Raw genomic sequence first — 110764 nt, forward strand, 5'->3', positions numbered from 1 at the left:
GAGTCTCGTGGGCTCGGAGATGTGTATAAGAGACAGAGCACCAGATGCACGCCGGCCAGATCGACGGCCCGCCGCTGCGGCAAGGGACCGGGCGCGCAGCGCCGGCCGTCCACCCAGCACGCGGCCGGGCTGGACAGCATGACCGCGTCGGCCGAAACCTCCAGCGTCGCCGTTCCCCCGCCTTCCAGCGGCAGCGACAGATCGCTGTCGCCATCGCCTACGGTGAACGCGCCTTCGGGCAGGAAAAGCTCTCGCCCCGCCAAAGGGCCGTTCAGCAATTTGAGTTTGAATGCAGCTTCCATGACAACCTCACAACTTCCGCGGCTCGGCCTTGATCAGGAACAGGCGCACCACGTTGCGCTCGCTCTTGGTGGTGCTGCGGAACAGCCCGCCAATCAGCGGCAGATCGCCCAGCAGCGGAATCTTGCGCACGCCTTCGATGTTTTCGTCCTGGACAAAGCCGCCCAGCAACAAGCCCTGGCCCAGATTCAGCGTGGCCTGGGTGGCGATTTCGGCGTTTTGCACCTGCGGCAGCGGTTCGGCGCGGCTGATCGGCTTGTCCTGCCGGCCATCCTGGATGTTCAGCGTCAGCAGCACCTTGTCGCCATCGGTTTCATGAATCAGGCGCGGCGTGACGCGCATCAGCGCCCCGGCGGTCACCGACTCCAGCTTGGCGTTCTTCTCGCTGACCAGCTTGGTGTAGAACGTGATGCTGCGGTCCAGCACCGCCTGCACGTTATCCAGCGTCACCACCGACGGGCGGGACACGATCTTGGCCTTGGACTTCTGCTCCAGCGCGGACAGCCGCAACATGAAGTTGCCGGAGTTGGACACCAGCGAGGAGAAGCTGTCCGAAGCCAGGCCGCCATCGGTATTGAAATTGACCGTGCCACCGCCGATGCGGGCCGATGCGGACCAGTCTATGCCCAGCTCGTTGATGTCGGCGGCGTCCACGTCGATGATGGCCACCGAGATTTCCACCAGCGTCGGACGCTGGTCCAGCTTGGGAATCAGATCAGCATACAGATTCATGTTTTTGCGGCGATCGCGGATCAGCACGGCGTTCTGCCGGGTATCGGCGGAGAAAGTCGGCAAGCCGCTGGCATCGGCCGGCGCCGGCGTTTTGTTGTCCGGCAGCGGCAGCGCCCGGCCCTGCGCCATCTCCCGCAGCACCGACACCACGCCCGGCACCGTCACCGTCTGGCTGCGGTAGGAATAGCTGGTATCCGCGGCGCTGGCGTACTTGAGGGGATAGATGGCCACCGTTTCCTTGTTCTGCTCCTGGTTGAGATTCTGCTCGTCCAGTTGCTTGGCCAGCGCGCTCACCCGACTCAGGCACACCGGCACGCCGCTGACTTGCAGCGAATTGGACGCGCCCACCGCATGCAGCCGGCAGGCCGCGCCATCCAGCAGGCCGCTCTGCCCGATCAGCCGCGACAACTGGTCCGCGCCGACATAGGCCGGCGCCAGCAATGCCTGATCCACCTCCTGGGCCTTGTAGACATACAGCGAGTTGCCATCGTAGTAAGGCAGCAGCTGATACAAGCGGGAAAGCTCGGCCAGCGCCTTTCCTTTTGGCTGGTCGCGCAAGGCTCCGGCGTAGGCCTCGGTGATCTTGGGGCTGACCACCACCGGCAAACCGTAATTGGCGCCCAGGTCCTTCAGCACGGAAGCCAGCGGCGTATTGCGGCTGGACACGAAGAAAGGCTGGCCGCGCCAAGGAATGGGCTGGGCGGCCGCGCCGGCGGACGCCAGCGCGGCGGCGATCAGAATCGGGGCTTTCATGCATACCTCCCGGCAATAGGCAGCGGAACGGGAGCGGCGCGTTCCCGCGCAGCCAGCAGCGCGGCCATCGCCTGCTGCTGCTTGAACAGCAAGTCCAGTTCCACTTCGGTCAATGCCACCGGATACCGCCGCAGCAGCCACAGCCTGTCGCCAGACAGATACAGCGCGTCATCGCCGGCCTCCGGTGTGGCGGCAAGCAACAGGCAAGCGCCTGCAGCCTGCCGCGGCGAGCGGTCCAGCGTCAGCGCCACCGTCAATCCGGTATCGAAGCGGCGGGCGCGCGCGGCGCGCTCGCCCAATTGCCCGGTCACGACGGTATCGGCAAGCGACCACTGCGGGCGGGCCAGACGCGCGGCCAGCCAATGCAGCGCGGCGGCGGGATCAAGTGTTCTGTTCATGTCGCCTATGCTGCCGGGGGGCGGCGCATCCGCGCATCAGGTGCACACCTGAAATGCGCTTATAATCATTCGACAATGAACAATAAAAGGATTGACGGTGATGACTCTAGCTTCCGCCTCGGCGCTTCGCGTCCTGATCGTCGAAGACCACGCCTTGCTGATAGACGGCATTCGCAACCTGCTGGCCAGCCAGCCGCGTTACGAGGTGGTCGGCACCGTTTCCGATGGACTGGCGGTGTATGAGGCCTGCCAGCGCCTGGCCCCTGACATGGTGCTGCTGGACCTGGGCCTGCCCGGCATGGACGGCATCGACGTGATCCACCAGTTGCGCCGCCGCTGGGAAGCGTTGCGCATCGTAGTGGTCACGGCCTCCACCGAAGAGCATCGCGGCAGGGCCGCGCTGTCTGCCGGCGCCCTGGCCTACGTGCTGAAGCAAAGCCCGCAACAGGTGCTGCTGGCCGCGCTGCAACACGCGGCGCTGGGCAAGAGCTATGTCGATCCGGCGCTGAAGCTGGAAACGCTGGACGCGGCGGAACGCGCGCCCATGCCCGGCGACACGCCGCTGACGCTGCGCGAGCGCCAGGTGCTGAAGCTGGTGGCCGAAGGCCGCCGCAACCGCGATATCGCCGAGCTGCTGTCCATCAGCCTGAAAACCGTGGAAACGCACCGGCTGAACCTGATGCGCAAGCTGGATGCGCACAATGCCGCGGAGTTGAGCAACTGGGCGCGCCGGCTGGGGGTGCTGGAATACTGATGCGGCCGGCGCGGCGTCAATCGGCGCCCAGCTCGCTCTCTATCAGGCGGCCGAACACTTCCCATGCGCCAGGCGACAAGGCATCGCCCTGGTTCAACAAAGCCTCCCAGTGCTCCGCCGCCTCCCGCAGCAGATCCAGCCCCGCCTGGCCGGCCAGGCCCTTGAGCGTGTGCAGCAGCATCCGGCACTCGGCCTCGTCTCGCGCCTCCAACGCCTGGCCCAGGCGTCGATAATATTCGCGCAGGTCCGCCGCCACGCGCGACAGCAGCGCCGGGTCCGTGCCCAACAGCGGCTGTTCGCTGCCGGAATTAGGCTCCAGCTCCATGCCGCGGGCCAGTTGCTGATCGGCGGCAAAATCCAGGGCACGCGCCAACATCTCCGGCGATACCGGCTTGGTCAGGTATTCGTTGAAGCCGGCCCCCAGCAGCCGCTCGCGCTCGCCAGGCTGGGCATTGGCGGTAAGGGCGATGATGGGGCAATCCGGGTCCAGCATGCCGCTGGCCTCGTCGCGCCATAGCGCAACCGTTTCTCCGCCGGACAAGCCCGGCATGCGCATATCCATCAGCACCAGATCGAACACATGGGCGCGCCCCAGGGCCAAGGCGTCCTCGCCGGATGCCGACTCCCATACCCGATGCCCCTGCTGGCGCACCATGCGGCCGACGATGTCGCGATTGGTGTCGACGTCGTCCACGAGCAGCACGTTCAGCGACCAAGGCGACACCGGCAAGGCCTCCTCCCTCAGGCTAATGTCAGGCGTGCGGTCCGGCTCCAGATGCTGGCGCAGCCGGGCGGGCAGGAACGCCAGCTCCGGCGCGTCCAAGGCTGGATTGTCTCCGGCTTGCGGCGCATAGCCCCAGGCGCGCAGCTGCGGATGCAAACGCTCCGGCGCCGCGATGGGGCCGCAGTCGGCCACTCGTCCCGGACTCGCCTCTCCCAGCGGCAGCTCCAGTTGAAAGCAGGCGCCGCTCTCCACCGGGATCAGCCGCAGATCGCCGCCCAACAGCTGAGCCAGGCTGCGCGCGATGGGCAGCCCCAGCCCGCTGCCCGCCACAAAGCCTTCCAACTGGCGGAAGGCGATGAAGACCTCAGCGTATTTTTCCGGCGGAATGCCCGGACCGCTGTCGCGCACGCTGAAACAGACCCGGCCATCGGTGCTCCAGGCCGATAAGGTCACGCACCCTTCCTGGGTGAACTTGACGGCGTTGCCGAGCAGATTGATCAGGATTTGCCGCAGGCGCAGGCCATCGGTCAGAAACTGGGACGGAAAACTCGAATCCACCAGACAACGCAGCGCCAGGCCCTTGTCCTGCGCCGGCAGCTGCACCGTCAACATGGCCTGGTCTATCAACGCCAGCGGGTCTTGCAGCGAAGGCGTCACCACCATCTGCCCGGACTCGATCCGCGAAAAATCCAACAGATTGTTGATGATTTCCAGCAAGTGGCCGGAACACTTGAGCGCGGTATCGACCAGATCGTGCTGATTGGCGTCGCACTCGGTGCGCCCCAGCAGCCTGAGCGCGCCGACGATGCCATTCAGCGGCGTGCGGATCTCATGGCTGATATTGGTGAGCTGCTCGCTCTTATTGGCATTGGCCCGCTCGGCGCGGCAACGCGCTTCGTTCAACTCCGCGGTGCGCTCCTCCACCTTGGCTTCCAACTCGGCGTATTGCGCTTGCACCGCGTCCAGCAGCCGGTTGTAGGCGTGGGCGATCTGTCCCAGTTCGTCCTGCCTTTCCTCAGGCAGACGCTGCTGTTTGCTCACCGCCTCTTGCGGACTGATGATGTGCACGATATTGGACAGCGTGCGCCCCAGGCTGCGCTGCAGCACGACATACAGCAAAACCACCAGCCCCAGCAGCGACAGCAAGGCCACCGGCAGATGCTTGGGCAGCTCCGCCAGCGCACGCTGGGTGATGCGCTCCGTTGGATAGATCTCGATCAGACGCCAGCCGGTAGGCTCGACATTGACGCAGATGATGCTGACTCCCTGCATGCTCTGGATGAACGGCTTCTTGCAAGCCGGCAGCTGCTCTATCAAGCCGGTCGGCGCGATGGCCGGCAGCGGAGCGAACGGCCAGCCATCGTCCCCCAGCCAGATCAGGGCGCCGTCGTCGGTCTTGCTTAGCCACTCCAGAGCAAAACGCAGCGAAAGATGCACCGTCACCCCCACCATGGCGCCGGTCGCAGGATCGCGCGCGGCGATGGCCACTTGCCATCCGCCGTCAAGGCCCTGATAAGGACGCCCCCACACCAGGCCGGCGCGCGGCGGCAAATCGCGCAGCTTGTACAAATCTTCCAGGTGGCGGGCAGTTTCGCGACGCGAGCTGTTGGCGCTGGAAATCACGATGCCGCTATCCAGCACGACAAAGGTATCGACGAACTTGCCCACGCCGCTGCTGCCGTAGGACTCGACGAAATCCATGGCGCGCCGCACCTGGGCAGGCGGATCGCTGCGCGTCTCATCGAGCAGGACATAGTGCGTCACGAGATAATGCTTGTCGCCGCGTTGCGTCTTGTCGTCCAGCGTTCGCCAGGAATTGAACAGCGTCATCACGTCGCGCGCGGCGCTTCTCAGCTCTGCGCTCTGCTGCTCCCCCACGCTGCGGGTCATGGCCTCCACCTTGTGCGCCAAGGCCTCGCGGGTTTCCTTGAAGTCCAGAAACAGCACCGCGCTGGCGCTGAGCAGCCAGAACAGCGCGATGGCCCCGCCCAGGACCAGGGCCAGACGGAATGGCAGCGACGAGCGCCAGGGCAGATTCGGCATAGGGTCTCTCATCAGGTTCCGTTCGCTCCGCCGGCATTCGAGCCGCCGGTGAAGATGCGCCACAATTGTCCCATATCGCCCACGCCGCCCATAGTGGCCTTCGGCTTGCCCGCGCGCCGGGCTGCCGCCACGGCGGCAGCAGGCACGTCCGACGCTGGGACACCAGGGCTGGCGCCGCCGCGCAAACGGGCATAGCGCGCCATCACTTTTCGCACATACGTCTGGGTTTCCTCATACGGCGGCACCGCATTGCCGTAGCGCACCACCGCACCCTCCCCTGCGTTATAACCGGCCAGCGCCAATTCCAGGCGGCCATCGAAACGGCGCATCAACCAGCTGAGGTAGGCGGCGCCGGCTTCTAGATTGGCGCGCGGCTCGGTCAGCGCGCGCTGGCCGAAGCGCATGCCGGTTGCCGGCATCACTTGCATCAGTCCAATGGCGCCCTTGTCCGATATCGCCTCCGGCCGATAAGCCGATTCCATCTCCACCACCGCGTGCACCAGCAGCGGATCCAGGGCGTGGCGCTGCGCCACGTCGTCGATCAGCTCACCATAGCGCAAGGACTTCCCCTCCGCTCCAGAGGGGGAAGCGGGCGCGGGCATCGCTTTCGGGGACGCTGGCAGCGGCGCCATGGCGGAAGGCCCATCGCCGCCAGGCGGGACGACGTACCACTGCAAGCCCTCGGCAGAAACCATACGGCTCAGGCCGCATAAGGCCCAGAACAGCAGCGCCAGTCTGCGCCACGGGATTCGACTAAGCCTCATCGCCATCCTCCATCGCATCCATAACCAGGCTCAGCACCTGAGCCACTGCGGCGAACAAAGGCTCCGGTATGTAATCGCCAGGCCGGGTGGAGGCTAACAGCGCGCGCGCCAGCGGCACGTTCTCCACTACGGGGATGCCTTGTTTCTCAGCCAGGCTGACGATGTGCAGCGCCAGCGCGTCGCGGCCGTACTCCAGCACCTGCGGCAAGGGGGTCTCGCCCTCTTCGTAGCGCAGGCAGACGGCGATATGAGTCGGATTGCGCACCACCACCGACGACTTGGCCACCTTGCCGGCCAGGCTGCCGCTTTGCACCTCGCGATGCATTTCGCGCCGGCGCTGCTTGACCTCCGGGCTGCCCTCGGAATTCTTGAACTCCTGTTTGATGTCTTCGTGCGACATCATCAGCTGCTTGCGCAACTGATAATGCTGCATGGCGTAATCGGCCACGGCGAATACCGCCGTCACCGCCAGCAGGATGGCCCACATCCACTGCGCCATCTGCGCGCACACCGCCAGCCCGGCCGCCAGGCCCGCCTGCGGCAGGTGCGCGAACGACGCGGCGTAACGCTCTATCAAGTAGGCGAAAGTCACGCCCAGCACGCCCACCTTCAGCAGCATCTTGCAGAGTTCGAACAGCTTCATCAGCGACACCATCTGCTTGGCGTTGGACAGCGGATTGATCCGCTGCGCCGACGGCTGGATGGCCTTGGGGGCAAACAGGAAGCCGGACTGGATCAAGCCGGTCAGCGTGAGCGCCAATGCCAGCAATCCCGCCAAGCCGAACACGAAGCGCAGGCACAGCTCGGCAAATTGGCCTGTCAGCTGAGCCATGGCGCTTTCCAGCGGCAGATTGACCGCATCGATGCAGCCATGGATGAAACCGGCCAGCCCCGCGTACAGCGCATGCCCTTCCGCGCCCAGCCATAGCAGGATCAGCCCCAGTTGCACCACGGCGTTCACCTCCTGGCTCTTGGCCACCTGCCCTTCGTCGCGGGCATCGCGCAGGCGTTTGGCCGTGGGCTTTTCCGTCTTCTCGCTCATGGCGCCGATTCCAGCATGCGGATCAGTCCGCCATCAAAGTGCTCGAAACGCGCCAAGACATCGGACAAGCCAAACTGCAAGCCGATGATCAGCATCAGCAGGGTGGCGGCGCTCTTGATCGGCATCGACAGCGTAAACACATTCAGCTGCTGCACCGAACGATTGATCAAACCCAGCGCCAGGTCTATCAGCACCATCATCACCATCGCCGGCATGGCGAAGCCCAGCGTCAGCGTGTACAGCGTGTGCCATTCGCGCTGCAGCATGGGGATGAACTGGCCCGCCCAATGCCAGCCCAGGCCAGGCGGCAGCGTATGGTAGGACGCGTAAAGCGTGGAGAGGAAAGCATGGAAGCCGCCCAAGGCCATGAACAGCACCGCCGCCATCTGCGAAAACAGCCCGCCCAGCGGCGACGATTGTCCGCCCATCAGCGGATTGAAGACGCCGGCCATAGAGGCGCCGCGCATGGTGTCCAATACAAAACCGGCCATGTCCAGCGCCCAAAACGGAATGGCGGCGGAAAAGCCCAGCATCAGCCCCAGCGCCAGCTCGCTGGCCAGGATGAGCGCATAGGCCGCCGGCGCCTGCATGGGATCGGGCAGCGCCAGCGGCGACAACAGCGGCAATATGGGCAGCGTGGCCATCAGCGCCAGCGCGTTGCGCGTGAGCGTGCCCCCCAGCATGGACGAGCCAAACAAGGGCAGCAGCAGCATCGCCCCCAGCGGACGCATCATCGCCACGCCCAGCAGCGGCCACCAGCGATTCAGCTCGTCCATGCCTAGCTCCCCATGCGCGAGATCAAATCGAAACTGCGTATGGCGTAAGTCAGCAGCGCCTCGCCCATCCAGTGGTAGGTCAGCGCCAGCGTGACGCAAGCGGCCACCAGCTTGATGACAAAGGACACCGTCTGGTCCTGGATCTGGGTGAGCGCCTGCACCAGCCCCACCAGCACCCCCACCACCGACGCCACCAGCACCACCGGCAACGACAGCATCAGCACCAGCCACAACAGCTCGCTGGCCAGTTGCACGATTTCCGCCTGTCCCATGGCGCGCTCCTCAGCGATAAGACAGCAAGAGCTGCCCCAGCAAACGGTCCCAACCGCCCACCAGCACAAAAACCAGCAGCTTGAAAGGCATGGAGATGGTCATCGGCGACACCATCATCATCCCCATGGCCAGCAGCACATTGGAGACGATGAGGTCGATGGCGATGAAAGGCAGGAACAGCAGCAGGCCGATCTTGAAGGCTTCAATCAGCTGGCTCACCGCAAAGGCCGGCATCAGCAACAGCAGCGAGTCGTCGCTGACGCGGGCGCGAATATCGTCCGGCCAGTTCTTGCGCGCCGCGTCGCGGAAGAAGCGCAGCTGCGCCGGCGCGGTGTGTTTTTTCAAAAACTGGCGATACGGGTCGAGCGTATTGTCAGATAGCCGGGACAACAGGCTGGCTTGCGGCTCCGCCGGCGAAGCGGCCAGCCGGTCCTGCACCGCCATGCCGACCGGCGTCATGATGAACAGCGACAGGATCAGCGCCAGCCCATACAGGGCGATATTGGGAGGAATCTGCTGGACGCCCAGCGCATTGCGCAGCAAGGCGAATACCACGGACAGCTTCAGAAAAGATGTGCCCATCACCACCAGCAGCGGCAGCAATGACAAGGCGGCCAGCAAGGTGATCAACGCAACGGGTTGTTCGGTCAGGGACATGATTGTGCTCCAGATATTTCTGGAATCCATTGTCCGTTTCGCCTTGCCGATGCCCCATCGGGTCTACACCTGAACCCTCCTCCTTCCGACTCAGGTGTTTACCGGACTGCGTATCGTTTGCCCCATCAGCATACTGGCCCAGTTTCCACAACTGCGAGCGCGCATCATGCTTGGTTTCAATCCCTCTCCGACACCGCTGCATCAAACCCGCGATGACGACTTCGAAATCGCCGACCTCTCCCTATCGCAGCAGGAACCGATGCTGGACAAGATCACGGACGCGCCAAGCTTCGAAGACGGCCTGGCGCGCGAAACATACCGGACGGCGGAATTCCGCAGCAAAACCGAACAAGGCTTAGGCGCCTCGCTCGACTTCATCGCCAAGCACACGAACCCCCATCAAATCAAAGGCATGCTGAGCAACGCCTGGAGCTATTTTTCCAGCGGCGCCCTCAACCAGAATTGCGTCATCTGCAGCAAGGCCGTGGAGAAGAATCTTGCCGCGCTGGAAGGCGGGCGGATCGATGATTTCTGGGTGGCGCAAAGCACCGCTCAGGGCAGATTGCCGCAAAACGTCGCTGCGGAAAACTACAGCTCGTTTTCGCTGGAACAGACCTCTCCCTTATCTGAACAACTGTTAAGCCGCAGCCATCCCGACAGCCGGAACATCATCATGGTTCCAGTCAAAGGCAAAGGGTTTTCCCATGCCATGAATCTAGTGCGCAGCGGCGAGAGCACCTTTGTCGTCGATGGCCAGTTCGGCCTGACCTACCAGCTCAACTCAGCCAAGGGCAGGCAGGACTTTGACAAATACTATGGCTTAGGCAAGGGGTCCAATATCGTGCAGATCTACCGAACCGGCAACGCGCCATTGCCGCCGCAAGTTGATGAAAGCAGGCTGCTGGATGGCTGGGAAGTCATCGAATCCGAGCCTGCCTCGCCGACGGTGAGGCAGTTTGCCCCGCTGCAAATCATTGAGGACCATTTCCGCTGATAAAAATGCGGCCATCCGATTCAAAAAAACAGCCTAACCCGATGCAGCCTGGCGGAGGCTACACAGCGGCGCTGAATGAATGACTCATACTCACAATCATGAGCCGTATCAAATGGCCGCTCTAATTTAAATATGAATCATGAACAAGATAGAAAATATTAAGACCCTGCCCCATTCAAGACACTGGATTTCCTTCACGCTATCCATGATGCTCAGCGCCTGCGGCGGCGGCGGCGGCGGCGAATCAAACCCATCCCTCGCCCCCAGCAAGCAGACTGAAGCATCACAAGCAAACCCATCGCCGCATGAATTCAAAGTCATGTTCCGCGACAGCAACATTATCGATTCCGGAATATCCAGCCATGGCATGATTCGCTTGTCTTTTGACAAAAACATGGCAATTTCCACGCAAAATGACAATACGATTCAATTGATCGATCCGGATAATGGCGGCATGTTGCCTCACACGTTCTTACGCCTACAGCGGATGGCAGAAATATCATCGTACTGCCCATGAAGCCGCTCCTGTCTGGCAAGCAATACCAAATCAGGATTGGCACAAGCGTAGCGACTCAAGACAATCAGCGGCTGACGCAAGCTGCGTCGCTGGCGTTCAAAACCCTTGGCGCCGACCAAGATCAGCCTATTGGTCTGGCCAATCTTGGCGCAAGCTGCTTCATCAATGCCGCGCTGCAATTAATCGTCAATCAGCCCTCACTTCGTCTAGCGGTGCTGAAGCAGCACCCAAATCAGGGATTCGAGGCTTTTTTATCCGCCTATGACACGCGCAATGCCGCTCAACTTGAAGTCGAACTTAAAAAGGTCGTCAGCTATATCCGCAGCCTGCCCCATGTGCCAAAAACAGGTCCAGGCTCGCCCCATGATCTATTTGCCTTTGACGCGAGCGGCTTGAATATCAATCTCGACTTTATCTACCCAAATATGTTTCAGTCCATTCCTGCTGGCCTGCAAAGCAACTACCTCCTATCCATGCCAATCAGCTACGCCAATATTCCAAAAAACAGCCAGCTAAGCGGCTTCACTTACTTTAATAATGGTCACTACACCGCTTATGTGCAAAGAAATGGAAGATGGTATCTGACCGATGATTCAGCCATAGCAGAAGCACGACCGCAAGGATTAACCGCTGGACCGACAAGCGGCATAGACACATTGAGTTATCAATAGCAGACAGGCCCAACAGGAGAACAATCACATGATAGCCCCCAATCAGGACCGGACGCCTCATACCGTGCAATAAGCCACTTGCGCAGGCGCCAAAGATTAAAAAAAGCTATAGGAAATGACAAGCCACAATCAAGGAGAGTGCAATCATGGCCATTGAAATCAGTGTCGGCAAACAGCAAAATTTCAATTTCAATGAGAGTCGCATCGACAGAATCATCAGCGCGAACACGCTTGCGGAAGCAAGCAAAATGGGATTATGGGACAAGATCAAGGACTACTTCCAAGGCGGCGTGAAAAGGCAGGCGATAGAAACCCTGTTCAACAGCATACATCGACCTTCCGAACAAAACCGGGAACCGTTGGGAATGCTGGAAAAGTTTGAACGCCTGACCGAGCTTGCTCACCCCAGGCACCAAAATGATTTCTTGGTAGATGTCCACGCGCCGGGCAAGGATGGAAAATGGGGATACGCGCTCCGCATCGCCGAGCACACTGTCTACCAGGCCGGCATGCTGGCCGATACCCCGGAGACGCCGTTCAATGATTTCTGCGTCGGCAAGATTGGGATGGAATTCCGCCAGTTCGTCGCTCACCATCCCGATTCTTTTACGCTGGACAGTTATATGGAGTCGAATATCCAGTGCATGAGCGACGACCCGGATACTCAGCAAATGCTGCGGTCAAGCCTGGATGATTCCCGATATGGCCGGGAGAACCTGCTGGCTGTCACAGAGCATGCGGATCCATCCAAATTTATTGCCAGATTCAAAACGGGAGATCTGGTGCTGTCCAATCGGATTTCATCAAATATGGAATTCCGCGGCGACCGGCTGAAAAGCGAGCTTTGGCACGGCGACTATCAAAATCTGCGCGATCTATGCGCCAAAGGGCACCTTACCGAACAAGACTCCATGCTGCGCTATGCCGCCACGCCTCAAAAAGAGGCGCTGCGCCAATTGATGGACGATTACGCCCTGGACGCCCCGGATGTGGCGCGCGCCCTACATCAACAACCTGTGGGCCATACGACTTTGGGCAAGCTATTTGGCATTCCGCAAGCAGTCGTCAACCAGCAAACCCATCTTCACACTCTGCTCTCCCTCGTCTAGGCCAATCAGCCGCCTCGTGGCGGCTGAATCCCCAGCCAAAACCCGCACAGTTCTACCGCCAACTCGCACACCGTGTTGCGCGCATCGGCAGATCAGGTGTTTACCCTATCCCCCACGGCCAAGACCAAAGGCATGCTTAGCTCATCGAATCGGAGAGCGATGATGGACCTGCAATGGCAACGACAGTCGGAACTCTGGCTACGCCTGATGGATGCGCAAGGCGCATCCGCGTCGTCGAATCTGGCTATACGGCTAGGCCGGGACACCTTCTATCTGGAACAGCACGCAGGCCGGGCCAGACTGGCGCTATCGCGGCCAATACGCCGCGAACAAGGCCAGGCGACGCTGCTGCGCCTGCTTGGCCTGCTGCAGCCCGAAGCCGGCGGCGGCGTGCCTTTGCGCGCCTGGATCGCCCGCGGCTGTCTGTGGCTGGCCACCACCGCGCCGCAGGATAGCGGGGCAGAGCATTGGGCCAGCCTTTCCCGCCAACAGCGCCGATTGATGGACCGCGTCATGGAGGACTCGCATGAAAAAGATCAATGACTGGCTGCAGGGCCTGCAGTCGCGCCAGGATGTGGTGCTGGCCGCCATGCTGCTGATGGCCATCTTCATGATGATCGTGCCGCTGCCCACCCTGCTGGTGGATGTGCTGATCGCCATCAACCTGGCCCTGTCCATCACGCTGCTGATGATGGCGGTGTATATCCGCGAGCCGATGGAGTTCTCCGCCTTCCCCGCCGTGCTGCTGATCACCACGCTATACCGGCTGGCCCTGACCATCAGCACCAGCCGCCTTATCCTGCTGCAGCACGACGCCGGCGAGATCGTCTACACCTTCGGCAATTTCGCCGTGGGCGGCAACCTTGCGGTGGGGCTGATCGTGTTCGCCATCATCACCGTGGTGCAATTCATCGTCATCACCAAAGGCTCGGAACGGGTGGCCGAAGTCAGCGCGCGCTTTTCGCTGGATGGCATGCCGGGCAAGCAGATGAGCATAGACGGCGATATGCGCGCCGGCATCATCGACGCGGCGCAAGCCAAGCGCGAACGCGCCTTGGTCCAGAAGGAAAGCCAGCTCTACGGCGCCATGGATGGCGCGATGAAGTTTGTCAAAGGCGACGCGATCGCCTCCATCATCGTCATCCTGGTGAACATCTTCGGCGGCATCTGCGTAGGCGTGTTCATGCATGAGATGAGCGCGAGCGAGGCCGCCTCCACCTACGCCATCCTGTCGGTGGGCGACGGGCTGATCGCGCAGATTCCCGCGCTGCTGATCTCCATCGCCGCCGGCATCATCGTCACCCGCGTGCCGGGCGAAACGCGGCGCAACCTGGCGGCCGAACTGTCCTCGCAGATCCTGCGCCAGCGCCAGGCCTTGTGGATCGTGGCGGCGGTGCTGGCGCTGTTCGCCTGCCTGCCCGGCTTTCCCGTCGTGGTGTTCCTGGCGCTGGCCGCCGCCGTGGCCGGCACCGCCTGGTGGGTATCGCGGCGGGATGGGCGCGACGCCTCATCCGGCCATGCGACTGACAGCGCGGACGGCAGCAATGCGGCAGACGCCGCGCCGGCCATCGGCGCCATTCCGCTGCTGCTGCGCGTCCACCCGGAACTGGCCCAGGGCGGCGCGCTGGCAGGCAGCTTGAGCGAGTTGCGGGGACAAAAGCTGGAACAGCTTGGCCTGCCCTTGCCGGAAATCCTGCTGCAGGCCGACGCCAGCCTGCCGCCGCGCCAGATGGTTTTCCTGCTGTATCAAGAGCCGGTGCTGCAACTGGAACTGCGCCCCATGTTGCTGCTGGATGCGGCCAGCCCCGCGCTGCCGCAGGCCGCCGCGCGCGACACTCTGCCATTCGGCGGCATCACGCTGCAATGGATTGCGCCGGATCAGGCAGCCGGCTTGGCCGCGCTGGGACACACGCTGTATCGGGACGCCGAACGCGTGGTCCATCTGGTGTCGCTGGCGCTGGACCGCTACGCCGCCGAGCTGATAGGCGTGCAGGAGGCCCGCTACCTGATGGACCAGATGGAGCAACGCTACGGCGAGCTGGTGAAGGAACTGCAGCGGCAGCTGCCAGTGGGCCGCGTGGCCGATGTCTTGCAGCGCCTGGTCGCCGAAGGGGTGTCCATCCGCGATCTGCGCGCCGTGTTCGAGGCGCTGGTGGAGTGGGCGCCGCGCGAAAAAGACCCGGTGATGCTGACCGAGTACGCCAGGCTGGCGCTGCGCCGCCATATCGTCGGCCGCCAGCGCCGCGGCCAACCCTGGATCAGCGCCTGGGTCATCGGCGGCCATATCGAGCAGACCATACGCGAATCGATCCGCCAGACCTCCGCCGGCTCCTACTCCGCGCTCAGCACGGAGGAGAACCAGGCCATCATCGGCGAGATACGATCCTCGCTGGAAAAGAGCGGCGCAGCGGGCATGGCCTTGGTCACCGCGATTGATGTGCGCCGCTTCGTGCGCAAGCTGATCGAGCGCGACCTGTTCTCGGTGCCGGTCCTGTCATTCCAGGAATTGGGGGACGAGGCGGAACTCAAGGTGCTGGGCCATGTGGAACTGATAGGAGACGCCCATGCGACTGCCTGATTACTTCGCCGTGCTGGACGCCATCGAGCCGCCGCAACTGGAGATGGGCCGCGCAGGGCGGCTGGAAGGCAGGCTGTCCGAAGTCGGCGCCACGCTGCTGCGCGCCCACCTGCCCGGCGCGGGCCTGGGAGAATTATGCGCCCTGCCTGTCGACGATCCGGCAGAGGTGGTCGCCATCGTCGGCGAGGAGGCCCTGCTGTCGCCGTATCGCGAGCCCGTCGGCTTGTGCAGCGGCATGCTGGTGCGACCCAGCGGACGCCGCGCCGACATCGGCGTCGGCGATGCCATGCTGGGACGGGTAGTCGACGCGCTGGGCCGTCCGATAGATGGTCTGCCGGCCCCGCCAGCGAGCAGCCGCAGGGAAATCGACAGCGACCCGCCCGACCCGATGCAACGCAGCGTCATCGATACCGCGCTGCCGATGGGCGTGCGCGCCATCGACGCCGCGCTCACCGTCGGCGTGGGACAGCGCCTGGGCATCTTCGCCCCGGCCGGCTGCGGCAAAAGCACCTTGCTGGGCATGCTGGCGGCCGGCAGCGACGCCGACGTGGTGGTGCTGGCCTTGATCGGCGAGCGCGGGCGCGAAGTGCGGGAGTTTCTGGAGCACGTGTTGAGCGCCGAGGCGCGCCAGCGCAGCGTGGTGGTGGTCGCCACCTCGGACCGTCCGGCGCTGGAGCGGCTGAAGGCAGCCGCCACCGCCACCACCATCGCGGAGCACTTCCGCGATCAGGGCAAGAACGTGCTGCTGCTGGTGGATTCCCTCACCCGCTACGCCCGCGCCGTGCGCGAAATCGCGCTGGCGGCCGGCGAACCCATCGTCGCCGGCGGCTATCCGCCCAGCCTGTACGCCCGCCTGCCGCGCCTGCTGGAGCGGGCCGGCCCCGCCGCCCGCGGCAGCATCACCGCCTTCTACACCGTGCTGATGGACGACAAGGCGGATGCGCTGGCGGAGGAAGTCCGATCGCTGCTGGACGGCCATATCGTGCTGTCCCGCAAACTGGCCGAGGCCAATCACTACCCGGCGATAGACCTGCTCGCCAGCGTCAGCCGGGTCATGCATCAAGTGGCGGCGCCTGCCCACCGCGAGGCCGCCGCCCGCCTGCGCCAGCTGCTGTCGGCATGGCAGGAGATAGAGCTGTTGGTGCGGGTGGGCGAATACCGCCCCGGACAGGATGTCGACGCCGACGATGCCATGGCGCGGCGCCCGCGGATCAATCAGTTGCTGCGACAACGCGTGGATGAGCAAGTCCGCCTGGACGCCGTGTTGGCCGAACTTGCCGAAACCGTGGGGCTGCCATGTTGAATCAGCTGCTGGACGTCAAACGCCGCCGCGAACGCAGCCTGCGCGCCGCGCTCGCCCGGCTGGCCGACGAGGAGCTGGCGCTGTGCGCGCGCCAGGATGCGGTGCACGCGCGCCGCCACACGCTGTATCAGGAATGGCGATCGCTGGCCAGGCAAAGCGGCTGCTTCGATCACCACGGACTGGAAAGGCTGCGTTCTTCGCTGGCGAAACTCGAAGGCGAAGATCAAACCCTGGCGCGGGAACTGGAAACCCTGGCCGCTGAGCGCGCGCTGCTAGCGCAAGCGCGCGCCGAACAAGACAGCCTGCTGCGCCGCAATTTGCGTGAACAGGAAAAACTCGTCTTGCTGCTGGAGTCCGAACACAACCACAAGCATTGAGGCCGTCACCCCAATCGCCAACAGGATGAGGCATCACCATGTACGCACCGATAAGCCATAGCGCCAATAGCCGCCCATCGTCGCGCGGGCAAGGAGAGCATGACGCCCATGCGCCGCATCAGGATGACGCCAAGCGCTTCCGCGCCCTGCTGGATGACGCTCAGGCCCATCCCGATATGAGCATGCCCTGGCAGAGTCCGCCCCTGCCGCAGCCTCCCCTCGCGCAGGACGAAGCGGAATCGCCCGCTGGCCCGCCCGCGGCCAGCAAGTTGCAACCTTGGGCTGAGGCTCCCCTCCCTCATGCGCCGCCACAACCCATTGACGAGCGGACGCTCGCCTTACGCGCCAGCAGCGGCCCGCTGGCAGGACTGATTGTGCAGGCATCCTGGCAGGGAGGCGGACTGGGCCTGCGGCTGTCCGCGCCGCCAGGCGCGCTGGCGGCGCGGCTGGAAAGAGAGAGGCGCAATCTGGAGGCTGCGCTATCGGCGGCGCTGGGGGTGGACGTCACACTGGAGGTCGATCATGAGCAATGAATGCCTGCCCGCCACGCTCAGTCTTTTTGAGCTCAGCCGCATCGGCGCCAGCGCGGAGCATGATGGTTGCCGTTTCGACAGCGACTTCGCCCAGCCTAGCGGCGACGGCTTGCGGCTGACCGCCCGCAGCGATGGCGAAGACTTGGCCTTCTGGGTGCCGGAACCGGAATGGCGCGACTGGCTGCAGCCGCAGCTGGCCGTGCCGCGCCACGGACCGATCGATGCGGAACTGCTGCCTCTGCTGGCGGCTTGGACCCTGTCGCCGCTGGATGGATGGCTGCAGGCCTCAGGTCAAGCGAGCCTGACTGCCGCTTCGGTCGAAAGCGGCGCCGCGCCGGCCTTCGGTTGGAGGCTGACGCTGAGCATGGGATCACGCCGCCTGCCGCTGTACCTGGAACAGGCGCCGGCGGGCTGGCTGCAGGCTGTGCTGGCGGCGCTGCAGCCATCGCCGCAAGGCGAGCATGAGCTGGCGCTGGCCCTGGGCTGGTGCGTGCTGACTGAACCAGACTGGGCCGATGTCGCCGTCGGCGACGCCCTCCCCATCATCGGCATGGCAGACTCGCTGGATGCGTTCTGGCTGCACCCCCAGGCCTGTCCAGGGCGAATTCTATTGCGGGAGTCTGGCGATGCCGTCGTCGATGGCGCCGCGCTGCCGCTAGGAGAACCCTCCGCAGGCGAGTTACGTCTTGTCGTGGAAGCGGGACGCGCCCGTTTCTCGGCCCTCGATCTGGCGTCCTGGAGGCCGGAAGCCCAGCTGTTCCCGCGCGCCGCGGCTTACCCCGCCCTGCACCTTACCAGGCACGGCAAAACCTTGGCGCTGGGACAGCTGCTGCGGCTGGATGACGGCTGGGCGGTTCGCATCGCCTCGCGCGCAAGCGAAGCGCAGGGGCGGAACTGCTGAGGCTTGCCGAGCGGTTGACTCTCGTCCTTGAGCAACTGCTCGCAGAAAGGCGATAGACATAGACGCCGCCGACCTGGCCCGGAGCGTCCCGCACCATCATGCGGCCGCCGGCCTCGCACCGCCGCCAATGGTTGATCGCGACTTTTTCGCATCATCAAGATTTAAACCGCTTTTGAAAATCATGGATTCTGGGCCGTTCATTCATGTCAGCGCGAATTTAATCGAGCTGGACAGCGGAAGAAAGCGCTTTGAAATAGACATCTTGCGCCATGGCTTGCCCTGATTGTTTGGCGATTGAAAATAGCATATGCATTGAAGCCATCCTCTATCCCATGAGCCATGCCGCCTCTTTCGAAAACATGCTGATGTTTCAGCATTTGACCAAGCCCATTCAATATATGACACAGGCAAAACCATTCATTTTCTGAAAATGGAAGCCTAGTTGCACTCCCAAGCGCTTAAACAGAAAAACCCTGGCAAACATGACCCTTCCAGCTTTTTTATATCGCCGACGCGACATAAAAAAAGCCGGACTCAAATAGCCCACTCTTTTCCTTCCCGCCTCCGCCATTTCAGGTATTCACCTTATCCCGCGCCCCCATCTCACGGATAAAAATGAATACCGAAACGCATGCAAACCACGCCGGAAAAACACCAAAGAAAGCGCCACTTTTCGAAAGTTAAGCCGCAAGGACCGGCCTAGCATCCGGCAAACCTACCCAATAAAGGGAGAAATAAACGATGAGCCAAACCGCTATTCACCCGCTGCAACACCTGATGCAAGACCTGCAGAAACGCCAGCAAGGGCTGGGCGAGCAATTACAGGCGTTTCAGCTTCTGCAGCAGGAAATCGCCGCGCTCAAACAACGCGCGCCGCAGGACGCCCAGGCGCGCCAGCGGCTTGAGCGCCTGTCCCGCGCCATGCAGGGCGAACTGGCCCCGCTCAATCAACGGCTGTCCCAGTGCGTGGAGAGCCTGCAGGGCAATTTCAAATCGCTTGAGGAGTCGCTCAAGCAAGCGGGAAGCGGCGGCGCAGACAAGCCCGCCGCCGCTCGCAAGGCAGGCCCGATGCTGGGCCGCAACTTCATCTGACCATTCAGGAGAAATTCATCATGACATTCGCCACCAACTTTGCCAGCAGCTCGCCCATCGTCAACCAGGACTACAACAACTACGTCGACAACAAAGCCGGCCAAGGCGACTCCATCATGTCGCAAGGCATCTCGGTGCTGTACAAGTTCATGACCTTGTTCTCGGACCTCGCCCAGGGCAAGTATGACCAGATGAGCGCCAAGGCCGACCGCGCCCGCGACTCCCAACAAGCCGCCAACCAGGTGGACTCCATCATTGCCCAACTGAAGGATGCGGGCAGCACGGCCGACTTGCCCCAGTCCGTCATCGACTACCTGAAAAGCCACAACATCAGCATCACGGTGCAGAACGACGGCCAGAATTCAACCAGCGGAATCGAAGACTACCTGAAGAGTATCGGCCATCCGGACGGCAAAGGCCTGAACAAGGGCCAGCTGGACGTGATCAAGGGCGCGCTGGAAACCGACTCCGGCCGCTGCTCCGACTTCGTCACCCAGGCCCAGCTGCAAATCCAGAAGACCATGCAGTCCTACAACGTCTGCGTCAGCCTGATCAACAGCATGCAGTCCCTGCTGGCCGAAATGAACAAGTCCATCGCCCAGAACATCCGCTAAGGACGCACGCCATGAGCATAGCAAGCAGCTTCGCCGGAATCGGGGGGGTTTCCGCCAACCCCGACTACGGCGCCTATGTCGACCGCAAGGCCGGCCAGGGCGATTCCATCATGTCGCAGGGCATTTCGGTGCTGTACAAGTTCATGAGCTTGTTCTCCGACCTTGCCCAAGGCAAATACGACCAGATGAGCGCCAAGGCCGACCGCGCGCGCGACTCCCAGCAAGCCGCCAACCAGGTGGACGCCATCCTCTCCAAGCTGGCCAATGCCGGCGACAAGGCGCCGCTGCCGCCGGAGGTGATCCAGTACCTGAAGGATCACAACATCGCGGTGGGCGGCAAATCCATCGACGACTACTTGAAGGCGAATAATCCAGCGCTGCCGTTTCTGGACAAGCTGCGCGAGAAAATCGCCCAGGCCGGCCCGGAAGGAATGCGCTCGGACAGCTGGCAAGACGTGGTCAGCTATATGGATGAGCACGGCATCAAGGTGGATGGCCAGAAATGCGCCGACTACATCTGGGGGCTGCCGGAAGTGGGGCAACGCAGCTACCAGAACATCAGCCGCGAGCACATGCAGCACATCGCCGACGTCTTGGCCGAGGCCTCCGGCGGCCTGGACAAGGGCCAGCTCAATGAAATCAAGGGCGCGCTGGAAACCGACTCCGGCCGCTGCTCCGACTTCGTCACCCAGGCCCAGCTGCAGATCCAGAAGACCATGCAGTCCTACAACGTCTGCGTCAGCCTGATCAACAGCATGCAGTCGCTATTGGCCGAGATGAACAAGTCCATCTCGCAAAACATCCGCTAAAGCCAACAAGGAGAAGGACATGACCGAGCAAGACGACCTCGATACCGTGCGCGACTTCTTCAATCAAGGCGGCACGCTGCAGGCGCTGGTCAATCTGGACCCGGCCGATCTGGACAGCGTCTATTCCTATGCCTGCCAGTTGTTCGACGCCGGCGACTATGCGGGGGCCAAGCGTTTCTACCTGATGCTGGCCCGCCTGTCGCACTGGCAATTCGACTACTGGCTGGCATTGGGCCTCGCCTGCCAGCGTCTGTCGGAACACGAGGAGGCCGTGTTCAGTTTCGGGCAAGCCGGGCTGTTGCGGCTGGATGACCCGCGCCCGGCCTATCTGGCCGGACTCAGCCACCAGCTGGCCGGCCATCCCGAGCAGGCGGGCAAAGCCTTCGCCGCCGCGCTCAAGTGGTGCGCCAGCAAACCGGAACACGCCGCGATCAAGGCCGAGGTCCTGCGCCAGGCCGCCCTTCTCCCTCAGGAGGAACACGCATGAACACCATCATCGACAACTTCTCCCCAGCCGGCCTGGGGGATGCCCGGCGCACGGAAGATGCGCCGCCAGCCGGCAACGTCGGCCGGGTAGGCGCGGGCGCGCTGGATCCGCTCGCCGCCCCAGGCCCGCGCGACCAACAACGCGGCCAGGAGCATGCTTTCCAATCGCCGCCGCGCCCGCGCGAGTCCGTTACGCTGCGCCTGGCCGAAGGCGCGCTCAACCGGATTCTGGATGCCTTCGGCCCGCGCGTGGACGGCAAGCCCATCACGCTGGCCCAGCTGGAACGCACGCCGATGGAGGCGATGAGCCTGGCCGCCGCCCTGCTGGGCGTGAAATCGCTGGGCGACAACGCCGATCTGAAGTCGCTGGCGCTGGAAATCCGCACCCAGGGCGCGGAGAACCTGCGCCTGCGCCAGAACGAAGACCTGCGCAAACAGATAGACAAATCGATAGAGGACCAGAACAAGGCGCAAAAAGCCGGCATCTTCTCGGCCATCGTCGACTGGATCGTCTCGGTGGCCGAGGTGATCAGCGGCGTCGCCAAGATCATCGTCGGCGACGTGGCCGGCGGCGCCATGGATTTGGCGGCCGGCTGCTCCGGCCTGGTCAAGGCATTTGCCGAAACCATGGCCCTGGTTTCAGACGGCGACGCCGCAGCAAAGTGGAAAGAAGTGGCCGACATCGCCGGCAAGATCCAGCTGGGCTTTGAAATCGCCGGGATGATGGTGGACATCATCAGCGTGGGCCGCGGCGTCATGGCCGCCAAGTCCATGGCCAAAGCCACCGAAACTGCCATGGAGAAAGGCGCTGGCGAGCTGCTGGAAAACACCATCAAGCAGACCAGCGGCGCGGCCGGCAAGGAAGTGGCGCAGGAAGTCATCAAGGATGTGGCCAAACAGGTGGCCTCCGATGTGGCGGCGGAAGTCTCGGAGCAAATCGCCAAGAACATCGCGGAGCAGACTACCCGCTTCCTGGGCCAGGGCCACTTGCTGGAAGCCTTCAGCAAACAGGCCATCGAGCAGATGGTGGCCCGCGCCGTGGAAACCGTGGCGGAAAAGGCCCTCAAGACCGGCGCCGAAACCACGGCCAAGGAGTTGACGAAGTCAGTGGTCAAGGAGGTGCAGCGCGAAGTGGTGAAAGCCGCGATCCACGCCAGCCTGATGAGCGCCGCCAACACCGCCAAGGCCGTGACGCGCGCCAGCCTGCAAGGCGCCAACGGCGTCTTCCAGGGCGAAATCGCCAAGGAGCGCGCCGAGCTGCAGAAAGTCGTGCAGCAACTGATGGCGGAAAGCAACTTCATGCAGTTCATGCTCGACGAGTTCGAAAAGCTGAAAAAACGCGCCAAGGAAGACATCGGCAATCTGATGGACGGCGCCGGCAAGGCCCTGGCAGCCGGTTCCGAAGCCCAGAACAAGACCGGCGCCGTGCTCAGCAGCATTGCCGCCAATATCGCCTGACTTTCAAGGAGAAGTCTATGAACACCATTGCAAACACCAACGCAGCCGCCATCAATAGCGGCACGCCCGTACTCAGCGTGGACGGCAATCAAGGCGGCGACGCCATCGGCCAGCTGAACGAACTGATGGTGCAACTGGGCCAGTTGTTCGGCAAACTGCGCGACCTGCTGCGTCAATACAACCAGATTCAGCAGAACAACGCCTTCCAGATGCAGAAAACCTCGTTCGATACCCGGATGCAGGCCATCGAAACCGAATTCGACGCCAAGAACAAGCAGGCATGGGCGCAGATCGGCACCGGCATCGCCCAGGGGCTGGCCGGCGCGGCCTCCGCCTTCGGCGCGGCGCAGGGCAGCTGGCTGGCTCATTCCGGCGATATCGGCAAGGGGATAGGCAGCATCGTCGACGGCAGCGTCGGCGTCGCCGTCAATCCAGAACTGCGGGAGGCGCAGGAAAAGCAGGCCGAGGCCGACTATCAGCACGGCCTGGCCGAACAACAGCTCAAGCGCGCCGACGAGACGCTGGAAAAAGCGCTCAAGGTGTCCAGCGACCTGCGCGAGATCCTCAGCACGCTGACGCAGGCGCACGAACGCCTGTCCAGCAGCGTGCGCATGTCGTAAGGAGCTTGGATCATGGACGATGTCACCCGCTTCCTTCAGGCCGATGGCCTGAAGCCCGCACCGCAGAGCTTCCTGGGCAGCGATTTCATGCTGGGACAGCGCGTGGACACCGGGCGCTATGCCCTCACCTATCGGCAGGAAGGCGAGCGTCTGGTGCTGTGCGATTTTTCCGCCCAAGCGCCCGACGGACAGGCCGTGCTCGCGCTGATGACGCTGCTGCGGCGGCTGATCAAAGCCGTACCGGCGCTGCGCTACGTCGATGCCATGATCCTGCCCGCCCCGCGCGACCCGGCGCTGGACCGGACTCGCCGCCGGCTGACCGAACTGATGCTGGCGGAAGGCGCGCAGCCGGTGCGCCTGGACGACGAGCTATGGCTGCGCTACCGCTGCCGCTAGCCTGCGCGTTGCGGCCCACGCCCTTGGCCCACGCCGACTACCCGTGCTATCGCGCGCTCTATGCCGACCCGCGCGTGGCGGCCCCGACGGGTTTGCCCGCGCTGGCCGACGAGGACGAGGCAAGACGCTGGTTCCATGCCGCGCTGGCCTTGGCTCCCGAGCAAGGGCGGATCATGGCTTTGCGCCTGGGCGGCCAGGGCGCGCTGGCTGGCGTGCTGCGTCTCACCGACTGGGACCGCGGCGCCGGCGTGCTGACGCTGGGCTACGCCCTGAGCCCCGAATGGTGGGGACGGGGCCTCATGCGGGAATGCCTGGCCGAAGTGCTGCCCTGGCTGTTTGGCGGCGGCCTGGGCGCGCCGCTGCACCGTATTCAAGGCTGGGTGCTGAGCGACAACCATCCCTCGCGCCGGCTGCTCGCCAAACTGGGCTTTACCCACGAGGGCACGCTGCGCGGCGTGTTTCGCCACGGCGCAAGCCGCCATGATGTTTGCGCCTATGGCTTGCTGATCAGCGACCACCCCGCCGCAGCGCTAGCCCATGAGACGGCATATGCGCCGGACGGAAGCGCATCGACGACGGAATCGCCAAAGCCCGAGCCGTTTTGCCAAAGCCGCTCCCACACCCATCCATCACACTCTAGCCCCATGCAAGGTGCTCAAAGGTCTTAGCCGTATGACGTCACTGAACATTCCCTTAACTGCCACGCCGGCCGAGCAGGCCGAGGCCGCCGCGCGACGCTGCCTGGAGGTGCTGGAAGGCCGCGCCACGCTGGGCAATATCACGGGCTACAGCGCGGCGGAACTCGAAGCCATCTATGAGCGCGGTTATCGCGCCTGGAGCGCCGGCGACCTGGACAGCGCCACTGCCGACTTCGCTTTTCTGGCGCTGCAGCAACCGCTGGACCGCCGCTTCCTGTTCGCTTTTGCCTGCGCGCTGAAGCGGCATGGCGAATTCCGCCACGCGCTGACTTTCTTCGGTTATAGCGTGGCGATGCAGGCCAATGATCCCTTCGCCACCTTTCACATCGCGGAATGCCTGCTGGCGATGGATGAATTGAATGCCGCGCGCGACGCGCTCGATACCACCATCGCGCTGTGCTACGGCCAGGCTGACGCGGACCCGCGCTTCACCCCGCTGCGACAGCGGGCGGAAAACATGCTGGACGACCTAAACCACTGATCAGGAATCTCGACATGGAAAATCCATCAATCAGCAGGCTTTCCTCTTCATCCATCAGCCATCTGGATGGCAATGCGAAAATCGACAATTCTCCGGGCATGGTGCTGGACTCCCCTGAAGACTTGGGCATTGCGCAACCGAATACCCAGAACCGGCCGGAAACGCTGAGTCTGGCGGAGCTGGAAGACAAGGCCAAAACGGCCGACGCCGAAGCCAAAAAATGCGGCGTAGACATCGCCAAGCGCGGCTTCTTCGCCAAGCTGTTGACCCTGGCCGCCGCCAGCGCCGTGCTGGTGGCCGCGGCCCTGGTCACCGGGCTGACCGGCGGCGCCGGCATCCCGCTGCTGGCGCTGGCCGGCGTCGGTTTCGCCATGGCGGTGGGCGATGTGGCCTGCGCCGGATACGACTGGTATAGCAAAGCGCATGGCGGAGAAGGCATGGCGATGGGCGGCGACTCGCTGGGCAATTTCATGAACTGGCTGGCCACAAAGTGCGGCGCTTCCGCCGATGCCGCCAAGAAAGTCGGCACCTATGGCTCTTTGCTGGCGCGCGGGACGCTTGCCGTCGGCACCATCGCCGTCGGCGGCTTCCTGCCTGTAGCCACCACGGGCACGCTGCATAGCGCCGGGCTGGGGATTTCCATAGGCAGCGCCGCGTTGACTACGGCAAGCGGCATACCGACCGCCAGCGCCGGCTTGCGCAGCGCGGACAAGCAAAAGCATGAAATGGAGGCGGCGGAGGCCAAGGCCAAACTTGCCATGGTCAAGGCCAGGCCTGAGCAAAAAAATCAATCCGTGCAAACCGACGCCATGCCCGTCCAGGACATGGCCACGCAGACCCGCCCGACTCCGGCCTTGGTTTCAACAGCCACGCAGGCCGAGCGGGCGCAGACACGCGACGCGGAAACCGAAACGATCCACTTGATCAGCCAGACCGTGCGGGAGACGCTAGAGCAGAGCGCGCGACTGTTGCAGCGCAGCCATTCGGTTTCCTTCTGATCGCCAGGTGGTCAGTATGACTGGAAGCAGTGTTGCTTAGCACCGCTAACAGAACCTCGTTAGAGAACCTGAGCCAAGGCGCGCCGATGCAAGCGGCACTTGAGTACGGCAAGGAGGCGCAACGCAGGATCAGGGGGTTTGCTTAGCGGGTCTTCACACGGTCGCGGACAATCTTGCGCAACGCCTTTTCGTATTCATCTGATATCGAATGATCGGAAGAGAAACTATGATCAAAGCTCTGGTAAGAGATTTTCTCCTCCTCCTTGCATCCCGCTGCGGCGGGATTTTTTTTGCCTGCGACGCCCAGCCCTTCCATGCCCCTGCCCGCCCGGCCTCCCGGCTCCAGCGGCTTATCCGTGTACAATGAGCGCGACTTCAACCCTGCCTTCCCGGAGCATTTCGATGAAATCCATTCTGCTGCCCGTTGCCGCGCTGCTCATCGCCAGCGCCGCTTTTGCCGATGAGCCGGCCAAGCCGGTGATCACCGGCCATATCCTGCGTTTCGACTCCGCCTGCGATTTCACCGAGAGCAATGTGCGCATTCAACGTGATGCCATCCTGGTGGATGCCTCGCTCAAATCCGACGCCGCCGCAAGGATGAAGCAGGCCTCGCGCGACTTTCTCGGCCAGCCGGTGGTGATTGTGATCAATAACGTGCCGATCAGCGCGCCGGTGATGGCGGGTCAATTGTCAGCCGACAAGGCTCGATTCTCCGTCGCCCGCGATGCCGCCGCCAAACTGCTGCCTTCCCTGCTGGCCACCACCTGCTATCAGGTGCAGCCGCAAGCCAAATAACAGCCTCGCCAGCCAAGCCCCGCCTCCCCTCTGAGCCCAGGCTCGCCGACGCGGACAGCACTAGGGGCTGTTGACGTTTGGTGAGTGGATCGCGTTTGAGCCGATTTGGGCCGGAGGCAAGGCGCGCAGTCCGACGCATAGTCATTCTATGCAAGGACTGGGCAACGTGGCCTCCGGCCCAAAGCGGCCAAACCCGCAGGGCCGGGCGCCTTTCGCGCCGACTCTTCGTTGTTCCGCGCTGGCAGAGAATGACTATGCGGCGCGCGAAACGCCTCGATTCGGCGCGAAATGCGCTCCGGCGCGACCGCTCACCAAACGTCAACAGCCCCTAGGGCTTGGTGAGCGGTTCTGAATCCCGGCTTTCCTCCCCGCGCGATGGCCTGCGGCGCGCCTGGCTGGCCTTGCTCACAGTCGCAGCCGCCACGGACCGTCCGTCTTGTTTTGACATCGTTTGCGGCTGTTGATTGACCTGTCACATAAGTTGGCGGGTAAGGAATGGGCTGCAACGGCAAAAGAAAAAGGCCGCACGCAGCGGCCGCAAAGGGGGTAGTTGACCAGACTTTCTAGAAGTCAAAATTCAACTTAAGCTAATTTTAGCATGACGAATGCAAATTAAACATAACGATTTTAAAATAATATTGATTTCACAGAAAACACATGAATAAAAAACATGCATGAAATCCGCGGCGGCTATGCCATGCGCAGCCATTGCGACATGACGAATGCTGACAATGCATGGACGACCTGTGTCCAAAAACGCAACGCCACCCGCCGCTTGGCGGCCTTCATTGCCAATCCACGCCCCCGATCCGCTAGATAGCCCCCCAAGCATCCTTGCTCCACCGCAGCGGCGGCCGCTAACCGGAGCGCAGCCTGCGGTCATCGCGCCAGACTTTGGCGTTGGCCGGCGCATCCACATGCTGCGGCTTCAGCAACTTGCATACCCCGTCCAGATTAGGCACCAAGCATAAGGGCGTGCCGGATGGCAGGCCGGCATCCGTCATGCCCTCTGCCACGCTGTCCGCGCTGTGGCTGATTGCGTGGGCGCTCAGGTCCAGCTTGGGCATCAGCGTCGGCGCCAGCACTTTCAGCACCTGCACCGGCAAGGCGCTGGTGAACTTGTAGTCCGCCGCCTTCGGGCCGGCCACATAGGCGACGATGGTCCCGAAGTAATGATCGCCGATATAGAAGACAAAGGCGCCGGAACGGCTGACCACGCGCGCCGAGGTCAAGCCGCCGCCGCGCGAGAAGGTCTTGAAGCGGTTGTCGCCGGTGCCGGTCTTGCCGCCGATCAGCGTATGTTCGCCGTTATGATCGAAGGCGCCCGAAACGCGGTGGGCTGTGCCCTTGTCCACCACTTCGGACAATACCTGCCGCACCAGTTGCGGAATTTCGGGCGGCAGCACCCGCACGCCCTTGGCGGTCGGGCGATCCAGCGAAGTCTCGTACGGCGTGGCGGAGGCAAAATGCATCTTGTCGATGTATACCGTCGGCAAGCGCACGCCATCATTGGAGATGATGCCCATCAGCTCGGCCAGCGCCGCCGGCCGGTCTGCCGACGCCCCCAGCGCCGAGGCGTAAGACGGCACCAGCGAGTCGAACGGATAGCCCATCCGCTTCCAGGCCGCGTGAATCTGGCGGAACGCGTCGATCTCCTGAATCTCCTTGATCCGCGTATCCTGGCCGCCCTTGTGCTTGCTGTTGAACAGCCATTGGTAGACTTCCTGGCGCTGCGCCGTGCTGGCCTGGATCATTTCGCTCCAGCCGGCATCGGGATGCGCATGCAGATACGCCACCATCCACAGCTCCAGCGGATGGATGCCCGCCAGATAGCCGCGGTCCGCCAGATTGAAACGGTCCGGACCCATCTCGTCGTACAGCTTCGCCACCGCGTCATCGTCCAGCTTGGCAGGCGGCGTCTGGTATTTGGCGATGAAAGCGGCCATCGCCGGCCGGTCAGCCTCGGGATGCACGCTGCGGAAGATCACCGCCAGGCGCTTGGCGCTGCGGCGGGCCTTTTCCACCAGGATTTCGTCGATCTGCTCCGGCGTCTTGCCGCGATATTTGTGATAGAAGCCGGCCATGAAGGTCTTGCTCTCGCGGTCGGCGAAGCGCTGCAGGTACTCCCGCCGGCGCGGATCAGCCTGATCGTCCAGCACTTCGCGGTCATATCCTGGCGGGTACATATAGTAGTGGACGATATCGCGCATCAGCCGGATATAAACCAGATTGACCGAATGCTGCGTGGCATCGCGCAGCGTCATGATACGGTTGTTGTCGCTCTTTTCGAAATTCTCAAAAGTATGGCGGCCGCCGCCGGTAAAGAAGCTTTCGCCTGGATTGGCGCTGTACTTGCGCTCCATCGACGCCGCCAGCATCGTGGCCAGGGTGCGGTCATCGGCCTGCTTCAGATAGTCTATCGCCCAGCGCCGCAGCACCGGCTCGTGTTCGGTCGGCTTGATCTGGGCCAGCTCCTCCTGGCTCAGGCCGGCGTACTGGCGATGCAGGTCGGCGATGACTTCCAGATAGGTGACCAGGGTGCGCAACTTGGAGGTAGAGCCCAGGTCCAGCTTGGTACCCTCGTTGATGTCGAACGGCTGGTCGAAGTTGTCGGCCTGCACCCTCACCTTGTTGCCGGTGGGCGTGCGCTCGATCAACGTGAAGCTGTAGGTCACGCCGCCCGGCTCGCCCTGCTGCAGCAGGAATTTATCGCCGAGCCCCACCGACTTGGCATAGTCCGGATCGCGCAGCTTCAGCAGCAGATCCGTCACCTGTTGCTGCAGCTGCGAATCCAGCGTGCTGTTGACGGTCAGGTCCAGATGATCCAGATCATACATGCGCGGCATGCCCAACATGCCGGACAGCTTGACGCGCACCGCATTGGCGCCCTTGCGCTCCACCACAGAGGACGAAGTCGGCCGCACCCGCTCGCGTTGCTGGCGCAGCGACACCTGCAAGGCGGCATCGCGCAGCTCCGGCGTGATCACTTTGTCGCGCGCCATCAGCCTCAGGTAAGAGTCGGTGATCTCCTCCAGCACCCGCATGTCGCCGTTGAGGTAGTAAGACGGGCTGCGCTGCGAAATCATCAGGCTCAGCGCTTCCTTGAACACGGTGGCCTGTTCATTGACCGAATGCGGCGTATTGCTGGCCAGCGTGCTGTTCACTTCGTCGAAGGGCCGGCCATACCACGCCCACATGCCGTCGCCTATGCCGGATATCTCGCCGAAGCCTGCGCGCGCCGCAAGCGGCACGGTATTCAGATATGCCACTACCAGCTGCCGCCTGGCGGCGCTGGTATCGGTGCCCTGCATATAGGCGCGGGTGGAGGCGGACAGCATCTGCCGCAGTTTTTCCTTGGGCGAGCCGGTGCGCCCGCCCGGCGAGTGGCGGAATTTCTCGATCTGCGTCGCCAGCGTGCTGCCGCCGGCCGAGTGATAGCCTGGCCGGAACAGGTGCAATGACTCGTCCGCCAGCGCCTTGCCGAAACGCGACCACTCCACTGCCGGGTTCTGCTGCGGATTGTCTTCGTCCAGCAGAGTGTGGTTTTCGATGTACAGCAGGCCACTCACCAGCAGCCGCGGCAAGGCGTCGAAGTTGGGATAGACCCGCTGAGGATAAGTCGATTGATAGATGGGCCGGCCGTAGCCGTCATACAGCAGCAGACCGGACTGATCCTTCTCGCGGTATTGCGGAAAGATACCCAGCTTGAACCATGGCGATGCGACGCCATAATCGATCAGATGGATGAACTGCGGCGACTGGCGCGCCTGCGCGGAAATCTCAAAGCCCCTATCCTGCAAGCGCTTCAGATAAGCGGGCAGTCCAGCATAACCCATGCGGATATCGTAAGGTCCGCCAGGCTCGGGAAACCGCATCTCCTTGCTCTTGCCCGGCGCCATCTGGTAGGTGGCGCCGCTGACTGCGTGGCTGAAAAACCACGACTGAAACCGCGAGGTATGCACCTCGTTCAAAAACAGCGAAATCCCCAGCCCGCACAGGGCCAGGAACAAGCCCGCCAGCACCCACCATGTCGTCGTCGAAGAAGATTTGCTCTTGCCCAATCCGATTTTGGCTTCAGGAGTATCTATCATTTTCCGCCGGCCCCCAGGGCCGCCCCCACGCATGTACTGGAGAAAACTACTGGCCAGACCGAACTTCACCAACATGCCCCGCCGCACCGGGGCTTTCTCTCAATATCGGATAGCCGACGCGCTTTAGAAAGGAAGGAAAAGCTTGTTAAAGAAACTCCCGACGCACGGCGGCATCGATCCGAGCAACGGCATGCGCTGGAGGCTGTCGACTAGGGGCTGTTGACCGCCTCCAAGCGTGCATCAAACACCGCGCCAATGCTGGTGGCGACGCGCCAAAACCCGCTCCAGCCAAAGAATCAGCAGGGAGGCGATGGCCGATGTCACTACGATCAGCGTCGACATCGCCGCGGCAGCCGCGGTGTCGCCTGCGTCATCCATGGTCACAATCGCCACAGCCGCCAGGCTGCGCGAAGGACTGATGATGAAAATCAGCGCCGATAGCGTGGTCATCGCCGACACAAACAGAAACCGCACCACATCCAGCAGCGCCGGCAGGCACACCGGCAGCGTCACTCGCCTCAGCGTAGTCCAGAACGGCACCTTCAGCGAGGCCGCCACCGCCTCGAATTCGCCATCGAGCTGGTTCAAGGCGGTGGCGACGGTCAGATGCGCCGTGGTGTAGAAGTGGGCGACCGTGCACACCACCATCAGCGCCATGCCGCCATACAGGAAGTTCAGCGGATTATCCGGATGATTGAAGAAGAACACATAGCCCAAGCCCAGGACCAGGCCCGGCACCGCCATAGGCAACATGGCGAAGAAACGCAGCAGGCCGCGGCCCAGCGGCGCCGCTTTCAGCTTTTCGCAAGCGTAGGCGCCCAGAAAAACCAGCACGCAGCCAATCAACGCCGTCGCCGCCGCCATCTGCAGGCTGTTGAAAAACGCAGCCCAGCCGCCGCCGTCGACATCGTCAAAACGATAATGCGCCAGCGTGAACGACATATTGTATGGCCAGTATTGGATGAAGGAGGCCGCCACGCCCATGCCCAGCATGGCCAGCAGCGGCAGCGAGATCCATAGCAGCAGCAGCGTGGCCGCCGCGTCGCGCCGGATGTCCGGCGCCGGCGCATACAGCACGGCGCGCGCGGTCAAGGCCGCTTGTTGCCGCCGTGACAAGACGCGCTCGATGAAAAACGACAACACGGCGGGCAGCAACAGCATCAGCCCAACCACCGCGCCGCGCGGGAAGTTTTGCTGGCCGACCACCTGCTTGAACGCCTCCACCGCCAGCACATTGCAATCGCCGCCCACCACTTTGGGCACGCCAAAATCGGTCATCACCAGCGTAAACACCACCAGCGCCGACGAAACCAGCCCGTAGCGCGCGCCCGGCAGCGTAATGGTCAGAAACTGACGCAGCTGGCCCGCGCCCATCGCCCGACCGGCCTCGAACAGCCTCGCATCGGCCGCCGCCAGCGCAGCGGACAGAATCATGACGGCATAAGGGAAGGTATAAAATGCCTCGCCCAGCACCACGCCCCAGAAGCCGTAGATGCTGCCGCCGTGCAGCCAGCTCTTCAGCAGGCCCTGGTTGCCGAACAAATACACCAGCGAGATCGCCGGCATCAACGACGGCGCCAACAGCGGCAGCAGCGCGATCTGGCGGAACAGGCCGCGCCCCGAGGCGTGGGTGCGGCATAGCGCCCAGGCAAAGGCGAAAGCCAGCGGCACCACGATCGCCGACACCGTCAGCGACAGCAGCAGGCTATTGCCGGCCGCCCGCATCAGGCCCGGCGACTCCAGCACCTCGGTAAAATTGTCCAGGCCGGCGAAATCGCCATTCATGGTCAAAACGGACTTGCCCAGGATGAACAGCAAGGGCAGGCCCAGCGCCAGGGCCAACAGCACGACCAGCCCCCACACCAGCGCCGTCGCCGCCCATTTTTCCCTGTCCACACGCGCCAGGCTGGTGGGGCGGACGATTCTTTGCACTAGGCTCAGCATGCGGCCTCCCTGGGATAGGCGCGCAACATCGAGGCCGGCAGCTCCACCGGCACGGTCTCGCCCGGCACCAGCGGCTGGCGGTTCAGCATGGACGGGCAGACCTCGGCCCGCAGCGTCACGCCGGGCATGCCCTCCGGCAGCAGACGCACATGCGTCATCGCGCCGCCGAAGCCCACATCCTCTACCCGCGCCAACAGGGTATTCGGCGCGCGTTCCCAGCGCGGCTTGATGATGATGTCTTCGGGGCGCAGGAACAGCGTCAATGCGTCTCCCGCCGGCAAATCCCGTTCCAGCGACAGCACGCAGCCGCCGACCAAGGCCTGGCGCTCGCCGCGGCGTTCCGCCGGCAGCCAGTTGGCCTCGCCGACGAATTCGGCCACGAAGCGGCTGGCCGGACTGCGGTAGATCTCGGCAGGCGTGCCTATCTGCTCAATCCGGCCGGCGTTCATCACCACCACGCGGTCGGCGATGGCCAGCGCCTCCTCCTGATCATGCGTCACCATCAGCGTGGTGACGCCCAGGCGCTTCTGCAGGCCTTTCAATTCCTCGCGCAGCTTGTCGCGCACCCTCGCATCCAGGGCCGACAAGGGCTCGTCCAGCAGCAGCAGGCCCGGCGAGGTCGCCAGGGCCCGCGCCAGGGCCACCCGCTGTTGCTGGCCGCCGGACAGTTGCGCCGGATATTTGCGCTCGGCGCCGGGCAGGCCGACGATGTCCAGCAACTCGCGCACGCGGCGCGCATGGGCTTCCCTGTCGCGCCGCGGGGTCAAGCCGTAGGCGATATTGTCGGCCACGGTCAGATTGGGAAACAGCGCATAGCTCTGGAACACGATGCCGTAATCGCGCTTGGCCGGCGCTTCGCGGGTGATGTCGCGCCCCGACAGATGAATGGCGCCGGCATCGGGCAAGTCCAGTCCGGCGATCAGCCGCAACAAGGTGGTCTTGCCGCAGCCGGACGGCCCCAGCAAGCAGACGAACTCGCCCTTGCGGATGGAAAGGGATACGGCGTCCAGCGCGGTAAAAGCGCCAAAACGGCGGGTCAAGGCATGCGCGGACAAATGCTCGGACAGGCCGGATAGGCTATCGACCGGTTTCATCGGGTGCTCCAAAGTGCCTGAGGCAGGATGCATGGATAAATCAAAGCCGCCCCGCATGGGGGCGGCTGCGAGACGAGCGCTTATTCCTTCGGCGCGGCCTTGCTTTCATATCGGCTGGACCATTCCTTCAGGATGGCGTCGCGGTTCTGGGCGGCCCAGCCGAAGTTGTTCTTGGACAGGCGCTGCGAGTAGTCCACCGGAATGAACGGGTTCTGCTTGGCCACGCCCGGCATCGCCAGCACGGCGTAGTTCTGCTCGTACAGTTTCATCGCCGGCAGGCTGACGGAGAAATCGGCCAGTTTTCTGGCGGCAGCCAGGTTCTTGGTGCCCTTGATGATGGCGGTGGCTTCCAGATCCCAACCCAGGCCTTCCTTCGGATAGATCAGGTCGATCGGCGCGCCTTTTTCCTTCAGTTGCGCGCCGCGATATTCAAAAGAAATCCCAATCGGGTACTCGCCGGCGGCGGCCATCTTGCACGGCTTGGAGCCGGAGTGGACGTACTGCGCCATATTGACGTGCAGCTTGTCCATGTAATCCCAGCCTTTCTTCTCGCCCATCATCTGCAGCCAGGCGGAAACATCCAGATAGCCGGTGCCGGACGAAGCCGGATGCGGCATGACGATCTGGCCCTTGTAGACAGGCTTGGTCAGGTCCGCCCAGCTTTCCGGCTTGGGCAGATTCTTCTTGGCGGCTTCGACGGTATTGAAGCAGATGGTGGCGGCCCACACGTCCATGCCGGTCCACTTCGGCGGCTTGGCCTTGTCGACGAATTGCGGGCTCAGCTTCTCCACGCCCTTGGGCGCGTAGGCTTGCAGCATGCCTTGCTGATCCAGGATCATCAGGCTGGTGGCGGCCAGGCCCCAAACCACATCGGCCTGCGGATTGTTCTTTTCCGACAACAGCTTGGCCGTGATCACGCCGGTGGACTCGCGCACCCAACGGATTTCAATGTCCGGGTTGGCCTTTTCGAACGCATCCTTGTAGTCCTTGACCTGATCCGCTTCCAGCGCGGTGTAAACGGTCAACACCGTCTTGGCCTGGGCCAGCGGGGCGAACAGGCCGCTCAGGGCCAGACAGGTTGCTACAGCCATCAGCTTCTTCATCGACAACGCTCCTTTGTTTAGACGTATAGACAAATTTGCCCATACACCGACCCACTACGAAAACTGCGGCTACTATGCCGCGCCGCAATGACAGGTCCGTGAACGGAAGATGAAGCTTGTTTTTCCTAGCTAGACCAATGCGCCGCAACATTCTTCCGTGCAAACGCATTACGCAGAAATATCTATATTGACAATTGATTCCCCCGCTCCATATCAGCAAGTGGAAAGGACAACATGGTCGCACTCCGTCCACAACGCGACGCAAAACGCCAAGGAAAAACCGTCGGCCGAATCTTATTGGAAGCGTTGCTGATCTCGCTGATCGCTTGGCAGGCCGGCGCCGCCTCCGCAATCGTCCATGTGGGCATCGTGCCGCAACAGTCCTCCTTGAACCTGGCGCGCAATTGGGGGCCGCTGCTGCAATACCTGGGCAAACAATGTTCGCTGAATCTGCAGTTCGAAACGGCTCCGGATATCCCATCCTTCGAACAGCGCGTCGCCCAGGGCATGTACGACCTGGTGTATTTCAACCCGCTGCACTACGTCCAATTCCATGACACCGTCGGCTACCAGGCCCTGGCGCGCGAAAAAGACCGCAAGCTGATTGGCCTGATCGTGGTGCGCAAGGACAGTCCGATCCAGGATGTCCGCCAGCTGGACCGGCAAACGCTGGCGTTACCGGCGCCGGAGTCCTTCGCGGCGAGCGTGCTTCCCAAGGCGCAGCTGGAAGCGATGAACATCCACGTAGGCGTCCGCTACGTCGGATCCCACGAATCGGTTTACCTGGCCGTCAGCCAGGGACTGTTCCCCGCCGGGGGCGGCATCAACCGCACCTGGCAGCAGCTTGACCCGCAAACCCGACAAAACCTGCGCGTCTTGTGGCAAACTCCGCCATACACGCCGCACGCCTTCGCCACCCATCCCAAAATGCCGCCGGAGCAGCGACAATGCTTGCTGCAGGCGCTGACCGGCCTGGCCAACACGCCGGATGGGTCGGCCCTGCTGCAAGCATTGTCGCTGCAAACGCTCACGGCGGCGAAAGACAGCGACTGGAACGACATCCGCCAGCTGCGCATCCACTACCATCCTCCGGGGGAGCGCTGATCGATGTCGTTCCGGCTCAAGACCATACTGGGCATCGCGCTGATCGAAATGATCATGCTGGGCATTCTGTTGCATTTCAGCCTTGGCCTGCTGCACGACACCAGCGCTACGGAAATGCGCACACGGGCTCAAGTCATTGCCGAACAGTTCGCCCAGGCCAACCAGAATGCGGTGCTCAGCACCGACCTGGCCACACTGCAAAGCACGGTGGAGCAGATGGCGCGCTCGCCGGGCATCGTATTCGCCCGCGTGCGCGACGGGCGCGGCCGCATACTGGCCGAGGCCGGCGACCCTCTGGCCCTGGCCTTGCCGCCGTTGGCGACGCAAGACATAGATCAGGCTTCGCCCAATGAGCCGCTGACCATCCATCGCAACATCGAAGTCGGCGGCATCCATTACGGACAAGTTGAGTTGGGCACTTCGGTTGCCGCCCACCAGCAGTTGATGCGGCAAGCCAGGGAAAAAGGCTTGTTTCTGGCGGTGCTGGAACTCCTGCTCTCCGCTTTGTTCTCGCTCCTGCTCGGCCTGTACCTGACCCGCCAGCTCCACGCGCTGCGGCAGGCGGCGGAGAAAATCGCCAACGGCGAACTGGGCCATCAGATACCGGTGCGAGGCAAGGACGAGCTGGCCCGCACCATAGGCATGTTCAACCAGATGTCGCGCCGGCTGGCTGAGGAGCATGGCAGGATGGAAGACGCCTTGCGCCAGGCGGCGCGGTCAGCCGAGCACCTGCGGCAGAAGGATCGGGTGCTGGACGCCATCAACTATCTGCAAAGTCTATTCATAGGCAAAGCCGATCCAGAAACCATGTTCAGCTACGCCCGCGACATCCTGCTGCTATGGTTCGACGCGGAACACGGTTTTCTTTGCGAGGTGCGCAATCAAACCAGCCAGCCGCAGTTCCGTCCGCTCACGCCGCTGCTGTGCCCGCCGCAACAGATCGATGCGGAGGGCCTGCTCGACATCTGCCTGTACCGGCAGCAGGAACATTTGTTGAACCTACAGCAAAGCGCCGCAGGCCCCTTCCGCGGCGACAGTCATTTCCTGAGCATTCCCATCACGCTGGCCGCTCGCGTCATCGGCACCTTCACACTGTTCTTGCCGCGCCCGGTGATGCCGGAACGCGGCAACGACATCCCGCAACCCCTGATGAATACGCTGGGTCAACTGATTCTGGCCAGCCAGGATCAGCAAATACTGGAGCAAACACAGCTGCAGCTGACCCGACAACAGATGCAACTGTCTGCCGTCATCGAAACGTCCATTGACGGCATCGCGACGCTCGATGTCAACGGTGTCATCGCCAGCGCCAACCAAGTGGCCGAGAAATTGTTCCGGCTGCCGCGCGGCAGCCTGGTCGGCACCTCAGTGCTCGAGCTGATCTCGCCAGAGTGCCTGGACAAACTGCAATCGATGCTGCACGACAAGAGCAGCGAGCTGGGCAACCTGCTGCAACTCACCGCGATCCGCTCCGACGGTACGCCGTTTCCGATGGAAATGGCGCTCACCAACATGCCTAACGCCGGCGACGCCTGTTTCAACCTGACCATGCGCGACATCTCGGCCCGGCAGGCGGTGGAGCAGGAGCTGATGCGCGCCAAAGAGCAGGCCGATGCCGCCAACCAAGCCAAGAGCGCCTTCCTCGCCACCATCAGCCACGAAATACGCACGCCGATGAACGGCGTGCTGGGCATGCTGGAACTATTGCAGATGAGCGAACTGGACGCGGAGCAACGGGACACGCTGGACACCGCGCTGGACTCGGCCGGCACCTTGCTGCGGCTGATCGACGACATCCTCGATTTCTCTAAAATCGAGGCTGACCAGCTGGAACTGGTCAAGACGCCCACCGCCATCTGGCCCTTGCTGCAGCGCGTGCTCAGTCTATATGCCCGCTCCGCGGAACAGAAAAACCTGCACTTCGATCTGGAGATCGATCCGCGGCTGGCGCCGACGCTACTGCTGGACCCGCTACGACTGCGGCAGATCCTGCAAAACTTTCTCAGCAACGCGGTAAAGTTCACCGCCACCGGCAGCATCAAGCTGCGAGTGGCGGTGCGACAAGATGCCGGCGACAGACAAGCGCTGTCTTTCGATGTCATCGATACCGGCATCGGCATCGCGCCGGACAAACTGGAAAAACTGTTCCAGCCGTTCACCCAGGGCGATTCCCATACTACCCGCCGCTACGGCGGCGCCGGCCTGGGCCTGGCCATCTGCCGCCACTTGGCCGAGCTGATGGGCGGCGAGGTGCTGTTACGCAGCCAGCCCGGGCGCGGCACACAAGCCAGCCTCCATCTCACCGCACAAGTGGTCAACACGCTGGAACCCGCGGCCATCGAGCAGGAAAAAACCGAATACGTCAGCGACCCGTCCAAGCGCATCCTGATGGTGGAAGACAATCCCACCAATCTGAAGCTGGCGATACGCCAGCTGGAAAAACTCGGTTACCGCCCCGACACGGCCGAGGACGGGCAGCAAGCCTTCGAAAAATGGCGGCACGGCGAATACCACTTGGTATTGACCGATTGTCTGATGCCGAATATCAGCGGCTATGAATTGGCGCGGCTGATCCGCAGCTACGAAACCGAGCATCCCTCGCGCCGGCGCACCATCATCATCGCCTGCACTGCCGGCACCACGCCCGAAGAATTGCAAAAGGCCCGCGACTCCGGCATGGACGACTGTCTGGTCAAACCGCTTGCGCTGGATACTTTGGCCAGCATGCTGGAAAACTGGCTGAAAAAACCGCCGTCCATGGCATCGGACGCAATACAGCAGACGCCTGCCAAACTGGACGCCAATGCCCCGCTCAATCTCTTGGCGCTCAGCAAACAGAGCGGGGGCAATCCCAAAATGGAAAATGATCTGCTCGCCGACTTCCTGAGACAGGCCAAACGCCATCTCTCCCGCATCCGCGATGCCATCATCAGCGACAATATGCCGCTCATCGCCGCCGCCGCCCGCGATCTCTCCGCGGCGGCAAAGCAGATCGGCGCCCGAGATATCGCCGCAACCGCAGAACACATGGAACAGGCGGCCAGCGCTCTGCGCGCCGAGGCGGTGCCCAGACTGATACTGCAATTGGAGGCAAACTGCCAGGAGGTGGAGCAATGGCTCGTGCAACGCAGCGCGCCCAACGCCTTGAATCTGGGATGACGGCGCGGCACTCGCGAGGTTGGCTAACGTGAGACACCCGGCGTCCGATAGGTTCCGATGACTATTCGCCACCTTTTCGACAGCATCGTCACCCGGCTGCTCGCGCTTGCCCTGTTGATCGTCCTCACCGGGTCGCTGACGCGCTACTATGCGTTGAGCGCCTTCCTGCGCGAGGACCTCAGCAAGGTGATGGAAGCGCAGCAACTGGCGCTGGCCAACTACGTCGCCCATGACATCGACGAAAAGGTGGTGCAGCGCGAAATGCTGCTGAACCGGCTGGCCCGCGACTTGCCCCGCCCCATGCTGGAGGATCCTCCTCGCTTGGAACAATGGCTGCGGGAGCATTACGATTACCAGCCGATGTTCTCCATCGGCATGCTGGTGCTAGGACTGGATGGCATGGTGATCGCGGACTACCCTCCTACGCAGGGCCGCCGGCAAATCTCGTTTGCCGATCGAGATTACTTCCACGCCGCGCTGTCCGGACGGCCCTATATCGGCAAGGCGGCGATCGGCCGCGTAACCAAGGTGCCGGTTCTGCCGATGAGCGCCCCCATCAGGGGGACAGATGGCCGCGTTCAGGGTGTGTTGGTAGGGATCACCGCGCTGGGCGCGCCGGATTTTCTGGAACTGATGCAGCATAGCCGCATCGGCAACCATCAAGACAGCTTCCTGCTGATTTCCCCGCGCGACCGTCAATTCGTCGCCGCCTCGGAACCGGACATGATACTGAAACCGCTTCCGCCGCCCGGCGTCAACCCGCTGCACGACAAGGTCATGACCGGCTGGCGCGGCACCGGCATCACCATCAACGCCAAAGGCGTGGAGGAAGTCTGCGGCGTCGCCTCGGTGCCCAGCGCCGGCTGGTTCGTCGTGGCGCGGATTCCCAGCAAAGAAGCCTTCGCCACCGTGGATAGGGTCAAGCAATTCACGCTGCGCAATACCTTGCTCGCGCTGGGCATATTCACCATGGTAACGTGCTGCGGCATGTACATCGTGCTGCGTCCGCTGTTCGTGACCGCCCGCCACGCCGACCAGATGACTCGCGGCGAACTGCCCCTGGAACCGCTGCCTATCCACCGAAACGACGAAGTGGGCCACCTGATCGCCGCTTTCAACCGCCTGCTGCACAAACTGGACCGGCATCAGCTGGAGCTGGCCAGGCTAGCCCACCACGATCCCTTGACCGGACTGCCCAATCGCGCGCTGCTGACCGACCGCCTGCAAGTGGCGCAGGCCCAGGCCAAGCGCAAGGGCAACGCTCTGGCCCTGCTGTTCATGGATTTGGACGGCTTCAAAACCATCAACGACAAGCATGGCCACAAGGCTGGGGACAAGGTGCTGTGGCTGGTGGCGCAACGGCTGTCGGCGATTGTGCGACAGACCGATACGCTGGCGCGCATCGGCGGCGACGAGTTTGTGCTGCTGTTGAGCGATCTGGACGATAATGCCGAAGACATAGCCCGCACCGTGGCGGCAAAGTGCCTGGAAGCCTTCGCCGCGCCGTTCCCGGTCGGCGGAGCCGATTGCACGCTGGGCATCTCCATCGGCATCGCCATCGGCAGCGGCTTGAGCACGCCGGACCGGCTGCTGCAGGCGGCGGACCAGGCCATGTACCGGGTGAAGAAAACCGGCCGCAGCGGTAGCGAAACCATACGCGTGTAGCCGGCGCCTGCCCATCGTCATATTTTCGATGCGGTCCCGACCAACCATTACAGTTTTCCAATCTGCGAGAGCGCCCCGATGAGGTTACTGCAAACAATCAAGGTAGGTCCCCGGCTCGCCGTCTCCTTCATGGTGCTGCTGGCCTTTTTGCTGGCGATTGCCGCCAGCGTGTGGAGCGGACTGGCCCGAATCGAACAGGCTACCCGCGTCATCGTCAGCGAAGACGCCAGCAAACAGCAGGCGGCGGCGGACCTGGACCGCTATTCGCAAAGCGCCGCCCTGCTGCTGTTGCAGATCGTGTCCACCCCGGATCAGCCGCAGCGCGTGCCGCTGTACGCGGCGATGGACGAGGCCAACCGCAAGAGCAACGACGCGCTGCAAAGGCTCAAGGCGCTGCCATGGAGCGCGGAGCAGGCTGGCGCGCTGCAAAAGCTGGCCGATCTGCGCGCCGCCTACGCCAAGGCCTTCGGCGACACCGTGGACCTGGTCGAGGCCAACGACCCGGCGGCCCTGGCCAAGCAATACGGCAGCCAGACACGGCCTGCGCTGCAGGCGCTGCTCAGCGCCACCGCGGATCTGGCGGCAGTACAACAAAGCCACATGAACGCGGAAATGGCCGACGTGCTGTCGCTGATGGGCGCCACCCGCGGCTTGCTGCTGGGGTGCTGCGTCGCGGCCGCGCTGGCTGGGTTGCTGCTCGCCTGGAGCGTCACCCGCAGCATTACCCGGCCGCTGGAGCATAGCGTGGCGGTATTGGGCTTGATGGCGCAGGGCGATCTGCGCAGCGAAGTCCATGCCGCCGGCAACGACGAAACGGCGCAAATGCTGCGGCGGATGAGCCGCATGCAGGCGGAACTGGCCACCCTGGTGCGCGAGCTGCGTGCCTCGGCAGACGTGGTGGCGGATACCGCCTCCTCCACCCGCGGCAGCGCCGCGGAAGTGGCCGGCGGGGTCGAACGCCAGCAAGCGGAAATCCATCAGATCAACGGCGTGGTCGGCGACTTCGCCGCCAAACTCGACCGCGCCGCCGCCACCGCCGATCAAGCCAGACGCCAGGCCAGAAACGCCGCCGAACTGGCAGACCGCGGGCAAAGCCTGATCGAAACCGCCTCGCGCGAGATCAGCCTGATCGCCGAACAAATCCAGGGCAGCGCCGAGTCGGTGGATGCGCTGCGCCAACGCGCCAACTCCATGCACGACATGATTGAGTCGGTGACCGACATCGCCGAACAAACCAATATGCTGGCGCTGAACGCCGCCATCGAGGCCGCCCGCGCCGGCGAAATGGGCCGCGGCTTCGCCGTGGTGGCGGACGAGGTGCGCAATCTGGCCGGGCGCACCGCCCAGGCCACGCGTGAAATCAATCATGTGATCGCCGCGATGGACAGCCAGACGTCCGAGGCGATGGCGCGCATCCAACAAGGGCACCGCGAGATGGCGCGCGGCGTGGCGCTGATCAGCGAGATCGTCCAACCGTTGACCGAGTTGAAACTCGGCGCCACTGCCACGGTGGGCGAGCTGGACCGGCTAGCCGTCGATATCGAGGAACAAGTGCGGGAAAGCCAGGCCATCGCCGGCAGCGTGTCGAAAATCGCCCGCTCCGCAGACGAAAGCCTCAAAGCCAGCCAGGATGCCAGTCTCAGCAGCGGCCGGCTGCAGGAAGTCAGCGCCACGCTGCAAACGCAGATGCGGCGCTTCGTGGTGGACAACTGATCAGGCCGGCTGGCGCGCCAGCAGGGCCAGCAAACGCGCGCCGGCCTCGGCCAACTCGCCGTCGTTCCACAACACCTCGCACCCGGGAGGCGGCGCGAAGCTGCCCGCCTCCACCAGCCGGCGGGCGATGTCCTCGGCAGACTCCCGGCCGCGCCCCGCCAAGCGCGCCGCCAACACTTCCGGGCTGGCGGTGATCCATAGCGGACGCAAGGCAGGGAAACGCTGCGCCGCCAGCGGCAGCATCGAACGCGAACCGTTGACCACGACATCCAAGCCCTGGGCCAGCCACATCGCCACCTCCACGCCCAGTCCATAAGCCAGGCCGTGCCGCCGCCAGCACAAGGCGAAACAGCCGCTCGCCTCGCGCGCGGCAAATTCCTCCGCGCTCAGCGCCACATGGTTCTCGCCGCCGGCATCGGCCGGCCGGGTGATGTAGCGGTGGGCGAACATCACGCCCGCGCCTGGCGGCAGATGCCGTCGCGCATAAGCCAGCAGACTGTCCTTGCCGGCACCGGACGGGCCGATCACATACCACAGCGTCCCCGGCTCAATCGCCATAACGCGTCACCTCGCCGTCAAAACCGCAGTAAGCCAGATAATGAAAGGGGCCGCCCTGCTCGCGCTCAACAAACACGGCGATGCCATCGACCGTGTGCGCGTTCAAAACGCCGGCGAAATGGCGGCGCGCGCCCTGCTCCAAGGCCTTGGCCTGCGGCGATGCCTTGGGCAGCGTGTCCGATAACGTCATGTGGAAGCGGAATTGTTCGAACACATAGGGATAGCCCCAGCGCCGATACAGCGCTTGCTGCCGCGGGTCCAAGCCCGCGCGCGGCTTGAGCGGCGCGCCGCGGTCCGCCAAGGGTTCCAACGCCACAGCGCAGGCCGCCGCCAGCTCGTCCAGCTCAGGAGCGGCTTCCGCAGGCCGCAGCGCCAGGAAGCTATCCAGCCAATCCACTTGCAGATTCAACGCAAACGGCCGGAACGCAGCGGCCAACTCGGCCACATGGCGCAACAGCGTGCCGGCCTGGACATCGATCCGCAGCGGAAACGGCGCTTTCAAGGTGGCGTGCCAGCCATAGCGGGCGGCATCCCGAGTCAGCGTCGCCAAAACGCCGGCATCGATGCCGGCGATCTGCGGCTGCGTCAGCGCCTTGCCGCTGGCAGCGTCGCCTCCCAGCCACTGGCAACCGGCGCGCCATAATGGGCTGCCGGGTTTGGGCGCGTAATACACGGCGTAGCGCATCACTCCTGCTCCATCACCAGTTGCACCAGATCGCCGTTGAAACAGGTAATGCCGTACTGCACCGGCACGCCGGCCGGGTCGACGTTCAGCGATTTGACGTGCAACACCGGGCGGTTCTTCGGGATGCCCAGATAATCCACCACCTCGGCATCCGGCAAGCGCGCGGTGACGCGGGTAAAACGGCGGGTATAGTCCGGCACGCCGCAGGCTTCCAGCGCGCGCGTCACCGAGCGGTGCTGCAGATAGACCTGCGGCAGGCCCGGGAAGCGCGCGGCCGGAAAGAACATCGTCGCGTAATCGACCACGCGGTTCTCCACCCGGCTCAGCGTCTTGATGCGGTACAGCGTGTCGCCCACGGCGACTTGCAGCAGATCGGCCAGCTCCGCGTTGGCCGGCACCGTGTCGCTGTTCAGGATGTCGATGTCGGAACTGAGGTTCTGCCTTGCCATGTTCTGCGAGAAGCGCGTGCGCTTGCTGATGGCGTAGTCGATCGCATTGTCCTGCACGAAGGTGCCGCGCCCCTGCTCCACCCGCAGCAGGCCGCGCTCCACCAGCGTGGCCACCGCGCGGCGTATGGTGTGGCGGTTGACGGCGAATCGTTCCGCCAGTTGCAACTCGGTGGGCAGCTGCTGGCCAGCCTGCAATACGCCGCCGGCGATGTCCGCCGCCAGCGTTTCTTCTATCTGTCGCCACACGGCGACGCCGGAACCTCTTTCTATCATTCCTATCCTTCCTATCCCTTAGCGTTTCTTAAACGACGTTTTCGCCTGGATCTGCAAATAGCAAACACGGGGGCCGACGCGCCCAGGTCCCTTCAAGCCTGCCGTCGGGTGGCAGGCCCGAGGTTTTAAGCGGCTGCCTGTTTGAGCGATTTGACGTTAGCAAATCGCGAGTTCAGCCGCGCCTCGGGCCTGACGGGTCCCGGCGGGAAGCCGCAGGCCAGGCTTGCAGGGTGGCTTTTAGGGGTGGAGGGGATATTTGGCCACACAAATATCCCCTCCCTGCCAGCCGGGCAGCCCCGGCTATGAAAAGCATCATCCGCGCAGCGGATTCAAAAAACATGTTGATCACAGCAGCGCTAAAGCAATCGTCTGCATCCGCCTTTAAAACGTCACAAAAACTTCATCGCCGCATGCTGTTAATCCATTCCACGCTGCCATTATCATGGATACGTCTATACGTTTATATGAATTTTTCTTGAACCATGAGGCAGATGATGGACACCTCCACCCGACAGCGCTGGCTCGCCGTGCTGGCCAACAGCCCAATCGAGCGGCTGCTGGAATTGTTGCCCCCGGCGCTGCCCGCCGCGCCGCGCTGGCTGCGCCGCGCCGAAACCGGCCTGATGATGCTGCAAGGCCGCAGCGGCGGCAGCGGCGCCCGCTTCAATCTGGGCGAAATCAGCGTCAGCCGCGCCAGTTGCCAGATAGGCGATCACGTCGGCCACGGCTGGGTGCGCGGCGGCGATGGCCGCCATGCCGAGCTGATCGCCCAGGCCGACGCGCTGCTGCAAGACCCGGCGCGCCATAGCCAGCTGATGGAGCAATGGATTACGCCGCTGGCCGCGGAGCTGTCCAAGCGCCGCGCCGAACGCTCGCGCGAGGCCGCCGCCAGCAAGGTGGAGTTTTTCACCATGGTGCGAGGAGAATGACCATGCATAGCGCCTTTGTCCATCCGGTGGATCAAGCCCAGCAAACTTTCCGCGCCATTCTGTCCGCCATGGCAGAGCCCTTGCTGCCGCAGGCCCTGCCGGCTCTGCCGCCAGCCCTGCCCGGCCTGGAAGCCGCCACCGCCGCCCTGCTCTACACCCTGGCCGATCAGGACGTGCGCGTCTGGCTGCCTGCATTGCCGTCCGCCTCGGTGGACAGCCTGCGCTTCCATACCGGCATGCGGCTGACCGACTTGCCGGAAGAAGCCGACTTCATCGTCATCGCCCAGGGCATGCCCTTGCCGGATCTGGCCAGTCTGAAAGCCGGCAGCGCCGAATACCCGGACCGCTCCGCCACGCTGCTGATCGAGGTGGCCAGCTTCGCTGAGGATCAGGTGGAAGGCAGCGGCCCCGGTTTCGCCGCGCCGCGCCGTTTCGGCGCCGCCGGTTTGCCATCCGGCTTCTGGACCGAATGGCAACGCAACCATGCCCGCTTCCCGCTGGGCGTGGACGCCATGCTGATTTCCGACACCCACGTCGCCGGGCTGCCGCGCAGCACCCGCATCCGGGAGGGTTGAAATGTATGTAGCCGTCAAAGGCGGGGAAACCGCCATCGCCCGCTCCTGGGACTTGCTGGCCGCCGCGCGCCGCGGCGACGAGGCCGTGCCGGAGTTGAGCATCGCCCAAATCCGCCAGCAAATGCGCCTGGCCGTGGCCCGCGTGATGCAGGAAGGCTCGCTGTACGACGAGGAGCTGGCCGCGCTGGCGCTGAAACAAGCCAGCGGCGACAACATAGAAGCCGTGTTCCTGCTGCGCGCCTTCCGCACCACGCTGCCGCGCTTCGGCCAGACGCTGCCGCTCAACACCGCCGCCATGCGAGTGCGCCGCCGCGTGTCCGGCACCTTCAAGGACGTGCCGGGCGGCCAGATTCTCGGCCCCACCGCCGACTACACCCAGCGCCTGCTGGACTTCGGCCTAATGGAAACCTCGCAGAAAGTCGAACTGGAACAGGCCGCCGCGCCGCTGCCGGACGCACTGCCCGGCGTGCTGCAGCTACTGGACCGTGAAGGCTTGATCGAGGCCGACCTGCCGCCCGACGGCGATCCGGAGCCGGTGGACCTGACGCGCGAGCCGCTGATGTTCCCGGCCGGCCGCCCGGCGCGGCTGCAAAACCTGGCCCGCGGCGACGAAGGCTGGCTGCTGGGCCTCGCCTACTCCACCCAGCGCGGCTACGCCGAAAGCCACCCGTTCGCCGGGGAAATCCGCATGGGCGAAGTCAGCGTGATGGTCTGCCCGGAGGAGCTGGGCTTCGAGATCGACATCGGCGAAATCACGCTGACCGAATGCCAAATGATCAACCAGTTTGCCGGCAGCAAGAGCGCGCCGCCGCAATTCACCCGCGGCTACGGCCTGAGCTTCGGCGAGGCCGAGCGCAAGGCGATGGCGATGGCGCTGGTGGACCGCAGCCTGCGCGCCGAAGAATTGGGCGAAGCCGCCCACGCGCCGGCGCAGCAGCCGGAGTTCGTGCTGTATCACAGCGACAATGTCGAAGCCTCCGGCTTCGTCCAGCATCTCAAGCTGCCGCATTACGTGGACTTCCAGGCCGAGCTGGCGCTGATCCGCCAGTTGCGCGCCGCCGCCGATCAGGAGACCCGCCATGACTGACGATCGCTACAACTTCGGTTTCCTCGACGAAAACACCAAGCGCATGCTGCGCCGCGGCTTGCTCAAAGCGGTGGCGATTCCCGGCTACCAGGTGCCGTTCGGCAGCCGCGAAATGCCGCTGCCCTACGGCTGGGGCACCGGCGGCATCCAGGTGACGGCCAGCGTGATCGGCCGCGACGACGTGCTGAAGGTCATCGACCAGGGCGCCGACGACACCACCAACGCCGTCAACATCCGCCGCTTCTTCGGCCGCGTGGCCGGCGTGGCCACCACCACCCGCACCGCCGACGCGACGCTGATCCAGACCCGCCACCGCATCCCGGAAACGCCGCTGAAACCCGGCCAGATCATGATCTTCCAGGTGCCGGAGCCGGAGCCGCTGCGCACGCTGGAGCCCAGCGAGGTGGAGACGCGCAAACTGCACGCGCACCAGGAATACGGGCTGATGCACGTCAAGCTGTACGAGGACATCGCCCGCTTCGGCCACATCGCCACCAGCTACGACTACCCGGTGATGGTCAACGACAGGTATTTGACCTCGCCGTCGCCGATCCCGAAGTTCGACAACCCCAAGCTGGACATGAGCCCGGCCTTGCTGCTGTTCGGCGCCGGCCGCGAGAAGCGCCTGTACGCGATTCCGCCCTACACCAAGGTGGAAAGCCTGGCCTTCGACGACCATCCGTTTACGGCCCAAACCTGGGAGCAAGGCTGCGCGCTGTGCGGCTCGCGCACGAGCTACCTGGACGAAATCGTCACCGACGACGCCGGCAGCCGGATGTTCGTCTGCTCGGATACCGACTATTGCCAGCAGCAGGAGGCTTCGCGATGAAGCAGGGAAAAGCATTCAGCGCCGCGAAACACGCGAAATCACACGAAAGCATAGCGGCCTCCACGCACGCCCTCTCGCAATGGGCGGAGACCGCGGATGCATCAGACAACTTTCGCGTTCTTTCGTGGTTTTCGTGGCAAAAGAGGTTTTAACATGAATCAAGCCATCCTCAGCGTCAGCGGGCTAAGCAAGGACTACGGCAACGGCCAGGGCTGCTTCGACGTCAATTTCCAGCTGTATCCGGGCGAGGTGCTGTGCATCGTCGGCGAATCCGGCTCCGGCAAATCGACGCTGCTGTCCACCCTGGCCGGCCGCCTGGCCGCCGACGCCGGCAGCGTGCGCTTCGCCGACCGCGCAGGCATGCAGCACGAGCTGACCTGCCTGCCCGAGGCCGAGCGCCGCCGCCTGGCGCGCAGCGAATGGGGCTTCGTCACCCAGCACGCCCGCGACGGCCTGCGCATGGGCGTCTCCGCCGGCGCCAACGTCAGCGAGCGGCTGATGGCGCTGGGCCAGCGCCACTACGGCCGCTTGCGGCAGACCGCCGGCGACTGGCTGGAAAAAGTGGAGATAGACCGCGCGCGGCTGGACGACAAGCCATCCGCCTTTTCCGGCGGCATGCAGCAGCGGCTGCAGATCGCCCGCAATCTGGTCACACAGCCGCGGCTGGTGTTCATGGACGAACCGACCGGCGGCCTGGACGTGTCGGTTCAGGCGCGCTTCCTCGACCTGACCCGCCGCCTGGTGCGCGACGCCGGCATCGCCGTCATCATGGTGACCCACGATCTGGGCGTGGCGCGGCTGCTGGCGCAGCGCACTCTGGTGATGCAGAAGGGCCGCGTGGTGGAGGCTGGCCTCACCGACCAGATTCTCGACGACCCGCAACACCCGTACAGCCAGCTTCTGGTGTCTTCCATCCTGCAGGCCTGAAATCATGAATCTATTGATAGACGCGCAAAATCTGAGCAAGACCTTCACCCTGCACCAGCAGGGCGGGCTGCGGCTGCCGGTGCTGAGCGACGTTTCGCTGCAGGCGGCAGCCGGCGAATGCGTGGCGCTGGCCGGCCCGTCCGGCGCTGGCAAGAGCACGCTATTGAAGGCGCTGTACGCCAACTACCTGGTGGAGAGCGGCCGCATCGGCGTGTTCCACCAGGGCGCATGGGTGGACATGGCCCGCGCGCTGCCGCATGAGATCGCCGCCGTGCGCCGCCACACCTTGGGCTATGTCAGCCAGTTTTTGCGGGTGATCCCGCGGGTGTCGGCGCTGGACATCGTCGCCGAGCCGCTGCGCGAATGGGGTGCCACCGACACCGAGGCGCGGCTGGCGGCCGGCGAATGGCTGGCGCGGCTGAACATCGCCGAGCGGCTGTGGAGCCTGCCGCCGGCCACCTTCTCCGGCGGCGAGCAGCAGCGCGTCAACATCGCGCGCGGCATGATCGCGCCGCGGCCGATACTACTGCTGGACGAGCCGACTGCATCCCTCGACGCCGCCAACCGCGACGTGGTCATACAATTGATGCGCGAAGCGCTGGCCCGCGGCGCGGCCTTGATCGGCATCTTCCACGACGCGCCGACGCGCGACGCCATCGCCACCCGCATTTTCCAGGTTCCCCTGGCGCAACACACGGAAACCGCAGCATGAGACAGATTCTGAACCACGCCCGCATCGTGCTGGCCGACCGCGTCATCGACCACGGCGCGCTGGAAATTGAAGACGGCCGGATCGCCGCCATCCACGAACAGCCTCTGCCGGATGGCGAAGACCTGGCCGGCGCGTTGCTGCTGCCGGGCCTGGTGGAGATCCACACCGACAATCTGGAAAAACACCTGATGCCGCGCAACGGCGTGCTGTGGCCGATTCTGCCGGCGGTGATCACCCACGACGCGCAATGCGTGGCCGCCGGCATCACTACGGTGCTGGACGCGCTGGCGGTGGGCGATCTGGAAGGCGAAAGCGTGCGCCTCGATACGCTGCACAGCGCCTTCGCCGCCATCAACCAGGGCATGGACGAAGGCGCGCTGCGCGCGGAGCACTTCTTCCACCTGCGCTGCGAATTGGCCTTCCCGCAACTGCTGGACGAGTTGACGCCGCTGATCGCCCACCCGGTGGTAAAGCTGGTATCGGTGATGGACCATACGCCGGGCCAGCGCCAGTACCGCGATCTGGAGCAATACAAAAAATACTATGGCAAGAAAAAGGTAGGCTGGAACGAGGAGACCTTCCTCGCGGCCGTGGCGGAACGCAAGGCCAAGCAGGCAGCGTTTGCCAGCCGCCACAAGCAGGCGGTGGTGGAAATGGCTCAGGCGCGCGGCATCGCGCTGGCCAGCCATGACGACACCGATGCCGCCCACATAGACGAAGCGCTGCGCGATGGCGTGGCGATCTCGGAATTTCCCACCACGTTGGAAGCGGCCCAAGCCGCCCGCGCGCATGGCCTGCAAACGGTGATGGGGGCGCCCAATGTGGTGCGCGGCGGCTCCCACTCCGGCAATGTGGCGGCGCTGGAGCTGGCGCGGGCCGGCCTGCTGGACATCCTGTCGTCCGACTACGTGCCGGCCAGCCTGCTGCACGCCGCCTGGCTGCTGCACTCGCAGGCCGGCTGGAGCCTGCCGCGCGCCATTGCCGCCGTCAGCCTCAACCCGGCGCGCGCGGTAGGTTTGAACGATCGCGGCGACATCGCCGTCGGCCAGCGCGCCGACCTGGTGGCGATGACCGTGCGCGGCGACGTGCCGCTGGTGCGGCAAGTTTGGAACAGCGGCAGGAGGGTATTTTGATGCGCGATGCCATCGCTGTTTTGCAGCAACTGTACCGCGAACACGGCGCCCGCCATTACGGCGAGGCTGTCTCGCAATTCGACCACGCCATCCAGGCCGCCAAGCTGGCGCGCGACTGGGGCCACGATGACGAGATGGCGCTGGCCGCCTTCCTGCACGACGTCGGCCACCTGCTGGAACACGACGGCGCCGAGGCCATGGGCGACTACGGCGTGATGGCCCACGACAAGCTGGCGCAGGACTATCTGCTGTCGCTGGGTTTCTCGCCCCGACTGTCCCGGCTGGTGGGCATGCATGTCGAGGCCAAACGCTACCTGTGCGCCATCGACCCGGCCTATCTGACGGCGCTGTCGCCAGCCAGTACCGCCACGCTGGGCTACCAGGGCGGGCCGATGCGCCAGGACGAGGCGGAAGCCTTCGCCCGATTGCCGGACCTGGGCGATATTCTGGCGATCCGCCGGCTGGACGAGGCGGCCAAGGACGGCGGCTGGAGCCTGGACGAGGCGGACTGGGTGTGGCCGCTGATGGCCGGGCATCTGTCCAGTAGTCAAGTCTGACTTGGAGCCGGCCATGACGGCCGGCTCCTTTTGCTACGGCAACCGTATCTGGATTCGATCAGGCGGATCGCGATCAGCTAAGGCTGCGGGACTGCGCCCTTGAACAGCGCCATGCCTTCCGACCTCGGCGCGGTCGGCTTGAAGCCGAACTGCGCGTACAAATGTTTGGCATCGCCGTCGGCGATCAGGCTGATGTAAGCGCTTGGCGGCGCCTCGCAATCAATGTAAGCGCCGATCGCGGCCATGATGCGCTTGCCCAGGCCCTTGCCCTGGTGCGCCGGCAGCACGGCAATGTCCACCACTTGATAGAAACAGCCGCCATCGCCTATCACCCGGCCCATGCCGACGGTTTCGCCGCCGCAGCATACCTGTACGGCGAACAGCGTGCCGGCCAAGCCGCGGCGGGCGGCCTCTTCGGTTTTTGGGCTGAGGCCGGATTCGGCGCGCAGGCGGCGGTAGGTTTCCACATTGGGCGCGGCTTCGATCAGCTGGTACAGCGGGCTGGCTTCGACAGCCGACATAGGCCGCATGGTTTGTTCATTCTCGTCCTGCGTCGGCATTTACTTCTCCGCCGCGTCGCCCGCCACGCAGGTGAAGCTGCTGTAGCTCACCGACTTGACCTTGCCTTGGCCGCAGGTTTTCACGGCCTGATCAGTCATGCGTTGCAATTGCGCCGCGTCGCGGTAACCATCGGTATTGCCGATCACGCAGGCGGACAGCGCCAATGTGCAGATAGCAGACAAGCAGAGATGTTTCATTGTTTCCCCAGATAGGCATCAAGCGCTGCATAAAAATGCAAATATCCTAACAGGCAATGTTGGACAAATCCACTTCGCGCGCCGACCGTTGGCGCTTCAACCGTTCCGACAGCAACGGGCCGGAACAGTAGTCCGCCCCCATCTTCAGCGCCAGCTCCAGCATGTTGTCGCAAACAATCTCTTCCACCGCCAGCGCAAAGCCCTGCTCCGCCAGTTGCGGCATCAGCGCCAGCAATTGGTCCCGCACTTTCGGGTACATGATGGCGCGGCCCATGAAGCTGGGCGCCAGGGCCAGCGTGTCCGGCTCCAGCCGCCACAGCCGCAGCAGGTCCTGGCTGCCGGCGCCGAAGTCGCCCAGGCCCAGCCGGTGGCCATGCTGCCGGTAGCGCCGCACCAGGCCCAGGCCCAGCTCCGCGGTGCGTTCGTCCAGGAACAGCAGCATCGGCGCCTGGCTGGCCGGGAACTCCAAAACGTCCAGCAGCCGGGCGGTGAAATCGACAATGCGGTCGCTATAGGCGTGGCAGATGCGCGGGTCCACGTCGATGCGCAAGGGCAGGTGGCGGCCATTGCGTCCCAGGTGGTTAATCACATGCAGCACGCGGATCAACTTGAGCAAGGCTACGGCCTTGGCCTCGCCGTAGTTCATGGCAAACAGCCAGTTGGCCGGCAGCGTCTGTCCGAATTGGCCGAAAATGCGCAGCCGCGCCGCGTATTGCAGCAGCTGGCAGCGCCCGTCTCGCAAGCGGGTTTGCGGAATGAAGCCGCTGCACAGCCACCAGCCGTCGAAGCTGGCGAATACCTCCTGCTCGTTCCACTGCAAACGCGCCTGCACGCCCTCCTGCTGCAGCAGTTGCTGACAGGCCGCCAACATGGCGGGCGTGAAACCGGCTGGCGGCGACTTGGCAGGCTTGAATCGTTTCATGACCGTGACCAGGGAGTGGATTTGGCGCCACTATAGCCCCTGATGTGACAACGTAATATACGATTTGCCGATAAGCCTATCGGTTTTTACGAAATGCCGGCTTTTGCAATCTTTTGCATATCGATTGCATATTTTCTTGCTTCCCGCCTCGAGTCCGCGCCGCCTACAGTGGATGCCGTCATTCGAAAAACACCATGGGAATCATCATGCGCCCGCTGCACCGCCTCGCCCTCGCCCTGCTGTTTGCCGGCAGCGCCTCAGCCTTTGCCGACGTCACCCTGCTCAACGTCTCCTACGACCCGACGCGCGAGCTGTACCAGGAATTCAACGCCTCCTTCGCCAAATACTGGAAAGCCAAGACCGGCGAAACCGTCACCGTCAAACAATCCCATGGCGGCTCCGGCAAGCAGGCGCGCTCGGTCATCGACGGCCTGGATGCCGACGTGGTGACGCTGGCGCTGGCTTACGACATCGACGAAATCTCCAGCCAGGCCAAGTCCATCGCGCCCAATTGGCAGCAACGCCTGCCCCACAATGCCTCGCCCTACTCCTCCACCATCGTGTTCCTGGTGCGCAAGGGCAATCCCAAGCGCATCAAGGACTGGAATGACTTAGTCAAACCCGGCGTGGAGGTGGTGACGCCGAATCCCAAGACCGGCGGCGGCGCGCGCTGGAACTACCTGGCGGCCTGGGGTTACGCGCTGCAACAACCCGGCGGCAACGACGCCAAGGCGCGCGACTTCGTGAAAAAGCTGTACGGCAATGTGAAGGTGCTGGACTCGGGCGCCCGCGGCTCCTTGATCACCTTTACCCAGCGCGGCATCGGCGACGTGCTGCTGTCCTGGGAAAACGAGGCCTATCTCGCCACCAAGGAGCTGGGGCCGGACAAGTTCGACATCGTCACGCCGTCGGTCTCCATTCTGGCGGAGCCGCCGGTCAGCGTGGTGGACAAGGTGGTGGACAAGCGCGGCACCCGCAAAGTGGCCGAGGCCTATCTGCAATATCTGTACACGCCAGAGGGACAGAACCTGGCCGCCAAGCACTACTACCGCCCGCGCGACCCGCAGGTGGCGGCCAAGTACGCCAGCCAGTTCAGCAAGGTCAAGCTGTTCACCATCGATCAGGTATTCGGCGGCTGGCAGAAGGCGCAGAGAACGCACTTTGCCGACGGCGGCGTGTTCGACCAGATCATCGCGCGCTGAGGCATGACAGTAACTTCCGGGCTTGAGAGAAGCAGCCACGCATCCGACGCGCCCGGGTCCCTTCTAGCCTGCCGACGGGTGGCAGGCCCGAGGTCTTAAGCGGCTGCATGTTTGAGCCCCGCGACGTTAGCGCGGGGCGAGTTCAGCCGCGCCTCGGGCCTGACGGGACCCGGCGGAAAGCCGAAGGCCAGGCTTGAGGGTGGCCTTTAGGGGTGGAGGGGATATTTGGCCAAGCAAATATCCCCTCCCTGCCCTCCGGGCAGCCCCGGCAATCAAAACCAGTCAGATCGTAAACAAACACCTGGACGTCCAACACTCTCCAACCGCCCCCTCCGCCGGGCTGTTTTGTTTCGTCCGTCGCCCACTTTGCATAATATCGAATAAGCATTGAAGAAATACTTATTTTCAGAATAACAACCGCGCAGATATCGTTTATTCGGTTATATGAATTGGAATCCACGATGTCCGCGACACTCGCTCCTCCATCCCATCCTCCTCGCGTGTTGCCCGGCTTCAGCCTGTCGCTGGGTTTCGCCGTCAGCTATCTGTCGCTGCTGGTGCTGATTCCGCTCAGCGCCGTGGCGCTGCGCGCCGCCGGCCAGCCGCTGGAAAGCTTCTGGCAGGCCGCCGCCTCGCCGCGGGTGCTCGCGTCCTACCGGCTCAGCTTCGGCATGGCGCTGGCGGCCGCCGCCATCAACAGCGTGTTCGGCCTGTTGCTGGCGTGGTCGCTGGTGCGCTATCGCTTCCCCGGCAAGCGGCTGATCGACGCGCTGGTGGACCTGCCGTTCGCGCTGCCGACAGCGGTGGCCGGCATCGCCCTGACCGCGCTGTACGCCGGCAACGGCTGGCTGGGCCGGTATCTGGAGCCGGTGGGCGTCAAGGTGGCCTTCGGCCCGCTCGGCGTGCTGGTGGCCTTGGTCTTCATCGGCCTGCCTTTCGTGGTGCGCACGGTGCAGCCGGTGCTGGAGGACTTGGAAACCGAGCTGGAAGAAGCCGCCGCCTGCCTGGGGGCGCGCCGCTGGCAGACCTTTCGCCACGTGATCCTGCCCACGCTGCAGCCGGCCCTGCTCACCGGCTTCGCGCTGGCCTTCGCCCGCGCCGTGGGCGAATACGGCTCGGTGATCTTCATCGCCGGCAATGTGCCCATGGTGTCGGAAATCACGCCGCTGATGATCATCAGCAAGCTGGAGCAGTTTGATTACGCCGGCGCCACCGCCATCGCCAGCGTGATGCTGGCGGCGTCTTTCCTGCTGCTGCTGGCGATCAACGGCCTGCAATACTGGAGCGCGCGCCGTCACGGCCGCGCGGGAGGCCGCTGATGGCAGCCGTACTGTCTCAAGCGCATGCCGGCGCGGATAAGGCCGCGCTGCTGGAAACCCGCGCCGCCACCCGAGAGTCGAGCACGGTGAAATGGCTGATCCTGACGCTGTCGCTGAGTTTCTTCGCGATATTCCTGTTGCTGCCGCTGATCGTGGTGTTCGCGGAGGCCTTTGCCAAAGGCTGGGAGACCTATCTGTCCGCGCTGGCCGAGCCGGACGCGCTGGCCGCCGTGCGGCTGACCTTGCTGGCCGCCGTGATTTCCGTCCCGCTGAATCTGGTATTCGGCGTCGCCGCGGCTTGGGCGGTTACCCGCTTCGATTTTCGCGGCAAGCAGCTGTTGATCACGCTGATCGATTTGCCGTTTTCAGTGTCGCCGGTCGTCGCCGGCCTGATCTTCGTTCTGGTGTTCGGCCAGCAGGGCTGGCTGGGGCCATGGTTGGCCGAGCATGGCTTCAAGATCATTTTCTCGGTGCCCGGCATCGTGCTGGCCACGCTATTCGTCACCGTGCCCTTCGTCGCCCGCGAGCTGATCCCGCTGCTGGAGGCGCAGGGCCGCGAGGAAGAGGAAGCGGCCGTGGTGCTGGGCGCGCGCGGCTGGCAGGTGCTGTGGCATGTCACCCTGCCCAATGTGCGCTGGGCGCTGTTGTACGGCGTCATCCTCAGCAACGCGCGGGCGATGGGCGAGTTCGGCGCGGTGTCCGTGGTGTCCGGCCATATCCGCGGCGAGACCAATACCCTGCCCTTGCACGTGGAAATCCTCTACAACGAGTACAATTTCGCTGCGGCCTTCGCCGTGGCGTCCCTGCTGGCCTTGCTGGCCCTGGTCACGCTGGCGCTGAAGAGCTGGGTGGAATGGCGCGGCGCCAAGGAAAACTGAGATGAGCATACAAGTAGAAAACATCCGCAAGGCTTTTGGCGACTTCGTCGCCCTGAACGACGTGAGCCTCAACTTCCCCAGCGGCGAGTTGGTGGCGCTGCTGGGGCCGTCCGGCTGCGGCAAGACCACGCTCTTGCGCATCATCGCCGGCCTGGAGCAGGCCGATCGCGGCCGCGTGTTGCTGGATGGCGAAGACGCCTCCGCCACCCATGTGCGCGAACGACAGGTCGGTTTCGTGTTCCAGCACTACGCCTTGTTCCGCCATATGAGCGTGTTCGACAACGTGGCCTTCGGCCTGCGCATGAAGCCGCGGCGCGAGCGGCCGTCCGAGGCCGAGATCGCCCGCCGCGTCCATGAGCTGCTGGACCTGGTGCAGCTGAACTGGCTGGCCGACCGCTTCCCCGCCCAGCTGTCCGGCGGCCAACGCCAGCGCATCGCCCTGGCCCGCGCGCTGGCGGTGCAGCCGCGCGTGCTGCTGCTGGACGAGCCGTTCGGCGCGCTGGACGCCAAGGTGCGCAAGGAGCTGCGCCGCTGGCTGCGCAAGCTGCACGATGAATTGCACATCACCTCGCTGTTCGTCACCCACGATCAGGAAGAAGCGTTGGAAGTGGCGGACCGGGTGGTGCTGATGAACCATGGCCAAGTGGAGCAGATAGGCTCGCCGACCGAGGTATACAGCCAGCCGGCCAGCGCCTTCGTCTATGGTTTCCTCGGCAGCGCCAACCGCATCCGCGGCATCAGCGGCCCCGGCGCCATCGCGGTGGGCGGGCAGATGCTGGACGCCGACCATCAACAACCGCACGGCCAGCCGGTGGAAGCCTTCATCCGGCCGCACGAACTGGCCATCGTCCCGGATCATGGGCCGGGCCTGCCGGCGCGCGTGCAGCGCGTGCTGACGCTGGGCGGCCTGGCCCGCGTCGAGCTGGAAGGACGCGACGAACTGGCCGGCCAGACTTTCGACGCCGAACTGCCGGCCGACGCCCCGCTGCTGCAAACGCTGGCCGCCGGCCAGCCGGTGCGGCTGCAGGCGCGCGCCGCCCGCGTCTTTGCCGCCGCGCAAGGAGCCGAGGCATGAACTTCCAGCAACTGCGCATCATCCGCGAAACGGTGCGTCAGGGCTTCAACCTGACCGAAGTGGCCAACGCGCTGTACACCTCGCAATCCGGCGTCAGCAAGCACATCAAGGATCTGGAGGACGAACTGGGCGTGGAACTGTTCATCCGCAAGGGCAAGCGCTTCCTTGGCCTGACGGACCCAGGCAAAGAGCTGCTGACCATCGTCGAACGCATGCTGCTGGACGCCGGCAACATCAAGCGGCTGGCGCAGCAGTTCAGCCTGCGCGAAGAGGGCCAGCTGACCATCGCCACCACCCACACCCAGGCGCGCTATGCGCTGCCGCAGGTCGTCACCGCGTTCAAGCGCGCCTTCCCGCGCGTGCATCTGGTGCTGCATCAGGCCAGCCCGGCTGAGCTGGTCAAGCTGCTGCTGGAAGGCGAGGCTGACATCGGCATCGCCACCGAGGCCGTGCATGAGGTGCCGGAACTGGTGTCTTTCCCCTACTACAGCTGGCATCACTGTGTGATCGCGCCACCGGCTCATCCGCTGCATGACGCGCCGCTGACGCTGGAGGCGCTGGCCGAGCACCCCATCGTCACCTACCACAACGGCTTCACCGGCCGCGCCAGGATAGACAATGCCTTCGCCGAAGCCGGCCTGGCGCCGGACATCGTGATGTCGGCGCTGGACGCCGACGTGATCAAGACCTATGTCGAACTGGAGCTGGGCGTCGGCATCGTCGCCTCCATGGCGGTGGACCCGCGCCGCGATACCAGCGTCAAGGTGGTGGAAGGCGCGCCGCTGTTCGGCCAGCAAACCAGCCGCATCGCCATCCGCCGCGGCCATTATTTGCGCAGCTACGCCTACCGCTTCATCGAACTGTGCGCGCCGGCGCTGAACGAAGCCAGCGTGCGCCAGGCGCTGAGTCCGGCGACGCAGGACTAGGCCTCGGCACTTAAACAAACAGGCCCGGCAATGCCGGGCCTGTTTCGTGACGCGATGGGCTGACTCAGCGCTTGTCCATCATGATCTGCAGGATCTGGGTATCGGTCTGCGCCATGCCCTGCGTGGCCAGCTTGCCCAGGTTGGCGATGGACACGTCCACGTCGTGGGCGACGATGCCTTCGTTGCCGGTGACGCGGGTGCCATCGAGCGCCATCAATACCGCCTTGAAGCCGGAACCGGCCGAGGTGGAGACCTTCATCGCGCAGCTATTGGACGCGCCGTCGCAGATCATGCCGGCCAAATCGCCTATCATGCTGGAAATCGCCATGCTGACCGCCGGATAGCCGCCGTTCAGCAGCTGCGCCATGCCGGCCGCCGCGCCCATGGACGCGGTGGTGACGGCGCATAGCGCGGACAGCTTGGGCAAGCGGGTGTGGATGTAGACAGCGATCAGGTGCGACAAGGCCAGCGCGCGGATCAGGGTCTCGCGGTCGGCCTTGACGTGCTCGGCCACCACCACCACCGGCATGGTCGCGGCGATGCCCTGGTTGCCGGAGCCGGAATTGCTCATCGCCGGCAGCGTGGCGCCGCCCATGCGCGCGTCGGACGCGGCGGTGGTGCGGGTGAGGATGCGCGACAGCAGGCCTTCGGACAGCAAACCCGCCTCGATCTGCCGCTGCAGCGTGGCGCCGATGTGCAGACCGTACTTGCCGCTCATGCCCTCGTCGGCTAAGGCGCTGTTCAGCACCGCGGCGTCGTAGATGAATTCGATCATCTCCAGCGGCGCGCGGGTGGCGAAGTCGTAGACGTCGCGCGCGGTGGCGTCGCCCAGCTCGTAGCTTTCCACCGGCTTGGCGTCGGCCGCCTCGCGCTTGAGCAAGACCTCGCCGTTGCGCTCTATCCGGATCACGTTGGTATGGGCGTCGGCGATGGCCACGCGGGCGCATTCGTCGCCGTGCCAGACGCAGGCTTCGGCATACAGAATATTCGGCACCGCCGCTACGCCCAGCTTGACCTTGCCCTCGGCCAGCATCTGCTTGCCGGCGGCCACCTGCTCCACAGTCAGGTTTTTCAGCACTTCCAGCTTGGCGTCCGGGTCGCCGCCCAGCGCGCCAACGGCGGCGGCAATGGGCAAACCTACCGTGCCGGTGCCCGGCACGGTCACGCCCATGCCGTTCTTCATCAGGTTGGCCGACACCCAGGCGTCGATGCGCTGCGGCGTTTTGCCCAGCTCCCGCGCGGCCAGCGCGGCGGCCAGCGCCAGCGAGATCGGCTCGGTACAGCCCAAGGCCGGCACCACTTCCTGTTTCAGGGCCTTGACGAATTCCGGCCACAAGCTCATTTCGCGTTCAGACATGCTCATTCCCGACACCACTGCAATTGATATAAACAAATAACTTTTGTTTACTTTACCACCAAGCGGCTATCGCGTGTGCTTAAAAAATAGGCTATCCAAACCAGAGCAGCATCCAGATCAAATAAAGGCGGCAGCCACGCTCAGTGCCGGATCAGCCCCTGTGCGATGGGCTTGGCCAGCAAGCGCCGGTATAGAAGCTCGGCCATCCCGGTCAAGGCGTCGCCATATCGCGCCCACGCAGGCGACAGCGCTGCATACCAAGCGATGGACACCAGCAAGGCCCCCAGCATGTCCAAGGGGAAATGCACGCCAAGAAACACTCTGGACCAGGCCACGGCCGCACCGGCAACCGCCAACAGCCAGCCCCAGCCGCGCGCCGGGCTGAACCACCAGCACAGCGCCATCATCGCGAAAATCGTGCCGTGGTTGCTGGGAAACGATGGCGTGGCGTCATGCACCAGAAAGGTATAGCCGATAGGCATGGCGAACGGCCGCGGATGTGGCCAGACCAGCCCGATCAGCCAGTTGCCCAGCAAGGCGACGCCGGTAAACAGCAGGGCTTTCAGTATGGTGTCGCGCAGCGCAGGGCGCCCCCATAGCCACAATGCGAACAGCAGCACTGGCAGCAGGCGCATCACATCACGGGCGATGAAGGTGGCCAGCTTGATGGAAAACGGCGTGCTGGCGGGGGTGGCGTTGATCAGCAGGAACAGCGATTGATTAAAGGATTCGAGAAATGCCATCGGTCACCGAACTGGCCGGAACGCGTCTCGGCCAGGAAAGTATTGAGATTGGAAGATTAGTCTTGAATATGACTGTTTTGTTCCATTTCCATGAAACGGAGCGCCACCCGCGCCGGGATCAGCCAGATGGATGAGGCAAAGCAAAAAGCCCGCATCGGTTGATGCGGGCTTTTAAATTCTGGCTCCCCGAGCAGGGCTCGAACCTGCGACCTGCGGATTAACAGTCCGTCGCTCTACCGACTGAGCTATCAGGGAACATTAGAGAAAAGGATGATAACCTACATCCCATTCCTCGTCAACACATCAGAAATCTGGGCGGGGAAGACTTGCGCCCTCCCCGCCCAGCAGGATCAACCCTGGCGGGTTTCTACCTGCATCAACTGCACCGGCTGCTCAACGTCGGCTTGCGCTTGGCCCACCACGTCGCGGCGGCGCGGGCCTTGCGGCAGCAGCGGCTCTTCTACCGCTTGCGGCTGCAGTTGCGCCGGCTTGGTCGAAACCATGACCAGCCCGCCCAGATCCAGCGGCTTGGCCTCGACAACGGTCTCAACCGTCTGCGGAGCCTGCTCGATGGACGGCTGCGCTTCGACAAGCGCCTCCACCGGAGCCGCCACGACTACAGCTTGCTCCACCACTACCGCAGAAGCCGCCTCGACAACCGGCTCAACCAGCTCAGCCGTTTGCGCTTCGACTTGCGCTTCAACCTCAAGCGCCGGCGTCACCACCACGGCTTCGGGCTCAGGCTCGGCCACCACCACCGGCGCCACAACAGGCTCGGCAACAGGTTGCACCTCCACCACGACAGGCTCGGCCACTTCGGCGACTTCAGCCACCGCCGGAGCCGCCTCAAGCACGGCCACAGGAGCAGCGACTTCGCTCGCCACCGCTTCGGCGGGCTTGGTTTCCACTTCCACCAGCTGGGCTGCAGACGCTTCGCTCGCCACTTCCACCGCAGCCACCGCCACGGCGGCTGCGGCGGCCACGCCGGCGGCTTCCGCCAACGGAGCTTCGGCGCCAGTTTCGGCGGCTACGCCTTCTACCTGAGCTTCCGGATTGTCGCGACGACGATCGCGGCGGCTGCGGCGGCGGCGGCGCTCGCCGCGTTCCTGCTGCTCGGTCTGCTCGCCTTCGATGCCTTCGGCGCGCAGTTCTTCCTGCACCAGCGGCTTCTCAGCCTCAACCGGAGCGGCAACCGGCACCTGACGGCGACGCGGCTCCTGCTGCGGCTTGTCCTGCTTTTCAGCCTTGTCGCTCACGCGCTCTTCACGCGGCTGCTGCTCGCGGACTTCCTTCGCTTCGCGCGGCTCGCGGCCCTCGCGCTCGCGGCGGCGATTGCCGCGCTCGCGCTGCTGCTCGTTGCGCTCTTCGCGTTCGCGAACAGGCTCCTTGCGCTCCGCATCCTTGCGTTCCGGGCGCTCGGCATCCTTGCGCTCGTCTTGGCGACGCGGCTTCACGTCATCCTGAACGGTCTGGCGGCGCTGCTCGTGCTCGCGGCGAGCCTGGGCGCCGGTACGGCGCTCCTGCTGACGCGAACGGTTGCCGCGCTGCTCGTTGCGGGCGGCTGCGGGAGCCGGCTTTTTCTTCTCCGGCTCGGCAACCTTCTCCGGCTCGGCGAACAGGCCCTTGAACCAGGACACGATGCCGGAGAACAGGCCAGCCTGCTCCACCGGTTTGGCGGCCGGGGCCGGCGCAGCGGTCGGCGCCGGTTGCTGCGGCGTGATGCCCTTGACCGCGGCTTCCTGGCGCACCACCTTCGGCTTTTCCTGGCCGAAGTTGGTGATCACATCCTCTTCCTGCACTTCGACGCGGGTGTAGCTCGCGGCCTCGCCCACTTCGGCCAGGTCGTCGTGGCGCACGCGCACTATCTTGTAATGCGGCGTTTCCAGGTGGATGTTCGGGATCAGCACCACGTCCACATCGAGGCGTTCTTCGATGGAGTGGATCTCGGCGCGCTTCTCGTTCAGCAGGAAGGTGGCCACATCGACCGGCACCTGCGCGTGCACCGCGCCGGTGTTTTCCTTCATCGCCTCTTCCTGGATGATGCGCAGGATGTGCAGCGCGGACGATTCGGTGCCGCGGATGAAGCCGATGCCATGGCAACGCGGGCACGGCTCGTGGCTGGTCTCGCCCAGCGACGGCTGCAGACGCTGACGGGACAGCTCCAGCAGGCCGAAGCGGGACAGCTTGCCCATCTGCACGCGGGCGCGGTCATGCTTCAGAACGTCGCGCAGGCGGTTTTCCACGTCGCGCTGGTTCTTCGGGTTTTCCATGTCGATGAAGTCGATCACCACCAGGCCGCCCAAGTCGCGCAGACGCAGCTGGCGGGCGATCTCTTCGGCCGCTTCCAGGTTGGTGCGGACTGCGGTTTCCTCGATGTCGGCGCCCTTGGTGGCGCGCGCCGAGTTGACGTCGACCGACACCAGCGCTTCGGTGTGGTCGATCACGATGGCGCCGCCGGACGGCAGCTGCACGCTGCGCGAGAAGGCGGTTTCGATCTGGTGTTCGATCTGGAAGCGGGAGAACAGCGGCACATGATCCTTGTACAGCTTCACACGCGACAGCATGTTAGGCATGACATGGCTCATGAACTGGCGGGCCTGGTCGTGGATTTCGTCGGTGTCGATCAGCACTTCGCCGATGTCCGGGTGGAAGTAGTCGCGGATCGCGCGGATCACCAGACTGCCTTCCTGCAGGATCAGGAAAGGAGCGGACTGCGCGCCAGCAGCGCCTTCGATGGCGCGCCACAGCTGCATCAGGTAACCCATGTCCCACTGCAGCTCTTCCAGATTGCGGCCGATGCCGGCGGTGCGGGCGATCAGGCTCATGCCGTGAGGCACTTCCAGCTGCGACAGCAGGTCTTTCAGCTCCTGGCGCTCCTCGCCCTCAATGCGGCGCGATACGCCGCCACCACGCGGGTTGTTAGGCATCAGCACCAGATAACGGCCGGCCAGGCTGATATAGGTGGTCAGCGCCGCGCCTTTATTGCCGCGCTCGTCCTTCTCCACCTGCACCACCACTTCCATGCCTTCGCGCAGCACGTCCTGAATGCGCGGACGACCGCCTTCATAGCCTTGGAAATAGGAGCGGGACACTTCCTTGAACGGCAGGAAGCCGTGGCGTTCCGTGCCGTAATCGACAAAGCAGGCTTCCAGCGAAGGTTCGATGCGGGTGATCACACCCTTGTAGATATTCCCCTTGCGCTGCTCTTTGCCTACGGTCTCGATATCGAGGTCGACGAGCTTTTGCCCATCGACAATGGCGACGCGCAGCTCTTCAGCTTGCGTCGCGTTGAACAACATACGTTTCATTTACATTCCTTGCGCAGCACTCACGCAAGGACGCAGCCAGTATTTGACGGCCCAGTGACTATAAATGGGCGCTTTCCGAAAGAAGTGTCGAGGTAAAGATCGAGAAAAACAGGTTTGCTTTGACAGCCTACTTCCTGAATTGAGTCACATGCAGCCCCGCCATTCTGTGCGCAACCGGCGCATCGGCGTTGTCGCCGATCCCGCCTACCAGGCGGGACAAACACAGCAGGACGGCTGGCATGCCGGGTCAAACTTCGCTGCGAAATCTCTCGACTGGCTTGGCATCGAAAGATGGAATACTCGTGAGTGCGTTGTGCGTATAAATGCATTACCATCGCTACTTTTCGGTGAGCGAGTTAACCTTGGCTGCGGCTGTGACAAACGGCATCAGGTCAGGAGTTGGCCCCTGCCGGCCATTTCGGATCTCCGCAGCAGCATCACGCAAAACAACCCGTGATCGTGGTTTTCCGGCCGCCGTCCGCTCTAGGGTGCCACGCACCACGGACAGCGCCACAAGTATAAGCAATATGACAGACATTCGCAAAGATTCCGTAACCTTCCTTGAAGTCACCGCAGAAGATGCCGGCCAGCGGCTGGACAACTACCTGCAGCGGCTGCTCAAGGGGGTGCCGAAGAGCCATATCTACCGCATTCTGCGCTCCGGCGAGGTGCGCGTGAACAAGGGCCGCGTCGACGCCAGCTACCGGGTGGCGGACGGGGACACCTTGCGCATTCCGCCGATCCGCATCGCCGAGCGCCCGGAAAAAGTCGTGCCGGCCGCCACCTTCCCGGTCATCTACGAGGACGACGCGCTGCTGGTGATCAACAAGCCGGCCGGCGTGGCCGTGCACGGCGGCAGCGGCGTGTCCTTCGGCGTGATCGAGCAATTGCGGCGCGCCCACCCGGAATGGCGCTATCTTGAGCTGGTGCACCGGCTGGACCGCGAAACCTCCGGCCTGCTGATGCTGGCCAAAAAACGCTCCGCGCTGACCAAGCTGCACGACATGATGCGCGACAACGTGCCGGACAAGCGCTATCTGGCGCTGGCCACTGGCCACTGGCCGGAAAACATCAAACAGGTGAAACTGCCGCTGTTCAAGTTCCACACGCCGGACGGCGAGCGCCGGGTCAAGGTAGCGGAAGGCGACGACGGCCAATACGCCCACACCAACTTCGCCATCCAGCAGCGCTACACGGAATTCACGCTGGTGGAAGCCCACCTGCGCACCGGCCGCACCCACCAGATCCGCGTGCATATGCAGGCCAATGGCTGCGCCATCGCCGGCGACGAGAAATACGGCGACTTCGCGCTGAACAAGGAACTGGCCAAACGCGGCCTGAAGCGCATGTTCCTGCATGCCCGAAGCCTGAGCCTGCCGCACCCGCTGACCGGCGCCCCGCTGAAGCTGGAAGCGCCGTTGCCGCCGGAGCTGGAAAAATTCCTGAAAACCCTGGAGCGGCGCTGATGCGTGAGTATGATCTGGTAGTGTTCGACTGGGATGGCACGCTGATGGACTCGACTGGCCACATCGTCCATGCCATCCAGCAAGCCTGCCGCGACCTCGCCTTCCCCGTTCCGGCACGCGAGGCCGCCAGCCACGTCATCGGCCTGCGGTTGGCCGATGCGATGCGGCAGTTCTGCCCGGAGCAGCAAGCTGATCGCTTGCCGGATTTGATCGACGCCTTCCGCCGCCACTACCAGGCCAATCTGGACCAAGTCACCCTGTTCGACGCCGCCCGCGAAACGCTGGAAGCCATCCGCGCCCACGGCGTCTTCGTCGCCATCGCCACCGGCAGCAGCCGCGCCGGCCTGGACCGCGCGCTCGCGGCAGCCGGCATAGCGAAGCTGTTTGACGCCACCCGCACCGTAGACGAATGCCACTCCAAGCCGCATCCGGACATGCTGCTGCAGCTGACCGACGTCTTTGGCGTGGGGTGCCACCGCACGCTGATGGTCGGCGACACCAGCCACGACCTGCTGATGGCGAACCATGCCGGCTGCCACGGCATAGGCATCAGCCACGGCGCCCATGCCAGCGAGCATCTGCAGCGTTGCCAGCCGCGCGCCATCGTCCACTCGCTGCCCGAGCTGGCCTCATGGCTGCTGCCCCGGCTCTGCTGATCTGCGCTTCGGCGCAACTAGAAGACGGCGGCCTGGCCTACCGTTTTGAAATCGCGCAAGCCGACGGCAGTCGCCTGCCCGCCTTCGCCATCCGTTACCGCGGCCAGGTGCATGGCTATTTAAACCGCTGCTGCCATGTCCCGATTGAGCTGGACCTGCAGGACGGCAAGCTGTTCGACCTGAGCGGCCACCATCTGATCTGCAGCACCCACGGCGCGCGCTACCACCCCGCCACCGGCTATTGCAGCTGGGGACCATGTCGAGGCCAATCGCTGACCGCCCTCGACGTGATTGAAGAAAACGGCCAAGTCTGGCTCAATGTCATGCCCGGATGATTTTTGCTAGACTGCCGGGATTATCTCCGGAGCGAAATCGATCATGAGCGACACCCATAACTGGGAACGACAACTACTGGAAAAACTGGCCTCCGCCGCCTTGGTGGAGCAACGCCGCAGCCGGCAATGGAAAATCTTCTTCCGGCTGATCTGGCTGGCCATCATCGGCTTCATCGCCGTCAGCCTGTTCATGCGCAATGAGGAAAAGGCCGGCGCCAGCCTGACCGGCAGCGGCCATAGCGCCGTGATCCAGCTGGACGGCGCCATCACCAGCGAAAACGACACCGGCAAGAAAATGACCGAGGCGCTGGATGAAGCCTTCCGCGATCGCAACACCAAAGGCATCATCATCGACGCCAACAGCCCCGGCGGCAGCCCGGTGCTATCCGGCATGGTCTACGATGAAATCCGGCGGCTGAAGAAGCTGCACGCCAATATTCCAGTCTATGTGGTGGTCAGCGAAGTCTGCGCGTCCGGCTGCTATTACATCGCCTCCGCCGCGGACAAGATTTATGTCGACAAGGCCAGCATCGTCGGCTCGATAGGCGTGCTGTCCGATGGTTTCGGCTTTACCGGCGCGCTGGAGAAACTCGGCGTGGAACGCCGGTTGAAGACCTCGGGCGAAAACAAGGCGATGGGCGATCCGTTCTCGCCGACCAATCCCAAGCACGAGGCCATTCGCCAGCAGCTGCTGGATGACATCCACGCCCAGTTCATCCAGGCCGTGCAAGCCGGCCGCGGCAGCCGCCTGAAGAATGACCCGCAGCTGTTCAGCGGCATGGTGTGGCTGGGCGAAAAAGCCATCCCGCTGGGTCTGGCCGACGGCTACGGCACCGTAGCCTCGGTCGCGCGCGATGTGGTCAAGGCGGAAAAGACCGTGGATTACACCCAGCAAGACGACTTCTCCAGCCGCGTGGCGCGCCGCATCGGCGTGGAATTCGCCGGCGGCGTGAAGTCTCTGTTCGACACCAAACTGTTCTGATCCAGCGGAGGCGGCCATGGCATCCCGACGCAAGCGGCATGAAGAAGAGCACGAAAACCACGAGCGGTGGCTGGTCTCCTACGCGGACTTCATCACCCTGCTGTTTGCCTTCTTTGTGGTGATGTACGCCATCTCGTCGCTGAACGAGGGCAAATACCGCGTCATGTCGTCGGCCATCATGGACGCCTTCCGCAGCGGAACGATGGTCACAGTGCAAACCTCGCCGCCCACCGGCGGCGCCAATACCCTGATAGAAATTCCGCAGACCAAGCCTATCGGCAAGGCCATCAAGTCCGGCCATCCCGCCCAGGAAACCGCCAAACTCAGCCAGCTGACGCAGAATCTGGCCAAAGTGCTGAACCCGCTGGTGCAAAGCGGCGAAGTCACCATCACCCAGAACGACCAGGGCATCACGATAGAGGTGCGCGACAGCGCCCTGTTCGCAGTCGGCCAGGCCGTACCCAGCACGCAGTCGCTGCCGCTGATGTCCAGCATGGCCAAGCTGCTGGCCGGCGTGGACAACTCCATCAAGGTGGAAGGTTTTACCGACAACGTCCCGATCAGCACAGCCAACTTCCCGTCCAACTGGGAACTGTCCGCGGCGCGCGCCGGCGGCATCGTCCGGCTGTTCGAGGAAAACGGCGTGCTGCCGCAGCGACTGGTCGCGGTGGGCCACGGCGCCAACCTGCCCGCCGCCGACAACGCCACAGCCGAGGGCCGCGCCCGCAATCGCCGCGTGACGATATCCGTGCAGGCAAACAACACTGCCGGAGCGGCCGAGGCATCCCCCCCCCCAACGAGGTCAAACCATGAGCACTCCCCTTTCGCACGCCACGCTGGAACAACTGTTCCTGAACGCCCGCACCCATAGCCACTGGCAACCGCGGCCGGTGAACGACGAGCTGCTGCATCAGCTGTACGACCTGCTGAAGCAGGCGCCGACCAGTGCCAACTGCTCGCCGGCGCGCCTGGTGTTCGTCAAGAGCGCCGAGGCCAAGGCCAAGCTGAAGCCGTGCCTGGCAGAAGGCAATGTGGAAAAGACCATGGCCGCGCCGGTTTGCGTGATCGTCGCCCACGACACGCGCTTCTATGAAGAACTGCCCAAGCTATTCCCGCACGCCGACGCCAGGAGCTGGTTCGAAGGCAATGAGGCGCTGATCAACACCACTGCCTTCCGCAACGGCACGCTGCAAGGCGCGTATCTGATCTTGGCCGCCCGCTCGCTGGGCCTCGATTGCGGCCCGATGTCCGGTTTCGACAACGCCGCTGTGGACGCCGCCTTCTTCCCGGACGGCCGCTTCAAGTCCAACTTCCTGATCAACCTGGGCTACGGCGAAGCCGACAAGCTGTTCCCGCGCTCGCCGCGCTTCAGCTTCGAAGAAGCCTGCCGCATCCTGTAATTCCCGCTAGCCCCGCCGCCATGCCCGGTTATAATGCCGGGCATTTGTCTGCCCGGAGAATGCCATGCTGTACCCGCTGCTGCGCCCGCTGCTGTTCAAGTTCGACGCGGAAACCGCCCATGAACACACGCTGAAGATGCTGGACCGCGCGCACCGGCTGCATCTGACCCCGCTGGCCGCGGCGCCGGCCATCCGCCAGCCGGTGGAGGCCATGGGCATCACCTTCCCCAATGCGGTAGGCCTGGCCGCCGGGCTGGACAAGAACGGCGACCATATCGACGCGCTGGCGGCGCTGGGCTTCGGCTTCATCGAAATCGGTACCGTCACCCCGCGTCCGCAGGACGGCAATCCCAAACCCCGGCTATTCCGCCTGCCGGAGCACGAGGCCATCATCAATCGCATGGGCTTCAACAACCACGGCGTGGCGGCGCTGCTGGAAAACGTGCGCCGCTGCCGATTCAAGGGCGTGCTAGGCATCAATATCGGCAAAAACGCGATCACGCCGATCGAAAACGCCGTAGACGACTATTTGGCCTGCTTGGACCAGGTCTACGCCGCGGCCAGCTACGTCACCGTCAACATCTCCTCGCCCAACACCAAGAATCTGCGACAACTGCAGCAAGGCGACGAACTCGGCAAGCTGCTGGCTGCCCTGAAACAACGTCAACAGGCGCTGGCCGACCAGCACGGCCGCTACGTGCCGCTGGCGGTAAAGATCGCCCCGGACCTGGACGATGAGCAGATCACGGAAATCGCCCGCCTGCTCACAGACAAGGGCATAGACGGCGTCATCGCCACCAATACCACGCTATCTCGCGCCGAAGTGGCCGGCCACCCGCATGAACACGAGGCCGGCGGCCTGTCCGGCGCCCCGGTGCGCAGCCGCTCCACCGCAGTGATCCGCAAGCTGGCGCGGGAACTTGACGGCGCATTGCCTATCATAGGTGTTGGCGGCATCCTGTCCGGCAACGACGCCGTCGAAAAACTGGATGCCGGCGCCACGCTGGTGCAACTCTACAGCGGCCTGATCTACCGCGGACCAGAATTGGTGGGAGAATGCAGCAAAGCCGTGGCACAATACCTAAAAGCTCGCAATTGAACCAAAGAATGGAGCAGGACATGATCTCTAACTTTTCTCGCGCAACCCTGATTGCCCTGCTCGGCGCAGGCATCCTTAGCGGCTGCGCCACTTCGGACTCCGCCGCCGTTTACTCCAAGAGCCAGATGCGCCAAGCGCAGACCGTGCAATTCGGCACCGTGGTTTCGGTGCAGAACGTGAAGATGGAAGGCGACAACAACGAACTGCTGACCCTGGGCGGCGCCGCGCTGGGCGGCTTGGCGGGCAGCAATATCGGCGGCGGCAAGGGCCAGGCGGCCGGCGCCATCGTCGGCGCGCTGGCTGGCGGCTTCGGCACCCAAGCCGCGCAACGCGCGATGACCAAGAACGCGCTGGAAATCACCGTCAAGCTGGATACCGGCCGCACCGTATCCATCGTGCAGGAAGCCGACATCCCGTTTGTCGCCAATCAGCGCGTGAAAGTACTGAGCGGCGGCGGCAACGACCGCGTCGTGCCGTACTGATCAGGCAAACAACGCAGCAAAGCAAACAGGCCCTTCCGGGCCTGTTTCATTTTCCACTCGCCAGCGCGTCGCGCGCATGCTCCGGCAGCCACTGCCAACGCCCCCCGCGCAATATCTGCAGCGGACGATAGGCCGACTTGTACGACATCTTGCGGCAGTCTGCGATCCAATAGCCCAGATAAACATAATCCAGCCCCATCTCCCTGGCCTGCTCCACCTGCCACAGCACGTTGTACACGCCCAGGCTCATCTGGGTGTCTTCCGGATCGTAGAAGGTGTAAACAGCGGACAAACCGTCCATCAATTTATCCACCAGGCTGACCATCTTCAGCACTCCATCCTGCCTGAATTCCACCAGATGGCTATCCACCCCGCTCTTCAGAATGAACTCGCTGTATTGCTGGGCATCATCCTCCGACATCCCGCCACCGGCATGCCGGGTTTGCTGATACAAACGGTATAAGGCGTAGTGCTCGGCATCGAACCGCAGCGGCAGCCAATGCGCGATGAGCGGCGAGGCCCGCTTCCATACCCGGCGCTGCGTCCTGTTGGGCTGAAACTGGCCGACCGGCAGCCGCACCGGGATGCATGCCTGGCAGGAATCGCAATAAGGGCGATAGGTATACAGGCCGCTGCGGCGGAAACCCAGCCGCACCAATTGGCTGTAGACCCCGCTGTCTATCGCCTCGGCCGGGATCGCCACCTGCGAACGCGCCTGCCGCTCCGGCAGATAGCTGCAGGGATAAGGCGCGGTGGCATAGAAATGGATGGCCGCAACTTGGCCGGCTTCACGATGGCTCATGGCGATAATGGTATTCCCACATCCGGTCAGGCTGGGATTGCCCGACCCGCTCCTTCAGCGTAGCAAGAAAAACATCGCGCGGCACCAGCCGGGCGCCCAGACTCGCCAGATGCGCGGTATGCATCTGACAGTCGATCATGCCTACTCCCTGCCCTGCCAGATGGCGGACCATGTGGACGAAAGCCAGCTTGGACGCATCCGTGCGGCGGGAAAACATCGACTCGCCATAGAACATCCGCCCGATGGCCACGCCATACAAGCCTCCGACCAGCTCGCCGTCTATCCAGGTTTCGAAACTGTGGGCATAGCCCAGCTGATGCAGCCGGCAATAGGCCGCCACCATCTCGGGCACGATCCAGGTGCCGTCCTGGCCAGCGCGCGGCTCGGCGCAGGCCCGCATCACCTCGTCAAAGGCGCTGTCGACGCGTATCTCGTAATCCAGGTTGCGCAAGGTCTTGGCCAGCGAACGGCTGACTTTCAGCTCTTCCGGATACAGCACCATGCGCGGCGCGGGCGACCACCACAAAATGGGTTCGCCCTCGGAAAACCAGGGAAAAATGCCCTCGCAATAGGCGCTAAGAATGCGCCTGGGGGACAAATCGCCGCCGGCGGCCAGCAGGCCGTTGGGATGACTCAGCGCCTGCGTCACCGGCGGGAAGACAGGCTCGGGTCCGAGCCAGGGAATCATCCGCGCTGACCGCCCTTGCCCAGGCAGTCGGGGCACTCGCCATACATGTACAGCGCGTGGTCGACGATGCGGTAGCCATGCTGCTCGGCGATGCGGTTCTGCAGCGCCTCGATCTCGGGATCGAAGAACTCGACCACCTTGCCGCAGCTGACGCACACCATATGATCATGGTGGCCGCCCTGGTTCAATTCGTACACGGCCTTGCCGGTTTCGAAATGATGGCGCACCAGAATGCCCGCCTGCTCGAACTGCGTCAGCACGCGGTAGATGGTGGCGAGACCGATGTCGATGTTTTCCGCTAACAGCTTGCGGTAGACATCTTCGGCCGACATATGCCCAGAGTCGGCCTGTTCGAACAGATCCAGGATTTTCAGGCGCGGTCCGGTGGCTTTCAGGCCGATATCTTTGAGGTGACTGGCTTTGCTCATCGTGATATAAAGTGTGTCGGTTTTCGAATCATGATAAAGCCTTTTGACGGCTTTGCCTAATTACAGCCTCATAAACATTCGAGTCAATCGGAGTATCATGCGCGCCCTGATTTTCGCCGCTGTCATCGCCGTCTCTGGCTGCAGTTCCCTGAATCCGCTGGACTGGACCCACAAGGTGGAAGTTCAGCAAGGCAATTATGTCACCGCCGACGCCGTCGCCAAGCTCAAACCGGGCATGACCCGCGCCCAGGTTCGTTTCGTGCTCGGCACGCCGCTGCTTACCGACGCCTTCCATGCCAATCGCTGGGACTACAAGTATAGCGAGGCCAAGGGCGGCAAAGTGGACCCGAAGAGCGATAAGCTGCTGACCGTCTATTTCAAAGGCGATGTGCTGGACCGCGTAGAGGGCCAATCGCAGCCAGCGCCGCCGCCCAAGCAACTGGACGCTTCGGCTCCGCTGGCCGTCCCCGCTGAACAAGTGAAGAAGCCATGAATCCGCAGAACATCGTGATCGTCGGCGCGTCCGGCCGCATGGGCCGGGTGCTGATCGAATCGGTGCTGAACACGTCCGGCACCCGCCTGCACGCCGCCATCGACCGCGCCGACTCCGGCTTCATCGGCCAGGATGCCGGCCTGTTCTGCGGCCGCAACAGCGGCGTCGCCATCAGTTCGGACTTCATCGCCGCGCTGGACGGCGCCGACGTGGTGATCGACTTCACTCGCCCCGAAGGCACGCTGGAACACATGCTGGCCTGCGTCGAACGCGGCGTGCGCATGGTGATCGGCACCACCGGCTTCGACGATGCCGGCAAGGCCGCCATCCGCGAGGCGGCGGACAAGATCGGCATCGTATTCGCCGCCAACTTCAGCGTGGGCGTGAACCTGACCTTCAAGCTGCTGGACATGGCCGCCCGCGTGCTGGACGAAGGCTACGATATCGAAATCATCGAAGCCCACCACCGCTTCAAGGTGGATGCGCCGTCCGGCACCGCGCTGCGCATGGGCGAAGTCATCGCCGACGCGCTGGGCCGCGACCTGAAGCAATGCGCCGTCTACGGCCGCGAGGGCGTCACCGGCGAGCGCGATCCGCAAACCATAGGCTTCGCCACCGTGCGCGGCGGCGACGTGGTGGGCGACCATACCGCGCTGTTCGCCACGCTGGGCGAGCGGGTGGAAATCAGCCACAAAGCCTCCAGCCGCGCCACCTTCGCCAACGGCGCCGTGCGCGCCGCGCGCTGGCTGTCCGACAAACCGCACGGCCTGTTCGACATGCAGGATGTGCTTGGCCTGCGTTGATCCGCGGAGGGGCTAAGCCCCTCCCCCCCTCCATGCGCCTCTCGACGCTGATTCCCCTGCTGCTGTTTCTGCTAGGCGCCACCGCCTGCGCCTCCCTGCTGCACCACAGCCATCTGCAGCCTGCCAGCCTGCTGCGGCTGGCGCCGCAACCGCTTCTGGAATGGCAATTGCTGGTGGAGTTGCGGCTGCCGCGGCTGCTGGCCGCCGCCAGCGCCGGCATCTTGCTGGCCAGCGCCGGGGCCGCCGTGCAGGCGCGCTTTCGCAATCCGCTGGCCGAACCCGGCCTGATAGGCATCAATAGCGGCGCCGCGCTGGCCGCCGCATTGGCATTGAGCCTGGGCGTCGGCCTGTACGGCGTGGCGGCGGCGGGCTTCTTTGGCGGCTTCGCCGCTTTGCTTCTGGTGCGCCTGCTGGGCAGCGACCGCGACGGCAAGCAGCTGATACTCAGCGGACTGGCCGTCAGCACCCTGCTGGGCAGCCTGCTGACGCTGCTGATCACCACCTTGCCGGACGGCTCGCTGCGCACCGTGACTTTCTGGCTGATGGGCAGCTTCGCCAGCATGGAATGGCCGCAAACCCTGGTCTTGCTGCTCGCGGCGCCGCTGATCTGGCTGGGCCTATACCAGCGCTGGCGCTTCCTCAATGCCCTGCAGCTGGGCGAGAGCGCGGCGTTCTACCTGGGCTTTCCGGTGCGCCGCCAGGAGTGGGCCATCATCCTGCTGGCGGCGCTGGCGGCCGGCTTGGTGGTATCGAATTGCGGAATGATAGGCTTCGTCGGCCTGATGGCGCCGCACCTGGCGCGGCAATTGGTCGGCAGCGACTCGCGCCGCCTTTTGCTGGCGGCTCCGCTGCTGGGCGCTTGGCTCAGCGTCGGCTCCGATTGGCTGGCCCGTTCGCTGCTGGCGCCGGCGGAGCTGCCGGTGGGCGTGATCACCAGCCTGCTGGGAGCGCCGTTCTTTTTATGGCTGCTGAAACGTCAGGAGGGCCGCGATGCTTGAGGCGCGCCATCTCTCGCTGACCCGCAACGGCAGGCGGGTGCTGGACGACATCAGCCTGACGCTGCAAGCGGGCGAGCTGCTGGTAGTGCTGGGGCCGAATGGCGCCGGCAAAAGCTCCTTGCTGAAGCTGCTTTCCGGCCTGTGGCAGCCCGACCAAGGCGACATCCTGCTGGATGGCCAGCCATTGTCGACATTGAGCAAGCGCCAGCTGGCGGCGCGGCGCGCCGTCATGGAGCAGGCCCCGCCCATGCCGGAAGACTGGACCGCGGAGCAGCTGGTCGCGGCCGGGGCCTACCCGCTCGCCGCCTCCGGACGCGCGCCAAGCCATGCCGCCATCGATCAGGCGCTGGCCTTGACTCATGCGACAGCGCTGCGCAAGCGCCGGCTGTCGCAACTGTCCGGCGGCGAAAAGCAGCGCTTGCAGCTGGCCCGCGCGCTGTGCCAGCTTTTACTGTCCGATCAGCCGCAGCGCTATCTACTGCTGGACGAGCCGACTGCGGCGCTGGATTTCGCGCTGTCCGACGCTTTGATGACAGAGGCCCGCGCGCTGTGCCGCCAGCTGCAAATCGGCGTCTTGGCCGTGGTGCACGATCTCAATCTCGCCCTGCGCCATGCCGACCAAGTACTGCTGCTGAATGACGGCCGCGCCGCCGGGCATGGCAACACCGCCGAAATGATGCAGCTCGAAAGGCTGGAGCAAGTTTACGGCGTGCGGCTGGCTGAACTGACGCATCCGGACCAGCCGTGGCGCGCCTTCATCCCCTTGTCAGGCCACGCCCCCAGACGCTGAGAGCCGCTAAAAAACTTCGAAGAGCATCTGAGCCGAGGCGCGCCGACGCAGACAGTACAAGTCATGCGGCAAGAAGGCGCAACGCAGGATCAGGGGTTGTGTTAGCGGCCCTAAGACGTATTGCGCGCGGCTGTCAAACCTGCCATCCTGACTACCTCCTCCATGCAACCGGAAGGTTAGCCATGCCTCTGCTTGCCGCTCTGCAATCGCTGCCCAATCAGTTTTGTGGCGAGGGCATCAATCACGATGACCAGACCTTCACCGGTTGCCTGCACTGGCAAGCGCTGCCCGGCCAGAGGGCCTTGCTGCTTCACTACACCGCCAACGGCACCGATGGCGAAGTCCTGCACCGGGAAACCACCCTGCTCGGCTACCAGCCGGACGGCACCCTATGTTTGTGGCCGGTGATGGACGAGCTGCCCTTCGTTTTGCCTCATCCCGCCATTCGCCTGGCCGAGAGCGGCAACGGCGTGCTGGAAGTGGTATTCGCCAGCGGCCCGCGCAGCCTGAGCGAGCAGTTCCGCCAGGAAATCACCATCCGGATAGAGGCCAACGGCCAGATGCACTACGCCCACGCCTGGGGCCTGCCCAATGGCAGCTTCGAGGACCGCTCGCATTGCCGGCTCTCCCCGGTGGGCGGCACCGCCTGAGCGAGGCGATTCCAGCCTTCCTCCGTGGCTTGAAAGCAGCTATGGCATCATGAAAACAGGCAACGCGCGCGTTGCCTGTCTCTATTGCCGGGCGCCTTGCGGCGCCGCCTGTCACGCCCAAGCGCTTCAGATCATCGCCGGGTCCTTGTTGGCCTGCACCTCGAACAGCTGCTTGACTTCGCCATTGCCGTCCACGCTTTCCAGACGGACATCGAAGCCCCACAGCCGACACACATGCTTCAACACCTCCTGCGCGCTCTGCTCTTCCAGCGGGCGGCGGTTATGCATGGTGTGGCGCAGCGTCAGGCTGCGGTCGCCTCGCACATTGACCGACCAGACCTGGATATTCGGCTCGCGCGAACCCAGGTTGTACTGATCGGCCAGCCGGTTGCGGATTTCTCGGTAGCCTTCTTCGTCGTGAATGCACGAGATTTCCAGCTTGTCGTCCCTGTCGTCGTCGCGGATCGCAAACAAGCGGAAGTCGCGAATCAACTTGGGCGACAGGTACTGCGAGATGAAGCTCTCGTCCTTGAAATTGCGCATCGCGAACTCCAGGGACTCGCGCCAATTCGTGCCGGCCAGATCCGGGAACCAGGCCCTGTCTTCGTCGGTCGGCGCCTGACAGATCCGCTTGATGTCCTGATACATCGAGAAACCCAAGGCATAGGGGTTGATCCCGCTGTACCAGCGCGCCGTCACCGGCGGCTGCGTCACCACATTGGTGTGGCTCTGCAGGAACTCCAGCATGGCGCCGTCGGTGATCATGCCCTTGTCGTACAGGCGATTCATGATGGTGTAATGCCAGAAGGTGGCCCAACCCTCGTTCATCACCTGAGTCTGCCGCTGCGGGTAGAAATACTGCGCCACCTTGCGCACGATGCGCACCACCTCGCGCTGCCAAGGCTCCAGCAGCGGCGCGGACTTCTCGATGAAATACAGCAGGTTCTCCTGCGGTTCGGTCGGGAAGCGCGGCGCGGACTTGCCGGAATCGTCCTTGTCGCGCTTGGGAATGGTGCGCCACAAGTCATTGACCTGCATCTGCAGATACTGCTCGCGCTCTTCCTGCCGCGCCTGCTCCTGCGCCAGCGACAGCTTCTGCGGCCGCTTGTAGCGATCCACGCCATAGTTCATCAGCGCGTGGCAGGAGTCCAGCAACTCTTCTACCTCGTCGATGCCGTAACGCTCTTCGCACTTCATGATGTAGCTCTTGGCGAACACCAGATAGTCGATGATGGCGGAGGCGTCGGTCCAGGAGCGGAACAGGTAGTTGCCCTTGAAGAAACTGTTGTGGCCGTAGGCGGCGTGCGCGATCACCAGCGCCTGCATCGTCATGGAGTTTTCTTCCATCAGATAGGCGATGCAGGGGTTGGAGTTGATCACGATCTCGTAGGCCAGCCCCATCTGGCCGCGCTTGTAGCTTTTCTCCGTGGAGACGAAGTGTTTGCCATAGCTCCAGTGGTGGTAATTGACCGGCATGCCCACTGAGGCGTACGCATCCATCATCTGCTCGGCCGTGATGATTTCCAGCTGGTTGGGGTAAACATCCAGCTTGAATTCGTCTACCGCGATCTCGCGGATGGCGCGGTCGTATTCGCCGACCAATTCGAAGGTCCATTCGGATCCGGTGGAAATCGGTTTCATGCTTTCCCCCTTCTTTTCCCGCTTCATGCGCCACTCCTTCCCGCCGGCTGGCGCTTGAACAGTTCGCGGAATACGGGATAGATGTCCGACGCCGAGCGGATCTTCTGCATGGCGAACTGCGGGCATTGCGCCTTGACCTTCAGGTACTCGTACCACAGGTTCTGCGGCTCGCCCTCGGTGATTTCGATGTAGGCGAAGTACTGGCAGTACGGCAGCAGCTCGTCCTCCAGGATGCGGCCGCAATTGGCCGAATCGCTGTCCCAGTTGTCGCCGTCCGAGGCCTGGGCGGCGTAGATGTTCCATTCGCTGCTGGCGTAGCGCTTCTTGACGATGTCGCTCATCAGGTTCAGCGCCGACGACACCACGGTGCCGCCGCTCTCGCGCGAGTGGAAGAAGTCCTGCTCGTTGACCTCCACCGCGCTGGTATGGTGGCGGATGAACACCACTTCGATCTTCTCGTAATTCCGCTGCAGGAACATGTACAGCAGGATGAAGAAGCGCTTGGCCATGTCCTTCTTTTGCTCGTCCATCGAGCCGGACACGTCCATGATGCAGAACATCACCGCCTGGCTGGTCGGCTTGGGCTGCTTCACCCGGTTGTTGTAGCGCAGGTCGAACGGGTCTATCCACGGAATGCAGGCCAAACGCTCCCGCATCTGGTGGATTTTCTGCCGCTTCTCGCGCACCTCGATGGCGTTGTCGTCGTCGGATTCGATCAGCGTGTCGAGCTCTTCCTCGGCGTCATCCAGGCTGGCCAGCGTCGGCGCAGACATCGCCACCCGGCGCGCCAGCGCGCCGCGCAAGGAGCGGACAATATTGATATTGGCCGGCGTGCCATCGTTGGTATAGCCGGCGCGCACCGTCTTCAGCTCTTCAATCCCCATCAACTGGGTCTTGATCAGGTTGGGCAGGGCCAGATCGTCGAAGAACACATTCATGAACTCTTCGCGCGACAGCTGGAACACGAAATCGTCCTCGCCCTCGCCGTCCTGGCTGGCCTTGCTGCCGCCGCCGCCCGCTCCGCCCTGCGGCCTGGGGATGCGGTCGCCCTTGATGAACTCCTCGTTGCCGGGATGGACGTTTTCCCAAACGCCGCCCTTGCCGTGATGGAAATGCGGTTCAGAAATATCCTTGACCGGAATGGATACCTTTTCCCCGCTTTCGATATCGGTGATGCTCCGCCCCTTGATCGCCTTGGAGACGGCTTCCTTGATTTGCGCCTTGAAACGGCGAAGAAAGCGTTCGCGATTGACCGCCGACTTGTTCTTGCCGTTGAGGCGTCTGTCTATGATGTGGGACATGGCCACCTCTCTAGCGCGCAATCGCGGCCGGCAGGCCCCGCCTGGAAACCTGCCGTCCAACCCCGCGCGCGGTTGTATCTCCTCGTCGCCTGGCCGCCCCGGCCCGGCGCCTCCCGCCCCCGCCGCAAGCGGCGGGGGCCTGGCGGCTTAGGATGACTTACGCACACGCAGATACCATTCGCACAACAGACGCACCTGCTTGGCGGTGTAACCCTTTTCCACCATGCGGTTGACGAAGTCCTCGTGTTTCTTGGCATCCTCGGCACTGGCCTTGGCATTGAAGGAAATGACCGGAAGCAGCTCTTCGGTGTTGGAGAACATCTTCTTCTCGATCACCGTGCGCAGCTTCTCGTAGCTGGTCCAGGTCGGATTCTTGCCGCCATTGTTGGCGCGGGCCCGCAGCACGAAGTTGACGATCTCGTTGCGGAAGTCCTTGGGATTGGAAATCCCGGCAGGTTTCTCGATCTTTTCCAGCTCGGCATTCAACGACGTGCGGTCGAAAATCTCGCCGGTATCCTGATCGCGGTATTCCTGATCCTGGATCCAGTAATCGGCGAAAGTCACGTAGCGGTCGAAAATGTTCTGGCCATATTCGGAATAACTTTCCAGATAAGCGGTCTGGATTTCCTTGCCGATGAACTCGACATATTTCGGCGCCAGATATTCCTTCAGGAAAGTCAGGTATTTCTGTTCCGTCTCGGCCGGGAACTGCTCGCGCTCCACCTGCTGCTCGATCACATACAGCAGATGCACCGGGTTGGCGGCCACTTCGCTATGGTCGAAGTTGAACACCTTGGACAGGATCTTGTAGGCGAAGCGAGTGGACAGACCCGCCATCCCCTCGTCCACGCCGGCGTAGTCGCGGTATTCCTGCAGCGACTTGGCCTTGGGATCCGTGTCTTTCAGGTTATCGCCGTCGTACACCTGCATCTTGCTGTACAGGCTGGAGTTTTCCGGCTCCTTCAGCCGCGACAGCACGGCGAACTGGGCCATCATCTTCAAGGTGCCGGGCGCGCAAGGGGCCTTGCCCAGCGAGGAGTTGCGGATCAGCTTGTCGTAGATCTTGATTTCCTCGGTCACGCGCAGGCAATACGGCACCTTGACGATATAGATCCGGTCGAGGAAGGCTTCGTTGTTCTTGTTGTTGCGGAACTGTTTCCACTCGCTCTCGTTGGAGTGGGCCAGGATGATGCCCTCGAACGGAATCGCGCCGAAACCTTCCGTGCCCTTGAAGTTGCCTTCCTGGGTCGCGGTCAGCAGCGGGTGCAGCACCTTGATCGGCGCCTTGAACATTTCGACGAATTCCAGCAAGCCCTGGTTGGCCAGGCACAAACCGCCGGAGTAGCTGTAAGCGTCCGGATCGTCCTGTGCGTATTTTTCCAGCTTGCGGATATCGACCTTGCCCACCAGCGAGCTGATGTCCTGGTTGTTCTCGTCGCCCGGTTCGGTCTTGGCCACGGCGATCTGCTTCAGCACCGATGGGTAGCGCTTGACCACGCGGAACTGGCCGATGTCGCCATTGAACTCGTGCAGTCGCTTCACCGCCCATGGGCTGGGGATGCCTTTGAGGTAACGGCGCGGAATGCCGTACTGTTCTTCCAGGATGGCGCCATCTTCGTCATAGTTGAACAGGGCCAGCGGAGACTCGTTGACCGGGCTGCCCTTCAGGCTATAGAACGGCACCAGCTCCATCAGCTCCTTCAACTTCTCGGCGATGGAAGATTTGCCGCCGCCTACCGGCCCCAACAGATAGAGAATCTGCTTCTTCTCTTCCAGGCCTTGAGCCGCGTGGCGGAAATACGCCACCACCTGCTCGATGACTTCCTCGGTGCCGTAGAAGTCGCGGAAGGCGGGATAGACCTTGATGACCTTGTTGGAAAAAATGCGTGACAGCCGCGAATCGTGGCGGGTGTCCACCAACTCCGGCTCCCCGATGGCTGCCAGCATGCGTTCTGCGGCAGTGGCGTAGGCGCCCGGGTCCTGTTTGCACAGTTCCAGGTACTCCTGGATGGTGTACTCTTCTTCGCGGGTTTTATCGTAGCGCACTGCGTAGTGGCTGAAGATATCCGGGTGCATGACTCTCTCCTGGCTGGTAGCAGGTGGTTGCGGCTAGGGCTGAGTCGCCTTCGTCGTCCCCCTTGCTGAATTAGAGTACTGACTTTGTCTCCGGTTCTTTTTTTGGGTATAGCATAGCAGCACGGAATGGCCGGAAAAAACAGGTATGTGCGGTTTCTCGATCTTGCGGGAAGCCGTAAAACAGAAAAGCTATTGAATCGATAAGCGTTTTTTAAATTCAGATTTTTGTAACAACAAATGAAGCTTAGTAAAAGCTTGTAATTTCAACTGGAATAATTTCCATATATTTATTTAAAACAATAGTTTGTCAGCTTTTACGCAAAACAATGCGGACGCCAATCTCATAAATCGTTCCACGCTGTACCTCGTTGCAGCGTTTGACCTCCACCTCGGCCTCAAACGGCTTGCCCGGCGCGCCGCCCACCCCGGGCACCAGCACGATCACGTTCAAGCGTTCGCCGTATTGCGGCACGAAGACCGAGCGCAAGGCCATGCCATCCACAGACAGATCAACGCACTCGCCGTAGAAGGTCTGCCCGTTGGTCAGGCACTTGATGCGCGCCTTGCACCCCATGCTGATGCGCCGGCCGCGCCGGCGATCGTAGTACGCGTCAAATCGGGACACCTCGCATCCTCCCGCTCAGATAGGCCGCCAGCCAGTGCAGGCCGACAATCGACTTGCTGTCGCAGATTTCGCCGGTCAACACCATTTCCATGGCTGCGTCGAGCGGTCGGGTCAGCACTTCCAGAAACTCGCCCTCATCCAATTGCCGCTCGCTGAGCACAAGGTCTTGTGCCAGATAGTAGCTGATCTTTTCATTGGAATAACCAATACATGGGTGGGCCGTACCCAAATATATCCATTTGTCGGAACGATAGCCGGTTTCTTCCAATAATTCCCGACGCGCGGTGATTTCCGGCGCTTCGCCCGGATCGATTTTGCCGGCGGGAATCTCGATGAACTCGCGGCCTGCCGGGTAGCGGAATTGCCGCTCCAGCACCAGCTCCTGCCGCGGCGTCAGCGCCAGTATGGCCACCGCGCCGGGATGGACGATATATTCGCGCGGCGCCTGCCTGCCGTCGGGCAGTTCCACCATGTCCTTGTGCACCGACAGGAAGCCCCCTTGGTAGACCCGTTCCGAAGACAGTTGTTTCTCAAGCAGATTCACATTTCGCCTTTCTATTGTTCCATGCGCTGACCACCGCCCAGCGCCATACGACGCGCGTGGCCAGATAGCCCGCCGCGCCCAAGGTCAGCCCCAGGGCAGGCATGCCCACCAGCAAGGGCCAGCCCAGCTCCGCCAGCCAAGCCAGCATCCGCCCCAGCCAGGCCATCGGCCCCAGTCCAAAAAAGCTTGGCGGCGCAGTCATTGTAGCCGGCCCGGTCTCGCCCAGTAAGCAGCGGCCATAACGATATGCCAAGTAATACAAGGGCAGCACGGTGAAGGGATTGCTGTATAGCGAGACCACCATCGCAGCCGGCAGATTGACCCGCAACAGCAGGGTCAGCGCCAGCGCGGTGGCCTTCTGCGTAAAGCCGGGCATCACGCCCGAGTACAAACCCACCGCCACGCCCATCGCCACCTTGCGGCGGTTGAAGGCCCAGAGCGCCGGATGGTCCAGATACGGCGCCAGCCAGCGCAAGGCGGGATGGGCGAACCATTCATGCCGGCACTCGGAAAACGCGCGGATTTTTCGTTTCAATAATGTCATTCAGCATTCAAATCATCACGTTGCCGTTAAGCCACAGTTTACCGGGCACTCGCGCGCAATTTGGTTGTCAAAAGCATGGGAATAATTTAAACAAGCGTTTGAATGAAACCACGCCTCAGATCAGGGGCATCATAAAACGCATCGCCCTGGCACGCACCAGGCCGCACCAACCGAACTGGAGAAACCGAATGCCTGCTTACCAAGCCCCGCTGCGCGACTTTGATTTCGTTCTCAACGAACTGATCAAGGTACAGGACATCATCCCCACGTTGCCAGGTTATGAAGAGGCGACGCAGGACATCTTCCAGGCCTACTTGGAGCAGGCCGCCCAGTTCTGTGAATCCGAACTCGCTCCCTTGAACCGTTTGGGCGATGAGGAAGGCTGCCAGTTCGACAGCGCCACCAAGTCCGTCACCACGCCGGCCGGCTTCAAGGAGGCCTACAAGCAGTATTGCGAGCTGGGTTTCCCGGCGCTGGATTGCGATCCCGCTTACGGCGGCCAGGGCATGCCCAAGAGCATGGCCTTCCCCATCATGGAAATGCAGTGCTCCGCCAATGTGGCCTGGTCGATGTACCCCGGCCTGTCCCATGGCGCGTATTCTGCCATTCACGCCCACGGCACTGAACAACAAAAAGCGCAGTACCTGCCCAAACTGGTAGACGGCAGCTGGACCGGCACCATGTGCCTGACCGAGCCGCACTGCGGCACCGACCTCGGCCTGCTCAAAGCCAGGGCCGAGCCGAATGACGATGGCAGCTACCGCATCACCGGCACCAAGATCTTCATCTCCGCCGGCGAGCACGACCTGTCCGACAACATCATCCACCTGGTGCTGGCCCGCCTGCCGGACGCGCCCAAGGACGTGAAGGGCATCTCGCTGTTCATCGTGCCGAAGTTCCTGGACAAGGGCGTGCGCAATGCCGTTTCCTGCGGCAGCCTGGAGCACAAGATGGGCATCAAGGCCAATGCCACCGCGGTGATCAATCTGGACGGCGCGCAAGGCTGGCTGATCGGTGAGCCGAACAAAGGCCTGGCCTGCATGTTCACCATGATGAACGCCGCCCGCCTCGGCTGCGGCATGCAGGGCCTGGGCATAGGCGAAGCCTCGTTCCAGGGCGCGCTGGCCTACGCCCGCGAACGCCTGCAGATGCGCGCGCTGAACGGCGCCAAATGTCCGGACAAGGCCGCCGACCCCATCATCGTCCACCCCGACGTGCGCCGCATGCTGCTGACGCAGAAAGCTTACACCGAGGCCGGCCGCGCCTTGGCCGCCCTGCTGGCGCTGCAACTAGACATCGAGGACAAACATCCGGACGCCGCCGCCCGCGCCGACGCAGCCGACCTGGTGGCGCTGCTGACGCCAGTGGCCAAGGCCTTCATGACCGACAACGGCTACACTGCCGCCAACCTGGGCGTGCAAGTGTTCGGCGGCCATGGTTTCATCCGCGAATGGGGCATGGAGCAATTGGTGCGCGACTGCCGCATCTCGCAAATCTACGAAGGCACCAACGGCATCCAGGCGATCGACCTGCTGGGCCGCAAAGTGTTGCTGGACCAGGGCGCCAAGCTGCGCAAATTCACCAAGCTGATCCACAAGTTCTGCCAGCAGTACGAAGGCCATGCGCAGTTGGGCGAATTTGTCAGCCCGCTGTCCAAGCTGATGAAGGAAGTAGGAGAAATCACCATGGGCATCGGCATGGCCAGCCTGTCGGACAAAGATGAGGCCGGTGCCGCCGCCACCGACTACCTGCGCCTGGTGGGCCACCTGACCTACGCCTGGCTGTGGGCGCGCATGGCGGAAGTCTCCTACGCCAAGCTCGGCAACGGCGACGACGCCTTCTACCAAGCGAAGATCGCCACTGCCCGCTTCTACTACGCCAAACTGCTGCCGGAAGTGGAAGCGCTGAAGGCCAGCATCAAATCCGGCGCCAAGCCGCTGATGGCATTGGAAGACGAGCACTTCGCTTTCTAAAACGGGCCTAGGGGCTGTTGACGTTTGATGGGCGGTCGCGCCGGGATGCGTTTTGCGACGAATCGAGGCGTTTCGCGCGCCGCATAGTCATTCTCTGCCAGCGCGGAACAACGAAGAGTCGGCGCGAAAGGCGCCCGGCCCTGCGGGTTTGGCCGCTTTGGGCCGGAGGCCGCGTTGCCCAGTCCTTGCATAGAATGACTATGCGTCGGACTGTGCGCCTTGCTTCCGGCCCAAATCGGCTCAAACGCGATCCACTCACCAAACGTCAACAGCCCCTAGCGCACCCATGACAGGCCGCTCACCGCGAGGGAGCGGCCTGTTGCGTTTTCATCGCAAAACTACTTAAGCCATCCCGCCAAGCCACAAGTTTTCCATGCCGCGGCCGAAATAAAGTCATACTAAAGTTATTCCCCTCCACCCTCAGCGTGCGCCAAGCGGCAACCATGCGCCGACAGGAGTCCGTGATGTCAATCTCGTCATTGAACAACAACCAGCCCAGCCAAACCGGCCAAGCCGGCGGCGCGTCGCAAACGCAAAACAGCGCCTACAGCGCCCAGACCGCACGCAACCAACTGAATCAGCTGCTGGTGGAATCGCTCAGCGTATCCATCAGCAGCGGAAAACAGTCGCAATCTCTGCTGTTCAAGGCCTCCATCACCAACATCAACCAGGTTCTGAACGCCGACTTCGCCAATGGCAACAACCAGAGCGGAAGCCAAGGCAGCGCCAGTCTCCAGGTCAGCAGCACGCAGCTGAGCATTTCGATCCAGCAACAGGACAGCAGCGGCGACAGCAATAGCGCCAGCGACGAAGACACTTCGCCGGACGCCACATCCAAACGCATCCTCGACGGCGCGCTGGGTTTGTTTGGCCTGTATCAGCAGCAGCATCCGGACCAGAACACGACCGATCAGGCGCAGAGCTTCATCAAACTTGTGCGCCAGGGTTTTGAGCAGGGTTATCAGGAAGCCACGGATATCCTGAAAAACCTGAACGTATTCAACGGCGATGTCTCGGCCAACGCTCAGAAAACCTACAACCTGGTAGAGCAAGGCTTTAATAATTTCCTGTCGCAATATCAGGACAGCAGCAAAACGCAAGCCGCTTCCGGCCAGAGCAGCGGCAGCTGATCGGCTGAAGCGGCGGAGTCCCTGCCATGGCCATCGACGACGATATCATCATCTCTCCGATCAGCCCGGTGCATCCGCGCCAGGGCAACCGCGTCGGCAGCGTGGAATGGCGCGCCGGCGGCCATGGCGAACAACAGCCAGAACAGGACGATAGCGCCGACATCGGCTTGAGCCACGGCCATCAGGCCGCAGAGTTGCTGTACAGCGCGACAATGGATCAAGTGGCGCATCTGGCTGGACTCGATCACGACCCGGGGCCGCGGCCGGAGGGGGATTTGCCCGGCACCAGCCACAGCCAGCATCTGCTGCTGGGCATCGCCATGCTGTTCGAGCGCTACTGTCAGCGCCATCCGCAGTTCTCCGCCCGCGAAGCCGGCCTCGCCTTCGCGCCGCTGGCGCGCCAGGGACTGGACCGCGGCTTGCAGGAAACCTGCCAGGTGCTGATCCAATTGAATGCCCTGCCCCCTGCCACCCAAGCCCAGTTGCAAGGCTTGCATCAGTTGACCAGCAAGCTGCTGGATGAGCGATTCGGCATAGCCTGAACCCCTCCCATCAGGCCGGCACCAGCACGCAAGTGCCGGCGATCACCACCGCCAGCCCCACCACTATCGGCAACGAAGTGCGCTTGACGATCTCGAACGGCGACACCTGGCTCATGCCGGAGCAGGCCACCACCACGCCGGACACCGGCGACACCGTGCGCCCCAGATTGGACGCCTGCAGCATGGGGATGGCCAGAAAGGCCGGATTGATGCCGGACTGCGCCGCCAGTTTGGGAATCAGCTCGACAAAAGCGTAGAAGGGCGCATTGCCGGAACCGGTGGTCAGCGCGGCGATAGTGGTGATCGCCACCAATACCAGCATCAGCACCACCGCGCCGGAGCCGAATGACTGCGCCAACGCGATCAGCTGACTGATGAAACCCAGCGTGGACAGCCCCTGCGCAAACACGCCGGCAGCGACGATCAGCATGACCACGCTGGTGAACGCGTCGCCCATGCCCTTGTAGACCGTGTCCAGGCCGGCGAACACCGGCTTGGCATGGCGATAGCGGATGAATTGGAGGCAAGACGTCAGCAGAATGCAGATAATCAGGATGGTAACGATGTGCAGCTCCGGCGCGATCTTGCCGTTGAACACCAGCACGCCGACGATGGGAGTGAACGGCAGCAGCGCGTAGAACGCCGGTGCCTGGGTCTGGATCTCCTTCACATCCTGGCGGCTCAGCTCCACGCCGGCCTTGCGGTCCAGATAGCGTTGCCAGAAGAAATGCGTGGCGCCCATGCACAGGATGGCCGCGATGGAGATGGGCAGCGTGGTCTTGAAGGCGAAATCGATCAAAGGCATCTGCGAAGCCTGGGCAGCGATCACCACATCGCCGGAAGTGGGCGACAGGATGACCGCCGCCGGCGAGGCGCAAATCGCCGCTGCGGCGCCGCGGCTGATGCCCATATTCACCATCAAGGGAAACAGCGTGGCCATCAGCAACACGCCCAGGCCGGTGGCCGAGGACACCGCCAGCGACAGCACGCAGGCGACAAAATACGCCGCCACCATCAGCACATACGGCGAACGGATCTTGCTCAGGGGACGCGACGCCAGCTTGACCACCATGTCGTTGGCGCCGATATGCGTGGTGTAACTGGCAAAGCCGCACAGGGCCATCACCATCAGGCCCAGATCGGCAGCGCGATTGCTGAGCAACGACTTGACGTATTCCGGAATGTCGGCAAAAGGATGACCCGTGCTCGCCACATTCTTGGGCAGAATGTTATGCCCCAGCAACACGGAAACCAGCAACAGAAACAGACCGCCGACCAGCAAGACCCCAGTGGCGGAATAACCCTTGAAAATATAGCGTCCCACCAAAATGGTGACGATAAGGCCAAGCAGCAGTTCCATGACCTGATCCTTAATGTAAATTAACCATTGCTAATTTACAGGCTTATCGTTTGTCACGCCGCAGCAGTCGGGCCTCTCTTGATTTGAAACAAATTTGATTGCGGCGATGCGCCGCAAGGGACCGCCGCGGCGCATGACCGCGAGGACAAGAATAACGCCGTCAGTGCAAATAGCATGGCATTGAGGCGTCAGGCAGGATCAGGGGATGTGTTAGGGGCTGTTGACATTTGGAGAGTGGTCGCGCCGGGATGCATTTTGCGACGAATCAAGGCGTTTCGCGCGCCGCATAGTCATTCTCTGCCAGCGCGGAACAACGAAGAGTCGGCGCGAAAGGCGCCCGGCCCTGCGGGTTTGGCCGCTTTGGGCCGGAAGCTGTGTTGCCCAGTCCTTGCATAGAATGACTATGCGTCGGACTGTGCGCCTTGCTTCCGGCACAAATCGGCTCAAACGCGATTCACTCACCAAACGTCAACAGCCCCTAGAGCGGCGCTAAGCGCAAAACGCGCGCACGATGCGCGCCACGCGCCCCTCATCCAAGATGCCGTTTTCGCCCAACCGTATCGCGCCATCGCGGCGCAGCAAATCCATCACCTGATTGGCGGCATCGGCATCAGCCACGCCAGCATCGGCCAGCGTCACCGGCATGTCGAGCTGGCGATAGAGCTGAACCATGCGCTCGATCACCTGCTCCGGCGCCGAGCCGGGCGCGTCGAACACCCGCTCGCCCATCTGACGCAGTTTGGCGGCCTTTTCCGCCATCGCCTCGCGCAGCAGCGCGGGTTGCACGATGGACAGCGTGCGACCGTGGTCTAAGCCGTACAAGGCGGTGAGCACGCGGCCGATGCGATGTGTGGCCCAATCCTGCGGCACGCCCAGGCCAATGCTGCCGGACAGGGCCTGATTGGCCGCCCACATCATGTTCTGCCGCCAGTCCAGCGCATGCCGCTCATCGAAACGCTGCGCCAACTGGCGCAGGGCGCGCAATACGGCCTCGGCGCAGCCATCCTGCACCAAGGCGCCTACCGGGTACGTCAGGTATTGCTCGCTGGCATGGACGAAGGCATCCACTACGCCATTCGCCAGCTGCCGATCCGGCAGCGTGCCCAGGGTGTCCGGATCCAGCACCGCGAAGCGCGGTTGCAGCAGCGGCGAGCGGAAAGTCAGCTTGTCCTGAGTGGACAAGCGCGAAATCACGGCCGTGCCGTTGGCCTCCGAGCCCGTGGCCGCCAGTGTCAGCACCACGCCCATCGGCAGCGCCGCCGCCACTGGCGCCTTGCTGCTGACCAGATCCCAGCCATCGCCATCGTAATGCGCGGCCGCGGCCAGATATTTGGCGCCGTCTATCACCGAACCGCCGCCCACCGCCAGAATGAAATCGCGCCGCGTCGCGCGGATTTGCGTCAACGCGTCGTTCAGCACCTCCACCGCCGGGTTCGGCGTCACGCCGCCAAACTCGTTCCAGTCATGGCCGGCCAGCGTCTGGCATAACTGCTCATAGATGCCGTTGCGCTTGATCGAACCACCGCCATACAGCAGCAGGATGCGCGTGTGTTCCGGCAGCAGGCCGCCCAGCGCGGACAAACGGCCGGCGCCAAAGCAGATGCGGGTGGCGTTATGGTGATCGAAGCGAATGGCGGTGGTCATGGCTGCCTCCCGGACGGCGCGACATATAACCCATCAAGCATATCACCACCCAGGCCATGCCCATGAAAAAAGCGGACTCGCGTCCGCTTTCAGTTTACTGATCCCCCCCATCTCGCGAAGCGAGGCTCCCTTGCAGGGCAAGGGCGGGGGGATGGGGACTCAAAAGGACAGGCTGCGGAATCAAACACTTATACGGAGAGGCCCGGCTTTGCCGGGTCCTCTAGAGTCGCATCCATGCCCCTGGGCAAGCAGCCTGAAAGCGGACTCGCGTCCGCTTTCAGAACCCAGCCAACCGATCAGGTTTAGTTGGCGCCGCAGCAGGCCTTGTACTTCTTGCCGCTGCCGCACGGGCACAGGTCGTTGCGGCCCACTTTGTCGCCTTCGCGGCGAACGGTGGTCGGCGCCTGTTCCTTGGCGCGCCAGTAGCCGAACACGGCCACCAGGGCGTCGGTCAGTTCTTCCTTGTAGCCTTCGACTTCCTCGTCGGTGAAAGTCAGCAGGTCTTCGCCGCCGTCCTCGTCCTCAAAGGCGCCGCCCAGCACCAGCATCGGCATCATCAGACTTTCGAAGCCTTCGTCCTCCTCCGCCACTTCGAACCAGTCGGTGTCGACCAGATCCAGCGCGTACAGGTAGGCATTGGCCCACGGCCAGTAGTCCGGCTCGCCCTCTTCCTCGCTGCCTTCTTCGGCGTACAGGATCATGTCCAGCTCGTCGCCTTCGGCCAGCGTGTCACGGATGCTGTCGAACAGCTTCTGCAGCAGGGCCTTCAGTTCGGTTTCGTCCGCCGCGTTTTCAAAGGCCGGCGCGTCGCCCAGCACTTCCGGCAGCCAGAACGCGGCGTCCACCTTGTCCGGACCGCTGGCCAGCGCGGCGAAGAAGCCCTGCACTTCGTCCGGGCGCATGGTGCTGCCGCTGGCGGACAACGGCGTCAGCAGCGTTTCAAGACGGGTCAGGTCTGCATCGTTGAATTCGGTCACGGTCATGGTGTCATTCCTCAAGGTGAATCGGTTTGGCGGCATTGTAAGCCAAAAGCGTGGCCCTGGCGGCGCATTTTGCTGTCATCGCTTGTCCGATATCATGCGGTTTTCACATCGTCCAGCCCCAGCTTCTCCAGCATCTGCCGCCGCATCAAGTACTTCTGTATCTTGCCGGTGACCGTCATCGGGAAGCTGTCCACAAACTCGATGTAACGCGGAATCTTGTAGTGCGCGATCTGCCCCTGGCAAAAAGCGCGAATCTCCTCGGCGCTGGCCTGCTCGCCGTCGCGCAGGCGGATCCAGGCGCATAGCTCCTCGCCATAGCGGACATCCGGCACGCCTATCACCTGCACCTCCTGGATCTTCGGATGGCGGTACAGGAACTCCTCTATCTCGCGCGGATAGACGTTCTCGCCGCCGCGGATCACCATGTCCTTGACCCGGCCCACGATATTGACCGAGCCGTCCTCGTTCATCGCGGCCAAATCGCCGCTATGCATCCAGCCGGCGGCATCGATGGCGGCGCGCGTCATCTCCTCGTCGCCCCAATAACCCAGCATTACCGAATAGCCGCGCACGCACAGCTCGCCGCTGACGCCGCGCGGCACGATGCGGCCTTCGGCATCGACGATCTTCACTTCGACATGCGGATGTGCGCAGCCCACCGTGCTGACGCGCTGCGCCAGCGGCGTGTCGGTGGCGCTCTGCAGGCTGACCGGGCTGGTTTCCGTCATGCCGTAGCAAATGGTCACCTCGGCCATGTGCATCCGCTCTATCACCCGGCGCATCACCTCCACCGGGCACGGGCTGCCCGCCATGATGCCGGTGCGCAGGCTGGTCAGGTCGAATTCGCCGAAGCGCGGATGATCGAGCAGGGAAATGAACATGGTCGGCACGCCATGCAAGGCGGTGCAGTGCTCCTGCTGCACCGTCTCCAGCACCACCTCGGCATCAAAGCCCTCGGCCGGAAACACCATGGCCGCGCCGTGGCAGACGCAGCACAGGCTGCCCATCACCATGCCGAAGCAATGATAAAGCGGCACCGGAATGCACAGCCTGTCGCCCGGCCCCAGCCTCATGGCTGCGCCGACGAACCAGGCGTTGTTGAGGATATTGTGGTGCGACAGCGTCGCGCCCTTGGGGTGGCCGGTGGTGCCTGACGTGAACTGAATATTCACCGCCTCGTCGAACTGCAGCGTGTCGCCCAAAGCCCGCAATTCGGCCAGTTCTTGTTCCGACGGCGCGGCCAGCAACTGGGAAAAAGCCAGCATGCCCGGCAATGCCTGCTGTCCCATCCGCACCACCCAGCGCAGATCCGGCAGCCTTGCCGCGCTCAGCTCGCCGGGCCGGCAATGGTCCAGTTCCGGCGCCAGATCGCGGATCATGCCAACATAATCGCTGCTCTTGAAACTGGGCGACAACACCAGCGCGCGGCACTGCACCTTGTTCAGCGCATATTCCAGTTCGGCGCGGCGATAGCCGGGATTGATGTTGACCAGCACCAGCCCCGCCTTGGCGGCGGCGAATTGCATCAGCACCCATTCGGCCCGGTTCTGCGACCAGATGCCCACCCGTTCGCCAGGCGCCAGTCCCAAACGGCGCAGGCCGCAGGCCAGGCTGTCCACCTGTCGCTTCAGCTCGGCATAGCTCCAGCGGATATCCTGATGCCGCACTCGCAGCGCCAATCTGTCGCCATGGCGTTGGCAGGCCTCGTCGAAAAAACGTCCTATGGTCTGTCCCAGCAGCGGCTGCGCGGCGGCGCCGTTGGCATAGCTGAACTGCGGCATCAAGCACTCCCGTTGAAGTCGTTTGCGAATGACAGATTGACTATTACGTAAACGTAAATCAAGCTTTGCGCTGCTGCGTTGGGAAAAACGCTACAATCGCCGCCTTGAGGAAGACTTTATGAACCAAGCCGAATTTTTCACCATCTCCGACCTGGCGCGCGAATTCGATGTCACGCTGCGCACCATACGTTTCTACGAAGAGCAAGGCCTGATCGAGCCGCAACGCGATGGCCGCCAGCGCCTGTTCACCCGGCGCGACCGGGCCCGGCTCAAGCTGATCCTGCGCGGCAAGCGCATCGGCCTGTCCTTGGCCGAGATCCGCGAGATCATAGACATGTACCAGCTGGCGCGCGACGAGGCCAGCCAGTCGCAAAAACTGCTGGACCTGCTGCTGGCGCGCCGCCGCCAACTGGAAGAGCAGCGACGCGACATCGACGCCGTATTGGACGAAATCGGCACGCTGGAAGCGCACTGCCGCAAGGTGATCGCCAGCGACGGCGCGGCCGCCTGACTTCAATAAAATTGCATCGTCATTTCAAAGCAGACAAAATAAACAAATATGCATTGGAGATGCCGCATGCCCAGCCCCTATACCACGCCTTACTCGCTGCAAGCGCTGACCGCCGATCGGGCTGAAGACTTCTGGCGCGTGACCGACAGCGTGGCGCGCGAACGCCGCTACCTATCGTTTCTGGAAATTTCGCAGCCGCTGTCGGCGCAATATGTGGCGCGGCAACTGGCGGCGAATGCCCCGCACCTGTTGCTGCTGTACGGCGATCAGGTGGTGGGCTGGTGCGATGTTTCACCCCACGAGTGGCCCATTCACCGCCACCGCGGCACCTTAGGCATGGGCATGCTGCCGGCGCATCGCGGTCTGGGCCTGGGCGGTTGGCTGCTGGAGCAAACACTGGCGCTCGCCGCCAAACGCGGCTTTCATCGCGTGGAGCTGACGGTGCACGCCGACAACCGCCGCGCGATTCAGCTGTACCGCCGCCATGGCTTCCAGCAGGAAGGCCATTTGCGCGACGCCATCCACATCGACGGCCGCTTTGGCGACGCGCTGCTGATGGCGCGGATCAATTGACGCGAACGGCGACGTCCTCTTTGGGAGCAGGCGGCGCTATCATGCTGCGTTGCACCGCCAGCACGCTGCCCAACACCACCGCCATGCCCAGCAGGGACTGCGCGGAAAGCGACTGGCCCAGCAAGGCCCAGCCCAACACCACGGCCGTCATTGGGCTGAGCAGGCCCAGCGACGACACCGCCACCGGCGACAGCCGCGCAATGCCGCGGAACCACAAAAGATAGGCCAGCAGCGCGCCAAACAGGGTCAGATAGCCATAGCCGGCAAATTGCGCCCACCCCAGACGCGGCAGAGGCGGATCGATGGCCAGGGCCAGCGGCAGCAGCATCAGTCCACCCAGCGACAGCTGCCAGCCGGTCAGCGCGGTGACCGGCGCCGACAGTTTCCAGCGCCGCGTCAGATAGGTGCCGCAAGCCATCACTACCGCGCCACCGAAGGCCGCCAACATGCCCAGCCCATCCCAGCGCGAGCCTGGCGACAGCAGCAGCAAGGCCATGCCGGCCACGCCGGCCAGGCTGGCCCACAACGCCATCGCAGCCGGACGCCGGCTGTCCAGCCGCCAGGCCAGCGTCATCACCAGCAAGGGCTGGCAAGCGCCGACGACCGCCGCCAGCCCACCCGGCAAGCGATAGGCGGCGACGAACAACAGCGCCTGGAACGCGCCGATATTCAGCGCGGACAACATCAGCAGCTTGCCCCACTCCCCTGTCCGCGGACGCCAGCCGCCCATCATCACCAGCAAGAGTCCGGCCGGCAGCACGCGCAACAAGGCTGCGGTGAACGGCCGATCCGGCGGCAGCAGCTCGGTGGTGACGATATAAGTCGAACCCCAGATCACAGGCGTGAGCGCGGTCAACAACACATCCCGCCACTGGCCGATTCCCGTTTTCGCCGTCATGGGCAATCCTTTCGTTTGCGTTTATAATCGAAGCATATTTAGCTTGAATTCAAGATAACATTTATCTCGAATTCAAGGCAACTTAATCTTGAACTCAAGACAGATTTCATATGACGAAAAGCGAAAACGGCGACTCGGTGGACCGCATTCTGGAACAATGGGCCAGAGAGCGGCCGGATCTGGACGTCAGCCCCATGGGGCTGATCGGCAGGCTGGGCCGCTGCGCGGCGCTGCTGGAGCACAGGCTGGATGTGGTATTCCAGCAATATGGCCTCAGCGCCTGGGAGTTCGACATGCTGGCCACGCTGCGCCGCGCCGGCGCGCCGTATCGGCTGGCGCCCACCGAATTGTTCTCGACGATGATGGTCACCTCCGGCACGATGACGCATCGGCTGAAAGTCCTGGAAGGCAAGGGCTGGATCGTGCGCGAAGCCTGCAGCCAGGACGCGCGCAGCACGCTGGTCAGACTCAGCGACGCGGGCTTCGCGCTGATCGAGCGCGCGGTGGAGGCGCATGTCGCCAACGAGCACGCCATTCTGTCCGCGCTGCCGGCGCGCAGCGTGGAGGCACTGCAGAAACGCCTGGCCGAACTGCTGGCCGCGCTGGAACCCGAAAACAACTGACCGCCCCACGGAGCGCCCCATGAGCGAGCATCGTCCCCACCCGCAACCCTGGCATTCCGGCGAACTGGAAATGCAGCGCCGCGCCGGCAGCCTGGAGCAAATGGCCGTGGTCGGGCCGCGCAATGTCCGCGACCACATGCCGGATCAGCATCGCGCCTTCTTCCGCCAGCTCCCTTTCGTGGTGCTGGCTGCGCTGGATGATGCCGGCAGGCCGTGGGCGGGCGTGGTGGAGGGCGCGCCCGGTTTTGTCGATTCGCCCGATCCGCGCGAATTGCGTCTCGCCGCCCTGCCCAGCCCGGCCGACCCGCTGCGTGATTGCCTGCGTCCCGGCGCGGCGGTGGGCCTGCTCGGCATCGAACTGCACACGCGCCGCCGCAACCGCATGAACGGCCAGCTCATTGCGCTGGACAAGGCCAGTTGCGCGCTGGCGGTGCGCCAGTCATTCGGCAACTGCCCCAAGTACATCCAGCTGCGCGAATTTGAATTTGCCCGCGAACCGGGGCCGCGCATCGTGGGCACGGTGGAATGGATGGACGAGCTGGACGAGGACGCCCGCGCCGCCATCGCCTCCGCCGACACCTTCTTCGTCGCCAGCACCTTCCCCGGCGACGATAGCCAACCCGGCTGGCAGGTCGATGTATCGCATCGCGGCGGCAAGCCCGGCTTCGTCAGAGTCGACGGCGACACGCTGACCATTCCGGATTTTCCGGGCAACGGCTACTTCAACACCCTGGGCAACCTGCTGCGCCATCCGCGCGCCGGTCTCTTGTTCATCGACTTCTCCAACGGCGACACGCTGCAGCTGGCCGGCCGCGCCGAAGTGCGGGATGGCGACGCCGCGTCCGCTTTCCACGGCGCCGAGCGGCTGTGGTCGTTTCGGATAGAACGGGTGGTGCGCCGCCGCAACGCCCTGGCGCTGCGCTGGACGCTGCGCGAATATTCGCCGTTCGCCCTGGCCACCGGCGCCTGGCCGCAGCCGGCCCCCGCCCGGCAATGGCTGCCGCTGCGCGTCAGCCATGTGGAGGACGAGAGCAATATCGTGCGGTCGATCTATCTGGAACCGGCCGACGGCTCGCCCCCGCCGCCCTTCCTGCCTGGCCAGCACCTGAGCCTGAAGGTGATGGGCGTGGACGGCGCTCGCTTGCGCAACTACACGCTTTCGCAGACCGGCGGCTATCGCATCAGCGTCAAGCGCCAGGGCAAGGCGTCCGCCAGGCTGCACCAGCTGGCGCCGGGCGACATCGTGGAGGCGCTGCCGCCGCGCGGCGACTTCACCCTATCCAGCCTGGAAAGGCCCATTACGCTGCTGGCCGGCGGCATCGGCATCACGCCGCTGCTGGCCATGCTGCACCAGTTGACGGAACAAGCCGCCGCGATGCCGCCCACGCTGCTCGTCTACGCCACCAAGACCGTAGCCGAACGCCCCTTCGATGCGGAGCTGGAGGCCTTGCAAACCCGCGCGCCCGGCAGGCTGCGCATCGTCAAGGCGGCAAGCCAGCCGGAAACGGACCGCCGCTTGGGCCAGGACTACCAGCACGCCGGGCGCGTCGACATCAAGCTATTGCGCCGGTTTGGCGCGGACTTGGCTGGAGACTTCTACCTGTGCGGCCCAGCCGGCTTCATGCAGACCCTGTACGATCAGCTGATTGACGCTGGCGTGGCAGACAGCCGCATCCACGCCGAGGCCTTCGGCCCGGCCGGGCTGCAAAGAATCGGCCGCGCCGAGCCAATCCTGCCGCCGATGGCCGACCACGCCGTCGCGGTCCGCTTCAGCGATGCCGAGCTGGACGCGGCATGGCAACCCGGCCTGGGCAGCCTGCTGGAGCTGGCGGAAGCCTGCGACCTGAACCCGGACTTCAGCTGCCGCGGCGGCACCTGCGGCAGCTGCCGCGCCGCGCTGCTGGCGGGCCAGGCCACCTATCTGCAGCCGCCGGACTATCAAACCGCGCCGGGCGAGATCCTGCTGTGCTGCGCCTACCCGGCAGAAGGAACGGACAAGCTGGAAATCCGCCTGTAGCGACAGGACGCCTCGGCATGTCAGCGGTCTTTTATCGCGCAAATGTCTGACCCAGGCCCAACCATGCCTTAAAATACCGTCAACTGTTTTGGCTCCCATCCCGCCGCCGCGCGCGGCCAGGCCCCGAATGATAGACAATCCCAATATGCTGCTACTGGCGGTTTTTGAACGCGCCGCGCTGATGCTGATGGCGCTGTTCTTCCTCACCCGCATCCGGCCGTTCCAGGACCTGCTGCGCCAGCAGAAGCACAGCCCGGCGGAACTGGCCGGCGTCTCGCTGCTGTTCTGCCTGTTTGCCGTGTTCAGCACTTATACCGGCATTCCGGTGGACGGCTCGCTGGTCAATGTCCGCACCATCGCCATCCTGGCCGGCGGCATTCTGTTCGGCCCGTGGGTGGGCATCCCGGCCGGCATCGTCTCCGGCCTGCATCGCTATCTGATAGACATCCACGGCTCGACTTCGCTGCCCTGCCTGATCTCCAGCATCTGCGCCGGCCTGCTGTCCACCTTCATTCACTTCCGCGCCGGCCGCAAGCGGCTGTGGCTGTACGGCATCGCCGCCGGCGTCGCCTGCGAAAGCCTGACCATGGCCTTGATTCTATGGTTCACCGAGCCGCAAGTAGGCCACGCCATCGTCAGCCATATCGCCTATCCGATGATCACCGGCACCGTCTGCATCGGCCTGATCATCCGGCTGGTGCAGGACCTGGACGACGAGAAGGAGCTGCTGGCGGCGCGCCAGGCCAAGCTGGCACTGACCATCGCCAACCGCACCATGCCGTACTTCCAGAACGTGGATCGAGATGCGCTGGTGGAGGTGTGCACGGTGATCCGCAACCACATCGGCGCCGACGCGGTGGCCATCACCGATACCCGCGACGTGCTGGCCTACGTGGGGCTGGGCAAGGACTACTACGAGCCGGCCGATCACTCGGCCATCGGCGAAATCACCCGCCGCGCAGTGCGCACGGATCAGATCATCATCGAGAACGATCTGCGCCAGTACCGGGTAGCGGACTTCCACTCCGTCATCATCATTCCGCTGCGCGAAAACGGCCGCGTCACCGGCACGCTGAAGATTTTCTTCCGCCAGAGCGGCGGCATCACCGGCTCGCTGCGCGAACTGGCGGTGGGCCTGTCGCAACTGATCTCCACCCAGATGGAAGCCTCGCGCATCAAGCAGTTGCAGGAGATGGCGCGCAAGGCGGAATTCACCGCGCTGCAAAGCAAGATCAACCCGCACTTCCTGTTCAACGCGCTGAACGCCATCTCATCGCTGATCCGCATCCAGCCGACCGAAGCGCGCCAGCTGATCGCCAAACTGGCCGACTACCTGCGCTACAACCTGTCACTAGGCGATACCCTGATCGACATCCAGGAGGAGCTGAAGCAGGTGCAAGACTACGTGGCGATTGAACAGGCGCGCTTCGGCAGCAAGCTGTCCGTCGTATTCGACGTGGACGAAGTCCATGCGCGCGTGCCCAGCCTGCTGCTGCAGCCGCTGGTGGAAAACGCCATCCTGCACGGCATCCAGCCGCGCAAAGAGCCGGGCGAGGTGCGCATCGCGGTGAAAAAACGGGACGAACGCATCCATGTGTCGGTGCGCGATACCGGCTACGGCATCAGCCAGGAAGTGATAGACGGCATCGCCAGAGGCAAAGTGGAAAGCCGCAGCATAGGCCTGTCCAACGTCAACGAGCGCATCAAGCTGCTGTATGGCGAGGGCCTGCGGCTTACCCGGCTGGAACCGGGCACCGAAGTGAGTTTTGAGCTGCCGCTGGAGGAAGCCGCATGAAGGCGCTGATTGTGGAAGACGAATACCTGGCGCGTCAGGAGCTGGCCTATCTGATACAGGAACACAGCGCCATCGAGATCGCCGCCAGCGTCGAGGATGGGTTGGAAGCGTTCAAGTTCCTGCAAGAACAGGCCGTAGACGTGGTGTTTCTGGACATCAACATCCCATCCATAGACGGCCTGCTCTTGGCCAAGAACCTGCACAAAACGTCCAAGCCGCCGCGCATCGTCTTCGTCACCGCCTACAAGGAGTTCGCGGTGGAAGCGTTTGAAGTGGAAGCCTTCGACTACATCCTCAAGCCGTATAACGAGACGCGCATCATCAGCCTGCTGGCCAAGCTGGAAGCGCTGGAACAGGCGCCGCCGGCCATGGCGCCGCACATCGCCGCCGCCCTCCCCGAATCCGCGCCGGTCAGCCGCACCGTCAACCTGGCCAAAGGCGACAGCATCATCGTCACGCCCTGCGACGACATCTATTACGTCGAGGCGGACGAAAAAGTGACCCTGGTCTACACCGCGCACGACCGCTATGTGATGGCGATGAGCATCAGCGAATTCGTATCGCGGCTGCCGGCCGACAGCTTCTTCCGCTGCCACCGCTCGTATTGCGTCAACATCCACAAGATTCGCGAAATCGCGCCGTGGCTGAACAGCACCTACATCATCAAGCTATATGACCTGAAGGCGGAAATCCCGGTCAGCCGCAGCAATATCAAGGCCTTCCGGCAGCTGATGCACCTCTGATTGCAGTTCATTCCGCCGCGCCTGCATTTCATTCCCGGACTGCGCCGCATCCATAAGCGCAGGCTTATAGTCATGCCAACAGTAATGACTTTAAGCGAGCAGCGCCATGAATGCCTCTCTCAATTCCATCCGCTACCGTACCCTGGCCGGCACCGTTCTCACCCAGTTCGCCCTGGGTTCCGTCTACACCTGGAGCCTGTTCAACGCCCAGCTGTCGCATAAGCTCTCCGAACCGGTCAGCCAGGTGGCTTTCGCCTTCGGCCTGCTGAGCCTGGCCCTGGCTGTCGCCTCTTCCCTGGCCGGCAAGCTGCAAGAGCGCTTCGGCGTGCGCAAGGTCGCCATCGGCGCCGGCTTGCTGCTGGGCCTGGGCTTCTACCTGACTTCCCAGGCCAGCAATCTGGTGATGCTCTATCTGTGCGCCGGTTTGCTGGTGGGCTTCGCCGACGGCGCCGGCTACCTGATGTCGCTGTCCAATTGCGTGAAATGGTTCCCGGAGCGCAAGGGCCTGATCTCGGCCTGCGCCATCGGCGCCTATGGCCTGGGCAGCCTGGGCTTCAAGTTCATCAATCTGGCGCTGCTATCCCGCTTCAGCCTGGAAGCCACTTTCCAGCTGTGGGGGCTAATCGCCATGGCCATGGTGCTGGCCGGCGCGCTGCTGATGACAGACGCGCCCAAGCAAGCAGCTGCCGCGCAAACCCAGGGCAGCCGCGACTTCACCCTGGCCGAATCCATGCGCCAACCGCAATACTGGATGCTGGCCATGATGTTCCTGACCGTATGCATGAGCGGCCTGTATGTGATCGGCGTGGCCAAGGACATCGGCGAGAGCTTCGTCCACCTGCCGGCGCTGACCGCCGCCAACGCCGTCGCCGTCATCGCCGTGGCCAATCTGTCCGGCCGCCTGGTGCTGGGCATCCTGTCCGACAAGATGCCGCGCATCCGCGTCATCACCCTCGCCCAGATCGCCGCCCTGGCCGGCATGCTGACCCTGCTGTTCGCGCCGCTGAACGCCACGCTGTTCTTCGCAGCCATCGCCTGCATCGCCTTCAGCTTCGGCGGCACCATCACCGTGTACCCGTCGCTGGTCAGCGATTTCTTCGGCCTGAACAACCTGACCAAGAACTACGGCGTGATCTACCTGGGCTTCGGCATCGGCAGCATTGTCGGCTCCATCGTGGCCTCGCTGTTCGGCGGCTTCCTCGCCACCTTCCACCTGATCCTGGCGCTGCTGATCGTGTCCCTGCTGTTTTCGCTGATCATCCGCCAGCCAGGCGCAGCCAAGGCCGCAGAAGAAAACTTCCACGCCGAGCCGCATCTGGGCAAGGCCTGATCCTCCCGCCCGCGACGACAAAGCCCCCGACATCGGGGGCTTTTTACGTTGATGACGCCCCATCCCTGCAAGACCTGGTCTTGGAACCTTGGCCAGCAAGGGAAACTGTCCCCTCATTTCCATCCGCTTTGTTTACTGTCTTCCCATAAGCCTCGCATACGATTAGGATATGTATAATGTATATTATATTTATTTGTGCTTACCTTAATCATATCAATCGAGACAAACATGCACCCCATCTATTCATTCAAGAGTTTTGCGGAGCTGGAGATCTTCATCGATCAACTGGAAAGCGTTGGACAAATGGCTGGCGCCAAAGACCTCCAGCACAATTTCCTGTACGTTAACGCCAGCTATGCAGACTTCCATGGTTTGCCGCGGGAACAAATCATTGGCAAGAAGTCTGGGGACATGCCCAATGGCATTTCCGTTCTGTCCCAGCTCATGTATGAACAAGATCAAATGGTGCTGCTCCAGAAAAAAAAGATCATCATGGGAAGCATCCACCCCCATCGCAACGGCGATCCGCGCGCCTACAAGTTCCGCAAGTACCCCGCCCTGCTCAACGGCAAAGATCCGCTTATTTTATTCACTGGCGAGGATTTGACTTGCGACACCACCTTCTGGAGCGACATTCTATGGGGTATCGAACCGGCTTTCAAAGTGGAAAAACTAGTTGCGGCTTCCTATGCGCAGCTGCTGGAGTCCAAGGAACTCAAAATTCCGCTTAACGAAAATGAATTATCGGTCCTGACGCTGCTGCTCCGTGGCGTGCCTGTCAAGCGCATCGCCTCCATCTACGACCTATCCACGCGCACGGTTGAAAATAGAATAGAGTCTTTAAAAGATAAATTTGGCGCATTGAACCAACAAAACCTGATTGATACCGCCAGAAAAATGGGCTACCAGTCAGTCATATCACGCGCGATATTCAAAGACCACATGACATACAACCTGCTGGTGGAGTGATATGAAAAACAGTAAAACGATTCTTATCATCCTGCTGTCCACCAGCATCTTCGGCTTTAATTACGTTGCGGCAAAAATCAGCGGGATCAAAATTGACCCCGCTGAGACAGCAATGCTGCGCGTCATGTTCGCAGCGCTGCCCGCCTGCTTGTTCTTGCGCGTCAAGCGCGCCGATTTTCCTTACGTCTTGCTGTATGGCCTGGCTTTTTCTCTGGGTCTTTTTCTGTTTTTCAAGGGATTGAAAACCGGAATCGATACCGGCATCTCATCGGTCATCATGCAAGCCGGCTCTCTCTTCACCGCCATTGGCGGAATAATGGTTCTCAAGGAAAAATGGAATAAGTTCAATATTATTGGATGCCTGATCGCATCCGCGGGAATTTACTCTATTTCCAGGATAAAAGAAGGAGGCATCAATACCGCTGGGATTGCCCTGGTCTTAGGTTCCGCTTTTAGCTGGACTTTCGCCAATCTTGCGGTAAGGCTTTCCCGCACCGAACGCCCGATCAGCTTTGTCGCGTGGGGCAGCCTGGTGTCTGCCCTACTTTTATTGCTGATCAACTTGAGCAATGGCATGACCATCATCCACACCATTGAACAGATCGACAAGCAAGCCTGGCTAGCCATCGCCTTCCAGGGATACATTACGACATTGGTGGGATATGGATTGTGGACCCTACTGCTAAGCAATAATCAATTGATATTGAGCGCCCCCAGCTACCTGCTGGTTCCAGCCTTCGCCTTGTTATTTTCTCATTTTGTACTAGGAGAGATAATAACCATGCAAAAAGTCTTCTTCTCGTGCATTGTCGTCATCGGCGTGATCATCAATGCCAGCGCGCCTCAGCTTGCCGAATGGAGGCCTGTCAAAAAATCGCTGATTGTATCATGAGCATTTAAAATAAATAAGGCGGTTTTCTCCCCTAGCTGGCATTGGGGAGAAAACTATAATGGTCATATCGCCCTCTTTCATCACCGCATCGAGGCAGACATGACCAGAATGCACATTCCCAGGCTGCAATGTTTCTTTGAAGACTTTATCCAAGGCGTCTCACAGCACATCAGCAATCAACTTGCGCCTTCGGAATGGCAACGGCTGCTGGCGCTGGCGCAAAGCACGCCATCGCACGATCCCGAGCTGCAATTCGCAGCGTTCGACTCGATTGAAGGCCGCATCCGCCACTACGCGTATGAAGAACAGATTTCGCCGCTGGAAATACTGTCGGCGCCTTATTTTTATCAGCAACTGGAAATTATCGGCCGCATAGCAGAAAGCCCGCTCTGCTATTTCAGAGAAAGCGGCATCTATCTTTGGAGCCCCGCTCCCGATTGCGACTCGCTATGCTTTTGGCTCACCTATCCAGCCTACCCGCCAGGCTGGCCGGACGATCACAATGGCCTGCTCCAGCCAACTGAGCCATGTCTTCAAGCGCCGCTTTTGATCATGTGAGAAAAGCAGGTTTTTCTTAAATTGCGCGTTTGGCCAACCAGATATCCAGCTGCCGGGCAAAGGCCTGGCGATCCGCCTGGCTCAACGGCGGCGGGCCTTCCGTCTGGATGCCGCTGGCGCGCAGATTGTCCATGAAGTCGCGCATCGTCAGCTGCGCGGCGATGGTTTCCTTGGAAAACGCATCCCCGCGCCAGTTCAGCGCCTGCGCGCCTTTGGCCAGCGCCTCGGACGCCAGCGGGATGTCGCCGGTGATCAGCAGGTCCGTCGGCTCTATGCGGCGGGCGATTTCGTTGTCGGCCACGTCGAAGCCCTTGGGCACCTGCAGCGCGCGGATATTCGGCGCCTTAGGCACCGTCAGCAGCTGGTTGGCGACCAGCACCAGCTCCACGCCGGTGCGCTGCGCCGCGCGGAACAGCACTTCCCGTATCACCTTGGGACAGGCGTCGGCGTCTACCCAGATCGTCATGGTGGTTTCTTTCTCTATCAATAGCCGGCCATGATACCCGCCCTTGTCCATGACGGGAGAAAGCGCTATGCTGCGCGCCCGCCAAAAATGCCAAGGAGATATCGCATGATCAGCGTCGACATAGCCGGCACCCGTTTCAATCTGCGCGCCGCCGCCATCATCGAGCATCGGGGCAAAGTGCTATTGCACCGCGCGCTCAGCGATGACTTCTGGACCCTGCCCGGCGGCCGCGTAGAGCCTGGCGAGCATGCCGCCGCCACGGTGGAGCGGGAAATGCGCGAAGAGCTGGACGAACAGGTGGCATGCGGCCCGCTGCTGCTGTTGGCCGAGAACTTCTTCAGCTACCGCGGCAAGCCCAATCATGAGATCGGCCTGTATTTCGAGACCCGCCTCGCGGCAAACTCGAAACTGCCGCTGCGCGCGTCTCCCTTCGTCGTGCACGATGCCGGCGCGCGGCTGGAGTTTGCCTGGTTTCGGCGCGACGAACTGCCGCTGTTAAATGTGTTGCCGCTTGCGGCCAAAGACTTGCTATTGAGCGAACAGCGCGACCTGCGCCACCACGTCACCCGCGAGTAAGCCTCCGGCCGCCCTCCGCGGCGGCCATCATGCCGACATATTGACGCTTACGTAAACGTAAGCGATGATGTGTTCATCAGGCGCCGCCAGCCGCGCCGCACGCACAAACGAGGAGAAACCCCATGTACAGCAGCCTGCGCTTCGCCTTCGGCGAGACTTACGACCTCCTGCGCGAATCGGTGCGCGACTTCGCCGAACGCGAGATCGCCCCGCGCGCCGCCGCCATCGACCAGGACAATCTGTTCCCGGCCGATCTGTGGCGCAAGTTCGGCGAGCTGGGCTTGCTCGGCATCACCGTCGGCGAGCAGTACGGCGGCGTGGACATGGGCTACCTCGCCCACATGATCGCCATGGAAGAAATCAGCCGCGCCAGCGCCTCGGTGGGCTTGTCTTACGGCGCGCACTCCAATCTGTGCGTCAACCAGATCTACAAAAACGGCAACGACGCGCAGCGCGCCAAGTATCTGCCCAAGCTGGTCTCCGGCGAACATGTCGGCGCGCTGGCGATGTCCGAACCGAATGCCGGCTCCGACGTGGTCAGCATGAAGCTGAAGGCCGACAAAACTGACGGCGGCTATCTGCTCAACGGCAGCAAGATGTGGATCACCAACGGCGGCGACGCCGACACCCTGGTGGTCTACGCCAAGACCGACGTCAACGCCGGCCCCAAGGGCATCACCGCCTTCATCATCGAAAAGAGCTTTAGCGGCTTCAGCCACGGCAGCAAGCTGGACAAGCTGGGCATGCGCGGCTCCAACACCTACCCCATGTTCTTCGACAACTGTTTTGTGCCGGAAGAGAACGTCCTGGGCGGCGAAGGCAATGGCGTGAAAGTACTGATGAGCGGCCTGGACTACGAGCGCTCGGTGCTGGCAGCCGGCCCGCTGGGCATCATGCAGGCCAGCCTGGACATCGTGGTGCCCTACCTGAACGACCGCACCCAGTTCGGCCAGCCGATAGGCGACTTCCAGCTGATGCAGGGCAAGCTGGCCGACATGTACGTCAAGCTGTCCGCCAGCCGCGCCTACGTCTACGCCGTGGGCCAGGCGCTGGACCGCGGCGAAACCGGCCGCCAGACGCGCAAGGACGCCGCCGGCGCCATCCTCTACGCCGCCGAGAACGCCACCCAGCTGGCGCTGGACGCCATCCAGTGCCTGGGCGGCAACGGCTACATTAACGAATACGCCACCGGCCGCCTGCTGCGCGACGCCAAACTGTACGAGATCGGCGCCGGCACCAGCGAGATCCGCCGCTGGCTCATCGGCCGCGAGTTGATGGCTGAGACCCGATAAAACCTTATAAAACAGCCACGAAACCCACCAAAGAACACGAAAAGAAAAACGAGCATCCTCCGCTTTCTATTTATCGACAGCGTCGTTTTCGTGTTTTTCGTGGGATTCGTGGCAAAACAGAGGTTTAAAAATGCCTGTGCTTTCTTCCGACAACGCCGCCGAACGCATCGTCCAGGCCCAGCTGGACGCCTACAACGCCCGTGACCTGGCCGCCTTCGCCGCCTGCTACGCCGAGGACGTCAAGGTCTATCGCCTGCCGTCCATGACGCTGAGCCTCTCCGGCCGCGCGGCGCTGGCCGACCACTACGCCAGCAAGCGCTTCCATCTGCCCCGGCTGCACGCCGCGCTGCTGCACCGCATCGTGCAAGGCTGCCGCGTCATCGACCACGAGGACGTGACGCTGGACGGCGAGAACCACCTGCGCGCGGTCGCCATCTACGATGTCAACGCCGATGGCCTGATTGCAGCCGTGTGGTTTGTCGACGCCGAATGACAAGGTAAAAGAACATGCCCATTCTCGAATCCAAGCTGTCGCCGCGCGCCGCGGACTTCGTCGCCAACGCCGACAAGATGCGCGCGCTGGTCGACGATCTGAAACAGAAAGTCGCCCAAGCGGCCTTGGGCGGCGGCGAAAAAGCCCGCGCCAAGCACACCGCGCGCGGCAAGCTGCTGCCGCGCGAGCGCATCGACCTGCTGCTGGACCCCGGCGCGCCGTTTCTGGAGCTGTCTCAGCTGGCCGCTTACGGCATGTACGGCGGAGACGCGCCCGGCGCGGGCATGATAGCCGGCATCGGCCGCATTTCCGGCGTCGACTGCCTGATCATCGCCAATGACGCCACCGTCAAGGGCGGCACCTATTACCCGATGACGGTGAAGAAGCATCTGCGCGCGCAGGAAATCGCCCGCGACAACCGCCTGCCCTGCGTCTACCTGGTGGACTCCGGCGGCGCCTTCCTGCCGCTGCAGGACGAGGTGTTCCCGGACAAGGAACACTTCGGCCGCATCTTCTACAACCAGGCCAATCTGTCCGCCGCCGGCATTCCGCAGATCGCCGTAGTGATGGGCAGCTGCACCGCCGGCGGCGCCTACGTGCCGGCGATGAGCGACGAAACCGTCATCGTCAAGGAACAGGGCACCATCTTCCTGGGCGGCCCGCCGCTGGTAAAGGCCGCCACCGGCGAGGTGGTCAGCGCCGAAGAACTGGGCGGCGGCGACGTGCACGCCAAAATCTCCGGCGTGGCCGACCACCTGGCCCAGAACGATGCCCACGCGCTGTCCATCGCCCGCCGCATCGTGTCGGACCTGAACTGGAAAAAACAGGGCGAGCTGGACCGCGCCGAGCCCAAGCCGCCGCGCTACGCCGCGGAGGAAATCTACGGCGTGATCCCGGCCGATCCGAAAAAGCCGTTCGACGTGCGCGAGATCATCGCCCGGCTGGTGGACGATTCCGACTTCGACGAATTCAAACAAAACTACGGAAATACTCTAATAACGGGCTACGCCCGTTTAAATGGGTACCGCGTCGGCATCCTGGCCAACAACGGCATCCTGTTCTCCGAATCGGCGCTGAAAGGCGCGCACTTCGTCGAATTGTGCTGCCAGCGCGGCATCCCGTTGATCTTCCTGCAGAACATCACCGGCTTCATGGTGGGCAAGAAGTATGAGAACGGCGGCATCGCCAAGGACGGGGCCAAGCTGGTGACGGCCGTAGCTTGCGCCAAGGTGCCCAAGTTCACCGTGCTGATAGGCGGCAGCTTCGGCGCCGGCAACTACGGCATGTGCGGCCGCGCCTACTCGCCGCGTTTCCTTTGGATGTGGCCGAACAGCCGCATCTCGGTGATGGGCGGCGAACAAGCTGCCGGCGTGCTGGCCCAGGTGAAGAAGGAACAGCTGGGCGACGCCTTCACGCCAGAGCAAGAGGAAGCGCTGAAAGCGCCAGTGCGCCAGCAGTACGAAGAACAGGGCCACCCTTACTACGCCAGCGCCCGCTTGTGGGACGACGGCGTGATCGACCCGGCCCAGACCCGCGACGTGCTGGCGCTGGCGCTGGATGCCGCGCTGTCCGCGCCGATAGAGCCAAGCCGCTTCGGCGTGTTCCGCATGTAATAGGACAGTAGCCACGAAATCCACAAAACCACACGAAAATAACCTCCAGAATCGTCAGGCCCATTTTCGTGTCTTTCGTGGCCAATATGAGGTTTTCCGATGAGCTACACCACGCTGCAACTCGAGCACACCGGCAAGGTTGCCACCATCTGGATGAACCGTCCGGAACTGCACAATGCGCTGAACGAAGTGCTGATCGCGGAATTGACCGAAGCGATGCGCCAACTCAACCGCAACGACGCCGTGCGCGTGATTGTGCTGGCCGGCCGCGGCAAAAGCTTCTGCGCCGGGGCAGATCTCGACTGGATGCGCCGCGCCGCCGGCTACAGCGAGGCCGAAAACCTGGCCGATGCGCAAAAGCTGGCGGCCATGCTGAAGGCCATTTACCGCAGCGCCAAGCCGGTGATCGCCCGCATCCATGGCGCGGCCATGGCCGGCGGCACCGGGCTGGCGGCGGTCTGCGACATCGCCATCGCCACCGATGCAGCCAAGTTCGCGCTGACCGAAGTGCGGCTGGGCCTGATACCGGCCACCATCGGCCCCTACGTCGCCGACGCCATCGGCCCGCGCCAGGCGCGCCGCTACTTCCTGTCGGCCGAGCGCATCACCGCCGGCACCGCGCTGAAGCTGGGCCTGATCCACGAGCTGGTCAGCGACGAGCTGCTGGACGCGCGCGTGGCCGAAATCGCCGAAGAACTGGCCAAGGGCGCGCCCGGCGCGCTGCGCGAAGCCAAGCTGCTGCTGGCCGAGCTGCGCGAAGGCTCGCCGTGGGACGACCAGCTGCTGGAACGCACCGCCGGCCGCATCGCCGCCATCCGTGCCGGCGACGAAGCCCGCGAGGGGCTGGCGTCGTTCTTCGAGAAACGCCCACCTAACTGGCTATGAACTTTTAGCCACGAAATCCACGAAAGAACACAAAAAATGGCACACCGACCGGTCCCACAGGCAGCTGCAGATCGTCCGTGTCGTTTCGTGGTTTTCGTGGCAAAAACCAGGTTGAAAATCATGTTCAATAAAATCCTGGTCGCCAACCGCGGCGACCAGCAGCCGCAAGGCTGCGCAGCTGCGAAGCAAAATCGTCTGCCGGCGCGCCAGCGCCGGGGCGGTTTCGCCGCAGGAGACCGCCATGTTCAATAAGATACTGATCGCCAACCGCGGCGAAATCGCCTGCCGCGTCATCAAGACCGCCAAGGCCCTGGGCATCGCCACGGTCGCCGTCTACTCGGACGCCGACGCCAGCGCCCGCTTCGTCAAGCTGGCCGACGAGGCCTATCGCCTCGGCCCGGCGCCGGCCGCCGAATCCTATCTGCGCGCCGACCTGATCCTGGCCATCGCCAAACAGAGCGGCGCCCAAGCGGTGCATCCCGGCTACGGCTTTTTGTCCGAGAACGAAGACTTCGCCGCAGCCTGCGAAGCCGCCGGCATCGCCTTCATCGGCCCGCCGGCTTCCGCCATCGCCGCCATGGGCAGCAAGTCCGCCGCCAAGGCGCTGATGGAAAAAGCCGGCGTGCCGCTGGTGCCCGGCTACCACGGCGACGAGCAAGACCCGGCGCTGCTGCAGCAGCAGGCCAACGCCATCGGCTACCCGGTGCTGATCAAGGCCAGCGCCGGCGGTGGCGGCAAGGGCATGCGCATTGTCGAGAAGAGCGAAGACTTCGCCGCAGCCCTCGCCTCCTGCCAACGCGAGGCGAGTGCCAGCTTCGGCGACGACAAGGTATTGATCGAAAAATACCTGACCCGCCCGCGCCACGTTGAAATTCAAGTCTTCGCCGACCAACACGGCGGCTGCGTCTACCTGTTCGAGCGCGACTGCTCGGTGCAGCGCCGCCACCAGAAAGTATTGGAAGAAGCGCCGGCACCGCACCTGCCGCAGGCCACCCGCGAGGCCATGGGCCAGGCGGCGGTGGCCGCCGCGCGCGCGGTGGGCTATGTCGGCGCCGGCACCGTCGAGTTCATCATGGACGTGGACACGGGCAAGTTCTACTTCATGGAAATGAACACCCGGCTGCAGGTGGAGCACCCGGTGACCGAGATGATCACCAGCCAGGACCTGGTGGCCTGGCAGCTAACGGTGGCGGCGGGCGGAGAACTGCCGCTGAAACAAGACCAGTTGGCCATCCGCGGCCACGCCTTCGAGGCGCGCATCTACGCCGAAGACCCCGACAAAGGCTTCCTGCCGTCTACCGGCACCCTGGTCCACCTGGCCACGCCCGTAGAGTCCGCCCATGTGCGCATCGACACCGGCGTCGAGCAAGGCGACGCCATCTCGCCGTTCTACGACCCGATGATCGCCAAGCTGATCGTCTGGGGCGAGACTCGCGAGGCCGCGCTCAGGCAGATGGACGCCGCGCTGGCGCAGTACCAGATAGTCGGCCTGTCCAGCAATGTATCTTTCCTGCGCCGCATCGTGAACCACCCCAGCTTCGCCAGCGGCCAGGTCGACACCGGCCTGATCGCGCGCCACCACGACGCGCTGCTGCCGCCGCCTGCCACGCCTTCCGCCAGACAGCTCGCCTTGCTGGCGCTGGCCGAAGCCTTGCGCCACAAGCATGACTACCCTGCCCCCGCCGGCTGGAGGTTGAACGGCGCGCTGACCCGCCGCCTCACTTTCCTATTGAATGATCAAAACTACGAGGCGTCCTTGCAGCACCATGGCGACGGCTTCATTGTCCATGTCGGCGGCACCTCGTTCCCCGCCCGCGCCAGTCTGAGGGACACGCAGCTGGAAGCCGTGCTGGACGGCATCAGCATCAAGGCCACCGTGGTGCGCCACGGCGCGCAGCGCGCCTTGTTCGACGGCGGCGAACGTCTGACCGTCGAGCTGGTCGATCCCTATGCCTACACCGAAACCGGCGTGCACGGCGAAACCCACCTTAAGGCGCCGATGCCGGGCCGGGTGGTAGCGCTATTGGCCGAGATCGGCAAGAAGGTGGCCAAGGGTTCGCCGCTGTTGATCCTGGAAGCGATGAAGATGGAACACACCATCACCGCCCCTGGCGACGGCATCGTTCAGGACTTTTATTTCGCCGCAGGGGAACAAGTCAACGATGGTGACGAACTGGTCGACTTTGCCGCAGAATGACCAAGTCATAAAACCAGCAAAAGGACGCGCTATGCACATCGCCTTGGAAAACATCCGCAAACTGCAGCACAACGGCCAGCCGGAGCAAGCGCTGCAACAGGCTCAGGAGCTGCTGCGCCAGCAACCTCAGCATGCCGATCTGCATTATCTGGCCGCCAGCCTGCACGATGGACGCGGCGAAGAAGCCGCCGCCATCCCGCATTATCTGCAGGCGCTGGAGCTGGGCCTCAGCGGCCACGACGCCGCCAGCGCCTGGCTGGGACTGGGCAGCAGCTACCGCGCGCTGGGCCAGTACCGCGAGGCCGAGCAGGCCCTGCTGGAAGGACTGCATCACTTTCCCGAGGACAAGGCGCTGCAAACCTTCCTGGCGATGGTCAGATACAACCTTGGCAAAAG

At 63.2% G+C, this 110764-nt stretch carries 110 protein-coding genes and 1 tRNA gene (1 of these 111 cut by a window edge); 73 read left to right on the plus strand and 38 right to left on the minus strand.

Annotated features, from left to right (window positions below; translation table 11 throughout):
• Window positions 1-309: 309 nt before the first annotated feature.
• Together JHD59_RS03665 and JHD59_RS03670 are read right to left on the minus strand one after the other, a co-directional pair.
• On the minus strand, window positions 310-1785 hold the full coding sequence (locus JHD59_RS03665; protein WP_199153191.1) for an EscC/YscC/HrcC family type III secretion system outer membrane ring protein: 1476 nt from the start codon (window positions 1783-1785) through the stop codon (window positions 310-312).
• Entirely contained in the window at window positions 1782-2183 is a 402-nt protein-coding gene (locus tag JHD59_RS03670) for a protein EsaB (protein WP_103317995.1), read from the minus strand. Before JHD59_RS03670 ends, JHD59_RS03665 begins: the two co-directional genes overlap by 4 nt.
• Window positions 2184-2283: 100 nt before the next feature.
• Here JHD59_RS03670 and JHD59_RS03675 point away from each other — a divergent pair, with 100 nt between their 5' ends.
• Window positions 2284-2937 (plus strand): two component system response regulator, encoded by a 654-nt coding sequence (locus tag JHD59_RS03675; RefSeq protein WP_103317997.1) that lies wholly within the window; start codon window positions 2284-2286, stop codon window positions 2935-2937.
• 16 nt (window positions 2938-2953) lie between these two features.
• Here the strand turns inward: JHD59_RS03675 and JHD59_RS03680 are convergent, their stop codons facing one another.
• From JHD59_RS03680 to sctR, 6 genes are all read right to left on the minus strand, one after another.
• Window positions 2954-5704 (minus strand): two component system sensor kinase, encoded by a 2751-nt coding sequence (locus JHD59_RS03680; protein WP_199153193.1) that lies wholly within the window; start codon window positions 5702-5704, stop codon window positions 2954-2956.
• An 11-nt stretch (window positions 5705-5715) separates the two neighbouring features.
• Window positions 5716-6264, minus strand: coding sequence for a lytic transglycosylase domain-containing protein (locus JHD59_RS03685; protein ID WP_233163882.1), 549 nt, complete (start codon window positions 6262-6264; stop codon window positions 5716-5718).
• A gap of 193 nt (window positions 6265-6457) precedes the next feature.
• Window positions 6458-7510, minus strand: a complete 1053-nt coding sequence (locus JHD59_RS03690; protein ID WP_199153195.1) for an EscU/YscU/HrcU family type III secretion system export apparatus switch protein — start codon at window positions 7508-7510, stop codon at window positions 6458-6460.
• The gene (gene sctT / locus JHD59_RS03695; protein ID WP_199153196.1) at window positions 7507-8286 is read right to left on the minus strand and encodes a type III secretion system export apparatus subunit SctT; all 780 of its coding nucleotides are present in this window, start codon (window positions 8284-8286) and stop codon (window positions 7507-7509) included. The genes JHD59_RS03690 and sctT overlap by 4 nt, the downstream gene beginning before the upstream one ends.
• A gap of 2 nt (window positions 8287-8288) precedes the next feature.
• Window positions 8289-8558, minus strand: a complete 270-nt coding sequence (gene sctS, locus JHD59_RS03700; protein ID WP_199153197.1) for a type III secretion system export apparatus subunit SctS — start codon at window positions 8556-8558, stop codon at window positions 8289-8291.
• A 10-nt stretch (window positions 8559-8568) separates the two neighbouring features.
• Window positions 8569-9216 (minus strand): type III secretion system export apparatus subunit SctR, encoded by a 648-nt coding sequence (gene sctR / locus JHD59_RS03705; protein WP_043627572.1) that lies wholly within the window; start codon window positions 9214-9216, stop codon window positions 8569-8571.
• Between the two features lie 259 nt (window positions 9217-9475).
• Here sctR and JHD59_RS03710 point away from each other — a divergent pair, with 259 nt between their 5' ends.
• The 20 genes from JHD59_RS03710 (at window position 9476) to JHD59_RS03805 (ending at window position 25851) form a co-directional block, all read left to right on the plus strand.
• Window positions 9476-10210 (plus strand): hypothetical protein, encoded by a 735-nt coding sequence (locus JHD59_RS03710; protein WP_199153198.1) that lies wholly within the window; start codon window positions 9476-9478, stop codon window positions 10208-10210.
• Between the two features lie 139 nt (window positions 10211-10349).
• Window positions 10350-10727, plus strand: a complete 378-nt coding sequence (locus JHD59_RS03715; RefSeq protein ID WP_199153199.1) for a hypothetical protein — start codon at window positions 10350-10352, stop codon at window positions 10725-10727.
• Window positions 10724-11398: a hypothetical protein gene (locus JHD59_RS03720; RefSeq protein WP_199153200.1), complete on the plus strand. Its 675-nt coding sequence runs from the start codon at window positions 10724-10726 to the stop codon at window positions 11396-11398. The genes JHD59_RS03715 and JHD59_RS03720 overlap by 4 nt, the downstream gene beginning before the upstream one ends.
• 146 nt (window positions 11399-11544) lie before the next feature.
• Entirely contained in the window at window positions 11545-12507 is a 963-nt protein-coding gene (locus JHD59_RS03725) for a hypothetical protein (RefSeq protein WP_103321775.1), read from the plus strand.
• A 162-nt stretch (window positions 12508-12669) separates the two neighbouring features.
• Window positions 12670-13050, plus strand: a complete 381-nt coding sequence (locus JHD59_RS03730) for a hypothetical protein (RefSeq protein ID WP_199153201.1) — start codon at window positions 12670-12672, stop codon at window positions 13048-13050.
• On the plus strand, window positions 13034-15085 hold the full coding sequence (locus JHD59_RS03735; protein WP_199153202.1) for an EscV/YscV/HrcV family type III secretion system export apparatus protein: 2052 nt from the start codon (window positions 13034-13036) through the stop codon (window positions 15083-15085). The genes JHD59_RS03730 and JHD59_RS03735 overlap by 17 nt, the downstream gene beginning before the upstream one ends.
• Window positions 15072-16388, plus strand: a complete 1317-nt coding sequence (locus tag JHD59_RS03740) for a FliI/YscN family ATPase (protein WP_233163883.1) — start codon at window positions 15072-15074, stop codon at window positions 16386-16388. Before JHD59_RS03735 ends, JHD59_RS03740 begins: the two co-directional genes overlap by 14 nt.
• On the plus strand, window positions 16382-16765 hold the full coding sequence (locus JHD59_RS03745) for a type III secretion protein (RefSeq protein WP_103321772.1): 384 nt from the start codon (window positions 16382-16384) through the stop codon (window positions 16763-16765). The genes JHD59_RS03740 and JHD59_RS03745 overlap by 7 nt, the downstream gene beginning before the upstream one ends.
• A 38-nt stretch (window positions 16766-16803) precedes the next feature.
• Entirely contained in the window at window positions 16804-17298 is a 495-nt protein-coding gene (locus JHD59_RS03750; RefSeq protein ID WP_199153203.1) for a hypothetical protein, read from the plus strand.
• On the plus strand, window positions 17288-18199 hold the full coding sequence (locus JHD59_RS03755) for a hypothetical protein (RefSeq protein WP_199153204.1): 912 nt from the start codon (window positions 17288-17290) through the stop codon (window positions 18197-18199). Before JHD59_RS03750 ends, JHD59_RS03755 begins: the two co-directional genes overlap by 11 nt.
• A 741-nt stretch (window positions 18200-18940) precedes the next feature.
• On the plus strand, window positions 18941-19291 hold the full coding sequence (locus tag JHD59_RS03760; protein WP_103321769.1) for a hypothetical protein: 351 nt from the start codon (window positions 18941-18943) through the stop codon (window positions 19289-19291).
• A 20-nt stretch (window positions 19292-19311) separates the two neighbouring features.
• On the plus strand, window positions 19312-19905 hold the full coding sequence (locus tag JHD59_RS03765) for a hypothetical protein (RefSeq protein WP_199153205.1): 594 nt from the start codon (window positions 19312-19314) through the stop codon (window positions 19903-19905).
• Between the two features lie 11 nt (window positions 19906-19916).
• Window positions 19917-20714 (plus strand): hypothetical protein, encoded by a 798-nt coding sequence (locus JHD59_RS03770; protein WP_199153206.1) that lies wholly within the window; start codon window positions 19917-19919, stop codon window positions 20712-20714.
• A 19-nt stretch (window positions 20715-20733) separates the two neighbouring features.
• Window positions 20734-21201, plus strand: a complete 468-nt coding sequence (locus JHD59_RS03775; protein WP_071110374.1) for a SycD/LcrH family type III secretion system chaperone — start codon at window positions 20734-20736, stop codon at window positions 21199-21201.
• Window positions 21198-22658 carry a type III secretion system translocon subunit SctE gene (gene sctE / locus JHD59_RS03780; protein ID WP_103319711.1) on the plus strand — a complete coding sequence of 487 codons (1461 nt, stop codon included), beginning with the start codon at window positions 21198-21200 and terminating at the stop codon, window positions 22656-22658. Before JHD59_RS03775 ends, sctE begins: the two co-directional genes overlap by 4 nt.
• A 17-nt stretch (window positions 22659-22675) precedes the next feature.
• Window positions 22676-23278, plus strand: a complete 603-nt coding sequence (locus JHD59_RS03785; RefSeq protein ID WP_103319709.1) for a type III secretion protein — start codon at window positions 22676-22678, stop codon at window positions 23276-23278.
• 12 nt (window positions 23279-23290) lie between these two features.
• The gene (locus tag JHD59_RS03790; RefSeq protein ID WP_103319707.1) at window positions 23291-23674 is read left to right on the plus strand and encodes a type III secretion protein; all 384 of its coding nucleotides are present in this window, start codon (window positions 23291-23293) and stop codon (window positions 23672-23674) included.
• The gene (locus tag JHD59_RS03795) at window positions 23650-24342 is read left to right on the plus strand and encodes a GNAT family N-acetyltransferase (RefSeq protein WP_199153207.1); all 693 of its coding nucleotides are present in this window, start codon (window positions 23650-23652) and stop codon (window positions 24340-24342) included. Before JHD59_RS03790 ends, JHD59_RS03795 begins: the two co-directional genes overlap by 25 nt.
• Window positions 24343-24346: 4 nt before the next feature.
• Window positions 24347-24853 carry a SycD/LcrH family type III secretion system chaperone gene (locus tag JHD59_RS03800; protein WP_199153208.1) on the plus strand — a complete coding sequence of 169 codons (507 nt, stop codon included), beginning with the start codon at window positions 24347-24349 and terminating at the stop codon, window positions 24851-24853.
• 14 nt (window positions 24854-24867) lie between these two features.
• Complete coding sequence (locus tag JHD59_RS03805) at window positions 24868-25851, plus strand: hypothetical protein (protein WP_199153209.1); 984 nt, start codon at window positions 24868-24870, stop codon at window positions 25849-25851.
• Between the two features lie 142 nt (window positions 25852-25993).
• On the opposite strand, the gene JHD59_RS03810 is transcribed toward JHD59_RS03805, so the two are convergent.
• Window positions 25994-26167 (minus strand): hypothetical protein, encoded by a 174-nt coding sequence (locus JHD59_RS03810; protein ID WP_233163884.1) that lies wholly within the window; start codon window positions 26165-26167, stop codon window positions 25994-25996.
• An 86-nt stretch (window positions 26168-26253) separates the two neighbouring features.
• Here JHD59_RS03810 and JHD59_RS03815 point away from each other — a divergent pair, with 86 nt between their 5' ends.
• Window positions 26254-26646: a hypothetical protein gene (locus JHD59_RS03815; RefSeq protein WP_199153211.1), complete on the plus strand. Its 393-nt coding sequence runs from the start codon at window positions 26254-26256 to the stop codon at window positions 26644-26646.
• An 857-nt stretch (window positions 26647-27503) separates the two neighbouring features.
• On the opposite strand, the gene JHD59_RS03820 is transcribed toward JHD59_RS03815, so the two are convergent.
• From JHD59_RS03820 to JHD59_RS03835, 4 genes are all read right to left on the minus strand, one after another.
• Window positions 27504-30737: a transglycosylase domain-containing protein gene (locus JHD59_RS03820; protein ID WP_199153212.1), complete on the minus strand. Its 3234-nt coding sequence runs from the start codon at window positions 30735-30737 to the stop codon at window positions 27504-27506.
• A 240-nt stretch (window positions 30738-30977) separates the two neighbouring features.
• Entirely contained in the window at window positions 30978-32681 is a 1704-nt protein-coding gene (locus JHD59_RS03825) for a putative 2-aminoethylphosphonate ABC transporter permease subunit (RefSeq protein WP_199153213.1), read from the minus strand.
• Window positions 32675-33775 (minus strand): putative 2-aminoethylphosphonate ABC transporter ATP-binding protein, encoded by a 1101-nt coding sequence (locus JHD59_RS03830; RefSeq protein ID WP_103319680.1) that lies wholly within the window; start codon window positions 33773-33775, stop codon window positions 32675-32677. Before JHD59_RS03830 ends, JHD59_RS03825 begins: the two co-directional genes overlap by 7 nt.
• 80 nt (window positions 33776-33855) lie before the next feature.
• On the minus strand, window positions 33856-34878 hold the full coding sequence (locus tag JHD59_RS03835) for a putative 2-aminoethylphosphonate ABC transporter substrate-binding protein (protein WP_199153214.1): 1023 nt from the start codon (window positions 34876-34878) through the stop codon (window positions 33856-33858).
• Between the two features lie 234 nt (window positions 34879-35112).
• On the opposite strand from JHD59_RS03835, the gene JHD59_RS03840 reads away from it, so the two are divergent.
• The 4 genes from JHD59_RS03840 (at window position 35113) to JHD59_RS03855 (ending at window position 42519) form a co-directional block, all read left to right on the plus strand.
• On the plus strand, window positions 35113-35982 hold the full coding sequence (locus JHD59_RS03840; protein WP_199153215.1) for a phosphate/phosphite/phosphonate ABC transporter substrate-binding protein: 870 nt from the start codon (window positions 35113-35115) through the stop codon (window positions 35980-35982).
• A 3-nt stretch (window positions 35983-35985) separates the two neighbouring features.
• Window positions 35986-39141 carry an ATP-binding protein gene (locus JHD59_RS03845; protein ID WP_199153216.1) on the plus strand — a complete coding sequence of 1052 codons (3156 nt, stop codon included), beginning with the start codon at window positions 35986-35988 and terminating at the stop codon, window positions 39139-39141.
• Window positions 39142-39198: 57 nt separating this feature from the next.
• The gene (locus JHD59_RS03850; RefSeq protein WP_199153217.1) at window positions 39199-40806 is read left to right on the plus strand and encodes a diguanylate cyclase; all 1608 of its coding nucleotides are present in this window, start codon (window positions 39199-39201) and stop codon (window positions 40804-40806) included.
• A 78-nt stretch (window positions 40807-40884) separates the two neighbouring features.
• Window positions 40885-42519, plus strand: coding sequence for a methyl-accepting chemotaxis protein (locus tag JHD59_RS03855; protein WP_199153218.1), 1635 nt, complete (start codon window positions 40885-40887; stop codon window positions 42517-42519).
• On the opposite strand, the gene phnN is transcribed toward JHD59_RS03855, so the two are convergent.
• Genes phnN through phnF form a run of 3 tightly spaced genes read right to left on the minus strand, consistent with a single transcriptional unit; the run spans window position 42520 to window position 44484 of the window.
• Window positions 42520-43077, minus strand: a complete 558-nt coding sequence (phnN, locus tag JHD59_RS03860; RefSeq protein ID WP_199153219.1) for a phosphonate metabolism protein/1,5-bisphosphokinase (PRPP-forming) PhnN — start codon at window positions 43075-43077, stop codon at window positions 42520-42522. It lies immediately after the preceding gene.
• Window positions 43067-43762, minus strand: a complete 696-nt coding sequence (locus JHD59_RS03865) for a DUF1045 domain-containing protein (RefSeq protein WP_199153220.1) — start codon at window positions 43760-43762, stop codon at window positions 43067-43069. The genes phnN and JHD59_RS03865 overlap by 11 nt, the downstream gene beginning before the upstream one ends.
• Window positions 43762-44484 (minus strand): phosphonate metabolism transcriptional regulator PhnF, encoded by a 723-nt coding sequence (gene phnF, locus JHD59_RS03870; protein WP_199153221.1) that lies wholly within the window; start codon window positions 44482-44484, stop codon window positions 43762-43764. Before phnF ends, JHD59_RS03865 begins: the two co-directional genes overlap by 1 nt.
• 494 nt (window positions 44485-44978) lie before the next feature.
• Between phnF and phnG the strand changes: the two genes are divergently transcribed.
• The 8 genes from phnG (at window position 44979) to JHD59_RS03910 (ending at window position 51233) form a co-directional block, all read left to right on the plus strand.
• Window positions 44979-45413, plus strand: a complete 435-nt coding sequence (gene phnG, locus JHD59_RS03875; RefSeq protein ID WP_199153222.1) for a phosphonate C-P lyase system protein PhnG — start codon at window positions 44979-44981, stop codon at window positions 45411-45413.
• A gap of 2 nt (window positions 45414-45415) precedes the next feature.
• Window positions 45416-45988 (plus strand): phosphonate C-P lyase system protein PhnH, encoded by a 573-nt coding sequence (gene phnH / locus JHD59_RS03880; protein WP_199153223.1) that lies wholly within the window; start codon window positions 45416-45418, stop codon window positions 45986-45988.
• A gap of 1 nt (window position 45989) precedes the next feature.
• Window positions 45990-47075: a carbon-phosphorus lyase complex subunit PhnI gene (locus JHD59_RS03885; RefSeq protein ID WP_199153224.1), complete on the plus strand. Its 1086-nt coding sequence runs from the start codon at window positions 45990-45992 to the stop codon at window positions 47073-47075.
• Window positions 47068-47904 (plus strand): alpha-D-ribose 1-methylphosphonate 5-phosphate C-P-lyase PhnJ, encoded by an 837-nt coding sequence (locus JHD59_RS03890; RefSeq protein ID WP_199153225.1) that lies wholly within the window; start codon window positions 47068-47070, stop codon window positions 47902-47904. The genes JHD59_RS03885 and JHD59_RS03890 overlap by 8 nt, the downstream gene beginning before the upstream one ends.
• 153 nt (window positions 47905-48057) lie before the next feature.
• Window positions 48058-48831 (plus strand): phosphonate C-P lyase system protein PhnK, encoded by a 774-nt coding sequence (gene phnK / locus JHD59_RS03895; RefSeq protein ID WP_199153226.1) that lies wholly within the window; start codon window positions 48058-48060, stop codon window positions 48829-48831.
• Window positions 48832-48835: 4 nt separating this feature from the next.
• Entirely contained in the window at window positions 48836-49543 is a 708-nt protein-coding gene (phnL, locus tag JHD59_RS03900) for a phosphonate C-P lyase system protein PhnL (protein ID WP_233163885.1), read from the plus strand.
• Window positions 49540-50676, plus strand: coding sequence for an alpha-D-ribose 1-methylphosphonate 5-triphosphate diphosphatase (locus JHD59_RS03905; protein WP_199153227.1), 1137 nt, complete (start codon window positions 49540-49542; stop codon window positions 50674-50676). The genes phnL and JHD59_RS03905 overlap by 4 nt, the downstream gene beginning before the upstream one ends.
• Window positions 50676-51233 carry a phosphonate degradation HD-domain oxygenase gene (locus JHD59_RS03910; RefSeq protein WP_199153228.1) on the plus strand — a complete coding sequence of 186 codons (558 nt, stop codon included), beginning with the start codon at window positions 50676-50678 and terminating at the stop codon, window positions 51231-51233. Before JHD59_RS03905 ends, JHD59_RS03910 begins: the two co-directional genes overlap by 1 nt.
• Window positions 51234-51310: 77 nt before the next feature.
• Here the strand turns inward: JHD59_RS03910 and JHD59_RS03915 are convergent, their stop codons facing one another.
• From JHD59_RS03915 to JHD59_RS03925, 3 genes are read right to left on the minus strand one after another with little or no spacing between them, the layout of a single operon-like run.
• Complete coding sequence (locus JHD59_RS03915) at window positions 51311-51793, minus strand: GNAT family N-acetyltransferase (RefSeq protein WP_233163886.1); 483 nt, start codon at window positions 51791-51793, stop codon at window positions 51311-51313.
• A complete protein-coding gene (locus tag JHD59_RS03920) occupies window positions 51794-51991 on the minus strand; it encodes a hypothetical protein (protein WP_199153229.1) in 198 nt (65 codons plus the stop codon).
• A gap of 46 nt (window positions 51992-52037) precedes the next feature.
• Window positions 52038-52913 carry an EAL domain-containing protein gene (locus JHD59_RS03925; protein ID WP_199153230.1) on the minus strand — a complete coding sequence of 292 codons (876 nt, stop codon included), beginning with the start codon at window positions 52911-52913 and terminating at the stop codon, window positions 52038-52040.
• 206 nt (window positions 52914-53119) lie between these two features.
• Between JHD59_RS03925 and JHD59_RS03930 the strand changes: the two genes are divergently transcribed.
• From JHD59_RS03930 to JHD59_RS03950, 5 genes are all read left to right on the plus strand, one after another.
• Window positions 53120-54115, plus strand: a complete 996-nt coding sequence (locus tag JHD59_RS03930) for a sulfate ABC transporter substrate-binding protein (RefSeq protein WP_233163887.1) — start codon at window positions 53120-53122, stop codon at window positions 54113-54115.
• A gap of 461 nt (window positions 54116-54576) precedes the next feature.
• Window positions 54577-55434, plus strand: a complete 858-nt coding sequence (cysT, locus tag JHD59_RS03935) for a sulfate ABC transporter permease subunit CysT (protein ID WP_199153231.1) — start codon at window positions 54577-54579, stop codon at window positions 55432-55434.
• On the plus strand, window positions 55434-56312 hold the full coding sequence (cysW, locus tag JHD59_RS03940) for a sulfate ABC transporter permease subunit CysW (RefSeq protein WP_233163888.1): 879 nt from the start codon (window positions 55434-55436) through the stop codon (window positions 56310-56312). The genes cysT and cysW overlap by 1 nt, the downstream gene beginning before the upstream one ends.
• 1 nt (window position 56313) lies before the next feature.
• Complete coding sequence (locus tag JHD59_RS03945) at window positions 56314-57387, plus strand: sulfate/molybdate ABC transporter ATP-binding protein (protein WP_199153232.1); 1074 nt, start codon at window positions 56314-56316, stop codon at window positions 57385-57387.
• A complete protein-coding gene (locus JHD59_RS03950; protein WP_199153233.1) occupies window positions 57384-58313 on the plus strand; it encodes a CysB family HTH-type transcriptional regulator in 930 nt (309 codons plus the stop codon). Before JHD59_RS03945 ends, JHD59_RS03950 begins: the two co-directional genes overlap by 4 nt.
• A 64-nt stretch (window positions 58314-58377) precedes the next feature.
• Here the strand turns inward: JHD59_RS03950 and JHD59_RS03955 are convergent, their stop codons facing one another.
• The 4 genes from JHD59_RS03955 to JHD59_RS03970 form a co-directional block, all read right to left on the minus strand.
• Entirely contained in the window at window positions 58378-59670 is a 1293-nt protein-coding gene (locus JHD59_RS03955; RefSeq protein ID WP_199153234.1) for a serine dehydratase subunit alpha family protein, read from the minus strand.
• 140 nt (window positions 59671-59810) lie between these two features.
• Window positions 59811-60413, minus strand: coding sequence for a phosphatase PAP2 family protein (locus JHD59_RS03960; protein WP_199153235.1), 603 nt, complete (start codon window positions 60411-60413; stop codon window positions 59811-59813).
• A gap of 179 nt (window positions 60414-60592) precedes the next feature.
• A tRNA-Asn gene (locus JHD59_RS03965) sits at window positions 60593-60668 on the minus strand.
• 95 nt (window positions 60669-60763) lie between these two features.
• Window positions 60764-63721, minus strand: coding sequence for an Rne/Rng family ribonuclease (locus JHD59_RS03970; protein WP_199153236.1), 2958 nt, complete (start codon window positions 63719-63721; stop codon window positions 60764-60766).
• A 527-nt stretch (window positions 63722-64248) separates the two neighbouring features.
• Between JHD59_RS03970 and JHD59_RS03975 the strand changes: the two genes are divergently transcribed.
• The 8 genes from JHD59_RS03975 to JHD59_RS04010 all read left to right on the plus strand — a co-directional run bounded on the left by JHD59_RS03975 (window position 64249) and on the right by JHD59_RS04010 (window position 70141).
• The gene (locus JHD59_RS03975; RefSeq protein WP_103319452.1) at window positions 64249-65187 is read left to right on the plus strand and encodes an RluA family pseudouridine synthase; all 939 of its coding nucleotides are present in this window, start codon (window positions 64249-64251) and stop codon (window positions 65185-65187) included.
• Entirely contained in the window at window positions 65187-65843 is a 657-nt protein-coding gene (locus tag JHD59_RS03980) for an HAD family hydrolase (protein WP_199153237.1), read from the plus strand. The genes JHD59_RS03975 and JHD59_RS03980 overlap by 1 nt, the downstream gene beginning before the upstream one ends.
• Window positions 65819-66178: a Rieske 2Fe-2S domain-containing protein gene (locus JHD59_RS03985; protein WP_103319448.1), complete on the plus strand. Its 360-nt coding sequence runs from the start codon at window positions 65819-65821 to the stop codon at window positions 66176-66178. The genes JHD59_RS03980 and JHD59_RS03985 overlap by 25 nt, the downstream gene beginning before the upstream one ends.
• 43 nt (window positions 66179-66221) lie before the next feature.
• Window positions 66222-67160: a S49 family peptidase gene (locus tag JHD59_RS03990; protein WP_199153238.1), complete on the plus strand. Its 939-nt coding sequence runs from the start codon at window positions 66222-66224 to the stop codon at window positions 67158-67160.
• Between the two features lie 16 nt (window positions 67161-67176).
• Entirely contained in the window at window positions 67177-68031 is an 855-nt protein-coding gene (motD, locus tag JHD59_RS03995; protein WP_199153239.1) for a flagellar motor protein MotD, read from the plus strand.
• Window positions 67970-68560, plus strand: a complete 591-nt coding sequence (locus JHD59_RS04000; RefSeq protein ID WP_103319442.1) for a malonic semialdehyde reductase — start codon at window positions 67970-67972, stop codon at window positions 68558-68560. The genes motD and JHD59_RS04000 overlap by 62 nt, the downstream gene beginning before the upstream one ends.
• A 64-nt stretch (window positions 68561-68624) precedes the next feature.
• Window positions 68625-69659, plus strand: a complete 1035-nt coding sequence (locus JHD59_RS04005) for a quinone-dependent dihydroorotate dehydrogenase (RefSeq protein ID WP_199153240.1) — start codon at window positions 68625-68627, stop codon at window positions 69657-69659.
• 20 nt (window positions 69660-69679) lie between these two features.
• On the plus strand, window positions 69680-70141 hold the full coding sequence (locus JHD59_RS04010) for a glycine zipper 2TM domain-containing protein (RefSeq protein WP_199153241.1): 462 nt from the start codon (window positions 69680-69682) through the stop codon (window positions 70139-70141).
• A 46-nt stretch (window positions 70142-70187) separates the two neighbouring features.
• Here the strand turns inward: JHD59_RS04010 and JHD59_RS04015 are convergent, their stop codons facing one another.
• The 3 genes from JHD59_RS04015 to fur are packed head-to-tail and all read right to left on the minus strand — an operon-like array spanning window position 70188 to window position 72059.
• Entirely contained in the window at window positions 70188-70943 is a 756-nt protein-coding gene (locus JHD59_RS04015) for an arginyltransferase (RefSeq protein WP_199153242.1), read from the minus strand.
• Window positions 70930-71631, minus strand: coding sequence for a leucyl/phenylalanyl-tRNA--protein transferase (aat, locus tag JHD59_RS04020; protein ID WP_199153243.1), 702 nt, complete (start codon window positions 71629-71631; stop codon window positions 70930-70932). The genes JHD59_RS04015 and aat overlap by 14 nt, the downstream gene beginning before the upstream one ends.
• Entirely contained in the window at window positions 71628-72059 is a 432-nt protein-coding gene (fur, locus tag JHD59_RS04025) for a ferric iron uptake transcriptional regulator (protein WP_103319434.1), read from the minus strand. The genes aat and fur overlap by 4 nt, the downstream gene beginning before the upstream one ends.
• 97 nt (window positions 72060-72156) lie before the next feature.
• On the opposite strand from fur, the gene JHD59_RS04030 reads away from it, so the two are divergent.
• The 5 genes from JHD59_RS04030 to JHD59_RS04050 all read left to right on the plus strand — a co-directional run bounded on the left by JHD59_RS04030 (window position 72157) and on the right by JHD59_RS04050 (window position 75793).
• Window positions 72157-72552, plus strand: coding sequence for an outer membrane protein assembly factor BamE (locus JHD59_RS04030; protein ID WP_103319433.1), 396 nt, complete (start codon window positions 72157-72159; stop codon window positions 72550-72552).
• Window positions 72549-73355 carry a 4-hydroxy-tetrahydrodipicolinate reductase gene (dapB, locus tag JHD59_RS04035; RefSeq protein WP_103319431.1) on the plus strand — a complete coding sequence of 269 codons (807 nt, stop codon included), beginning with the start codon at window positions 72549-72551 and terminating at the stop codon, window positions 73353-73355. The genes JHD59_RS04030 and dapB overlap by 4 nt, the downstream gene beginning before the upstream one ends.
• 32 nt (window positions 73356-73387) lie before the next feature.
• The gene (locus JHD59_RS04040; protein WP_199153244.1) at window positions 73388-74353 is read left to right on the plus strand and encodes an iron ABC transporter permease; all 966 of its coding nucleotides are present in this window, start codon (window positions 73388-73390) and stop codon (window positions 74351-74353) included.
• Window positions 74346-75143, plus strand: coding sequence for an ATP-binding cassette domain-containing protein (locus JHD59_RS04045; RefSeq protein WP_199153245.1), 798 nt, complete (start codon window positions 74346-74348; stop codon window positions 75141-75143). Before JHD59_RS04040 ends, JHD59_RS04045 begins: the two co-directional genes overlap by 8 nt.
• A 182-nt stretch (window positions 75144-75325) precedes the next feature.
• Window positions 75326-75793, plus strand: coding sequence for a hypothetical protein (locus tag JHD59_RS04050; RefSeq protein ID WP_103319424.1), 468 nt, complete (start codon window positions 75326-75328; stop codon window positions 75791-75793).
• A gap of 126 nt (window positions 75794-75919) precedes the next feature.
• Here JHD59_RS04050 and JHD59_RS04055 read toward each other — a convergent pair whose 3' ends face one another.
• The 6 genes from JHD59_RS04055 to JHD59_RS04080 form a co-directional block, all read right to left on the minus strand.
• Window positions 75920-77461, minus strand: a complete 1542-nt coding sequence (locus tag JHD59_RS04055) for a SpoVR family protein (RefSeq protein WP_255521357.1) — start codon at window positions 77459-77461, stop codon at window positions 75920-75922.
• On the minus strand, window positions 77458-78735 hold the full coding sequence (locus tag JHD59_RS04060) for a YeaH/YhbH family protein (RefSeq protein ID WP_103319462.1): 1278 nt from the start codon (window positions 78733-78735) through the stop codon (window positions 77458-77460). The genes JHD59_RS04055 and JHD59_RS04060 overlap by 4 nt, the downstream gene beginning before the upstream one ends.
• Before the next feature lie 147 nt (window positions 78736-78882).
• Window positions 78883-80811, minus strand: a complete 1929-nt coding sequence (locus JHD59_RS04065) for a PrkA family serine protein kinase (protein WP_103319422.1) — start codon at window positions 80809-80811, stop codon at window positions 78883-78885.
• A 307-nt stretch (window positions 80812-81118) separates the two neighbouring features.
• On the minus strand, window positions 81119-81436 hold the full coding sequence (locus JHD59_RS04070) for a PilZ domain-containing protein (protein WP_103319420.1): 318 nt from the start codon (window positions 81434-81436) through the stop codon (window positions 81119-81121).
• Window positions 81423-81980 carry an NUDIX domain-containing protein gene (locus JHD59_RS04075; protein WP_043628394.1) on the minus strand — a complete coding sequence of 186 codons (558 nt, stop codon included), beginning with the start codon at window positions 81978-81980 and terminating at the stop codon, window positions 81423-81425. The genes JHD59_RS04070 and JHD59_RS04075 overlap by 14 nt, the downstream gene beginning before the upstream one ends.
• The gene (locus JHD59_RS04080; protein ID WP_043628393.1) at window positions 81967-82524 is read right to left on the minus strand and encodes a DUF2062 domain-containing protein; all 558 of its coding nucleotides are present in this window, start codon (window positions 82522-82524) and stop codon (window positions 81967-81969) included. The genes JHD59_RS04075 and JHD59_RS04080 overlap by 14 nt, the downstream gene beginning before the upstream one ends.
• Window positions 82525-82712: 188 nt before the next feature.
• On the opposite strand from JHD59_RS04080, the gene JHD59_RS04085 reads away from it, so the two are divergent.
• From JHD59_RS04085 to JHD59_RS04095, 3 genes are all read left to right on the plus strand, one after another.
• Entirely contained in the window at window positions 82713-84497 is a 1785-nt protein-coding gene (locus tag JHD59_RS04085) for an acyl-CoA dehydrogenase C-terminal domain-containing protein (RefSeq protein WP_199153247.1), read from the plus strand.
• A 464-nt stretch (window positions 84498-84961) separates the two neighbouring features.
• Complete coding sequence (locus tag JHD59_RS04090) at window positions 84962-85627, plus strand: DUF5610 domain-containing protein (RefSeq protein ID WP_199153248.1); 666 nt, start codon at window positions 84962-84964, stop codon at window positions 85625-85627.
• A 26-nt stretch (window positions 85628-85653) separates the two neighbouring features.
• Entirely contained in the window at window positions 85654-86169 is a 516-nt protein-coding gene (locus JHD59_RS04095) for a DUF5610 domain-containing protein (protein WP_103319412.1), read from the plus strand.
• Window positions 86170-86179: 10 nt separating this feature from the next.
• On the opposite strand, the gene dcuC is transcribed toward JHD59_RS04095, so the two are convergent.
• The 4 genes from dcuC to JHD59_RS04115 form a co-directional block, all read right to left on the minus strand.
• Window positions 86180-87529: an anaerobic C4-dicarboxylate transporter DcuC gene (gene dcuC, locus JHD59_RS04100; protein ID WP_199153249.1), complete on the minus strand. Its 1350-nt coding sequence runs from the start codon at window positions 87527-87529 to the stop codon at window positions 86180-86182.
• A gap of 489 nt (window positions 87530-88018) precedes the next feature.
• Complete coding sequence (locus JHD59_RS04105) at window positions 88019-89173, minus strand: iron-containing alcohol dehydrogenase (protein WP_233163889.1); 1155 nt, start codon at window positions 89171-89173, stop codon at window positions 88019-88021.
• 302 nt (window positions 89174-89475) lie between these two features.
• A complete protein-coding gene (locus JHD59_RS04110) occupies window positions 89476-90156 on the minus strand; it encodes a YecA family protein (protein ID WP_103319405.1) in 681 nt (226 codons plus the stop codon).
• Window positions 90157-90248: 92 nt separating this feature from the next.
• Complete coding sequence (locus tag JHD59_RS04115) at window positions 90249-91937, minus strand: AMP-binding protein (RefSeq protein WP_199153250.1); 1689 nt, start codon at window positions 91935-91937, stop codon at window positions 90249-90251.
• A gap of 118 nt (window positions 91938-92055) precedes the next feature.
• On the opposite strand from JHD59_RS04115, the gene JHD59_RS04120 reads away from it, so the two are divergent.
• Window positions 92056-92448: a MerR family DNA-binding transcriptional regulator gene (locus tag JHD59_RS04120; protein ID WP_199153251.1), complete on the plus strand. Its 393-nt coding sequence runs from the start codon at window positions 92056-92058 to the stop codon at window positions 92446-92448.
• A 66-nt stretch (window positions 92449-92514) separates the two neighbouring features.
• Complete coding sequence (locus tag JHD59_RS04125) at window positions 92515-93021, plus strand: GNAT family N-acetyltransferase (protein WP_103319399.1); 507 nt, start codon at window positions 92515-92517, stop codon at window positions 93019-93021.
• Here the strand turns inward: JHD59_RS04125 and JHD59_RS04130 are convergent.
• Window positions 93014-93919, minus strand: coding sequence for an EamA family transporter (locus tag JHD59_RS04130; protein WP_199153252.1), 906 nt, complete (start codon window positions 93917-93919; stop codon window positions 93014-93016). The genes JHD59_RS04125 and JHD59_RS04130 overlap by 8 nt on opposite strands.
• Window positions 93920-94029: 110 nt before the next feature.
• Between JHD59_RS04130 and JHD59_RS04135 the strand changes: the two genes are divergently transcribed.
• The 8 genes from JHD59_RS04135 to JHD59_RS04170 all read left to right on the plus strand — a co-directional run bounded on the left by JHD59_RS04135 (window position 94030) and on the right by JHD59_RS04170 (window position 102846).
• Window positions 94030-94542, plus strand: coding sequence for a MarR family winged helix-turn-helix transcriptional regulator (locus JHD59_RS04135; RefSeq protein WP_199153253.1), 513 nt, complete (start codon window positions 94030-94032; stop codon window positions 94540-94542).
• A gap of 19 nt (window positions 94543-94561) precedes the next feature.
• On the plus strand, window positions 94562-96559 hold the full coding sequence (locus tag JHD59_RS04140; protein ID WP_199153254.1) for a pyridoxamine 5'-phosphate oxidase family protein: 1998 nt from the start codon (window positions 94562-94564) through the stop codon (window positions 96557-96559).
• Window positions 96560-96686: 127 nt separating this feature from the next.
• Window positions 96687-98354 (plus strand): sensor histidine kinase, encoded by a 1668-nt coding sequence (locus JHD59_RS04145; RefSeq protein ID WP_199153255.1) that lies wholly within the window; start codon window positions 96687-96689, stop codon window positions 98352-98354.
• On the plus strand, window positions 98351-99097 hold the full coding sequence (locus JHD59_RS04150) for a LytTR family DNA-binding domain-containing protein (RefSeq protein WP_199153256.1): 747 nt from the start codon (window positions 98351-98353) through the stop codon (window positions 99095-99097). Before JHD59_RS04145 ends, JHD59_RS04150 begins: the two co-directional genes overlap by 4 nt.
• 106 nt (window positions 99098-99203) lie before the next feature.
• On the plus strand, window positions 99204-100427 hold the full coding sequence (locus JHD59_RS04155) for an MFS transporter (protein ID WP_199153257.1): 1224 nt from the start codon (window positions 99204-99206) through the stop codon (window positions 100425-100427).
• A gap of 228 nt (window positions 100428-100655) precedes the next feature.
• Window positions 100656-101396 carry a PAS domain-containing protein gene (locus JHD59_RS04160; protein ID WP_103319385.1) on the plus strand — a complete coding sequence of 247 codons (741 nt, stop codon included), beginning with the start codon at window positions 100656-100658 and terminating at the stop codon, window positions 101394-101396.
• A gap of 1 nt (window position 101397) precedes the next feature.
• On the plus strand, window positions 101398-102288 hold the full coding sequence (locus JHD59_RS04165; RefSeq protein WP_103319383.1) for a DMT family transporter: 891 nt from the start codon (window positions 101398-101400) through the stop codon (window positions 102286-102288).
• A gap of 99 nt (window positions 102289-102387) precedes the next feature.
• Window positions 102388-102846, plus strand: coding sequence for a hypothetical protein (locus JHD59_RS04170; RefSeq protein WP_146042117.1), 459 nt, complete (start codon window positions 102388-102390; stop codon window positions 102844-102846).
• Between the two features lie 16 nt (window positions 102847-102862).
• Here JHD59_RS04170 and JHD59_RS04175 read toward each other — a convergent pair whose 3' ends face one another.
• Complete coding sequence (locus tag JHD59_RS04175; protein ID WP_199153258.1) at window positions 102863-103312, minus strand: YaiI/YqxD family protein; 450 nt, start codon at window positions 103310-103312, stop codon at window positions 102863-102865.
• A 105-nt stretch (window positions 103313-103417) separates the two neighbouring features.
• Here JHD59_RS04175 and JHD59_RS04180 point away from each other — a divergent pair, with 105 nt between their 5' ends.
• The 8 genes from JHD59_RS04180 to JHD59_RS04215 form a co-directional block, all read left to right on the plus strand.
• Window positions 103418-103888 (plus strand): NUDIX hydrolase, encoded by a 471-nt coding sequence (locus tag JHD59_RS04180; RefSeq protein WP_199153259.1) that lies wholly within the window; start codon window positions 103418-103420, stop codon window positions 103886-103888.
• A gap of 122 nt (window positions 103889-104010) precedes the next feature.
• Complete coding sequence (locus JHD59_RS04185; RefSeq protein ID WP_199153260.1) at window positions 104011-105180, plus strand: isovaleryl-CoA dehydrogenase; 1170 nt, start codon at window positions 104011-104013, stop codon at window positions 105178-105180.
• A 130-nt stretch (window positions 105181-105310) separates the two neighbouring features.
• Entirely contained in the window at window positions 105311-105673 is a 363-nt protein-coding gene (locus tag JHD59_RS04190) for a nuclear transport factor 2 family protein (RefSeq protein ID WP_103319375.1), read from the plus strand.
• A 14-nt stretch (window positions 105674-105687) separates the two neighbouring features.
• Window positions 105688-107286, plus strand: coding sequence for a carboxyl transferase domain-containing protein (locus JHD59_RS04195; RefSeq protein WP_199153261.1), 1599 nt, complete (start codon window positions 105688-105690; stop codon window positions 107284-107286).
• A gap of 99 nt (window positions 107287-107385) precedes the next feature.
• Window positions 107386-108171 carry an enoyl-CoA hydratase/isomerase family protein gene (locus tag JHD59_RS04200; protein WP_199153262.1) on the plus strand — a complete coding sequence of 262 codons (786 nt, stop codon included), beginning with the start codon at window positions 107386-107388 and terminating at the stop codon, window positions 108169-108171.
• Between the two features lie 111 nt (window positions 108172-108282).
• Window positions 108283-108423 carry a hypothetical protein gene (locus tag JHD59_RS04205; protein WP_158248732.1) on the plus strand — a complete coding sequence of 47 codons (141 nt, stop codon included), beginning with the start codon at window positions 108283-108285 and terminating at the stop codon, window positions 108421-108423.
• Entirely contained in the window at window positions 108413-110368 is a 1956-nt protein-coding gene (locus tag JHD59_RS04210) for an acetyl/propionyl/methylcrotonyl-CoA carboxylase subunit alpha (RefSeq protein WP_199153263.1), read from the plus strand. Before JHD59_RS04205 ends, JHD59_RS04210 begins: the two co-directional genes overlap by 11 nt.
• Window positions 110369-110399: 31 nt before the next feature.
• Window positions 110400-110764 carry the 5' portion of a tetratricopeptide repeat protein gene (locus JHD59_RS04215; RefSeq protein WP_103319367.1) on the plus strand. 118 nt of this gene lie beyond the right edge of the window, so only the first 365 of its 483 coding nucleotides appear in the window; it begins with the start codon at window positions 110400-110402; its stop codon lies beyond the right edge, outside the window.

The sequence above is a fragment of the Chromobacterium sp. ASV23 genome, assembly GCF_016428945.1.
In the GTDB taxonomy this organism is placed as follows: domain Bacteria; phylum Pseudomonadota; class Gammaproteobacteria; order Burkholderiales; family Chromobacteriaceae; genus Chromobacterium; species Chromobacterium sinusclupearum.

Excerpts from the sequence above, each read along its gene's own strand:
- JHD59_RS03665 (WP_199153191.1), bottom strand. The coding sequence starts at position 1,785 with ATGAAAGCCCCGATTCTGATCGCCGCCGCGCTGGCGTCCGCCGGCGCG.
- JHD59_RS03670 (WP_103317995.1), bottom strand. The coding sequence starts at position 2,183 with ATGAACAGAACACTTGATCCCGCCGCCGCGCTGCATTGGCTGGCCGCG.
- JHD59_RS03675 (WP_103317997.1), top strand. The coding sequence starts at position 2,284 with ATGACTCTAGCTTCCGCCTCGGCGCTTCGCGTCCTGATCGTCGAAGAC.
- JHD59_RS03680 (WP_199153193.1), bottom strand. The coding sequence starts at position 5,704 with ATGCCGAATCTGCCCTGGCGCTCGTCGCTGCCATTCCGTCTGGCCCTG.
- JHD59_RS03690 (WP_199153195.1), bottom strand. The coding sequence starts at position 7,510 with ATGAGCGAGAAGACGGAAAAGCCCACGGCCAAACGCCTGCGCGATGCC.
- sctT (WP_199153196.1), bottom strand. The coding sequence starts at position 8,286 with ATGGACGAGCTGAATCGCTGGTGGCCGCTGCTGGGCGTGGCGATGATG.
- sctS (WP_199153197.1), bottom strand. The coding sequence starts at position 8,558 with ATGGGACAGGCGGAAATCGTGCAACTGGCCAGCGAGCTGTTGTGGCTG.
- sctR (WP_043627572.1), bottom strand. The coding sequence starts at position 9,216 with ATGTCCCTGACCGAACAACCCGTTGCGTTGATCACCTTGCTGGCCGCC.
- JHD59_RS03710 (WP_199153198.1), top strand. The coding sequence starts at position 9,476 with ATGCTGGACAAGATCACGGACGCGCCAAGCTTCGAAGACGGCCTGGCG.
- JHD59_RS03715 (WP_199153199.1), top strand. The coding sequence starts at position 10,350 with ATGAACAAGATAGAAAATATTAAGACCCTGCCCCATTCAAGACACTGG.
- JHD59_RS03720 (WP_199153200.1), top strand. The coding sequence starts at position 10,724 with ATGAAGCCGCTCCTGTCTGGCAAGCAATACCAAATCAGGATTGGCACA.
- JHD59_RS03725 (WP_103321775.1), top strand. The coding sequence starts at position 11,545 with ATGGCCATTGAAATCAGTGTCGGCAAACAGCAAAATTTCAATTTCAAT.
- JHD59_RS03730 (WP_199153201.1), top strand. The coding sequence starts at position 12,670 with ATGGACCTGCAATGGCAACGACAGTCGGAACTCTGGCTACGCCTGATG.
- JHD59_RS03735 (WP_199153202.1), top strand. The coding sequence starts at position 13,034 with ATGAAAAAGATCAATGACTGGCTGCAGGGCCTGCAGTCGCGCCAGGAT.
- JHD59_RS03740 (WP_233163883.1), top strand. The coding sequence starts at position 15,072 with ATGCGACTGCCTGATTACTTCGCCGTGCTGGACGCCATCGAGCCGCCG.
- JHD59_RS03745 (WP_103321772.1), top strand. The coding sequence starts at position 16,382 with ATGTTGAATCAGCTGCTGGACGTCAAACGCCGCCGCGAACGCAGCCTG.
- JHD59_RS03750 (WP_199153203.1), top strand. The coding sequence starts at position 16,804 with ATGTACGCACCGATAAGCCATAGCGCCAATAGCCGCCCATCGTCGCGC.
- JHD59_RS03755 (WP_199153204.1), top strand. The coding sequence starts at position 17,288 with ATGAGCAATGAATGCCTGCCCGCCACGCTCAGTCTTTTTGAGCTCAGC.
- JHD59_RS03760 (WP_103321769.1), top strand. The coding sequence starts at position 18,941 with ATGAGCCAAACCGCTATTCACCCGCTGCAACACCTGATGCAAGACCTG.
- JHD59_RS03765 (WP_199153205.1), top strand. The coding sequence starts at position 19,312 with ATGACATTCGCCACCAACTTTGCCAGCAGCTCGCCCATCGTCAACCAG.
- JHD59_RS03770 (WP_199153206.1), top strand. The coding sequence starts at position 19,917 with ATGAGCATAGCAAGCAGCTTCGCCGGAATCGGGGGGGTTTCCGCCAAC.
- JHD59_RS03775 (WP_071110374.1), top strand. The coding sequence starts at position 20,734 with ATGACCGAGCAAGACGACCTCGATACCGTGCGCGACTTCTTCAATCAA.
- sctE (WP_103319711.1), top strand. The coding sequence starts at position 21,198 with ATGAACACCATCATCGACAACTTCTCCCCAGCCGGCCTGGGGGATGCC.
- JHD59_RS03785 (WP_103319709.1), top strand. The coding sequence starts at position 22,676 with ATGAACACCATTGCAAACACCAACGCAGCCGCCATCAATAGCGGCACG.
- JHD59_RS03790 (WP_103319707.1), top strand. The coding sequence starts at position 23,291 with ATGGACGATGTCACCCGCTTCCTTCAGGCCGATGGCCTGAAGCCCGCA.
- JHD59_RS03795 (WP_199153207.1), top strand. The coding sequence starts at position 23,650 with ATGGCTGCGCTACCGCTGCCGCTAGCCTGCGCGTTGCGGCCCACGCCC.
- JHD59_RS03800 (WP_199153208.1), top strand. The coding sequence starts at position 24,347 with ATGACGTCACTGAACATTCCCTTAACTGCCACGCCGGCCGAGCAGGCC.
- JHD59_RS03805 (WP_199153209.1), top strand. The coding sequence starts at position 24,868 with ATGGAAAATCCATCAATCAGCAGGCTTTCCTCTTCATCCATCAGCCAT.
- JHD59_RS03810 (WP_233163884.1), bottom strand. The coding sequence starts at position 26,167 with ATGGAAGGGCTGGGCGTCGCAGGCAAAAAAAATCCCGCCGCAGCGGGA.
- JHD59_RS03815 (WP_199153211.1), top strand. The coding sequence starts at position 26,254 with ATGAAATCCATTCTGCTGCCCGTTGCCGCGCTGCTCATCGCCAGCGCC.
- JHD59_RS03820 (WP_199153212.1), bottom strand. The coding sequence starts at position 30,737 with ATGATAGATACTCCTGAAGCCAAAATCGGATTGGGCAAGAGCAAATCT.
- JHD59_RS03825 (WP_199153213.1), bottom strand. The coding sequence starts at position 32,681 with ATGCTGAGCCTAGTGCAAAGAATCGTCCGCCCCACCAGCCTGGCGCGT.
- JHD59_RS03830 (WP_103319680.1), bottom strand. The coding sequence starts at position 33,775 with ATGAAACCGGTCGATAGCCTATCCGGCCTGTCCGAGCATTTGTCCGCG.
- JHD59_RS03835 (WP_199153214.1), bottom strand. The coding sequence starts at position 34,878 with ATGAAGAAGCTGATGGCTGTAGCAACCTGTCTGGCCCTGAGCGGCCTG.
- JHD59_RS03840 (WP_199153215.1), top strand. The coding sequence starts at position 35,113 with ATGGTCGCACTCCGTCCACAACGCGACGCAAAACGCCAAGGAAAAACC.
- JHD59_RS03845 (WP_199153216.1), top strand. The coding sequence starts at position 35,986 with ATGTCGTTCCGGCTCAAGACCATACTGGGCATCGCGCTGATCGAAATG.
- JHD59_RS03850 (WP_199153217.1), top strand. The coding sequence starts at position 39,199 with ATGACTATTCGCCACCTTTTCGACAGCATCGTCACCCGGCTGCTCGCG.
- JHD59_RS03855 (WP_199153218.1), top strand. The coding sequence starts at position 40,885 with ATGAGGTTACTGCAAACAATCAAGGTAGGTCCCCGGCTCGCCGTCTCC.
- phnN (WP_199153219.1), bottom strand. The coding sequence starts at position 43,077 with ATGGCGATTGAGCCGGGGACGCTGTGGTATGTGATCGGCCCGTCCGGT.
- JHD59_RS03865 (WP_199153220.1), bottom strand. The coding sequence starts at position 43,762 with ATGCGCTACGCCGTGTATTACGCGCCCAAACCCGGCAGCCCATTATGG.
- phnF (WP_199153221.1), bottom strand. The coding sequence starts at position 44,484 with ATGATAGAAAGAGGTTCCGGCGTCGCCGTGTGGCGACAGATAGAAGAA.
- phnG (WP_199153222.1), top strand. The coding sequence starts at position 44,979 with ATGGACACCTCCACCCGACAGCGCTGGCTCGCCGTGCTGGCCAACAGC.
- phnH (WP_199153223.1), top strand. The coding sequence starts at position 45,416 with ATGCATAGCGCCTTTGTCCATCCGGTGGATCAAGCCCAGCAAACTTTC.
- JHD59_RS03885 (WP_199153224.1), top strand. The coding sequence starts at position 45,990 with ATGTATGTAGCCGTCAAAGGCGGGGAAACCGCCATCGCCCGCTCCTGG.
- JHD59_RS03890 (WP_199153225.1), top strand. The coding sequence starts at position 47,068 with ATGACTGACGATCGCTACAACTTCGGTTTCCTCGACGAAAACACCAAG.
- phnK (WP_199153226.1), top strand. The coding sequence starts at position 48,058 with ATGAATCAAGCCATCCTCAGCGTCAGCGGGCTAAGCAAGGACTACGGC.
- phnL (WP_233163885.1), top strand. The coding sequence starts at position 48,836 with ATGAATCTATTGATAGACGCGCAAAATCTGAGCAAGACCTTCACCCTG.
- JHD59_RS03905 (WP_199153227.1), top strand. The coding sequence starts at position 49,540 with ATGAGACAGATTCTGAACCACGCCCGCATCGTGCTGGCCGACCGCGTC.
- JHD59_RS03910 (WP_199153228.1), top strand. The coding sequence starts at position 50,676 with ATGCGCGATGCCATCGCTGTTTTGCAGCAACTGTACCGCGAACACGGC.
- JHD59_RS03915 (WP_233163886.1), bottom strand. The coding sequence starts at position 51,793 with ATGCCGACGCAGGACGAGAATGAACAAACCATGCGGCCTATGTCGGCT.
- JHD59_RS03920 (WP_199153229.1), bottom strand. The coding sequence starts at position 51,991 with ATGAAACATCTCTGCTTGTCTGCTATCTGCACATTGGCGCTGTCCGCC.
- JHD59_RS03925 (WP_199153230.1), bottom strand. The coding sequence starts at position 52,913 with ATGAAACGATTCAAGCCTGCCAAGTCGCCGCCAGCCGGTTTCACGCCC.
- JHD59_RS03930 (WP_233163887.1), top strand. The coding sequence starts at position 53,120 with ATGCGCCCGCTGCACCGCCTCGCCCTCGCCCTGCTGTTTGCCGGCAGC.
- cysT (WP_199153231.1), top strand. The coding sequence starts at position 54,577 with ATGTCCGCGACACTCGCTCCTCCATCCCATCCTCCTCGCGTGTTGCCC.
- cysW (WP_233163888.1), top strand. The coding sequence starts at position 55,434 with ATGGCAGCCGTACTGTCTCAAGCGCATGCCGGCGCGGATAAGGCCGCG.
- JHD59_RS03945 (WP_199153232.1), top strand. The coding sequence starts at position 56,314 with ATGAGCATACAAGTAGAAAACATCCGCAAGGCTTTTGGCGACTTCGTC.
- JHD59_RS03950 (WP_199153233.1), top strand. The coding sequence starts at position 57,384 with ATGAACTTCCAGCAACTGCGCATCATCCGCGAAACGGTGCGTCAGGGC.
- JHD59_RS03955 (WP_199153234.1), bottom strand. The coding sequence starts at position 59,670 with ATGTCTGAACGCGAAATGAGCTTGTGGCCGGAATTCGTCAAGGCCCTG.
- JHD59_RS03960 (WP_199153235.1), bottom strand. The coding sequence starts at position 60,413 with ATGGCATTTCTCGAATCCTTTAATCAATCGCTGTTCCTGCTGATCAAC.
- JHD59_RS03970 (WP_199153236.1), bottom strand. The coding sequence starts at position 63,721 with ATGAAACGTATGTTGTTCAACGCGACGCAAGCTGAAGAGCTGCGCGTC.
- JHD59_RS03975 (WP_103319452.1), top strand. The coding sequence starts at position 64,249 with ATGACAGACATTCGCAAAGATTCCGTAACCTTCCTTGAAGTCACCGCA.
- JHD59_RS03980 (WP_199153237.1), top strand. The coding sequence starts at position 65,187 with ATGCGTGAGTATGATCTGGTAGTGTTCGACTGGGATGGCACGCTGATG.
- JHD59_RS03985 (WP_103319448.1), top strand. The coding sequence starts at position 65,819 with ATGGCTGCTGCCCCGGCTCTGCTGATCTGCGCTTCGGCGCAACTAGAA.
- JHD59_RS03990 (WP_199153238.1), top strand. The coding sequence starts at position 66,222 with ATGAGCGACACCCATAACTGGGAACGACAACTACTGGAAAAACTGGCC.
- motD (WP_199153239.1), top strand. The coding sequence starts at position 67,177 with ATGGCATCCCGACGCAAGCGGCATGAAGAAGAGCACGAAAACCACGAG.
- JHD59_RS04000 (WP_103319442.1), top strand. The coding sequence starts at position 67,970 with ATGAGCACTCCCCTTTCGCACGCCACGCTGGAACAACTGTTCCTGAAC.
- JHD59_RS04005 (WP_199153240.1), top strand. The coding sequence starts at position 68,625 with ATGCTGTACCCGCTGCTGCGCCCGCTGCTGTTCAAGTTCGACGCGGAA.
- JHD59_RS04010 (WP_199153241.1), top strand. The coding sequence starts at position 69,680 with ATGATCTCTAACTTTTCTCGCGCAACCCTGATTGCCCTGCTCGGCGCA.
- JHD59_RS04015 (WP_199153242.1), bottom strand. The coding sequence starts at position 70,943 with ATGAGCCATCGTGAAGCCGGCCAAGTTGCGGCCATCCATTTCTATGCC.
- aat (WP_199153243.1), bottom strand. The coding sequence starts at position 71,631 with ATGATTCCCTGGCTCGGACCCGAGCCTGTCTTCCCGCCGGTGACGCAG.
- fur (WP_103319434.1), bottom strand. The coding sequence starts at position 72,059 with ATGAGCAAAGCCAGTCACCTCAAAGATATCGGCCTGAAAGCCACCGGA.
- JHD59_RS04030 (WP_103319433.1), top strand. The coding sequence starts at position 72,157 with ATGCGCGCCCTGATTTTCGCCGCTGTCATCGCCGTCTCTGGCTGCAGT.
- dapB (WP_103319431.1), top strand. The coding sequence starts at position 72,549 with ATGAATCCGCAGAACATCGTGATCGTCGGCGCGTCCGGCCGCATGGGC.
- JHD59_RS04040 (WP_199153244.1), top strand. The coding sequence starts at position 73,388 with ATGCGCCTCTCGACGCTGATTCCCCTGCTGCTGTTTCTGCTAGGCGCC.
- JHD59_RS04045 (WP_199153245.1), top strand. The coding sequence starts at position 74,346 with ATGCTTGAGGCGCGCCATCTCTCGCTGACCCGCAACGGCAGGCGGGTG.
- JHD59_RS04050 (WP_103319424.1), top strand. The coding sequence starts at position 75,326 with ATGCCTCTGCTTGCCGCTCTGCAATCGCTGCCCAATCAGTTTTGTGGC.
- JHD59_RS04055 (WP_255521357.1), bottom strand. The coding sequence starts at position 77,461 with ATGAAGCGGGAAAAGAAGGGGGAAAGCATGAAACCGATTTCCACCGGA.
- JHD59_RS04060 (WP_103319462.1), bottom strand. The coding sequence starts at position 78,735 with ATGTCCCACATCATAGACAGACGCCTCAACGGCAAGAACAAGTCGGCG.
- JHD59_RS04065 (WP_103319422.1), bottom strand. The coding sequence starts at position 80,811 with ATGCACCCGGATATCTTCAGCCACTACGCAGTGCGCTACGATAAAACC.
- JHD59_RS04080 (WP_043628393.1), bottom strand. The coding sequence starts at position 82,524 with ATGACATTATTGAAACGAAAAATCCGCGCGTTTTCCGAGTGCCGGCAT.
- JHD59_RS04085 (WP_199153247.1), top strand. The coding sequence starts at position 82,713 with ATGCCTGCTTACCAAGCCCCGCTGCGCGACTTTGATTTCGTTCTCAAC.
- JHD59_RS04090 (WP_199153248.1), top strand. The coding sequence starts at position 84,962 with ATGTCAATCTCGTCATTGAACAACAACCAGCCCAGCCAAACCGGCCAA.
- JHD59_RS04095 (WP_103319412.1), top strand. The coding sequence starts at position 85,654 with ATGGCCATCGACGACGATATCATCATCTCTCCGATCAGCCCGGTGCAT.
- dcuC (WP_199153249.1), bottom strand. The coding sequence starts at position 87,529 with ATGGAACTGCTGCTTGGCCTTATCGTCACCATTTTGGTGGGACGCTAT.
- JHD59_RS04105 (WP_233163889.1), bottom strand. The coding sequence starts at position 89,173 with ATGACCACCGCCATTCGCTTCGATCACCATAACGCCACCCGCATCTGC.
- JHD59_RS04110 (WP_103319405.1), bottom strand. The coding sequence starts at position 90,156 with ATGACCGTGACCGAATTCAACGATGCAGACCTGACCCGTCTTGAAACG.
- JHD59_RS04115 (WP_199153250.1), bottom strand. The coding sequence starts at position 91,937 with ATGCCGCAGTTCAGCTATGCCAACGGCGCCGCCGCGCAGCCGCTGCTG.
- JHD59_RS04120 (WP_199153251.1), top strand. The coding sequence starts at position 92,056 with ATGAACCAAGCCGAATTTTTCACCATCTCCGACCTGGCGCGCGAATTC.
- JHD59_RS04125 (WP_103319399.1), top strand. The coding sequence starts at position 92,515 with ATGCCCAGCCCCTATACCACGCCTTACTCGCTGCAAGCGCTGACCGCC.
- JHD59_RS04130 (WP_199153252.1), bottom strand. The coding sequence starts at position 93,919 with ATGACGGCGAAAACGGGAATCGGCCAGTGGCGGGATGTGTTGTTGACC.
- JHD59_RS04135 (WP_199153253.1), top strand. The coding sequence starts at position 94,030 with ATGACGAAAAGCGAAAACGGCGACTCGGTGGACCGCATTCTGGAACAA.
- JHD59_RS04140 (WP_199153254.1), top strand. The coding sequence starts at position 94,562 with ATGAGCGAGCATCGTCCCCACCCGCAACCCTGGCATTCCGGCGAACTG.
- JHD59_RS04145 (WP_199153255.1), top strand. The coding sequence starts at position 96,687 with ATGATAGACAATCCCAATATGCTGCTACTGGCGGTTTTTGAACGCGCC.
- JHD59_RS04150 (WP_199153256.1), top strand. The coding sequence starts at position 98,351 with ATGAAGGCGCTGATTGTGGAAGACGAATACCTGGCGCGTCAGGAGCTG.
- JHD59_RS04155 (WP_199153257.1), top strand. The coding sequence starts at position 99,204 with ATGAATGCCTCTCTCAATTCCATCCGCTACCGTACCCTGGCCGGCACC.
- JHD59_RS04160 (WP_103319385.1), top strand. The coding sequence starts at position 100,656 with ATGCACCCCATCTATTCATTCAAGAGTTTTGCGGAGCTGGAGATCTTC.
- JHD59_RS04165 (WP_103319383.1), top strand. The coding sequence starts at position 101,398 with ATGAAAAACAGTAAAACGATTCTTATCATCCTGCTGTCCACCAGCATC.
- JHD59_RS04170 (WP_146042117.1), top strand. The coding sequence starts at position 102,388 with ATGACCAGAATGCACATTCCCAGGCTGCAATGTTTCTTTGAAGACTTT.
- JHD59_RS04175 (WP_199153258.1), bottom strand. The coding sequence starts at position 103,312 with ATGACGATCTGGGTAGACGCCGACGCCTGTCCCAAGGTGATACGGGAA.
- JHD59_RS04180 (WP_199153259.1), top strand. The coding sequence starts at position 103,418 with ATGATCAGCGTCGACATAGCCGGCACCCGTTTCAATCTGCGCGCCGCC.
- JHD59_RS04185 (WP_199153260.1), top strand. The coding sequence starts at position 104,011 with ATGTACAGCAGCCTGCGCTTCGCCTTCGGCGAGACTTACGACCTCCTG.
- JHD59_RS04190 (WP_103319375.1), top strand. The coding sequence starts at position 105,311 with ATGCCTGTGCTTTCTTCCGACAACGCCGCCGAACGCATCGTCCAGGCC.
- JHD59_RS04195 (WP_199153261.1), top strand. The coding sequence starts at position 105,688 with ATGCCCATTCTCGAATCCAAGCTGTCGCCGCGCGCCGCGGACTTCGTC.
- JHD59_RS04200 (WP_199153262.1), top strand. The coding sequence starts at position 107,386 with ATGAGCTACACCACGCTGCAACTCGAGCACACCGGCAAGGTTGCCACC.
- JHD59_RS04210 (WP_199153263.1), top strand. The coding sequence starts at position 108,413 with ATGTTCAATAAGATACTGATCGCCAACCGCGGCGAAATCGCCTGCCGC.